Origin of the sequence: Bartonella sp. HY761, assembly GCF_026743145.1 — a bacterium.
Classification (GTDB): Bacteria; Pseudomonadota; Alphaproteobacteria; order Rhizobiales; family Rhizobiaceae; genus HY038.
This window is the reverse complement of the sequence record NZ_CP104887.1, coordinates 2767016-2857500: the sequence shown is the minus strand read 5'-3', so window position 1 is coordinate 2857500 and position 90485 is coordinate 2767016. Positions and strand designations below refer to the sequence as shown.

Sequence of the window (90485 nt, the reverse complement as noted above, 5' to 3'; positions counted from 1 at the left end):
CCGAAAGTCCAAGGGTTCCTGCTTAAAGTTAATCTGAGCAGGGTGAGCCGGCCCCTAAGACGAGGCCGAAAGGCGTAGTCGATGGGAACCACGTTAATATTCGTGGGCCTGTGGGAAGTGACGGATTGCGTAAATTGTATCATCTTATTGGATTGATGATGCAGTGAAGCAGTTCCAGGAAATAGCTCCCACATTATAGACCGTACCCGAAACCGACACAGGTGGACCGGTAGAGAATACCAAGGCGCTTGAGAGAACTATGTTGAAGGAACTCGGCAAATTGCACGCGTAACTTCGGAAGAAGCGTGACCCTTTAGCGGGCAACCGTTAGGGGGTGGCACAGACCAGGGGGTAGCGACTGTTTACCAAAAACACAGGGCTCTGCGAAGTCGCAAGACGACGTATAGGGTCTGACGCCTGCCCGGTGCTGGAAGGTTAAGAGGAGATGTGCAAGCATTGAATTGAAGCCCCAGTAAACGGCGGCCGTAACTATAACGGTCCTAAGGTAGCGAAATTCCTTGTCGGGTAAGTTCCGACCTGCACGAATGGCGTAACGACTTCCCCGCTGTCTCCAACATAGACTCAGTGAAATTGAATTCCCCGTGAAGATGCGGGGTTCCTGCGGTTAGACGGAAAGACCCCGTGCACCTTTACTATAGCTTTACACTGGCATTCGTGTCGACATGTGTAGGATAGGTGGTAGACTTTGAAGCAGTGGCGCCAGCCATTGTGGAGTCTTCCTTGAAATACCACCCTTATCTACATGGATGTCTAACTGCGTTCCGTTATCCGGAACCAGGACCGTGTATGGTGGGTAGTTTGACTGGGGCGGTCGCCTCCTAAAGAGTAACGGAGGCGCGCGATGGTGGGCTCAGAACGGTCGGAAATCGTTCGCTGAGTGCAATGGCATAAGCCTGCCTGACTGTAAGACTGACAAGTCGAGCAGAGTCGAAAGACGGTCATAGTGATCCGGTGGTCCCGTGTGGAAGGGCCATCGCTCAACGGATAAAAGGTACGCCGGGGATAACAGGCTGATGACCCCCAAGAGTCCATATCGACGGGGTTGTTTGGCACCTCGATGTCGACTCATCGCATCCTGGGGCTGGAGCAGGTCCCAAGGGTATGGCTGTTCGCCATTTAAAGCGGTACGTGAGTTGGGTTCAGAACGTCGTGAGACAGTTCGGTCCCTATCTGCCGTGGGTGTAGGAATATTGATAGGATCTGTCCCTAGTACGAGAGGACCGGGATGGACGTATCTCTGGTGGACCTGTTGTGGCGCCAGCCGCATAGCAGGGTAGCTATATACGGAAGGGATAACCGCTGAAGGCATCTAAGCGGGAAACCCACCTAAAAACGAGTATTCCCATGAGAACCGTGGAAGACGACCACGTTGATAGGTCAGGTGTGGAAGTGTGGTAACACATGAAGCTTACTGATACTAATCGTTCAATCGGCTTGATCGTTCCCATTACCTATATCCAGTTAATAAAAATGCAGAAAAATCAAAACCAGCTTCAATTCGTTCATGCCTTTCGCCGACCTGGTGGTTATGGCGGAGCGGCTGCACCCGATCCCATTCCGAACTCGGCCGTGAAACGCTCCAGCGCCAATGGTACTTTGTCTTAAGACACGGGAGAGTAGGTCGCTGCCAGGTCTGCAAAATGCATGTATGAATACTATCTCTTCACCATCAAAACACCCTTATTAATCTATCTGATAAATCCCAAGCAATATAAGCCATATAGCTTAAATCATTCCTTGGAAAAAAAACACAAAATCAAGATAATAACGCTTCCTAAAAGCATGACATTATCTTAAAAATGTGCCTTAATATCAGATACTCCTTCACAACATACCGAGCGTGAAGAAGTAAACAAAACCCTTGACGCGGGGTGGAGCAGCCCGGTAGCTCGTCAGGCTCATAACCTGAAGGTCGTAGGTTCAAATCCTGCCCCCGCAACCAATATTACCCATCAGCAAAATAATAAACACATTGTTTAGACATATACCGTAATCCCCAAAAAGCAGTCGTTGGCTCATATAACGATTGGTTCTATAATCCGATTACACGCATATTCAATCGCGCCTATCTTTTCGTTAGCTGTTTCGTCGTACGTAAATCGAACACTAACCTCATGTGTGCAGTGAATACACAAATCTAAAAACTACATCTTTCACCAAATTTGCTAAATTATAAATACGTCTTCTATTTAATAAGCTTGCTATACGAGTGGGCTTTAGTGGTTAGCGCGATAGACCTAAGAATAAAGGTCTGATAAAATTGCTGAAATGCTTATGGTATCCGCTTTATTGAAACAAATAATCAACTTGCGTTTTTCGCAACTAAACGTCGAATACATTTCTACAAATGTTGCAATATTATTTCTCCATTTCTCTTAGTAGTTGCAATTTTGAATTTTATAAGTCTAAAATTGTGTTAAGCTATAAAATATGTAATTGTTGTTTGTCGCCTTTTTTAGAAGAATATTTTGAAGTTTTATTTGTCGTCATAAAACGACTTTTATGAGTTGAAGAAGATTATACAGGAGAATAGGTTGACCTACGAGCAAAAAATTCAAACTGCCGTTTGTGAATTGCTGTCCAAATACGAGTGTCAGCCAATTTTATTTGTTGGAAGTGGATTGTCTAGGCGGTATGTTAATTTACCTAATTGGATAGAGTTATTAAAAAATTTATTCGCTTATATTCCCAATCAGCACGATAAATTAGTGGTGATGCTATAAAAATTGGTAGTGAATTATCGGAAGTTGTGTTTGAGTGGGCGTGGAGTTCGGGGCGAAATAGCTTCCCCAAGGAGTTATTTCAGGGGGAGCAAAATAAAGACTGTTTCGTTAAATATTTATATTGTGATTTTATAAAAAGCAAAAAATTTCAATTTGAAATGATTGACGAAAAATTTAAAGCTGAAATTAGTGCTCTATCACAAATAAAGCCTCATGCTTTAATTACAACGAATTATGACTTATTACTTGAAGATATTTTCCAAGGTTACGTACCTATATCTGGTCAAACTATTTTGCGGTATAATACAAATAGTATTGGTGAGATATTTCATATCCACGGAGATATAAAAAATCCTGAATCAATAGTTTTTACGCAAAATGATTATGATGCTTGGAAGAATAAAAAGAAATATTTAGCAGCCAAGCTTCTAACCTATTTTGCAGAGCATCCGGTTTTCATTATTGGCTATGGGTTGAATGATCCAAATGTTAAAGAGATTTTGATGGACATTGGCGAGTTGCTAGCTGATGGCAATGGCGTTATTGATAATGTATATCAAATAATTTGGTCGAATAAACCAAATGAATACATCCCGCTAGATTATGTTTCAATTTCCCAGGATACTCGTGAATATAAAATCAAAGCAATTTATTTATCAGAATTTGAATGGCTTTTTAATAGTTTAAAAAGTAGAACTTCATTGGAGGCGGTTAATGTTAAACTCATCCGCGCTTTTGCTGCTCGTGTTATGAAGTTGGTACGAGAAGATATTCCTAAGGAAAAGGTGTCGGTTAACTATGATGTTTTGGAAAAAATTAGCATTAATGATAATGAGCTTCCAACTTTGTTAGGGATTTCGACTGTTGAAAACGTAAATCAAAGCCACCCTTTATCATTTACCCAATTACGCAAAAAATTGGGTCTGCAAAATGACTACCAGTTGCATCGATTAATTAAGCAAATACAAATAGAAAAAGATGTCAATATTCGCGCTTCTGATAATATTTACCATTGCAACTTCCGTATAGGTGAGAAAAGCTCTTCAAGAAAATGGTCCTTTGCATTTGTTGAAATTTTAAAAAAGGTTCAAAATAATGAACCTTATAATTTAGAACTTTAGGATGTATTTTGAATGAGACTGGTGTTGCCTTGAGATGTGGAGGGGGATTGACGATATGCGCTTCGTCCTAAAGGGTAATTTGTTTTTTGAGGTTTGAATACCAATTACACCTTCAGAGTGGTAACTTGGCTTGCCTGTTCTAGTGTAAATTAATTTCTTCAACTCTATGTAGTTTATTCAAATGGTAGCAAAATATAATCCATATTGGTCACTAATTGCTGATGACGGCACGCATTTTCGCTATCACTATGATAATCTTAATGATGCGCCTATTGATACAAAAGTTTTAACGCTAACCTCTGATACGCTTAATTGGCAGCGGGCGAGAGAATTCAAACAGCTTGAAGAATTGCAGCTTTATTTTTGTAATAAAGCGCAATTTTTAGCGTTGCGAGATTTTCCAAAGGTTAAAAGAATGGTTCTATGCAAGGCGAGAACCGATAGTTTTGCCTGTCTTGATAGGCAGACGGACTTAACCGAGTTAAAGCTTATTTATGTTTCCAAGCCGACTAGGCTCAGGACTCATTAATTAAGATAGAATATTACGGTTGCGGCGATGCATATAGCCGAGAAGAAGGTGTGTGCACATCGGTCATAGCGTGTCGCGATGCGCCGCCAGTCTTTTAGCTTGGCAAAGAGGTTTTCGATTATGTGACGCAACCGATAAGTTTGCCTGTCATAAACTATCTCGGTGGTTCTGCCCTTTCTGGGCGGAATGCAAGCCTTTATTTTTTTGTCAAGCAATGCCTGCCGGAACCAGTCAGCATCGTACCCCCGGTCTGCAATGAGTTCCTTGGCATCTGGCAGATGCGCTAGCAAAAGAGCGGCTCCTTTGTAGTCACTCATCTGCCCTTCAGTTAGTAGCAGACATATTGGCTTTCCATCTTGATCGCAGACCGTGTGCAGCTTTGAATTCAAGCCGCCTTTCGTGCGCCCGATACGGCGGGGAATATCCCCTTTTTTAACAGGCTGGCAGCCGTGCGATGCGCCTTGAGGTGTGTGGCGTCAATCATGATGCGTTGAGGTTTTGGGCCCTGTCCGGCCAGCATTGCGAAGATGCGGTCAAATACACCCAACCTGCTCCAGCGGATAAAGCGATTATAGAGCGTTTTATGCGGACCATAACCGAGGGGCGCATCTTTCCATTGCAGACCATGTTTGATGACATAGACAATGCCGCTGATAAAGCGCCTGTCATCGACACGAGCAACCCCATGAGACAGTGGAAAACAGGGCGATATTCGCGCCATCTGCTCTTCGCTCAATAAAAACAAATCACTCATTAGTTTCACCTCCACAAAACCAATGAATCACAAATCAACAAAAAAAGGAATCCAAAAAATTAATAGGTCCTGACCCTAGTCTAGAGCCGATTGGCCGATTGACCAATCTTACATCATTGGCGATTGAAAATTTACGCAATGTTGCAGATTTTTCTCCTTTGGGGAACCTAAAAAAACTGCGATATCTGTCGATTGAAGGAACATTTGACTGGAACCAGAAAATTAATGATTTTGATTTTTTAGGTGAAATGGAGAATTTGGAAGTATTACGTATCACATCAATTGCACCTAAAAAGGAAGGCTTGCCTTTAGCGTCCTTAATTAAATTGAAAAATCTAAAAGAAATTTTTGTTTTAGGTTTTCCAACATCACAATATGCATGGTTTGAAGTTAATATGGCGCATGTGAAAGGTGCTGTAAACCCTCCTTATCGTAATTTTATGATCATATTGAAGGTAATTCCTGCACAACTCAAGAATTTGCTTGGGGTGAAGATGAGCAATTAGCTGGTTGTAGCTATGGTGCTTATTTTTTGGGGTGCGAAGCTCGAGATCCATCAGGTAGTTATGAGAGTGTTACCAAACGCTGTAATGCTTATGCTGAGATGTACCAAAAGCTTGTTGAATATTATACAGAAATAAAACATTCCAATTGATAGGCTTATCTTATTTCATGTAAAAATCGGGCTACTATGTTTACGGTTTTGCACATAAAATACGTTTATTATTATTGAAGCAGTAAATTTCGCTAATTTTTTTATTTTTTCACATTATCGGGATGTAAAAATTGGTTCAAAATTTACTGGAGATGCTATAACATACATCTGCTTTACAAAGTCATTTCGAACGGGCAAAAATAAAAAATGATTTGTTGTTTCAAGCCTTGACCAATTCGACAAGCCTATGCACATATGGTAAAAGGTGAATAACTCAAATTTTTAAGGCCAAAGCCCCCATGTCTGCTTCCGATAAAAAGAAGTCACGCTCAAAAGAACAAAATTTAAAGCCGCATATTACTGCGCTATCTGGTGCAAAAAACCATAAGCAAGCCGCAGATTGGCTTGCCTATCGCAAGATCGAGGATATTGAGTGCATCACTCCCGATCAAGCCGGGGTTGCGCGCGGCAAGATGATGCCAACCAAAAAATTTAATTCTGATACATCGCTTGCTTTGCCATCGGCAGTTTTTATGGCAACCATTTCGGGTGATTACCCTGAAAATGGCAATGGCTTTTTCTTTCCTGAAAATGATGGCGATTTAAAACTGGTGCCCGATTTGTCTACTTTATCGGTAGTGCCTTGGGAAAGCGATCCAACCGCGCAGGTTATTTGCGATCTTGTTTATCAAGAAGGCGGTTATGCCGAATTTACACCGCGTAATGTTTTACGCTCCGTCATTAATGCTTATACCGAGCTTGGTTTAAAGCCGATTGTTGCACCAGAAATTGAGTTTTACCTTGTTTGCACCAATCCAGATCCGGATTATCCGCTAACGCCGCCGGTTGGTCGCTCGGGTCGCCCGATAGGCGGCGGTCAGGGCTATTCCATTGCTGGTGTCAACGAGTTCGACGAGTTGATTGATGATATTTATCATTTTTCTGAAGCGCAGGGCTTGGAAATTGATACGCTTATTCACGAAGAAGGTGCAGGCCAGTTAGAGATTAATTTGCGCCACGGCAATCCAATAGAGCTTGCCGATCAGGTGTTTTTGTTCAAGCGCACTATTCGTGAAGCAGCTTTCAAGCATGATATGTATGCAACCTTTATGGCTAAGCCTATTCAAGGTCAGCCGGGGTCAGCAATGCATATTCATCAATCAATCGTTGATATCGCAACGGGACAAAATATTTTTTCCAATCCTGATGGCAGCGAAAGTGAAGCCTTTTTCCACTTCCTTGGCGGTATGCAAAAACATATGGCAAGTGCTTTGGTAATGCTTGCACCTTATGTTAATTCCTATCGCCGGCTTATTCCCGATGTTTCGGCACCGGTGAATTTGCGTTGGGGCTATGATAATCGTACTACCGCATTTCGTGTACCACGTTCTGGTCCTGAAGCGCGCCGTGTTGAAAATCGTATACCATCATCGGATGCCAATCCTTATCTTGCCCTTGCAGCTTCGCTTGCTTGTGGTCTTATTGGTTTGCGACAAAAGCTACAACCTGATGAGCCGACAACTGAAACGGTTAATGCTGCTGATATTGAATTGCCGCGTGGCCTTATTGATGCGGTTAGTCTTTTTGAGGCAGATACTGAGCTTCGCGATGTTTTAGGTCATACATTTGTTGCTACCTATGCAGCTGTCAAAAGACAGGAATATGAAACCTTTATGGAGGTTATCAGCCCTTGGGAACGGGAATATTTATTGCTGAACGTGTGAGGCTAATTTATGCAACAAGATGCAATGTCGCCGGGAATTTCATGGTATGCGCAAAGCGTGGATGATCGTCCGCGCTACCCAATATTACAAGGCGACCATCAATGTGATGTTGCCATTATTGGTGGTGGGTTTACCGGTCTTTCGGCGGCATGTCATTTAGCTGAAAATAATGTGTCGACTATTGTCATTGATGCGCGCCGCTTTGGTGCGGGGGCATCAGGCCGTAATGGTGGGCAATTTGGCACCGGCCAACGCCGCTGGGTCGAAGACCTTGAAAAGCAATATGGTTTTGAACGCGCCAAGGCCTTGTTTGATTTGGCCGAGGAAGCCAAGCCCCATATTCATAATTTTGCTAGTAAGCACAATTTTGAAATAGATTATCTGCCCGGTCAATTATCTGTCGCCCATAAGCCGCGTTACCTTGATGATTATAAGAGCCATGTCGATAATATGGCGCGCTATGGCTATAATCATCTGCAATTTATGGATAAGAATGAAACAGGCAAGCGTCTTGGGTCGAGCCATTATTATGGTGGCATCCGAGATATGGGAACAGGGCATATTCACCCATTAAAGCTAGTGATCGGCACTGCTAATGCTGCCCATAATAATGGCGTCGCGCTTTATGAACGTACAACTGCTTTATCGGTAACGCGCAATGGTATCAATATTATTATTAAAACCGAGCAAGGAACCATTAGTGCTAAGCGTGTTTTAATTGCTACTAATGGTTATGGTGGCAAAATTAATAATAAGGCACAGGCGCATGTTTTGCCGATTCGTAGTTTTATCGGTTCAACTGTTCCACTAAGCGATAATACGTCGATTTTACCCGATTTTGAAGCGGTGGATGATTCACGCTTTGTTGTGCGCTATTTTCGTAAAACGCCTGATAACCGCTTGCTTTTTGGCGGTAGTGAAGCCTATGGCAACCCTGATGGGCGTGATATGACGGCATCAGTGCGCAAGCAATTAACCCAAATTTATCCAGATTTAAAGGATATTGAGCTAACTCACGTTTGGGGCGGCACGGTTGCAATAACCGTTGAGCGCATGCCCTATGTGCGTGAAGTGGAGCCCGGTATTACTTTTTGTGGCGGCTACTCAGGGCACGGTGTTATGCTGTCGCATTATTTTGGTTATCTTTATGCACAAGCCATATTGGGCAAAAAAGATCGCCTTGATATTATGCGAGAGCTTAAAATTTCAGGCTTTCCAGGTGGTGCTTTACGAAGCGCCTTGCTTTACCTTGGCCTAAGCTGGTTTGCACTTCTAGACAGGTTATAAATTATATTTTACGGCTATCATAGGCCCATTGTAACAAAGCTTGGCGTTGGCGCGGACGGCAAAAAGGATCGCCTTCTTCACAATTGTTACGCAATTGTGTTTGGTGGCGTTTCATCATTCGCCAGCGTTTAATCTGTCGTGCATCTTCTTTTTCTAATCGGCGTCCTTGATAATAGCGACAATACCATTGAAACCAACCGCGTGGATCATCTTCATAAATCCAACCTTTCTGTTGCCAATAGGATAGTGGTTTTCCTGCCATAACGCCAAAGTAATTAAGTTTCGCGTTCTTTTTTTCGGGTGATAATTTGGCATTTTCAAACCAGCTTTTGGGAAATTCATCCCTGCAATCGGTCATATATTTTCCGCCCATTACTCCAAGCTCTAGCATTTCTGCTGGGGTCAATTGGGGTTGAAAATCAGGATGAAAATCTTTGCCAGCCGCACAAACTAGTTGATATTTATAGCCTGTTTGCATTTTGTCATTTACTTCAATCCACTTAGCCATAAGACACCCTAATTTAAAAACATTCTCTTAAATCTTATTTAGAGCTTTAAATTGAAATGGAAGGAAGTCATTTCAATTTCGTGCTAACATTAACTTGATTGCCTAGAAAATATCATAAAAAAACGCTGGCCAAATTTTGACCAGCGTTTTAATTTTTACAAACTTTAATAAGTTTATCGTGTTAGTGGCTTATAGGTTACGCGGCGCGGATTAACGCTTTCAGGTCCTAAACGACGGATCTTATCGGCTTCATAATCGGCAAAGTTACCCTCAAACCATTCAACATGGCTGTCGCCTTCAAAGGCAAGAATATGAGTTGCCAAGCGATCCAAGAACATACGATCATGGCTGATGATAACAGCGCAGCCAGCGAAATTTTCCAAAGCATCTTCAAGTGCTGCCAAAGTTTCGGTATCTAGATCGTTGGTTGGCTCATCGAGAAGCAATACATTGCCACCAGCTTTAAGCATTTTAGCCAAATGCACGCGGTTACGTTGACCGCCCGAAAGGTTACCGACTTTTTGCTGTTGATCGCCGCCTTTGAAATTGAAAGCACCGCAATAGGCGCGGCTATTCATTTCAAATTTGCCAAGCTTGATAATATCATTGCCGCCGGAAATTTCTTCCCAAACATTTTTATTACCATCAAGCGTATCGCGGCTTTGATCAACATAACCAAGATCAACAGTATCGCCAATACGAATAGATCCTTTATCAGGCTTTTCTTGACCAGTAATCATACGGAATAATGTAGTTTTACCCGCACCATTGGCACCGATAACACCAACAATACCGCCGGGAGGGAGCTTGAATGTCAAGTCATCAATCAGTAAGCGTTCGCCATAGCCTTTGGAAATGCCATCAAACTCGATAACCACTTGCCCTAAGCGTTCACCAACAGGGATAATGATTTGCGCGTCGCCCGGGCGGCGTTTTTCAGCAGCTTCAACCAATTCATCATAGGCCTTAATACGAGCCTTTGATTTGGATTGACGGGCTTTTGGACTAGCTGCCATCCACGCTTGCTCACGGGCAAGAGCTTTTAGGCGTGCATCTTCTTCGCGGCCTTCTTGGGCCATACGTTTGGCTTTTGCATCAAGATAAGCAGTATAATTGCCCTCATAAGGAATACTATTGCCGCGATCAAGTTCCAAAATCCAATTGGTAACATTATCAAGGAAGTAGCGATCATGGGTAATGATCAAAACTGAGCCTTCATATTCACGTAAGTGCTTTTCAAGCCATGCAGTTGTTTCAGCATCCAAGTGGTTGGTCGGTTCGTCAAGCAATAATAGATCGGGCTTGGAAAGCAGCAAGCGGCAAAGCGCTACACGACGTCTTTCACCACCTGATAATTTCGTAACATCGGCATCGGCTGGTGGACAGCGCAAAGCTTCCATCGCCATTTCAACCTGCGAATCAAGGTCCCAAAGATTTTGGCTGTCAATAATATCTTGCAGCTTTGCACCTTCGTCAGCCGTTTCATCGGAATAATTCATCATTAATTCATTATAGCGATCAAGAATAGCCTGTTTGTCGGCAACGCCTTCCATAACATTGGCACGGACATCTTTTGCAGGATCTAGTTCAGGTTCTTGCGATAAATAGCCACAAGTTGCACCTTCAGCAAGCCAAGCTTCGCCGCTATATTCCTTGTCATAACCTGCCATAATGCGCAAAATGGTTGATTTACCGGCGCCATTGGGACCTAAAATACCAATTTTTGCGTCGGGATAAAATGAAAGATGAACATTTTCAAGGATCTTCTTATTGCCGTAAGACTTATTTAGTCCGGCCATATGATAAATAAATTGGCGTGCCATAGCTCCGCTATTACTCCATAAAGCAATAACCCACGAGACTTATGGTCGGTAGGTTATCTATTTAAAAACGTTGTGTTGCACTCTATATAGCGTCAATCATCGATTTGAACAATCACTTCAGTATAAAATAATCAACATTACCGATATTTACATCAAGAGTTAGCCAGATCATTTAAATTGGTTAAAAACGAAATATAAATCTTGGTGAAGTCATCATTATAATATTTGACAATATAGCCTTCAACAAAATGATCATCGGTGAATGTTTTTAAAATCATTTCATAGGCAAGATTTGCAGCGATATCACATTTTAATAGATTATCAGTTTTTATAATATCATTGATGCAAATCTGATTAATAGATTCCTCATTGTCGTAATTAAACGCCCTTCCGAAAAGCTTTTTTGCCAGTAAAGCATCTACCTGCTTTGCATCAAACTGTGACGCCAAATATTTAAAATTGCGGTAAGAAACGATATTTGAATAATCTAATTCATTAAGTTTAGATTTTATAACCGGTCTAACCTCATTGAGAAACAGCTCTTCATCAAAATCAGGATATAAAAACTCATTGTTAGCCGATGCTATCAATTGGCTTTCTTTAGTCCTTAGCGCAAAAAATGTAAAAATCGCTCCATCAAGCCCTCTAAAATATCGGCAAGCGGACAGGCTTGGATGAATGGTCTTTAGTCGTTTTATAAACTGTAAATATAGTATATCAACATATTTAAAATAGGAATATTCACTCTCTTGGCGAAAAGGTTGATCAACAATATGGCAGTCAATCAACCAATCGACCTCATTATAATTTGCCCAGAATTCAACTTGGTATTTATAATTAGCCCGTTTTTTCAACCTATTTATATTGTCCGGACTAAATGGATCGCACGGACGTTTAGCGATTAAGTAACCTTCAAAATCGTCAACAGTAAAATTGCGAACATCAAATTGGCATTTATACAAACTATCTTCGTCGATATTTTCCTGTAAAAATGAAAACGATTTTTTAATATATTCAATCATATCAATTGGCGGCATGACATATTCCTTGAATATTGCTTGTTCTTTCGGACTAGTCGAAATGGAATGCCTATTAAATATATCATTAGCGCCGCCCAAACAAGCGCTCAATGTCATGAAGTTTTAATTCAATATAAGTTGGACGACCGTGATTACACGTACCTGATCCCGGTGTTGCTTCCATTTGGCGCAATAAAGCGTTCATTTCCTCGGCCTTTAAAATGCGTCCAGAACGCACAGAGCCGTGGCATGCCATGGTGGCGGCAACATAATCAAGCATGGATTTTAATCCATCTGCCGTATCATGCTCGGCTACCTCATCAGCCAAATCGCGGATAAGTGCTTGTGCATCAATTTCACCAAGCATGGCGGGTGTTTCCTGTACGGCAAGCGCACCTTCACCAAAGGCTTCAATGCCAAGACCAAATTTTTGCAGTGTGTTGGCATGGTTCATTAATCGGTCAACATCATCTTGCGGCAGATCAACAATTTCAGGAATAAGCAACATTTGTGACGGTAATGGCTTATCATAAAGTGCTTCTTTTAATGCTTCATAAACGAGGCGTTCATGCGCTGCATGTTGATCAACGATGATAAGGCTGTCTTGTGTTTGTGAAACGATATAGTTTTTGTGGATTTGTGCGCGCGGCGCACCAAGCGGCGCATTTAATTGGTCAATGGCTGGTTCAACAAGATTAGGGCGCAAATCCGCACTTGGCTCCATAAATGCACCCAATTGCTCTTGCAATAAAATATCAGTCTTAGCTGGCATGGAAACGTGATTATCATCAAGCGGTCGATGAAAAGCTTGACCATTTTGCGGCGTCCAAGCTTTACTTTGCGGCCGGTAAGTTGCGCCTTTATTTTGCCCCTGATAATAGTTGCTTTGATAGGAAGAATGAGCGGGCTTGCCACTCATTTGGTTTGTCATAGCCGCATTGGTGGATTGCTCGGTGCGAAATGCGCTTAACATGGCGCTTGCACCAGTGGTGGCTGGCTGTATGCCAGATTGCTGCAAGGCTGATCTTATACCGCCAACAATAAGCCCACGCACAAGGCCTGGGTCACGAAAGCGCACATCTGCTTTGGCAGGGTGGACATTAACATCGACATCTTGTGGATCAATAGTAATGAAAAGTGCAACAACACCATGACGATCAGGGGCGATAGCGTCACTATAAGCACCACGAATTGCGCCTGATAGGGTTTTATCCTTAATGGGACGACCATTAACATAAACAAATTGATGAAGCGCATTGCCACGATTAAAGGATGGAACGCCGACAAAACCGCTTAATTTAACCCCATCTCGTTCAGCATTAAGCTCAACCATGTTTTGCGAAAATTCCTTGCCCAATATTTGCCCAAGCCTAACGCTTAAACCATCAAGATCTTTGGTTGATCCAGCATATTCGCTTAAACTGCGATCAGGCCCCGATAGGGTAAAACGAATATGGGGAAAAGCAATGGCAATGCGTTTTACCACATCGCTAATTGCAGTGCTTTCAGCACGCTCGGTTTTTAAAAATTTAAGTCGCGCTGGTGTTGCAAAAAATAAGTCTTTTACTTCAACAACGGTGCCCTTGGTAACTGCGGCAGGACGCGGTCCCTCAATCTTGCCGGCAGTTACAATAATTTCAGCACCTTCATCAAGGTCGATATGGCGCGATAAAAGCCGCAGCCGCGAGACCGATGCAATAGAAGGTAGCGCTTCACCACGAAAACCAAGGGCGCGAATATCGTGAATATCATCGCCCATTTTAGATGTACAATGGCGCGAAACCGCAAGCAAAAGTTGATCAGGCATGATGCCACAACCATTATCAGTGATACGAATAAGGTTTTTACCGCCGCCTGCCGTTGCAATATCAATACGGGTTGCGCCAGCATCGATGGCATTTTCAACCAGTTCTTTGACCACACTCGCCGGCCGCTCGACAACTTCGCCGGCGGCAATCTGGTTGATCATTGTTTCACTAAGGCGGCGGATAGGCATGGGCATCAACTCTATAAGAATAAAAACATATTTAATGTTAAAGCTATTGAAACGCTATAACAAATAAATAATAAAATAGTCTGTTTAAAAAATGGGGAAACATCACAAATGTAAAAATTGAAAAACACATCTAACTCTAGCAGGCAATTAGTGCTACTTGTAAGGTTTAGGGTATTTTACAATAAATAATGCTCAGTTTTTTTAAATATAGGTTGGGACTTTAAGTGCCATGAAAATTATATTGCCGTTGTCCATTCTAGCCTATATGTGCTCGCTTTTGCCATTTTTAAGAACATGGGATTCAAACTATAGATATGCAAATTACTGTTACAGCGGCGATATCTTTGTTGAAGGCTATGGTTTCCCCTGTCTTGTTGTTGCTGATGATGCAATTATCGAAATATTTATTTATTCTATGCCAATTCTTGCTCTTGCCATTATTATCTTTGGCATTGTTGCATTATTTAATTTATTCAAAGGAAATTTTGCTGCACTATGTTACGTTATATTCTTGGCTGTAGCGGAAATTGCAATTATTATTATGGCTTTATTACTGACGCGCTTAACACTTTTTCTAGCCGGTAAAGTGGGAGATATTTGTGTTTATAATGAAGGAAGCCCAATGCCCTGCCTAGTCCTTACGCCAAGTTTTATTACCATTTATTCCATCTGTTTGGTGCTATCGCTCGTTCTTATTGGCATATTGCACAAATGGGTATTTTGCTTTTTAGGCCTTTCTGATTAAGCGATTTTTTAATAAATAACAATGATATCAGCGTTTAAATGAATTAAAATGATGAATTGCTAAGAATTATAAATAGTTGTTTTTTAATATAGTATTTCAATACCGACAACATAACCTTCTTGGTTAATATCAAATAAAATATCAGGCCCTTTGATTGGTAAGGTATTTTCAAGGAGTTTGCTAAGGTTTAAATTGTGTTTAACGCAACCAGTCATCTCGTTTTGATGGTATTTATCTAGCTTGATATACACAACATCGTGTTCTTTACCTAAGCGCTCCATTCGAGTTTTATATTTTTTACACTTTTTCTTGTAATGCTTCTTCTTTTTCATTTGCCATCCTTTGTATGAAGTCGAGATACGAGGCGTAGTTAATTCTAAATTACACCTTAAATCACCTAAAATAGTGTTTTGAATTATTATTTGATGAAAAATAATTTGAACTTATTTTGTTCTGACGATTTTTTAGCGGCAAGCACATTCGGCCTTCATCAATGCATGGGGAGCGATGTTGTTTAGAAAATATAACTGGGAATTGCTCTTTAAACTGTTACAAAACAGTGCGTATCGCGCTTTTTAGAAATGGCTAGTAAAAAGCTTGAAGCCGAAAACCTACCTTATGCGGTTATAATTGTTGTAAGATTAAGCCCGATCTATCACTAAAATCTGCAATAAATTCGATATCTTGCTTTAATGATAGGGAAACAATCATTTTGACTGTTTCCCCAATTCCCCCCGCTTAAAAGGGACATAATAGACACATCTGTTTCTAAATGTTAACTTCAACAGTCGCCAATTGAACAGATATATAAAGACTAACAACGATATATTGATAGTTTATAGCACAAGATTGTCGAAAAAACAAGTCTTTCTGTATTATTTTGCTTTGTCAAGAGCTGATGCAACATCTTCCAATAAGTCATCTGTATCTTCAAGGCCAATAGAAAAGCGCAATAGACCATCGCTCACACCAAGTTCTGCACGTGCCTCTGCACCAATGCTTTGGTGGGTAGTTGTTGCAGGATGGGTAATAATGCTTCGAACGTCGCCAAGATTATTCGAAATAAGCGGAATAGTAAGTGCATTGCAGAACTCAAAAGCTGATTTTTTACCGCCCTTTAGTTCAAAAGCAATCATGGTTGAGCCGCCGCTCATTTGGCGGGCAATAATGTCCGCTTGTGGGTGGTCTTTGCGTCCTGGATAAAAACACTTCGATACAGCAGAGTGCTCGGCAATAAGATCAGCAATTGCACCTGCTGATTTTGTCATTTGGTTCACCCGAAGCGGCATGGTTTCTAAGCCTTTTAGCATGACCCATGCAGTAAAGGGGCTCATTCCGGGGCCCGTATGGCGGAAATAATTTTGTAAATTATCGGCAATCCATTCCTTGCTGGATAGGATAGCGCCGCCTAAACATCGCCCTTGGCCGTCAATATGCTTGGTTGTGGAGTAAACAACCACATCAGCACCAAGCGCCAATGGCTTTTGATAAAGCGGCGTTGCAAAAACATTGTCAACCACCACAACTGCTCCAACATTATGGGCAATTTTACAAACAGCTTCAATATCGACAATTTCCAAGGTTGGATTGGCCGGCGTTTCAAAAAAGATAAGGCTGGTTTTTGGTGTAATCGCCTTTTCCCAATTTTCAATTTTTGCACCATCAATAATGGTAACATCAACACCAAACCGGCGCAAAACTGTATCAATAATATAATGGCAAGAACCAAACATGGCGCGGCTTGCCACTACATGATCGCCAGCTTTTACATAGCAAAGGATGGCATTAGCAACGGCGGCCATGCCTGAGGCAACCGCACGCGCATCTTCAGCGCCTTCCATGATGCACATTTTCTTTTCAAAAATATCATTGGTTGGATTGGCATAACGCGAATAGACAAAACCTGGATCTTCACCGTTAAAGCGATTTTCGGCAAGTTCGGCGCTTTCATAGGTGAAGCCTTGGGTCAGAAAAATGGCCTCGGAAACTTCGCCAAATTGAGTGCGTGTTACGCCACCATGAACCATTTCAGTTGCAGCGCGATATTTGCGTGTGGGATCAAGTGTCATCAATGCTTCCAGTCTGTCAATTCAGTCAACAAAGCCAGAGGAAAGTATGTTGCAAAACAAAATGAGTATATTTTTAGTTTTGCATTTTCTAGTTTATGATAAGCTGTCAATAAACCTAATAATAAAGACAATAGCTTATGAAAGACTAGACTTTTATGGCTTTGTAAATTAATACCAACCAAAAAACCGCAAAAGTGCTTTAAAAGCTACGGCCTTTTAGCATTTAAGAAACGTGGCTGCAAGCCGGCCGGCCAAATCACCACGGAATGGAAAAGACTTTAAAACTCTTGCAAGGATACGTCAATTGCTGCAAAGGTTTCAAAGATCATATTTTGTTGTATAGTGAGCGCATCTGATTTTAAATCAGATGAGTAAGACGAACGAGAATAAAAAGTGAGCGCATCTGATTTTAAATTAGATGAATAAGACGAACAAGAATAAAAAAGTGAGCGCATCTGATTTTTAAATCAGATGAACAAGACGAACGAGAATAATAAAGTGAGCGCATCTGATTTTAAATTAGATGGATAAGACGAACGGAAATAAAAATTAGCTTTGAGTTACAAAGTTTGAAAGTTAATTAAGAGGATAAAATAGGAAAAGAATGCTACGCGCAACAGGAATTCTTGCTGATAAAGACCTTGCAGCACTTTTAGCCAATGGCGGCCTATTAACAGCCAAGCCTCTTGATGATGATCAGATCCAACCGGCAAGCTTAGATTTGCGTCTTGGCAAACGTGCTTTTCGGGTTCGCGCTTCATTTATGCCGGGGCCTAATACCAAGGTGAAAGACAAGCTTGATAAGTTCACTTTGCATGAGTTTGACTTGAGCGATGGTGCCGTACTTGAAACGGGCTGCGTTTATATTGTGCCTTTGCTTGAAAGTCTTGCTCTATCTGCTGATATTTCAGCTTCGACCAATCCTAAGAGCTCGACAGGTCGTCTTGATATTTTTACCCGCATTATTACCGACAATGCGCAAGAATTTGACAAAGTTCCTGCAGGTTATCAAGGCCCACTTTATTTAGAAATTAGCCCACGCACTTTTCCTATTTTGGTGCGCACTGGCTCGCGTTTGTCGCAAATTCGTTTCCGCAAAGGCCACCCTTTATTAAGCGAAAAAGAATTGCAAAATTTGCATGATAGTGAAGTGCTTATCTCGGATAAAATACCCAATATTAGCGGCGGCGGCGTTGCGTTGTCGATTGATTTAAGTGGTGATGCCAATCATCTTATTGGCTATCGTGGCAAACGCCATACCGGCGTTGTTGATGTTGATAAGAAAAATGCCCATAATGTGCTTGATTTTTGGGAGCCAATTTATGACCGTGGTGGCCGTGATCTTGTGCTTGATCCCAATGAATTTTATATTTTGGTTTCGCGCGAAGCTGTTCATGTGCCACCGCTATATGCTGCTGAAATGACACCCTTTGATCCACTGGTTGGTGAGTTTCGTGTGCATTATGCCGGCTTTTTTGATCCCGGCTTTGGGCATAGTGCTGCAGGTGGTACGGGTAGCCGCGCGGTGCTTGAAGTACGCAGCCATGAAGTGCCCTTCATATTAGAGCATGGGCAAATTATTGGTCGCCTTGTTTATGAGCATATGTTGGAGCGTCCACAAGCCCTTTATGGCAGTGATTTAAAATCCAACTATCAAGCCCAAGGATTAAAGCTATCCAAGCATTTTAAAGTGGCTTGATTTTCCGTTGAAAGTGAGTAGGAAAATTAAGCAATGAAGCGCATTGGGCAATTTTTAGCTAAAATGGGTTTCAGCAAGAATAGGCAAAAAGTTGATATTGTTGATGCCATTGTTCCAATAGTAAAACAGGACCCCAATAAAATAGCTGTGCTGCGCTTCTTTTTTGATTTTGGCGCAGGCGGTTGTTTGTGGAATGGTGATAAAACATCTTATGAGCTTTTTGACGGTGGGACACTTGAACGCGCTGAATTTGATCTTGATGGCAATATGCGTGAATTGCCTTTTATCTTACTATCAAAAGCAACACTTTTGCTGATTGATGAGCTAGATACGATAAATTATTACTATCTTAATCAAAAATATCAACCTGATCCAAGCCCATGGCGGCAAAGCCTATGCGATGAGTTTAATTCAAAAATTGATGAATTGTTGCTAATGATCATTGACCAGATCGGTGATAAGTTTGAAATTGTTGATACGCAAATCCGCTATCAAGAAGATCCACATCTTGATGCTTATTTAGGGCAAAATCCAGATGTCTTAGCGCTTAATACGATTGCTGATGTTAAAAGGCTGATTGAAAAAGGGCGCATATTCTTTTAATACAATTTATAAAAGGCATGGGAGAAGCCATGCCTTTTGTGGATTTAAGCGCCAAAATCTAGGCTTTTTTCAAATAGGTTTCCACCAATTCGCCCCAATAGGTTGCGCCAATTTCTAATAGGCGGTCATTAAAAACATAATGGGGATTATGAAGGCCAGCACTATCACCATTACCAAGGAAAATATAAGTGCCGGGGCGCTTTTCTAGCATGAAAGCAAAATCCTCACTAGGGGTAACGGGATTGCCCTTGGCTGTCACTTTGTCGTCGCCCCAAAGGTTTTGAGCGACAGTGGTAGCAAATTCGGTTTGTTGATCATCATTAATCAAAACAGGGTAACCATATTCATAATTGATATTGGCACGTGCGCCAAAAGAACTTGCCTGAGCTTCAACCAAAGCGCAGATCCGCTCGGCGAGTAAGGCGCGGTCTTCTGCTGAAAAAGCACGTATGGTCAATTCAAGCTCGACGCTATCTGGAATAACGTTAGATACATGGCCGCCGACAAACTTGCCAACCGTAATAATGGTGGAATTAAGCGGCGAAACATTGCGTGAAACAATTGTTTGTAAAGCCATAACAATGGACGACGCTGCTACAATTGGATCTATGGTTTTTTCAGGGATTGCGCCATGACCACCACGCCCTTCAATGGTGATATAGGCGGTGTCTACGGAAGCCATCATCGGGCCTTTTAAAAAGGTCATATGACCAACAGGAGAACCTGGCCAATTATGCAAGCCAAAGACTGCATCGCAAGGGAATTTTTCAAATAAGCCATCCTCAATCATGGCTTGCGCGCCAGCATAACCTTCTTCTGCGGGTTGGAAAATAAGATGGATTGTACCATCAAAATTACGGGTTTCGCTTAAATAGCGTGCGGCGGTAAGCAAAATGGTGGTATGGCCATCATGACCGCAGGCATGCATAAGCCCATTATTTTTGCTAGTGTAATCAACATTGCTTTGTTCTTCAATTGGCAAAGCGTCCATATCAGCGCGAATACCAATTGATTTGTTACTTGTGCCATTTTTCAAGCTAGCAACCACGCCTGTTTGCCCAATATTACGGGTAACATCAAAGCCCCATTGCTCTAAAAGCTCTGCCACCTTGCCTGATGTGCGGTGCTCATTAAAGCCTAGTTCTGGATACATATGCAGATCATGCCGAATAGTAATCATTTCTCCAAGAAAGGATTCAATATGTTTTTGGATGGTCTTTTTTTGCTCGGACATAGTTTTCCTGCCTGCTTTGATTGCAAAATTTAACGATTATATTGATTTGCTCAATTTTATAAGTGTTAAAACGATAAAAGCTAAATAACAAGTTGAAAACAACAATAATTTCGATCAAGCGACCTGCAGCAATAATTGGTCTAATAGTGGCTTATAGATAGATTTACCACGCAAATCTTCAAACCAATGAACAGGTATATCGCCAAGGCCCAGTTTTATGCCGCTAATGCCGCCCATAATAGCCGCAGTGGTATCAGTGTCATCACCTAAACTTACCCCATAACGCACGGCGCTTTGGTAATCGTCAAAAGATAAAGCCTTGCGTGCCGCGCGTAAGGAATCGACTACATAGCCTGAACCTTCCGGTTCAATATTTTCCATTGGTCTAATTGAGCATTCAAGTTCCGCCAATAGACGCTCGTTATTTTTGGCGTAGTTGTAAACTTTTTCAACTGCATAGCCCCATGGGTCGTTATTATCACGCAGCAAGGCACGAGCCGTGAGGCAATAAAGAGCGCAGCATAATTGTGACCGTGGTTGTGCGTGGGTGACACAAGCCTGCCGACTAGCATCTTCAATCAAGGCAAGATCACTCCCCCTATGCCATAAGGCAAGGGGCAAAACGCGCATTAATGCGCCATTGCCATGGCTATCTTCATCAAGGCCCCCTGATAAAAGTGGCGATGTGCCATCTTTAAAGGCATTTAGCCCACGTGCGGTGGCATTGCCAACATCAAAAACGTGGTGATCTACCGCCATATAACCATATTCATACCAATTAAGCATGCGGGTGGCAAAATCCTGCATATCTAGCTTGTTGCAATGTAAAAGCGAGGCCAAAAGACAAAGAGCTTGCGCCCCATCATCAGACCATGTTCCTGGCGCCACATTATTATGAGAGCGATTAAAACCTAGAGGCGGAACAAACTCAATATTATCAAGTTTTGGTAATGTGTCCTTGTGATGAAATTCATAGGGAACGCCAAGGGCATCACCAACCAGGAGACCGATAAGGCCGCCTGCAATCTTACTGGCTTGTGAGATTTTGATATTTGTTGGCATGCGTATCACCTCATCTTATAAAATAATATATAGTTGGTAAGGTATTTACATTTGTTATGATTACTCAAACGAAGAATTTATGCAATAAGGCAAAAATCATTAGAAAAGGATAGGCATAAAAAAATATCCCAACTTTCATTAAAAAAAGCGAGTTTGGCTATTGGCTTTTATCGTTTTCAGCACCATATGTATGATAGCTTGTATCATAATAAATAAAGTATTTATTATTGTGATACAATAATCATCAAAGTAAGGCATGTGGTTTTTCTTTGATGTGATATATTTTTTTATGGATTTATAACTCTGTTGTTACTTTTTTATTAGCAATAGTTGTTGGTCTATCAATATTATAATCTATTATTTGATAGAAGTATTTTTGATAACAAAACTGTTATAAGAATATTCTATTAAAGACTTTTGTTTTTGACGGATTGATGTAAAATTAATTAAATTAGTAATATTAGCTTTTTTGAAGAGCAGTTAATATCATTAATTCTTGATAACCAATTAAAAATATGCCCAAGTTAAAGTTATATCCAAGGAGATAGTCCAATGGCTAAAGAAAACGAAAACACTGCTGAGCAGGCTGATCTTGAAAAGCAGGTTGCTGATTTGCGCAAAGATATTGCAGCTATTGCGTCAACGTTGTCCGACCTTGGCTCAAAAAAATTGAATGAAGCCAAAGATCGTGCTCAAACCATGTATGAAAATGCTCGCGCTCAAGGCGATGAAGCTTTGCATGAAGCGCGTGATAAATTATCACAAACTCAAGATTCTATGTGTGCCTGTGTGCGTGAAAAACCCATGGCTAGTCTAGCTATTGCAGCTGGTATTGGTTTTGTGCTTGGCCAGATTTTAAGGCGTTAAGGGCTAATGTTTGGCCTTTTGACTTCCTTGCTTGGCGGTCTTACCTCTGGTGGTATTAAACAAGCCGTCAAGCGAACAAAAACGCAAGTGCTTATCTTAAGTCTAACTAGCATTTTTGCTGTTTTAGCTTTGGTGTTTCTTTGCGTTTTTGTCTATCTGGGTTTGACTTGTTTTGTCGCGCCACTATGGGCTGCCGGCATTTTATTTGTTTTATTTGCTATTATTGCTTTGTTGGTTTTTTTAATTGGCCAATCAATAGCAAAAAAGCAAAAAATAATTTTGGAAAAGCAGGCAGAAGAAGAGCGTAACGCTTTATTGTTTAGTTCTGCACTTGCGGCTATTCCAGCAGCTATTGCTGGTGACAAGAAGGTAGCAATGATTGGGTTGCCGCTGATTGGGCTTGCCGCGCTGTGGCTTTATAAAAACAAATCTGGTGGAAAAGGCAATAAGCCGAAATAATTTTCGGCTTATTGCGAGCATATTTACCACAAAATTTGGGTTTATTTGCCGTCGATTTGTTTACCCATAATGGCAATAGCGCGTTGGTAGACTGATGCTTTATTCCAGCCTTCAATTGCCTTAAAATTTGGCTCTCCCTGTTGGTAGCCAAGACCAGCTTTCCAGCCATGGCCTTTAAGGAAATTAGCAGTTGATGCCAAGGCATCCGCACGTGAGCGGATCATATCAATATGGCCATTGCCATCACCATCCACACCATATTTCAAGACATTAACGGGTAGAAACTGTGTTTGGCCAATTTCGCCATGCATAGCGCCGACGGACTTTGGATCAAAATCACCACGATCGACAAGGGTTAATGCTGCATAAAGCTGGTCGGTGAAGAAATCCGAGCGGCGGCAATCATAAGCAAGGGTTGAAACAGCAGAAAGCGTATGCTGTTTACCCATATAATTCCCAAAACTTGTTTCCATGCCCCAAATTGCTAATAATGGGCCTGCAGGCACGCCATATTTTTTTTCAATACGATCAAACAATGCCGCATTTTGCTTCTTCAAAGTTTTGCCGCGGGCAACAATGGTGCTAGATCCGCGTTTTTGCATAAATTGCTCAAGGCTTAATTTAAAAGAATGTTGGTTGCGGTCAGCATTAATAGTGGCTTGTGCATAGCGTACATTGGCAAGAGCATTAAGTGCCTTGCTGCCATAGCCTTTGGCTTTGACGTCTTTAGTTGTTTCACTTAGCCAATTGGCAAAGCCGGCTGATGTATTGCCGCATTTCGGTGACGCCATTGCAGCTGAAGAGCCGATGATAAGGGTTAAACCAAGGGCAGCAATGCTGGCCAGACTAAAGCGGTTGCGCAACAATTTTCTCATTCCTTCATAAATCCTTACTTTAAAAGCTATCAAACAAAGTTTATGGATCGTGTAAGTAATGCCGATTCTTTTGGCCTATATTGCTTACATTTACTAAAAATCCATAAAATCTCGTGTCAATCCGTTCATAATCTAATAAAATGACAGCAAAACCTTGACAAATGACTAAATATCGTATTCAAACAAAGAAAATCTGCAACAAGTTATGACTTGGAGCCACCGACTGGTGCAATTTATACAATTGATGCCAGAGGTCCACACCCGACAGCGCGATGCGCCCTCGGGTGCCATTTGCTTTGAAATGTTGTTTAACAATATTTGCATGTGGTTTTGGATTGGGTGCTTACCTAGCATATTATGTGATTGTGGATAGTTAAGAAGCGCTGGAGCCAGTTTTATAAACAGAGCTTTTATCATGCTAAGTGGATAAAGCATAAAGCGGCCAACCAGAAAGGGTATTTAATGTTTGAATCATTGCAGGAGCGTTTAAGTTCCATTTTTGATAATCTGACAGGGCGTGGCGCTCTTTCAGAACAAGATGTGACAAGCGCATTGCGCGAAGTGCGCCGTGCTTTGATTGAAGCTGACGTTGCCCTTGATGTTGTGCGCTCCTTTACCGATCGTGTTCGCAATAAAGCGGTTGGCGCAGAGGTTTTAAAATCAATCAAGCCTGGCCAAATGGTGGTCAAAATTGTTCATGACGAGCTCGTGGATATGCTTGGATCCGAAGGCGTTGGTATTGATTTAAATGCGCCTTCACCAGTTGTTATTATGATGGTTGGCTTGCAGGGTTCTGGTAAAACCACCACATCAGCAAAAATTGCAAAACGCCTTACCGATAAGCAAGGCAAAAAAGTGTTGATGGCTTCGCTTGATACACGTCGTCCAGCCGCGCAAGAGCAATTGCGCCAATTGGGCGAGCAAACTGGTGTTGCAACCTTGCCTATTATTAACGGTCAATCACCAGTTGATATTGCATCGCGTGCAGTCCAAGCTGCCCGTCTTGGCGGGCATGATGTTGTGATTCTTGATACAGCTGGTCGTACACATATTGATGAGCCATTAATGGTGGAAATGGCCGAAATCAAGGCCAAGTCTGCACCCCATGAAATTTTGCTGGTTGCCGATAGTTTAACTGGTCAAGATGCAGTTAATCTTGCGCGCTCATTTGATGAACGTGTTGGTATTACTGGTATTGTTCTTACCCGTATGGATGGTGATGGCCGTGGCGGTGCGGCGCTTTCTATGCGTGCCGTAACCGGTAAGCCAATTAAAGCTATTGCTACTGGCGAAAAAATGGATGCTTTGGAAGAGTTTCATCCAAAGCGTATTGCCGACCGCATTTTGGGCATGGGCGATATTGTATCGCTGGTTGAAAAAGCTGCCGAGCATATTGATGCTGAGCGTGCGGCTGCTATGGCCAAAAAAATGCAGGCTGGCAAGTTTGATCTTAATGATCTTGCTGAGCAAATTGGCCAAATGAAAAAAATGGGCGGTATGGGCGGCATTATGGGTATGATGCCTGGCATGGGCAAAATGAAAGACCAAATGGCTGCCGCTGGTTTTGATGAAAATATTTTTAATCGGCAATTGGCAATTATTTCATCCATGACCAAGCAAGAACGCGCAAATCCCGATATTTTGAAGCATAGCCGTAAACAGCGTATCGCCAAGGGTTCGGGAACATCTGCTGCTGATATCAACAAGTTGCTAAAAATGCATCGTGGTATGGCTGATATGATGAAAGCTATGGGCGGTAAAGGCGGTGGCGGCATGATGAAACGCCTTATGGGTGGGCTTGGTAGCAAGCTTGGCCTTGGCGGTGGTATGCCCGATCTTGGTTCGCTTGACCCTAAGCAGTTGGAAGCATTGCAAAAGCAGGCAGAAGCTGCAGGTCTTGGTAAAAATAGCGGTTTACCTAATTTGGGTGGTAAGGCCGGTGGTTTGCCCGGCCTTGGCGGTTTACCAAAGCCAGGCGGTCTTCCAGGGCTTGGTGGTAGTTTGCCTAAAAAGAAATAAGCCGCTTTAACGTGAAGTTTTAATATAAGAAAATGAAAGGCAAAGACCATGAGTGAGAATGAAATTCCGGCAGAACTCGCAAGTCTTAGAGCATCAATTGATAATTTTGATGCCGCGCTTATTCATATTCTTGCCGAGCGTTTTCGGTGCACCAAAGCAGTTGGGGTTTTAAAGGCGGAGCGCAATTTACCTGCTGCTGACCCGAACCGCGAAAAAAGACAAATTGAACGTTTGCGTAAATTGGCTGAAGAATCACAGCTTGATCCAGATTTTGCGGAAAAGTTTTTAAATTTCATCGTGCGTGAAGTAATTCGTCATCATGAAGATACCGCTGCCCGTATTGGCAGCTAAACAACACTTTCGATTATGTCGGAAAAAATTACGAGCTGCCGGCCAACCGGCGATCTATAACAGGAGAATATAATGTCTTTAAAAATTCGTTTGGCCCGTGCAGGTTCAAAAAAGCGTCCTTACTACCATATCGTAGTAGCTGATGTTCGTAGCCCACGCGATGGCCGTTTCATCGAAAAAGTTGGTGCATGGAATCCTATGCTTCCAAAGGATGGTGAGCGCGTTCAATTGGTAACAGAGCGTATTCAACATTGGATTTCACAAGGCGCACAGCCAACAGACCGCGTTCTTCGCTTCTTGAACGATGCTGGCCTTGCAAAGCGTGATGCCCGTAGCAATCCTAAAAAAGGTGAGCCAGGTAAAAAAGCTGTTGAGCGTATTGCAATGGCGAAACAAGCTGAAGAAGATGCAGCTGCAAAAGCTGCTGCTGCCGCAGAAGCTGCTGCATCAGCTGAATAATTTATATTATTTTATAAAAAACCCGCTTGAGCGATCAAGCGGGTTTTTTATTGTTCAATTTCGTTATTATCTTTTTTTGCTTAGGTTTAGAAGTCCGTTTAACTATATTGCATCAATAAACAAAAATTAAAAATCGTCACGATCAATTTAAATAATTTTGCTGAATGCTATTTTAGGCAAAACAGTTTGCACATTGATGATCGAACAAAGCTGATAATAATTGAGAAAATTTAATTGATTGTGCTCGGTGCTATTGGTGATTTTTTTTATTTGTGTTACTTTCGCTGGTAAGAGCAAAGGGTTATGGCATTTTGTTCCATAGGATGCTAGCTTTAGAGTGAAAGCAGATCTCATCAAAATAAATTGATACTACCTGCATTGGTCATTGATGATCGTTTTTTTAGAAAATACTTAAAAAAACCAATGTTAGTTGGCAAATGGGTTTAGTTGGTAATTTATAATGATTTTGGCTGCGTAAAATTCCAATCGACTGACTGGATTTGTAAAACTTGCAAATTCGTTTGTTCCATCCCCGTTCGAAGACAAGAATAGAACTAACTTGACGTAGTGATTACGTGCTGTATTTGAGGTATTATATATATGAATGACAATGGTCATGAGGGGCGTAAGCCACCTTTTTCACGTGGAAAAGGTCGTGATGAAGGCAAGCCTTCTTTTAATAAGTCTGAGGACCGTGGTTTTAGAAAGCCAGGTGGAAGTCGTTTTGGAAAAGATAATGAGCGTTCTGGCAGCTTTGGTGCAGGGCGGAGCCGCGATGCTGGTGGTTTTGGCAAGCGTGATTTTGACAAAAAGAGCGCTGTGCATGTAGCCGAAGAAGATGATGGCAGTTCACGCATAGCGAAAAGACTAGCGCGTGCCGGCATTGCTTCGCGTCGTGAAGCCGAAAGCATGATTGCTGCGGGCCGCGTATCGGTTAACGGCAAAGTGCTTGATAGTCCTGCAGTTAATGTTACAAAAACTGATGTTATCAAGGTTGATGGCCGTCCTTTGCAACAGGCAGAACGCACTCGCCTTTGGCTTTATCATAAGCCTGCTGGTTTAGTGACAACTAACCGTGATCCTGAGGGGCGTTCAACAGTATTTGATAATTTACCTGAAGAAATGCCGCGTGTATTATCAGTTGGTCGCTTAGACATTAATACTGAAGGTTTGCTTTTGCTCACCAATGATGGTGGTCTTGCGCGCGTTCTTGAATTGCCAGCAACCGGATGGGTGCGCCGCTATCGCGTACGCGTTCATGGTAGTGTAACCCAAGCACAGCTTGATGGACTTAAAAACGGTGTGGCCGTTGATGGCGTTTTCTACGGCGCTGTTGAAGCTACGATTGAGCGCGAGCAGGGCAGCAATCTTTGGCTTGCTGTGTCGCTGCGTGAAGGTAAAAACCGCGAAGTTAAAAATATTCTTGGCTCACTCGGTTTGAGTGTTACGCGTCTTATCCGCATTTCTTTTGGTCCATTCCAGCTTGGTGAATTAGAAACCGGAATGGTTCTTGAAGTGAAGGGGCGCACATTGCGCGATCAATTAGGCGATCGTTTGATTGAAGAAGCCAATGCCGACTTTGATGGCCCTGTTTTAAATCCGTTTTCTAACAAGCCTGTGTCTAGCGCAAGTAATTCATCCGCAAATAGTGATGATGAGGGTTGGATTGCTTCATCAGATGCACCAGCGCCGCGCAGAGGTGGTTTTAAGGGCCGTTTTGGCAAAGACGACCGTGGTGACAGGGGCGAGCGAGGTGATCGTGGTTTTTCCCGTGATCGTGGCGATAGCAAATTTTCAGAGCCACGCGAAAAGCGTTCTTTTGGTGATAAGGGCTTCAAGGATAAAGGCTTTAAAGGCAAAGATTTTAAAGATAAAGGATTTGGCGCAAAGGGTGCAGAAGGTGATAAGCCTGACGTAAACGAAAAACGTAAAAATCGCTCCGTTAATGTTTGGATGGCGCCAGGTGCCCGCCCTACAAAGACACGTATTGAAAAAACCTATCCGCGTGACGGTGAAAATCGTGCAAGAGACGGTCGCAGTGGTGATGATCGTCGTCCACGTTTTAATCGAGATGGTGATAATCGCAGCAGCGAAAACCGTAGTGGCGGAGATCGTCGCCCAAGCTTTAACCGCGATGGCGATAATCGCAGCGGCGAAAGCCGTGGTGGTGGAGAACGTCGCCCAAGCTATAACCGTGATGGTGGTAATCGTAGCGGTGAAAACCGTGGTGGTGGAGAACGTCGTCCAAGTTTTAACCGTGATGGTGGTAATCGCAGCGGCGAAAACCGTAGTGGCGGAGATCGTCGCCCAAGCTATAACCGCGATGGTGATAATCGCAGCAGCGAAAACCGTAGTAGCGGAGATCGTCGCCCAAGCTATAACCGTGATGGTGGTAATCGCAGCAGCGAAAACCGTAGTTGCGGAGATCGTCGCCCAAGTTATAACCGTGATGGTGGTAATCGCAGCAGCGAAAACCGTAGTAGCGGAGATCGTCGCCCAAGCTATAACCGTGATGGTGGTAATCGCAGCGGCGAAAACCGTAGTAGCGGAGATCGTCGCCCAAGCTATAATCGTGATGGTGGTAATCGTAGCGGTGAAAACCGTAGTGGCGGAGATCGTCGTCCAAGTTTTAACCGCGATGGTGACAATCGTAGCGGTGGTGGCGATCGCCGTTCATCAAATGGTGGTAAATCATTTGGCGGTAATAAGTCTTTTGATAAATCATCGCGCCCAAGCGGTGGTCGTCCCTATAAAAGTGATGGACCTCGTTCAAGGCCGCGTGGTGGAGATAATAAATAATGCGTATCGTCGCAGGTCGTTTGAGTGGCAGGTCTCTTGCCACTCCTAAGGGGCATGATATTCGCCCAACTACTGATCGTACACGCGAAAGTCTTTTTAATATTTTAAATCATGGGCTTTCCTTCAATTTTGAAGGAAAGCGCGTGCTTGATTTATTTGCAGGCACAGGCGCTTTGGGTTTTGAAGCGCTGTCACGCGGAGCGAAAGCGAGTGTTTTTGTCGAGCAATCGGTTGAAGGGCGCGGCCTTATCCAAAAAAATATAGAAGAATTTGCTTTAACAGGTTCAGCGCGTATTTTGCGCCGAGATGCAACACAGCTTGGCGAAATTGGTACGATGCAGCCTTTTCATCTGGTTTTTGCCGATCCACCTTATGGTAAAGGTTTAGGCGAAAAGGCCTTTGTTAGTGCAATGGAAGGTGGCTGGCTTCATAATGATGCCATTATTGTGCTTGAAGAAACAAAGGAAGCAATTGTAAGTTTGCCAGCCAATTTTCGGTTGGTTGATGAACGTGGCTATGGCAATACGGTCATTCGACTTTATGAATTTATGCAAATTAGTTAGTTTTAAAAAGAGGTAAAGCGTGTCGGGAAAATTTACCAAACTTGCTCTAACCGCGTTTATGGCACTATCTCTTGGTGCCTCAACAGCTCTAGCAAGCAGTATAAATGCACCATTAACCATTGCTGCAAATACCGTTAATAATCCTATTTTGGGGCAGCAAAGTGATAGAATAAGTCAGGTAAACGAACCGGCAACGGGTGCACCATCTAGCACCGCACCTTTGGTTGAGAACGCGCCAAATGCAGTTGAAACCAATCAGAAAACTGAGCCAAGTCAATCTGATCAATCTCAACAGGTTTTACCAGATATTGAAAAAATCGGTGATGCTTATCGTTTTACCCTTGAAAATGGGTTGCAGGTTATTGTTTTACCTAATCATCGCGCACCCGTCATCACCCAAATGGTTTGGTATCGCGCTGGATCAGCGGATGAAAATCCGGGTACGACAGGCATTGCCCATTTCCTAGAGCATTTAATGTTTAAGGGCACGAAGACCTATCCAGGAGATGAGTTCAACCAGACTATTTCGCGTCTTGGTGGCCAGCAAAATGCTTTTACCTCTTATGATTACACCGCCTATTTCCAAAGTGTTGCGTCGCAATATATCGAAGAAATGATGAAGCGCGAAGCTGATCGCATGTTGAACCTCGTTCTAAGTGAAGATGATATTACATCGGAGCGTCAGGTTATCATTGAGGAGCGGCGCATGCGTACCGATAACAGCCCTGCTGCAATGCTATCGGAAGAAAGTCGTGCAACCTTATTTTTAAATAGTCCCTATCATAATCCAGTTATTGGCTGGAAGCAGGAAATGGAAGCTTTAAGCCGCGAAGATGCGATTAACTTCTATCATAAATTTTATACCCCTAATAATGCAACGCTTATTTTAGCAGGCGATATCACGCCTGAAAAAGCGCGTGAATTGAGCCTTGCAACTTTTGGCAAGTTAGAAAAACGCTCAAGCCCACCCCAAAAGCGTATTCGCCCACAAGAGCCAGTTAGCCGCACGCAGCGCGTTGTGACGATGCGCGATCCGCGCGTTAGCAATGAAAGTTTCCAGCATTTATGGGTTGTGCCGTCCTATAATAACGCCAAAACTGGACAGGCTGAAGCCTTGGATCTTCTTGGTGAGATTTTAGGTGGATCACAACGCTCGCGCCTTTATACTAAATTTGTGGTGCAAGAAGGCAAGGCGGCATCGGTTGGTAGTGGCTATAGTGGTGTAAGTGTTGATGATGGCATATTCTATGTTTATGCTATGCCGCGCAACAATAACACTCTTGAAGAATTACAAAGTGAGATTAATGAAGTCATTGCTGATATTGCCAAGAACGGCGTAAGCGAGGCTGAACTTAATCAAGCTCGTGAGCGGTTTATCCGAGCCATTATCTATTCCCAAGATAGTCCATCAGGGCTAGCCAATATTTATGGAGCAGCCTTATCAACTGGGCAAACATTGGAAACGATCCATGAATGGCCAGAGCGACTTAAAAAGGTAACTCCCGAGGCAATTAAAGAAGCGGCCAAAGCCTATCTTGATGGAGATAAGGGGGTTGTCAGTTACTTATTGCCACCAAAAGGTGAAAAACCTCGTGAAGATGCAACGTCAGCGACACCTGCCATGGGCACTGATGAGAGCGAACAGCAATAGCTTTTGGCAATAAGGGATATTCCGATGAAAAATAAATTTAAAAATAGTTTTTTGAATTATCTATCTGTCATAATTGGCTGTTGCTTGGTTGTATTTTCAGCGTTTGCTGCTCATGCTATTGAAATTAAGGAAGTTACCTCGCCAAAAGGTATCAAATTATGGCTAGTGGAAGATCAAAGCGTGCCGCTTGTTGCCTTACAATTTTCTTGGGTTGGTGGTACAACACAAGATCCTGAGGGCAAAGAAGGACTGGTCAATTTGATGAGCGGCCTTTTCGACGAGGGGGCCGGGGATCTTACTTCGCTTGAATATCAGGCAAAGCTTGATGATATTGGCGCAGATATCGCTTTTGATGCAAATAGAGATAAAATAAATGGCTCTTTACGGGTTTTGGCGCAAAATTGCGATGAAGCGATTAATTTTTTGAAATTGGCGCTCGATAAACCACGTTTTGACCAAGATGCAATTGATCGTATTCGTGAGCAGATTGTTACGTCTATTAAAGGCTCTGAGCGCGATCCAATGACCATTGGCCAAAATAAATTCAATGCAATGCTCTATGGCAAACATCCCTATAGCCGCCGAGGTGAAGGGACGCTTGACAGTTTAGCCAAGATTAATCGCGATGATATAATCGCGGCTCATAAAAATATTTTGGCACGCGATAATCTAAAAATTGGGCTTGTTGGCCCGATTAATGAACAACAAGCAGGTGAATTGGTAGATAAATTATTTGGGGATTTACCAGAAAAGGCAACTTTGATTGAAATTCCTGATGCAAAATTGCAGCTTGGTGGCATGACCAATGTTAATTATGACTTGCCGCAAACAACACTGGCTTTGGTTTATCCTGGTATAAAGCGTTCAGATAAGGATTTTTTTGCAGCATATCTTATGAATGATATTCTTGGCGGCTCTGGTTTGACGTCGCGGCTATTTGCCGAGGTACGTGATAAGCGCGGTCTCGCTTATGGTGTATCAAGTAGTCTTGTCAATTATGATCATGCCGAAGCGCTGATGATTTCAACCGCAACGCGGGCCGAAAAGGCCGAAGAATCGTTAAAAACAATCCGCAACGAGATTAAAAATCTGGTTGAGAATAATATTACTGCAGATGAACTAAAAAATGCCAAGAGTTTTGTGGTTGGGTCTTATGCGGTGAATAATCTTTCTTCTTCATCGTCGATTGCATCGGTTTTGGTAGGTCTTCAGCAAGAAAATTTGCCGATTGACTACATTGAAAAACGTGCAGATTTGATCAATGGGGTAACTTTGGATGATGTTCACGAGGTTGCAAAAAAGATTTTTAAAGATGAACCAGCATTACTTGTTGTTGGACCTATGAAAAATTAATAAAAAACCCGCTGTAAAAGGCGGGTTTTTTATTTTTTATTATTTGCTATTTAATGGGGTTTATATGTCGAGCAGTGCAAGAATTGGGCTAGCATTAGGTGGTGGCGGCGCAAGAGGGATGGGGCATATTCCTATCATCATGGCTATGGAAGAACTTGGTTTAAAGCCTGCGCGCATTGCTGGAACATCTATTGGTGGCTTGGTTGGGGCGGCGCTTGCGAGTGGTATGAGCGGCGCAGATTTACAAGATTATTTTTTAAAAACCTTTAGCAAGGTTGGTGATGTTGCTGCAACTCTATGGTCTATTCGCCCAATGAGTTTTCAGGAATTACGGCGGCGTGGTTTAAGATTGTCACAATTTAGCCTTGAGGAGATATTGCGGGGCTTTTTGCCCGATTGTGTGCCTTTTGATTTTGCGCAATTACAAATTCCATTATCGGTTGTTGCAGCCGATATTCTATCAGGCGAAATGGTGGTGATGAATGATGGTGATTTACGCTCCGCCATTTCAGCGTCAGCTGCATTGCCGGGTATATTTGCACCGGTGCGCCGTGATGGTTATTTGCTCGTTGATGGCGCGGTTTGCAATCCTGTTCCAGTCGATTGTATTGGCGATGATGTTGATAAGATAATTGCCATTGATATTATAGGTTTTGAAGAAAACCTTCATATGGATAAAAAGCCATCAACCCTTGAAACCTTGTTTGCGGCTAATATGATTTCACAGCGCTCGTTAATGAATACGCGGTTTTTAGCCGTAAAACCCGACCTTGTTCTTGTGCCGCCAGTTGCTGGTATTTACGTCCTTGACTTTATGAGCGCAAAAAAAATCCTCGATCGAGTCATACCCTATAAGGAAGAAGCAAAACGGCAGATTGCTACGCTTTTTGATTAAGTGAGCAATAAGGATGGAATTAATGCTTTGGCTCGCCAATAATATAGATGATCAAACCAGCCATTAAGGCCCAAAACGGCGCACCAATGCTAAATATTGAAATATTGGATGCGGTTATTGTAAAGGTTATAATAGCAGCAATGCGTTGGCGATCAATAGCGAGTGCTTGGGTTAACGCACCGCTAAAAGCACCTAAAAGAGCAAGCCCAGATATAAGGACAATGAGGGCGGCTGGTAGGGAGGCGAAAACCGCAACGAGTGATGCACTAAAGATGGCAAAGATCAAATAAAATCCAGCATAGGCAATGCCGGAGTACCATCTTGTTTTAGGGTCTTTTCCTGCATCTCTGCCGGTACAAATTGCCGCTGAAATAGCGGCAAGATTGGTGGATGAGCCACATAAAAATGCCGAAATAAGCGAAAAGACACCAGTTATACTAAGGCAAGATTTGACGGGAGGCTCATATCCGCTAGCACGTAAGACAGCAAAGCCTGGAAGATTTTGCGATGCCATGGTGACGAGATAAAGCGGGAGCGCAAGGCCGATAAGCGCATTCCATTGGAAGCTTGGTATGCTAAATTCAAGCGAAGATAATTGCAATGGTGGTATAGTATTAATGTTACCGCTAATGCTAGCATAGATAAGGCCTGCAATTAAAACAATGAGCACCGCAAAAGATGGCTGAAAGCGTCGAACCGCAAAAAATAGAATAATAAGTGGTAATACAAAGGCGGCATCACTACCCATTAAGGCCATGGCTTTTATAATAAAGCTGAGCAAAACGCCTGCAAGCATGCCTGAAGAAATACCGGCAGGTATATGATTAAGGGCAAGCGATAAGGGTTTGATGAAGGCTGTAAGCACAATAGCAAGAGCACAACATATAAATGCACCGGTCGCCTGTGCCATGTCATAACCTGATGTTGCGCCAATCAAGGCAAGGCCTGGTGTTGACCAAGCGGTGATGATCGGTATGCGGTAGCGCCAAGATAAAAAAAGCGATGATAAAGCAATAGAAAGGCAGACGGCACTAACCCAGCTAATGATTTGGCTTGGAGAAGCACCGACAATTGTTGCAGCATGGATTAAAATGGCCAAAGTACCGCCAAAGCCGACAATTGCTGCAATGAAGCCCGCACTTATATGTGATAGACGCAATGCATTTTCTCCTGGTTTAGCGGTTACTATCGCTGTGATTGGTTTGGCTTATCGTCACCCAAACAGAGTAATATTTCTTAATTCCTTGGTCGTTTATAGAGCTTTTGTCGGCCTTTTAATATAATCAAGTCCTGAGAGCTTATAATAATCGCTACAAATCTAAGTTTTAAAGCTGTGTAAGCGATTACTTTAAGAATAGGTGTTGAAAGTGACAATGTTCCTCAATTGCGTATTGTTATCATATGGCTTGATAACAGCAAGCATATTTAACGTTACTGGTATATGGATAAATTAACAAGATTGTGATTTGAATTATTGTATTTGATATTTATTATATTATAATTTTTTAATAGTTTTATAGGCGTAACGCCTAATTTGATTCGCAATGTAAATCGATTTAAAAACTAAATTTCCACATGGAAACCTGTTCCAGATTGGGAATATTTACGGCGCTTAAAAGTTTTTTCATTTTTTTTGTGACAGAACTAACGCTCGTTAAAAGAATTCACGAAATCATTAATGTTATTATATACATATATAATTAAAAATATTAAATTATTGTTATGTCATCTTAAAATTGTCACAAATATTTTCTGGAACTAACTTCCAATGCAATGCGTTGTTAAAGTGAAGAAGATCAACCAGTTAAATGGTTGTATTTACGAAGCATATTATTACATAAAGTGATTGTAATTTGATCTTTTTCGATATTAAGGTCTTTAAAGGGGGCCTTGCTTAATTATTTAAAGGAATGAAAGGGCAAATTATGCAGGCTGGTAACGCATTCTATCGTACAGCACAAGATATTCCGACGAATATGCCGATATTGTCATTGGCATCTGTTGTTTTACTTCCTGGTGGTTTTATAGCCGTCCAGATTGACGAGCCGCAGAACATTCGTCTTGCAGATGAAGCTATGAGAACAAATCGTCTTATTGGTCTTGTACAACCTGCAATGGATAATGTATCACAAATTTCCGTTCTTGATAACGGAACACGTCTTTGTGATGTTGGCTGTATCGCTCGTATCACGAGCTATAGTGAAGTTGGTGATGGTAATATTCTTATTTCATTGCACGGTGTTTGTCGCTTTCGCATTGCTAGTAGGATTGTCTCAGATTCACCTTACCTTCGTTGTAAGGTATCGCCATTTTTTGATGACCTTATTGCTGGCCAACAAGAAAGTGATATTAATCGCGATGCATTTTTATCAGTATTTCAAGATTATTTGGAATTCAACCAGATTGATGCAGACTGGGACACTATACTTGAAGCGAGTAACGAAACATTGATTAATGCAATGTCGACCCTTGCTCCTTTTCGCGGTGAGGAAAAACAGGCTTTGTTGGAAGCACCAGACTTGAAGACACGTTCGGAAACATTAATTGCCATTGCTGAACGTTCAATTTTGGGACATAATTCCAATAATCATGCAAATAGGCATAGTGTGTTGCAGTAAAGGAGCTTTTCATGACCTCTCATACCGACAGGAAAATGTTAGAGCTTCTTGTTTGCCCGTTAACGGGTGCTATGCTAGAATATGATGAAACAAGGCAAGAGCTTATCTCCCAAAAAGCTCGCCTTGCTTATATAATTCGTGATGGCGTGCCAATCATGCTGGCATCAGAGGCACGCCTTCTTGACAAATAATAGCAATTATCTGCTGCAATTTTGTAAGATTTTTCAATCTATTTCCCAAAACTTATAATGGATTTAATTATGCGGTGCTTAAGAAAGACCGCAAATCTCACCTTGATCATCTAGATAAATATGCTCCGCTGCAGGCTTTGAGGGAAGCCCCGGCATAGTCATGATTTCACCGCATATAACAACAATAAAGCCCGCCCCAGCTGCTAAGCGTATCTCGCGCACAGGGATATCAAAACCGCTAGGCGCACCACGCAAATTTGGATCAGCCGAGAAAGAGTATTGGGTTTTAGCCATACAAACAGGAAAATGACCATAGCCTGCTTGTTCATATTCTAAAAGTTGTTGTTTAATTTTATCGCTGATAATTGCTTTTTCACCACCATAAATATCGGTGACAATTTTGTTGATCTTATCAATAAGCGGTATGTTATCCTCATAAAGAAAATGGAAGTTGGAAGGGTGGGTATCAATCAATGCTACTAGTTTTTCTGCAATTTCAACCGTGCCTTTTGATCCAAGTTCAAAATGGCGGCACGGTATAGCATCAACGCCCAATTTTTCGACAATGCTGCGCAAAGTGTCAATTTCTTCATCGCTATCTTGATAAAAATGATTGATCGCAACAATAACTGGTACCCCATAGCTTTGCATATTGTTGATGTGGCGAATAAGATTGCCGGCGCCAAGGCGGACAGCCTCCACATTTTCAAGGTTAAGATCAGCTTTAGCAATGCCACCATTCATTTTAAGGGCGCGGATCGTTGCCACAATTACAATGGCCGATGGCTGCAATTTGGCCAAGCGACATTTAATATCGAGGAATTTCTCCGCACCAAGATCTGCGCCAAACCCTGCTTCTGTCACCACGTAGTCAGTAAGTTTCAATGCGGTTTTGGTAGCAATAACCGAGTTGCAGCCATGGGCGATATTGGCAAAAGGCCCACCATGGACAAGGGCAGGGTTATTTTCGAGCGTTTGTACAAGATTTGGCAAAAATGCATCTTTAAGCAAAACCCCCATTGCCCCTTGCGCATCAAGATCACGGGCGTAAATTGGTTCCTTATTGAAATTATAAGCAACTACAATATTACCAAGTCTAATCATCAAATCATCTAGGCTTTCAGCAAGGCAAAATATTGCCATGATTTCCGAAGCCACCGTAATGTCAAAACCACTTTGATGGCTAAAGCCGTTGCTTACGCCGCCAAGGCCAACAACAATATCACGTAATGCCCGCTCATTCATATCCATAACGCGACGCCACATGATGCGGCGGCTATCAATTTGCAAACTATTGCCCCAATAAATATGATTATCGATTAATGCGGCTAGAAGATTATGCGCTGATGTAATCGCATGGAAATCGCCTGTGAAATGGAGATTAATATCTTCCATAGGAATAAGTTGAGCATGGCCGCCGCCTGCAGCCCCGCCTTTCGTGCCAAAGCAAGGACCAAGGGAAGGCTCGCGCAAGGCTAGCATTGCTTTTTTGCCAATAGCATTAAGTCCATCAGCAATGCCAATTGATGTGGTAGTTTTACCCTCGCCCGCCGGGGTAGGGTTAATGGCGGTTACTAAAATAAGATGAGAATTATCTCGCTGCGGCAAATTCTCAATCGTATTTTTGGTAAGTTTTGCCTTATCATGACCAAAGGGCAATATATCTTGTGCGGTCAGTCCAATTTTTGCAGCAATGTCACCAATTGCTTTTTTATTAGCACTGCGTGCTATTTCAATATCACTCAATTGCTTCATGAACTGTCCCTTTAAGATTAGGATTGTTTGGCATTCAAATTCTTGAAAAAAACTATATAGGATAATACGCGCACTTAGAATACTATTCCCTTTGCTAATCAGTATTTATAAACTAGATTATTGCTAATGATAAAGAAATAGGTCATGTTTTATTGGGGAGAGCATGAAAAATTTTAAAAAATATCTTTTGGTGTTTTTTATTTATATGGTGATTGGGCCAGTGATTGGAACATTACCATTTATTGTATTTTTTTCAATGCTGCCACTTTTAAGCTTTAGTTTTGAGGGAATTGCATTATCTTTTATCGCAATAGGTTTTGCAGTAGGCATTGGTTATATAATTGGTGGGCCAGTTGCATTGCTAGCTGTTTGTTTGAAATTTTATTCTATTAAAACCGGTAAGTTAAATGAAGTGACGCGCTTTTTAATCATGCTTGTCGGTTGTTTTCTTATTACGTTAGGTATTGCTTATTTTAATTATCCTACAGATTATGCGTTTTTTTTAGCTTGTGTTTTTTGTTTGCCCTATTGTCTATTATCAATGTTTGCGGCGTCTGTTTGTGATTCACTTCTTCAAAAAATAAAAAAGAGGCTTAAAAGAAAAGCCTCTCTTCGTCATGTTACCAGTGTTAACCGTTAAAAATTGTATTTTATTGCAATCTGGGCTTGGTTAAAATGTTCCAATAGGCAATGATAAAGCCACCAAAAGCAAAAATCCATAAAGTTGCCGAAAGGTGTAATAGGGAAACGTTATTTTCCATTAAACCAGATAGCATCCGTAAAAAAACAGAAATGAACAGCGCTATATAAAGGCTAGTGACAAATTTTGTTGCATGAAGTGCGCGGCCAGAATGACCAAGACTTGCCCTTGACATGATGGCAAGAGTCATAAGGCCTATCGCCCCTGCCATCCATAAATGCTGGACAGGAGCAATTCCACCGGGCAAAAACCCAAATATTTCAAGGCCAATGGCTAAAAAACCGCAAGGAATAAAAAAGAAAGCTAGGTGGAGTACCCAAACCAAAGATTCACCCAAAGTTAGCCAACCACGCCACCGATACAGCCGATAAAAATTGGCAATGGCCGCAATGAGGCAAAAGACAGCAGTGATCTTACTGCTAGGCAAAATAATCCAAGTGATAAGAGTTAATGCGGTGAATACAATAATAATTGTATCAATTTTATCATGGGTGGCGGGCAGGTCGTCTTGCCCTTGCTTTACCAACCAATTGCGAGTGAAGCTTGGCACAACGCGGCCACCAATGACAGCAATCATCATGATGGCGACGCCAACACCAAGACGTGCGCCAATACCGCCAGCACCATAGCCTTCATAAAGGGCTTGATAATCAAAAATCAAATTGGCAATAATTAAAAGGCCAACAAGAATGAGTATTTTTAAATTGCGCCAGTTTTTGCCAGCAATAATCTCGCGACCAATTGCATAGGCAAGTGCAACAGGAAAAATAAGATCAAGCGTAATTGTTGCCCAGTAGGGAAGATAAAGCGAAATAAAAATAGCGATGCGGCCAATAAGCCAGAGCGAAAATAGTCCCATAAGTCGCCATCCAACAATCGGTAGCCGACCTGTCCAATTTGGTACTGCAGTTAATAAAAAGCCTGCAACCACTGCCCATAAATAACCAAATATGAAACTATGCGCGTGCCATGATATAGGATCTAAGGCGATTGGAAGTTCCATAACGCCTGCATAGATAAAAATCCATGCAATAAGCGCGAAAAGTGCTAAAATAGCCGAGAATAGGAAAAACGGTCGATAACCATAGCTCAATATAGCGGGACCCTGCCATTTGCGGATTTGCTCTGCTGAACTTGCCATAATCTACCTCGATTATCCTTATTTTAGCATTTCATTGTAATTATTAGGTGTCGTGCTCAGCACTAAACTGAACGCAACTTGTTTTGCATGCGTGCATGCCGTTCCATTTTTCGCTCTTGCATTTTTTTACCATTGACCATGGTCTTTAATTTTTGCCGATAGCGTCGACGTAAAATCGGCGAATTATTACGAACCATGCGCCAGCAAATAAAGGGAAATGCAAAGATGTGAAATAATAATATTCTAATCACCGCAGCCACTTTTTCTGCCAAAATAAACTGCCCTTTTGAGCGTAAGATCAGATAAGGTATGATGGAAATGCCAAGAACAATCAAAATCCAACTTGCCGTCACGATGAACAGCATCAATAGATCGCCCCACGCGCCGAGATTGAGAAAAAATGTTAAATTGTTAGCATCGATGATCCATCGAGCGAGCAAAAGCAGCCCTACAAGCAAAGGCGAATAAATAAATAAGATGAACAGTACCATAAATGCAAAAGGTGCAAGCGCACTGCCTTTGGGAAAACGCGGGTCATTCTCTTTTTCATATTGGGACATTATGCAGATCCTTATATCTCACAGACCTTATAAATTCTTGATCCTTTAGTTCATAAAATGCCTGCAGTTGAATGGCAAGTTTTTAAATGAATATTCCTGCGCTTGCGGCATTTTGCGCATTTATGAATAGCTGTTTTTAACAAAGTGTATGATCTCTATTATCATGATAGAGGAATTTTTACGTTCGAATTAAAGAAATTTCATTAAATGAAATTACGATAATATTTTCTAATTATTTATATAATTTTATATTTTTGTCGCTTGCTTTGTGTTCTTCTTTTTATATTTTGTTTTGCCTTAAAATAAATAATTCGTTTAAAAACAATAAGTTAATTTTTTATTTTTTGTTAATTAAAATGGTTTCGTTAGTTTGGCACGGTTCTTGTATTTATAAAAATATTAATTGGTACAGAGTTATGATTTTTTGTCTCTGGCCTTTAAGCAAATATAAATCGTGTTTGCTACGATGAGAAGGATTTTAAAATGACTAATAAATTATTTGGAACAGATTTGATTGAAGCTGGGCAGCAAAGCGGAAAATGGTTTGCAAAAGCGCTTGAAGTAGGAAACGCAATTTTACAAGAAGGCGGTACTCGCGAGCAAGCCTTGGCTGCAGCTATTGCTTTTGCGCCTCCTCCAACTATTGGCTTGCAAGACGCAAGTGATGTACCGCTTCATATTAATATTCGTGCTGAAAATGATTTTGAGCAAGAAAATATCGATAAGGTCATTGCTTCCATGAAGTCCTTGATTGAGACACCAGTGGTAAAAGCGGCAGCCATCATGCCTGATGCTTGTCCTACCGGATCTTCTGGCGAAATTCCAGTTGGTGGCATCGTTGCATCTGAAGCCATCCACCCCGGTATGCATTCTGCTGATATTTGTTGTTCGCTTGCTATTTCGGTATTTAAAGGAGTAGCACCCGCAGATTTGTTGAATGCAGTGCATAAGGTAACCCATTTTGGTCCAGGTGGACGTGAGCGCGGCAATCAAATTCGCCCAAGCGATAAGGTCATGCAAAACTTTGCTGATAATATTTATCTTGAAAAGCAGCAAAGTGTTGCAATTGAACATTTTGCAACCCAAGGCGATGGCAATCATTTTGCTTATGTTGGCCAGTTAAAGTCAACTGGGGAAACGGTTTTGGTAACTCATCATGGTTCACGCGCCCCCGGTGCTCGCCTTTATAAAACGGGTATGAAAGTTGCTGATCGTTTTCGCAAAGAACTTTCGCCAAAAACGCAAATTATTAATGCGTGGATTCCTGCCGATAGTGTTGAGGGTGAGACTTATTGGTCTGCTTTGCAGATTATTCGGCAGTGGACCAAAGAAAACCATTTTGCAATTCACGATCTTGCAGCTGATGTACTTGGTGTTAAAGTCAATGATCGTTTTTGGAATGAGCATAATTTTGTTTTCCGCAAAAGTGATGGATTATTTTATCACGCCAAAGGCGCAACGCCAGCATTTTCGGGGTGGTCGCATGATGCTACAGATTTAACTATAATTCCGCTTAACATGGCGGAGCCTATTTTGATTGTGCGTGGAAGCAATGCTGATCATGGTTTAGGGTTTTCACCTCATGGGGCAGGGCGGAATTTTTCTCGCTCTGGTCATGTGCGTAATCTTTGTGCTGAGTTTAATGTCGATAAAAATAGTCTTGGTGATCAGCATTTCAAAGAGATTATCGCTCGTGAAACAAAGGGGCTTGATGTGCGTTTTTTCTCAGGTCATCCTGATGTGTCGGAATTACCATCTGCCTATAAAAATGCGGCAGCAGTAAAGCAGCAAATAAAGGATTACGGCCTTGCCGATATTGTTGAAGAAGTAATCCCTTATGGCTCTATCATGGCAGGTGATTGCTTGATCAATGCGCCATGGCGGCGCAAAAAACAACAAAAACGCGACCAAGCATCGTCGTTTGAAATGAGATAGGTTTGCTAATTAATGAAAATTAAAATTTAGCCCATAATAGGCGGTTTTTAAGCATTTAGGGCATTTAACTTGTAGAAGTTAAATGCCCTTTATTCGTTTCCTTAAAAATTATATGAAAAGTATATGCAATTTAAACGGGAGGAATATGTCCCAATTTGAAAAATAACGCGCTAATTTCGCCGTGTTTTACATTAAAATTAACAATTGGATTGCCGTTTTGATCTTTAGGAAGTGAATTAAGAGCAAAGAAAAAACTACTAATATTGGATGATTGCGCTGGGAATATAGTGCGTAATTTCTGGCTTAGGTCGATTGTATTTATAAAAGCAATCTGAAAGTTGCCATTAAGATAGCCATCTTGAGAAAAATTAAACTTTCCCGAAAGGCTAAATGCGCCACCACCTTCAAATTCTAAGCTGGCATTTTCAATATTACCCTGCATTGAGCGTAAGCGATTACTCCATGGACCAATTGATGGCTGTAGCAATTGCTGTGGTTCATCAAGGTTGACTATCATCTTACCATTAATCGCTGGTAAAACTATGGTGTTGCCACTAATCGACAGCGGCAAGATTAATTGATCATAAGTGAGATCAATATGCATTGCTGCGCTATCTATATTTGATAAGAGGCGGATAAAATCGGCTTTTAAAAGTCCAATCTCTTGGCGATTGTCATCAAAATTATGCATTTCAAGTTGATCAATGCGTAAGTTTAACTCGCTCACATGGCCGTGCTCTAATTCTGAATCGATTTGCAATCTTTGCCAATTTGCGCCAATCGGCTTCAAACCGGGTATTTCAAAATTGGCGGGTGAGGTTGCTTGTAATAAGCGCCAACGTGGCGCAAAAATAGGGGCACTTGCAACAAAGCCATTGGTTGAAATAGCAATGCCTGCTGTTGGCCATTGATAGTTAATACTGTCACATGCGCTGCCAATGCGCAGGGGGAAACCAGTTTTATGTAAATTTTCGCAATAAATAATCATGCCACGATCAGCAGAAGCTGCAAGGCGTTCCTCAATCACTTTTTGCACATGGGCTGATAAAAAATACCAAGCAATGCTATAAAGAACAAATACCGCTAAAACCACGCTTCCAATAATGCGCCAGAAACGCTTTTTGGCTGGGCGGGTGCATGATTTTGGCGGACTATCTGGGAAGTTCATAAAACTTCATTTCCTCTAAAATTATATTAATAGATGAATTATTAAAAATTTTTATGCAATCATTAATTAAAGTATTTTTATTTGCAAGGGTCTTTTAAATTTTACAATTAAATAAGCTTTAAAAATGGTAATAAGTGTTAAAACGCCAAATTTCAAAATTTAAAAAATTCTTATTAATATATCGATAATGATATTAAATAACTTATAGTAATAAATAATTATTTTTGCACTTTAAATAATCCATGTATAATAGATGTACGCAAAATTTAAAAATATCAAAAACAAAAAATTGCCAGTTATAATAAAGCTTTAAAAAACAAAAAACCAGATTAGCGCGATTTGAATTTAAATCACGCTAATCTGGCTATATTGCATTAAAATAAAGAGTGCTAAAACAGGTTAAATGGCGGTCGCTGGCAATACTTGCTTCATTAAGTCATTATTCCATTCGCCTGTCACCTTAACTTGTGCTAAAGCTCCAAGTTCAAACGCCTCTATAAGGTTGTGATTAAGATAGACATAAGTGCCGGGTTGTTTAAACGTATAGAGAGCTGCACCTGCGGCACCACCTGGAATAAACCATGTTTCCATGTTTCGTTCGGGCATATTTGCAAATTTGCCTGTGTTCCAAACAAAGTCACCATGCCCACCAATTAAATGTGGACGTGTGTCTCTATTTGCTTGAGAATGTACAAATAAAACAGTTTCGCCAACCGATGCTGTTAATGCATTTTTGTCGGTTAAAGCACCAACGGAACCATTAAAAACCAAATGAGTAGGAATAAGTCCTCTCATGACCTTTAATGTGTCTTCGTAACTATCCGTAATATTTTCATATTCTTTATAGTTACCATCTTTATCTTTAGGAATATAAAAATCTTGTTCGCCGATATAATAAATTTTATCGTAATGAAGCTTAGTGCCTTTGCCGTCACTCAAGCCTTGGCGAGGTAGCACCATAATGGCACCATTCATACCGCTTGTGACGTGCCAAGGAGCCATGCCAGGTGCTGCGCAATGGTAAACAAATGTGCCTGCTCTATCTGCCTTAAAACGAAGAATTGTTTTTTCTCCTGGTGCAATTTGGGTAAGTGACCCGCCGCCCATGGCACCAGTAGAAGCATGAAAATCAATATTATGGGTTAAAAGGTTGGTTGCAGGATTTATAAGGGTAAGTTCAACATAATCGCCTTCATGAACAACAAGTAATGGTCCTGGAACTGAGCCATTAAATGTCATTGCCCAAGTCTTAGTGCCTTGATCATCTAATGTTATAAGTTTTTCTTCACAAGTCATGGTAACTTCAATGATACAAGGACCGCTATTGGTCGCTTGTTCATGAGCATGCACAAATGGAGGTGCAACAAGTTCAATTTTTTTTCGTGGTAAATGTGCAATGTCTTCTTCATTTTTGACATCTGCTTTATTGGTATTATTTTGTCCAAAGGCGCGATCAATAACAATTGGTGCAACGACCCCAATTGCGGCAGCTCCGGTTAAAAGATTGCGTCGGTTTATATTGTTTAACCTAACCATAGTGATGCATCCTTTAAAGTTATTATAATGTCAATATTATACTAACTGCTAAAAAAAACATTGATTTAAAACAAATAAACACAGTGGTTTAGGCTTTGAGTGTTTTTTAAATATAAATAAATTTTTTAAAATTTAAAATAATTAATCGAGAAATTTTGTCTTTGTTAAAACTGCAGCTTATCTAATGTAAGATTTACATGATTAAATACATTAGGTTTTTTAATGTATCTTGGTTTTTTGGTGAAAAAATTAAATTAATTGGCTTTAATTTTACCTATCGATCAATTTAATGCTCAATGTTTTATAGCTTTTATGGGTAATGTCTCACGAAATTCAACATTACCCATAATTGCATTTGCTAAAGTTTAAAGCGCACAATAGTTAAATTTTTCGAATAAGCCCTTCTTGCGCAACAGATGCCACCAAAACACCTTGGCGGTCATAAATAAGGCCACGGCTAAATCCACGCGCTCCACTTGAACTTGGGCTATCTTGATAATAAAATAACCAATCATCAAAAGAAAATGGACGGTGAAACCACATCGCATGGTCAAGGCTAGCGGCTTGAATTGATGGGTCGGTAATTGAAAGACCATGGGCAAAAAGCGCAGTGTCAAGAATGGTTGTATCGGATACATAGGCCAGCATTGCTGCATTTAATTGTGGATTTTGTGGAATTTCATCAAATAGCTTTACCCAGACACCATGACGCGGCGGCAATTTTTCATCGCTAATATAATGTTCAAGTGAAACGGGGCGCAACGCAAATGGCCGATCCCAACGCCAATAACGTTGCATATCCTCGGGCATTTTTTCCATGAGTTTTTGGTTGGCGCTGGGGTCATCCTTTATATCTTCGGGCATTGGCACATTGTCAGGCATTGCCATATAATGTTCAAGGCCTTGTTCTTCCACCTGAAAGGATGCAGTCATGGTAAAAATTGGTTTGCCATTTTGGCTGGCAATAACATGGCGTGTTGAAAAGCTGCGGCCATCACGCAAGCGGGTTACATGATAAATAATCGGGTGTTCTGGGTCGCCAGGTCGCATGAAATAAGCATGCAGAGAGTGAACAAAACGTGTGCTTTCTACCGTGTTTTGTGCAGCAACTAGGGATTGCGAAATCACATGGCCACCAAAAACGCGTTGCCAAAGGGAAGTACCACTTTGACCGCGAAAAAGATCAATATCAATCATTTCCAGATCGAGAATATTTAAAAGTGCATCAACCTGTTTGACCATGATCTTAAACTCCCATTTTTAATCTTTGAAAATCGGCGAGGTTCATTTCGCATACTTGCCGTGTTTATATAATTTCAACCCTTATAATATTTTTTAAACCGGCATTAAAGTCAGAGTCAATCATTGGGTATACACTTCTTCTTGTATTCTTGGTGAAGAACAGTAATATGGTGGGCGCATTTGATTTTATGAAAAATCAAATGAAAGACAAAAAACGATCCGATCAGGAGTAAAACCACGATGACTAAGGCTCAATCCATTGATGGCAAAAATGTCGATCTTGTTATTGCAGGTGGCGCATATGTTGGTCTTTCTCTGGCGGTGGCAGTAAAAAAAGCCGCGCCGCAGCTTAATGTGGTTATTATTGATGCAGGCAAACCCGGTGCATGGAAAAATGATCCTCGCGCTTCAGCTATTGCCGCTGCCGCAGTGCGTATGCTCGACCATTTAAATTGCTGGCAAGAGGTATTGCCACTTTCTCAGCCTATCACTGATATGGTTATAACAGATTCGCGCTTGTCGGATCCGGTGCGTCCCATTTTTCTAACTTTTGAAGGCGATGTTAATCCTGGTGAACCCTTTGCTTATATGGTGGAAAATAGGCATTTGAATGCGTCGTTACATGCAAAAGCCAGTGAGCTTGGGGTTATTGTTCATGAAGGTGTCAAGGTTGAAAATTTTGAAACCTTTGATAATCATGTGCGTATTTATCTTGATAATGGTGAGGTTTATCAATCAAAACTTTTGGTTGGGGCTGACGGCGTTCGCTCTAAAATGCGTGATAAGGCTGGTATTAAAACGCTTTATTGGCCTTACGGCCAAGTTGGTATTGTGTGTACCGTATCACATGAGCGCCCCCATAATGGCCGTGCTGAGGAGCATTTTTTACCCGCAGGACCTTTTGCTATTTTGCCGCTTAAAGGCAACCGCTCGTCACTAGTTTGGAATGAGTCAGAAGAAAATGCCAAGAAATTATTGGCAAGTGATGACATTGTGTTTGAGGCTGAGCTTGAAATGCGCTTTGGTCACCATTTGGGTGCTATTCGCCTTGAAGGCGAAAAACGCGGCTTTCCTTTTGGTCTAACTCTGGCGCGCGATTTTGTTCGTCCACGCTTTGCATTGGCTGGCGATGCCGCCCATGGTATTCATCCTATTTCAGGGCAGGGGCTAAATTTGGGTTTCCGCGATGTTGCTGCCCTTGCTGAAGTTATTGTTGAAACTACCCGCCTTGGACTTGATATTGGCGCAATGTCAGCATTGGAGCGTTACGAGCGTTGGCGTCGTTATGAAACTGTGCGGATGGGCATTACCACCGATGTTTTAAACCGCATGTTCTCTAATGATTTTACGCCATTGCGGGCGCTTCGCAACTTTGGTCTTGGAGTTGTAGATCGTTTGCCGGCACTGAAAAATTATTTCATTAAAGAAGCGTCGGGTCTTAGCAATGATTCACCCCGTTTATTAAAAGGTGAGGCAATTTAAATTCTGTTTCAAATTCCTTTTGCGGTTAGTGCATGTCAGCTATGCATTATTGTTGGTTGTGAAACTAAATCGTTTGAAATATATATATTGTCACTGGGCTCTACTCCTCCTCCCAAGAGCCCATGCTGAATATGGCATCTTCCTCCTCCCAAGCCATATTCGAGATTGAAAGGCTGCGCATCTCCTCCCGCGCAGCCTTTTTCTTTTCTCCTTTATAAAATGATATATTTACAGGCTTTACATCTGCCTAGGTGATTGATAATCATTTGGCTTGTTTTTGTTGTTTTGAAATATCAATTACTATAAAATTTATAGTGTTTTAGTTTTATATTAATTATTTGTAATAATAGAATAAAAATCGTTAGTAAAAGCCAAAAAATATTTGTAATCTGATTTTTGCCAATATCACCTCATATAAAGTGTCATGATTAAAACTCTAAAGCGCCCAAATATGGATAAGCATTTGTTTCCGCTGCCTCAATTGGCTGCCAGTTTGCATATGGCTTTAGTTGCTATTTTTGTTTTATTTTCTATAAATTTCGTTTTCGCGCAAGACAATCGCCCAAATGATGGTAAAGCCTTAGCCAATAAAGCCTTGGAAGAAATTGAGCAAAATATGACGCTGTCCAAGGAGCGAGCAGCAGAACTCTTGATAGAAGTAGATGGTTTGAAAAAAGACCAACATAGTTTGACGCAAGCTTTGGTAGATAGCGCTAGCCAAGAGCGATACTTAGCTGAAGCCGTCCAACGTGGTGAATTTCGTCTTGCTGGTTTATTCGATGAAAAACAAGTGGTTGAAAAAAGACTTGCAAAAAGGCGCGCTGAGTTTTCTGAAGTATTAGCAGCTATAGAGCGGCTTGGTCTTAAGCCTCCACCAGCAATTCTTGTCCATCCTGATGATGCATTGCAAGCGGTGCGCAGTGCGGCTCTTCTTGGTGCGGTTGTTCCAGATATGCGCCAACGCATGGAAGCATTAAATGTTACCTTGCGCGAGCTTGAGGTTGTTGAAAGCGAAGTAAAACACGAAACACAAGAACTTGAAAATTCAGTTTCTGCCCAAAGGCAGGAAAAGAAGCGTTTACAACTTTTATTGGCTGAAAAGGCTAAGTTGCAACAAAAATCTGAAGAAAATTTAGAAAATGAGCGCTTGCATATGGATGAACTTGCGCAAAAGGCTCAGTCCGTGCAAGATCTTGTTGTCGAATTGGAACGTCAAAGTAAGTTTCAATTTGGAGACACTGTCGGTAATCAGCAAGGCGAGCCGACAATGCTAGCGTTACGTGCTGATTTTAATAAGTTGAAAGGTCGTTTGGCTTTACCTGTATTGGGTAGAAAGGTTTCTGGATTTAGTAAAAATTCTCAAGGCGAAACCTATGAGACTGATGCGGGAGCTATTGTTTTAAGTCCAGCGGAAGGAATTGTGCGTTATGCAGGCAATTTTCGTTCCTATGGGCAAATGTTAATTATTGATGTTGGGCAAAATTATCATATTATACTTGCCGGACTAGAGCAATTGGATGTAACGCCGGGACAAGTTGTTTTGCAAGGCGAACCAATAGGTTCAATGGACAGACAACTTATTGCGAGCGCAACTGCATTGGATATAGGCAAAAGCGTATCAATGCTTTACATTGAGATTAGAAAAGAAGGAAAGCCCGTTGACCCCGAATCTTGGTGGGTACGAGGTCAAGCCGGAAAGGGACAAGGATGATTCGTAAAATAACTATTGCACTGGCAGGAGCGCTTTTGGGGGCAACTTCCATGATTATGGTGCAGTCTTATGCAGCGCCGAGTGCGGATAAGACAAACACAGATGTTTATCGCCAGCTTGCCGTTTTTGGCGATATTTTCGAAAGGGTGCGCGATCAATATGTAACGCCGCCCGATGATAAAAAATTGGTTGAAAGTGCAATTAATGGCATGCTTTCATCGCTTGACCCCCATTCATCTTATCTTGACCCAGAAGCTGCTAACGATATGCGGGTGTCAACTAAGGGCGAATTTGGTGGTCTTGGTATAGAAGTAACCATGGAAAATGACGCCGTTAAGGTTATTGCACCAATCGATGATACTCCGGCATCACGCGCTGGTGTTCTTGCTGGCGATTTAATTGTTAAAATTAATGGTGAAGAAGTTCGCGGCAAATCTTTAAATGATGCTGTTGATACTATGCGTGGTGAAGTAGGTACCGATATTACTCTTACCCTTGTGCGCCAAGGTGCCGATAAGCCGATTGATATTACTATCAAGCGTGCCATCATTAAGGTTAAGGCAGTACGCTACCGTGTTGAAAATGACGTTGGTTACATCCGCATTATTCAATTTACCGAGCAAACCAGCACCGATTTAAAAAAGGCAATTGACGACATTGAAAGCAAAATTCCAGCAGATAAGCTCAAAGGCTATGTGCTTGATTTGCGCCTCAATCCTGGTGGTCTCTTGGATCAGGCGGTAAGCGTTTCTGATGCTTTCCTTGACAAAGGGGAAATTGTTTCAACCCGTGGCCGCAATGAGCAAAACATCATGCGCTTTGACGCTCGCCCCGGCGATTTAGTCAAGGGCAAGCCGATTATTGTTTTAATCAATGGCGGTTCGGCAAGTGCATCTGAAATTGTAGCTGGCGCTTTACAAGATCATCACCGTGCGACCATTCTTGGTACGCAATCTTTTGGTAAGGGGTCTGTACAAACCATTATACCACTTGGTGAAAATGGTGCGCTGCGTCTAACTACTGCACTTTATTATACACCGGCTGGCCGTTCAATTCAGGGTAAAGGTATCACACCTGATATTTTGGTGGAACAACCATTGCCAGATGAACTTAAGGGCAAAAATGTAAGCATTGCAGAATCAGAACTTCAAAACCACATTAAAGGCAATAATGAGGACGAAAAGGGTTCAGGATCTGCAGCTTATGTTCCAAAAGAACCTAAAGATGATGTGCAGCTTGGTGAAGCATTAAAATTATTGCGTGGCGAGGATAAAAATCCTGCATTCCCACCAAATCCTGATAAGGACCTACCACAATAAAAACTATTTATAGTTTTACTCAAAATACCCGCTTTGTTTTTGCAAGGCGGGTATTTTTAATTTATAATTTGCGGCTTAAAGTTCAGTAATAAGTGCAGATTTGCAACAATATCCTGTGATCATCAGCTAAATTAAAAATTACTCTCGACTTATTACTTATGGTTAATTATTAGATAATTCTATATGATAAGGTTCCAGAAATCCTTGCGTGTTTTAAACCTTGCCCCCATTCTGTTTGATGAGTTGTTCATGATAAATGCAATCCAACATAAAGACCGCTTTTTTAAACTATTAGGAAAATTGGTTTTTACGAGTAGTCTTGTGATGATGGTTACCATGCAGAATTTAGCCGCGGCGACGGTTGTGCCTGCCGGCAATCGCAATGAGGTTCAACCTCCAATCCCAGGTGCATCAGCACGCCGGACCCGCGAGCTTGCAACGACCTATGATGCAAAATTCAACAAGGTTTTTAGCTTCATTAAAAATGATGCGCGCTTGCGTAAGCGCATTGAAGCAACAGCAAAAGCTTATGGTATTTCGCCGGTTCATATTGCTGGTGCGATCATTGGGGAACACACCTATAATGTTGATGTATATGATCGCATTCAAACCTATTATGTCAAAGGCATGTCTTGGGCTAAGCAAGGGGTGAGTTTTTCCTATCAGGGGGAGAAAATCGGTGCGTTTATAGCAAGACCACAATTTGAAACATGTAAACAATTTACTGATAGCTATCGCCTATGGTCTTGCCGTGAAAAAGTTTGGAACGAAAAATTTAGCGGCAAAACTGTTGATGGCAAGTCTTTTCCAAAAAATCGTTTTAGTGCGGTATTTTTTCAACCCTTCTACGCGGGGCAGACTTTTGGGCTAGGGCAGGTGAATCCGCTTACCGCTTTAAAAGTTTCTGATCGCGTTCATCAAATATCAGGTCTTCCAAAGCTTGAAGCTGAAAATGGTGATGGAGTGTATCGTGCTATTATGGATCCCGATTTGACCTTGCCTTATATTGCAGCAACAATTCGTCAGTCGATAGACTCTTATCGCCAAATTGCTGATATGGATATTTCTAAAAATCCCGGCCTCACATCAACTCTTTATAATACGGGCGGGGCGGATGAGCGTGCGCGTGCTTTAGCAAGCTTGAATAAGCAGCTTAAATCAGAGAATAAGCCAATTAAATATCCTGAAGAAAATTATTATGGTTGGTTTGTAAATACTAAGGCAAAAGAACTTGAATCTTTATTTTAATCTTTGTTAATTTGAAGTTCTTCGGCCAAGGCCTGTCGTATTAAGTGGCGTTGCTTATCTAACCAATCAAACCCACCTGCTTGTCCTTTCGGCAATGGGAAATAAGAAACAATAGTTTTCAACGCTTCTGGATAGTTTAAATTGCCAACAAAATAATCGGTATAGGAAAAGCGCTTATCATCCAATGGTTTATAAGTGTCAATCCAAGTTAAAAAAATATAGCTCCATAGCTTTTGCTGATGGAGGGTATTATACTCATCATAATGAGATAATATTACATGCGAAACAACATGGTTATCATCTTCAAGGATAAGGGCGTAAAGTTCAGCAGATGAATTTTCAGTGAGACTTTCAGTTACATATTTTTTTGCTTGGTCCACCGTTAAAAAATGGTTTTTTATTCCAAAGGCTAAATCGGCCAATGATAAATTTGGCAAAATATTAGAAAGTTCATGATGAAGTATTTGTTGATACATTTTAATTGACCAATAATAACATTTACTATGGTTTTTCACTAAAAGGTAGTTTTAACTCGATTGCTAGCTTTTTTAATATTATTTGCCGCTGCTCATCCCGGTAATTAGCGACGGCACTTAGATCATCAAAAAATTGATAATATTCCTCAAGCGGTAATAAAAATTCTGGCCTTTCTAATGCGATAAAAATATCGTCTAGCAATTTAAACCTGCTTGGATGATAATCTGCATAAAACTTAAGCCAGCTTAGGAAAATATAGCCCCAGAGCTTCTTTTGATAATATTCGTTTACATGATTTAAATGGCTATTGATTTTGTTGATAAATGTAAAGCTATCAGCTTCAATAGCAAGGTCAAAAAGCTGCTGCTCAGATTGACTGTCAAGGCTTGAAACAATAAACTTTTGTGCTTCATCGCTATTGAGTAATTGGCTTGATATCCCAAAAGCTAAATCTGGTAACTTTGCAAAAGGATAAATTTTTATCAGCTCATCAGCTTTAATTTGCCAATCCATTAGGATTTCGCTGCTTTCTTGTCACAAGGCTTTAATAAGTGTTTTATCTTCTTATAGTGGTTGCTTTCTTTATTATAAAAGCTATCCATTAAGGCTTCAGGCATAATAATATCACGATCCTTGCAAAAATGGTCAATTGCCGTTCTCATAGCATTAAAAAATGGATCTTGGCTACTTAAAGCACCATGGGTAAAATTAATCACTGAATTAGCCTTTAGGGCAGATTCAAATTGATTGATGTAATAGTTAAAAATGGCATCCCATGTGATAATGTTGTTTTTATCATTGCTTAAATGACGTAAATTAAAAGCCGCTACGCAGAACATTGAGTAATATTGGTGTTCAATAATAAAATCAATATAGTCACGATTTATGCTAGTAAGATAAAATAAACCAGTCGAAAAACATTCAGATGTTGTGACATGTTGAAATTTATTAAAGTATTGTAAAAATATTTCAGATTCATGTTTATCACTTAGCACTAACCCTTCGAAAAATTTTACGCTTTCATCGTCTAATTGATAAATACTATTTTTCTGTTTGATAAAATGTTGTAGTTGGCTTTTGGTCATTTGGCCGGCTCGAATTAAATGTTTTTGGGTCTTGTTTAGTGAAATGGATTTAATCTTAGCCATTTTAGCACGATTTTTGTTTTATCGCCAAAGCTGTTGATAAATCTTCATTTATGCCCTTTTAAGGTGTAAGTGGAACATTTTTATATGGGCTTTGAATTTGGTGGGGTAATTTTGGCTAATTTGCAAAAATCTTGGATACGATTAGTATGAAACCTATCTTGCAAATTCATCTGTAGTATGATCAATGCGAAAATATCTATAACCAAAGACGATCATGCCATTGTATTTATGCAACCTCGCAAAAGCATTGCTAAGGCAATAACTGCGTTACTTCCGTCAAAATGCCTAGCAACATGTCTATTGAGGCGTTTGGTACACTGTCAATGCAAACTTGTTTATGGCGTTCTAAGACATCAAGATAAGTGTTTTAACTTAAGTGTCACGACCAAATTTGCTTTTTATAGAATAATACAAATTGAACTTCATCAACTTTATCAATACCAAGCTCAGCGGCTTTGCAAGCTAAATAGATGCGTCCCCAAAATAATTAATGATTTTGATTGAGAACATTAATTATAACCCAAGGCTTTGATTATTGAATTTAAAAATTCATGAGGAGTAATCGTTTATTTGTGATTAAGAGCCAAAGCCTTAGGTTGAAATAGGGTGATCTTGAAGTTAAGGCTTATTGATTTTAATGCCTTTAACAGTTAAATTTATAAAAACCCATAAATGTGGTCAGTTTATTTATTGCAGTCGTTTTTAGTAAATGAAAACTCAACGGTTTTACCTTTATAGGTGTAAGTCGCTAACAAATTTTCAACTTTTTGGTTTCTTTTAAGAATAGTACAAAATGTACCAACCAATTCAGTTTCAAAAATTTCTTCTTTCGGTCTTGCAAATGATTTATCAAAATCAAATTCTTGATCATTATCAATAATAGTATAGAAATAATGGTAAGTAGAATGGGTAATTTTGATCTTTTCTAAAATTGTATTTTCATTTAAATTTTTGGGGAGATTTCTGTTGGCAAGATATTCAATTTGTTTTATCTGATACCATGGATAAATAAAGATTGATGTAGAAGCAAATGCTAAGCCAACAGATGCAATTGCTATAGTAATATAAATCAACTTTTTCTGAGCTTTATAGAATTTTGCAATACCATAAAATATAAAATAGATTAATACAGATGTAATAACTATAATTTCAAATGGTGACAGATTGTATATTTTATCCATTTTTATACCTATAAATTTTTGGCCTATTGAACAATTTTATCAATAGGGAAACACATAATTATATTAAATAAATATATTTTTAAAAAAGAAAAGTCGAAATATATATTATACTCTATTTTCGCTAATTTTTTTACTGCAAGCTTGTCGTTTAATAAATTTTCTACAGTTATTAGAACACAAAAGAATGATTAAAGTTTAGGTCGCTTAGAAAAAAGGGAGAAATATAGTATTCTATATTTCTCCCTTTTTATAAGGTTTAAAGCATTTCAAATTGCGAACAGCAATGAGCGGTTGAAAATAAACAGGCAACTAAGCTTCTGTTTGCTCAGCCTCAGCTTTAGTGGTACGGCGCTTACGAGGCGGTTTCTCAACCGCAGCTTCGTCGTTTTTTTCGCTCGCAGCTGCAACAACCTTAGGTGCACGGGTTCTTGTTGCCCGTGGCTTGCTAACTGGTTTTTCATTGGTTTCAATCGCAGCAATCATTGGTTCAACCGCTTTAACCAAAGGTTCATTTTGCGTTACAGCAGTTACGACTTCTTGTGCATCATCGGTGCGTTGGTCATTTTGTGCAGTGGTGACACGTTCAAAGTTACGCTCATTATTGCGTGGAGTACGGGGTTGACGTGGGTTTCGACGTAAGCCATTGGTTTTGCGTCCATTATAAGAACGTTCATGTGATCTACCATTGTGTTCAGTATTTTCTTGATCAAATGAAGCTTCCAGTTGGTCACTGTTCAAAACGGGCTGCGGACCTGTTCCAACAGGCTCACTTTCATTGGTCTCACTTGTATCAGTGGTCACCAATTCAAAATTATCATCATTTTGCTCATCGCGATTATTACTTTGTTGTATGTGCCCTTGGGCTGACAAAATAATGCGCATATAATGCTCTGCATGCTGCAAATAATTTTCTGCCATAACTCTATCGCCAGATGATTGAGCATCTCGTGACAAAGTCAAATATTTATCAGCGATATGTTGGGCGTTTCCGCGAATTTTAACATCTGGCCCACTACTCTCATAGTTTCTGGTTAAAGGGTTTGGGCCTCTGCGATTATTGTTATTATTGCTGTTATTGTTATTATTGCTGCGTCCACGCATACGCCTATTTTGTTGTGGCCTCATAATTTACTCTTTTTTGGTTATAGAGATCTTGTCTGTTATAGAGATCTTGTGCCAGTGCTGAAATTCACTGAAAAAACCACTCTTATATTGACACGCACAATGTCAATAATGGCGGTAAAATTTGCCTCTTAAGCGAATATTATGCTGAAGAACCAAATGATGATAGCGGATCTTGTGCTCAAAACACAAATCACTTCCCATTTCTATCATATAGTTTTGGATAATTAACCATCATTGGCGCAATTGCCAAGCACTTTTTCAAAGTTAAAAACCATTTTGTTTTTAATATTCGATATTCTCCACAAAATTTTGAATAAATCAAGCTAATTTTTAAAATTTATCTAAAAAGTCTCTTATTGGGTGAAATATAGAAAATAAAACATTTCTATTTTTCTTATAAAGATTATTTTAAAAAGGTAAATGTAAGTTGTGTATTTTTTGAGTTAAGTTGCATAAATGCAACAAGTGATATTTTCGAATCAGCAAATAAATTTTCAATTTGGTCAAGCCTCATCACGGCCTAAAACGACCAATTTCGGGCTTTTGAAAAAATAAAATCGCGAAATGCATTAAGCTTTGCTGAGCTACGTAGCGCTTCAGGATAGCAGAAAAAAGTATCAAAAGATGGAATATCAGTTAAATCTGGGAAAAGTCGTACGAGTTGATCATCCGCATTAACGATATAATCAGGCAACACGGCAATGCCGATATGACGCATGACAGCGCGTTTGACTGAAATAATATTATTAATTTGTAATGTAGGCGTGCGTGGTGTTTCACCGTTGCGGCCGGCTATTTCTAGCCAGTTTAACCCTGAAAGATATGATGGCACGGGTTCACCAAATGATATTATTCTATGACTATCAAGATCATTAAGCTCATTTGGTCTGCCGTTTTCCGCGATATAAGTTGCAGATGCGTAGACATGCATGTGTACTGTGAATAGCCGCTTTTGGATCAAGTCAGGTTGTTGTGGCTGACGCAACCGTACAGCGCAGTCGGCATGGCGCATGGTAAGGTCTAATTCTTCGTCATCGAGCAATAATTGCAACTGAATATCTGGGTAAAGGCTTAAAAATTCGGGGATGCGCTCTACAAGCCAACCAGAACCCATGCCAAAAGTCGTAGTAACGCGTAAATGGCCGCTAGGCCGCTCCTTACTTTCAATAAGTTTGGAACGCACATTTTCAAGTTTCATCAAAACATCATGGGCGGTTCGATAGAGTGTTTCACCTTGTTCGGTTAAGATGAGACCACGAGCATGGCGCTGAAAAAGGGGAACACCAACATCTTGTTCTAATGCACTCACTTGGCGCGAAATTGCAGACTGTGAAAGGCGCAATGTTTGTGCTGCATGCGTAAAAGAGCCCGCCTCTGCTGCAGCATGAAAAATACGCAATTTATCCCAATCTAATGGTGCTGCCACAATAGTTTCCTATCCCCGGTTTAAAAATTCTTATCAATTGTTAAAATTAATAAGAATTTTTTTATTAATTTTACGCGCTTTTTGTCTAGTCTAATTTTGTTCTTTTATGCCAAAGCAATGGGGCGCGTTTATGATTTAAAAGTGTTAACCCCAAATTAAAGCAATTAAGTGAATGGTTCGTGAACAAATTGGCTTTAATTTTTAAGTTAACAATTCTTTAAATCATGCATTTTGATCTAGAAAGCGTTCTGCCTCAAGGGCAGCCATGCAGCCCCGTCCAGCGGCGGTTACGGCTTGGCGATAGACATCATCAGCTACATCACCTGCAGCAAAAACACCTGGCACATTGGTGGCGGTAGAATCGGGCTTTGTCCATAAATATCCACCATCTTTTTGCTGTAACTGTCCTTCAAATAATGCAACCGCCGGCGCATGACCAATAGCGACAAATACCCCATCGGTACTAAGAGATTGCTCCTTGCCTGTTGCAACGTTACGTATGCGAACACCATTTACAGTTGCACCGAGCGATCCTTGGGATTGAGTTCCAACAATCTCCTCAACTGTATGATTCCAGATGACTTCAACATTTTCGCGGGCAATAAGGCGGTCTTGCATGATTTTTTCAGCACGAAAACTATCACGACGATGAATAATAGTCACTTTTTGGGCGATGTGGGAAAGATAGAGCGCTTCTTCAACTGCTGTATTTCCACCCCCAATAACCACAACATCCTTGCCGCGATAAAAGAAACCATCACAGGTGGCGCAGGCAGATACACCGCCGCCCATAAATTTCTGTTCACTAGGCAGGCCTAACCAACGTGCTTGCGCACCGGTTGCAATGATAACAGCGTCAGAAAAAATTACGTTACCAGAATCTGTTGTTGCTTTGAAAGGACGAGATGAAAGATCAATATTACTCACCAGATCAAATATAATTTCAGCACCAACATGTGTCGCTTGTTTAGCCATTTGTTCCATCAGCCATGGACCTTGGATAGGGTCGGCAAAGCCTGGGTAATTTTCAACATCGCTGGTAATGGTAAGTTGGCCGCCTTGTTGAAGGCCAGTAATCATTATAGGTTTTAGCATTGCGCGTGCTGCATAAATTGCTGCAGTATAGCCTGCAGGGCCTGATCCAATGATTAATACAGGCGTATGGCGCTCGGACATAGCTTCCCTTTCTCGATGTTAACTTATGATTTAGGTGTAGATTGCCTATTTGAATGTTAAACTAGGATCATGTGATTTAATTTGCAAGCGTTGCAAGTGTATTTGCAATGCTTAAACACAGTTAAGCCTATCTCAGCCGCTTGTTACGGTGAAGCCTATATGGTGAATTAAAAATACATATGAAATGCATATTAAATGAATAAGTTAGATTTTTAAACTCTAGAGCTTGCCATTTCACTTTTCAGTTTGTTTGGGTGCGGTGGACGTCGTATTATTCAATCCCAAAACATCAGCATTCACTAAAGCGTTTTTTCCTGCAATGATCCGTCCACCAAGCAGATTTTTAGCAGATGGTGCTTTTTTAATAATGCATAAAGAATTTATAAATTCAATTGAGTGAATATGAGAAAGACATTCATCGGTGAGTGTTAGTTCCAAATTTTTTAAAAAAGGTTCAAGATATTCAGCTCTAGATATTGGTAATCCCCAATGTTCAAAATTTACAATATCAACTAAAAGTTTAAAAAATTGAATTGCTGATTGAGACGCAAATAAGCCACCTTGGTAGTCTTTCCAATAACTGCAATGTAGATCTTCAATAATAAAAAGGCCACCATCTTTTAGATCGGGGAAATAATTACAAAATGTAGCAATTATGTCAGAGGATTTGTGTGAGCCATCATCAATGATAATATTAAATTCAGGGCAAGATGATGAAATACGTTCTTTTGTCGTGGGTTGATTTATATCCCCAATCAGCACATTGATCCTGCCATCATCAAATTTCAAATTTGCACATTGACGGTCTATATCGCAGCCAATAATAATATGGGCATTTTTAAAATATTTGGCCCATATTTCTAGAGAGCCACCATTTTGAACCCCCACTTCAAGCATATTGATATTTTTGTCTTGATAGGAACTGAGTTGGTTGTGATAAGTGTCTATATATATAGACCATTTGTCAGATGTTTTTTCTTCATGATCCGCATATAATTTAGATAATATATTATCAGTTTCCATTTCGGCTCTCTGTATAGCTTTAATATATTAATAGTCTATTTTATTGAAAATAGTGTTCATATCCGTTATGGTGTTTAATAAACAAACGTTTTCCATTTGATAGACTTCTATTTTTATTAATATAAAAATTCCAAATTGAATAAAGTCAATTCAAAATTACGTTGGTGGAGATGATTATCAGAAATTTTTAAGCAATCCTAGCTGATAATTGAAATAATTTTGATTTTTTTGCATCGATGAAATTAGAATTATTATAACGATATAATATTTGTTGCTAATTTAGTGTTTTTATACAAAGCATATCTTCAAGCATTGGTTTTTGATTTTTTATGTTTCTTAAAAGTGTTGGTGGGTTAAATTAATAAGTGCGTGATCAAAATTTGAAGAGTCATATTGTAATTGATCAAATCCGGTTCTATTGTTGCACCATATTTATTTGCTTAAAATGAAGCAAATGGTCGGTATTTTGTTTAACATTAGCAATTGAGGGTGTCAGAATGGCTGCAAGAAAATTATTTCTCTTACCAGGTGACGGTATTGGTATTGAAACTATGGCCGAGGTGCGTAAAATTATCACCTATATGACCAATGAGCTTGATTTGGATTTCGTTTGCGAAGAGGGGCTTGTTGGTGGTTCAGCCTATGATGCTCATGGTGTTGCAATATCTGATGATGATATGGTGCGCGCATTAAATGCTGATGCGGTTTTATTTGGCGCAGTTGGTGGTCCAAAATGGGATAATGTTCCTTACGACAAGCGTCCCGAGGCAGGTCTCTTGCGTCTTCGTAAAGATCTTGGTCTTTTTGCCAATTTGCGTCCTGCTATTTGTTATCCAGCCCTTGCTAATGCATCTTCATTAAAACCTGAATTGGTGGAAGGCCTTGATATTTTAATCGTGCGCGAATTAACTGGCGGCGTTTATTTTGGTGAGCCAAAGGAAATTATTGATCTTGGTAATGGTGAACAACGTGCGATTGATACGCAAGTTTATGATACTTATGAAATTGAGCGCATTGCAGCCGTTGCATTTGACCTTGCCCGCACACGCGGCAACCGCGTCACTTCAATGGAGAAACGCAATGTCATGAAGTCAGGCGTTTTATGGCATCAAGTGGTCAATGCAACTCATAAAGATCGTTTTAGCGATGTGGTGCTTGATCATATGTTGGCTGATGCTGGTGGCATGCAGCTTGTTCGCGCACCTAAGCAATTTGATGTGATTGTAACTGATAATCTTTTTGGTGATCTTTTATCTGATGTTGCAGCTATGCTCACCGGTTCTCTTGGTATGTTGCCGTCAGCTTCGCTTGGTGCGCCGGATGAAAATACTGGCGCGCGTAAAGCGATGTATGAGCCTGTGCATGGTTCAGCCCCTGATATTGCTGGCAAAGGTATTGCCAATCCAATTGCGATGATTGCGTCTCTTGCTATGTGTCTTCGTTATTCTTTCTCGCTTAATGCAGAAGCTGCTAAGCTTGAAAAAGCCATTTCACGCACATTGGATGATGGTCTTCGCACCAGTGATATTTATTCTGATGGTATGCGTAAAGTTTCCACCAGTGAAATGGGTGATGCAATCCTTGCTCATTTTAAGACAATTATTGCTTAAGCTTGATTTTAAAAGCCTTCGGAGAATTTTTCCGAAGGCTTTTGTTTAGCTAAACAGCATAACTGGGATAAGGCAACCCCGAATAAGTTCCGTGGTGGTAGAGCCAACAAAAAATTGCTTTATACGCGAGTGGCTATAAGCACCCATAATGAGAAGATCGATGTTATCTTTTTCAACGCGGTTTTTAATGACTGGACCTGCAGCACCATTAATAATATCGGCTTTAACATCAAAGCCGGCTGCAACCAGTTTGACCGCTGCTGCATTTAACTTATCAAAATCCTTATCGTTTTCACTTCCCGCCATAATAAGATGGCAACCAAGACCTTTAAGAAGTGGTGTTTGGCATAAATAGTCAATGGCTCGTTCAATCGCAGCACTTGCATCATAAGACACTAAAAAATTGCTGATTGGTTTAAATTGTCGCGCCGCCAATAATGTAGGGTTTTGGTTGCTACGCACAACATCTTCAACATTAGAGCCAAGTCGGAGTTTGATGAAATCTGCCCCTTCACCGCGCTTGCCAAGAATAATGTAATCGGCTTTTTTTCCTAAATCTTCCATCACGTCAAGCAGAGTACCATGGCGCAAATTCATGGTTATATTGTGAACGCCACTTTTTTCAAGTCGCTCTTTTGCTTCATCAAGAAGGACGCGGCCATGCTTATTAGCAAGCTGTGCCCGTTCTGCGTCGAGGTCGGATAGTTTAGTAAGCAAGGCGCTGCGTGCGCCAAGACCGATGGAGCCACTTAAATCAGTTAATTGTTCATGCATTTCGCTTTTATCGATAACATGAACAAGCTCCACGGTTGCGCTAAGGCGCGTAGCTATCCAACTGGACAAGTCACAAACACTGGGACCGTAGATGGAACTATCAATGAGTGAAAGAATATGGGTCATGATGTGCCCTTTTCAAAAGTTTCAATGCTACGCGCTAATAAATTAAAAGCATAAAGCATTTATACTTAATATAGAAGTAAAAATGCTTTATTCAATGTGGCGAGTTTAATGAGTGACTTACTTAGTGTCCAGCAGGTAGTTTGGCATTTTCCTTATCATGAACGGCATGTTTTTTGATGATAAGTTCGCTTGCCTTATTCATGCCGATAAGCTCAACTTCTGCCCCTTCGCGCCTAAACTTTAACACCACTTGATCAAGGGCGGTGACAGCAGAAAGATCCCAGATATGAGCGTGCGACACATCAATAGTCACCTTATTCAATGCTTCCCCAAAATCAAAAGCACGGGTAAATCCTGATACGGATACAAAAAATAACTGCCCTTCAATATGATAGGTACGGTTAAGGCCATCATCACTAAGGTTTGAAGTAACGGTCATCAAGCGGGCAATTTTCCAAGCAAAAAATAATGCTGACAAAATGACGCCGGCAATAACTCCAATGGCAAGGTTGTGGGTGTAAACAACTGCTACAACGACGACAAGCATAACCAATGAAGACGTTGCAGGATTGCGAGGAATATTTTTAACCGACGACCATGAAAATGTACCGATAGATACCATGATCATCACTGCAACAAGGGCGGTTGTTGGGATTATCGCCACCAGATCATTCAAAATTAATATGAGAAACAATAGAAATAGGCCGGCAAAGCATGATGAAAGGCGACCGCGTCCACCACTTTTAACATTGATCATTGATTGGCCAATCATGGCGCAACCTGCCATGCCGCCGAAAAAACCGGTAACCGAATTGGCAATGCCTTGGCCAATGCATTCACGGGTTTTATTACCATAAGTATCGGTTAATTCATCAACAATATTGGTGGTCATCAAGGATTCTAATAGACCAACAAGAGCTGCTGCCAAAGCATAGGGAAAAATAATAATGAGAGTTTCAAAGGTAAAGGGAACACTTGGAATGGCAAAAACGGGTAAACTTTCAGGAATATCTCCCATTTGCCCAACCGTCCTTACATCAAGATTGAGATAATAGGCGGCTGCAGTCAATACTATAATGCAAACCAATGGGGCAGGGATTGCTTTAATGAGGCGCGGAAAGAGGTAGAGAATAAGCAAGCCAACGCCAACCATGATGAAAGTTAGGGGCTTGGCATTTTGCCCCAGTAATTCTGGCAATTGCGCCATGAAAATCAAAATTGCCAAGGCATTGACAAATCCATTCATTACCGGTTGGGAAATAAATCGCATCAATGTGCTAATTTGCAGCAGCCCAAATAGCATTTGTAAAAGCCCGGCGAGAATGGTTGCGGCGAAGAGATATTGGACGCCGTGATCTTTGACGAGAACGACAAAAAGCACCGCGACAGCTGCAGTCGCGCCGGAAATCATGCCGGGGCGACCACCGAAAATTGAAGTTAAAAAACAAATTGAAAAAGCAGCATAAAGACCGACTTTTGGGTCAACCCCAGCAATGAGAGCGAAGCCAATCGCTTCAGGAATAAGGGCGAGAGCGACAACCGTGCCGGAAAGCACATCGCCGCGAATATTTCCCAGCCATTCATGACGAATGGTAGCAAAACCACGAGTTTTCAAGTTATGAATCTTTCTATTGGTTTAATTACACTGGCAAAGTGTTATGCATAATTATAAAGCAGCAAAATGCGCTTTTATAGATTATGCTTTAAACCCAAAAATGAGAGCATCTTATTGTTTTAAAATAATTTACAAATGCTCTAACATAAATGTTGCCGGGGGATAGGCGCCCGGAATAGCCACCTGAAAAAACAGGTCCAACGGAATAGAGTAAGTAATACTTATTCTATCGTATTATTCAAGGAAAAAATGAGGTAAAATTTATAGCGCTAAATAATTGTCTGCACGGTCAAATTTTGTAAGTGAGATTTTGGCCATTTGTTTAAATGTAAGTGTATGGGTTTGCGTTTGCTACGTTGCCTAGAAAAATAGCGAGCCAAACCGCATGTCATTAAACACAAAAAGCCGTGTTATCTAATAAAGAAAACACGGCTTTTAAAATAGTTTTATAAATTAAGCAGCTTCAACTTCTTCACTGTCATCAATTTGATCATCAGCTTTAGCATTGCGCTTAGGATTTTTTACCAAATTGGCCTCAATCAGACGCACTGCTTCAGTTTCAGAAACCGCATTTACCGCAGCAACTTCGCGCGCCATCCGGCTCAATGCACCTTCATAAAGCTGGCGTTCAGAATAGGATTGATCAGGCTGATTATCAGCTCTAAAGAGATCACGCACCACTTCAGCGATAGCAATAAGATCACCAGAATTGATTTTTGCATCATATTCCTGGGCGCGGCGCGACCACATAGTGCGCTTAACGCGTGCACGACCTTGCAGGACTTTCAAGGCGCGATCGACAAAATCATTTTCTGAAAGTTTGCGCATACCAATAGAAAGCGCTTTAGCAACCGGCACTTTAACGTGCATTTTGTCTTTTTCAAAATGGATGACAAAAAGCTCTAACTTGTGCCCTGCAACTTCTTGTACTTCAATGGCAACAATCTCACCCACACCATGGGCGGGATAAACAATAGATTCACCGGCGTTAAAACCATGGTGGGCTGAGGTCTTCTTCTGCTGGGATGACATAGGTTAACTTTCTCCCTTTGTGTCCGGCACGATATTGCCGAAAACACATGTTGAACCCTTAGGGCTAATCGGTATATTTTTTGTAAGTCGATATGCGTGAGGCAAGCCAGAAGTATCGGCTAAGTGATATTGTCTAATTGTTGGCAATCCAACATACTCAGAACCTTTAATGCGCTAACAAATTTACAAGCGCAAAAATTGGCTAGCATTATTGGATAAAATCCATAATTTCATTAGCCATTATAAACAACATCAAATATGATAAACACTGGTAAGGTCACGATTTTGCTCTCGACAGAATATAGCAACCATATCACTTTTTTTAATAAGAATCAACTTATTATCAAAAATTTAACAAAAGAGAGCGAATTAACCTTCTTCTTAGTGTTTTTCCACTAGAGAAACAAGGAAAAATACAAATGTGGTACATGATTCTTTATATGGAAAGAGAAAGCCGCTTTTCAAGACGGCTTTTAGCTGGCTTAATCGCCGCTACCAGCATTAGGTGAGAAAAATTTTTCAAGCTTTCCAGTTACCCCATCCATTTCTTCCGCTTCAGGAAGCTGGTCTTTTTTAATGGTCAGGTTAGGCCATTTTTCAGCATATTCCGCATTAAGCACCATCCAGTCATCAAGACCTGGTTCAGTGTCTGGCTTAATTGCCTCGGCGGGGCATTCAGGCTCACAAACACCGCAGTCAATACACTCATCTGGATTGATGACAAGCATATTTTCGCCTTCATAAAAACAATCGACAGGACAAACCTCAACACAATCAGTATATTTGCAGCGAATACAATTGTCGGTCACGACATAAGTCATTATCTTAACTCCGGATCACAAGCAGGTGTTTACCGCTTCCATCATGCATTTTTAACAGCTTTGTAAAATGCGCAATGTGCTATTTTTTATGTTCAAATATGCCAAATCAAACCATAGGCTTAATTGGGACTTTAAATAGTGTATATAAAATGTCATTACCATCAGATGAGACAGATTTAAGGTTATTACAGTCTTGCTTTCCATGTGGTTGTCAAAACTATAATGAATAGATCCATGGCCTACCCATAAACCACCAGAGCCAATAACCAACTAAGCCTGAAAAGTGCAACCAAAAATAGCGCACAATTTTTCAAAACAAATAATCATTGAAAACCGAAAAAAGCCTGTCACACTTTAAAGGGCTAACTCTATATATAGTAGTTACTCCTTTTAAGAAACGGTTTCAAGTCTCTAGCATATAAAGATTATCGTAACCTTGGTAATTTTTGCTATATTTAAAGCCTATCATAAAAATTGCAACCTTGGAGGTGTTCTAAAATACGATTTTTGACAAATGATATTTAAATCGCAACAATTGCTGCAGTTTTTTTAAAACGGTTCATAAAGTTTCATTTTCTGAAATTGCTTCAGCGTAAATCTTGGTTCTAACCTGTCAAAAAAATTTCATTTAAAAAATCATGACGCATCTCATGATAAGCCATAAATATTCTGAATTACCTTGGAAGTTGCTTTCACCTCCACATGAACATAGCACCAAAAAATAGCGTAAATAAAAAAGCAGGCACATGATGTACCTGCTTTCTTTATAGTCAATCTCAATTGTTAGCCCTGCTTATATGCCTATAGGCAAAAATACTAACGCTTAATTTAGCTTAACTTAGTCATTGTTGCGGCGTGGACGGCGCTTGCGCTCTGGGCGGTCGCCACCATCATTATTGTCACCAGCATCTTCACTTGTGTTGTCTTGAGCAAGTTCTTTACCAGTTTCCTGATCAACAACCTTCATGGAAAGGCGTACTTTACCACGCTCGTCAAAGCCCATGAGCTTAACCCAAACCTTATCGCCTTCTTTAACTACATCGGTGGTTTTTTGAACGCGCTCAGGTGCAAGCTGTGAAATATGAACAAGACCATCGCGAGGACCAAAGAAATTAACAAAGGCGCCAAATTCTGCAGTTTTTACAACAGTACCATTATAAATCGCACCTACTTCTGGCTCATCAACGATTGAATGGATCCAACGTTTTGCAGCCTCAATGGTTTTACCATCAGAAGAAGCAATCTTAATTGTGCCATCATCTTCAATATTGATTTTCGCACCGGTTTGCTCAACAATTTCACGAATAACCTTACCGCCTGAACCAATAACATCACGGATCTTATCAACCGGAATGTTCATGATTTCAATACGAGGAGCAAATTCACCAAGCTCAGCACGTGATGAGGTAATGGTCTTTGCCATTTCGCCAAGAATATGCTCACGGCCACCCTTAGCTTGCTCAAGCGCAACCTTCATGATTTCTTCAGTGATGCCGTGGATTTTAATGTCCATCTGTAAAGAAGTAATACCTTGATCGGTACCAGCTACCTTGAAATCCATGTCGCCAAGATGATCTTCATCACCAAGAATATCAGAAAGAACCGCAAAGCGATCGCCTTCCTTGATAAGGCCCATTGCAATACCAGCAACGGGACGAGCGAGAGGAACGCCAGCATCCATCAAAGCAAGCGAGGTGCCGCAAACGGTTGCCATTGATGACGAACCATTTGATTCAGTGATTTCTGATACAACACGCATAGTATAAGGGAAGTTTGCTTTTTCAGGCAACATTGGGTGAAGCGCACGCCAAGCAAGCTTACCATGACCAATTTCGCGGCGACCCGGTGAACCAATGCGACCTGTTTCACCAACCGAGAATGGCGGGAAATTATAATGAAGCATGAAGGATTCTTTGATGAGGCCGGAAAGCGTATCGACATATTGCTCATCTTCGCCAGTGCCAAGAGTTGCAACAACAATTGCTTGGGTTTCGCCGCGTGTGAAGACAGCAGAACCATGGGTGCGAGGTAAAATGCCAACTTCAGCAACAATTGGGCGAACAGTAACAAGATCACGGCCATCAATACGTGTGCCGGTATCTAAAATGTTCCAACGAACAATTTTCGCCTGCAAATGCTTAAATACTGCTGCAATTTGTTCTGGTGCATATTCAGCTTCTTCGCCTTCTGGCAAGAATTTTTCAAGCACTTTTGCCTTTACAGCATCAACAGCAGCATAACGCTCTTGTTTAACAGTATTTTGATAGGCTTTGCGCAAATCTTTTTCGGCAAATTTGAGCATTTTCTTTTCAATTTCAGAAAAGTCTTCTGGCTCAAACTCGCGTGGTTCTTTAGCAGCAACTTCTGCAAGCTTGATAATTGCATCAATAACTGGTTGGAAACCTTGTTGACCAAATACTACCGCACCAAGCATAATTTCTTCATTAAGCTCTTGTGCTTCTGATTCGACCATAAGAACAGCATCACTTGTACCGGCAACCACCAAATCAAGCTTTGATTCAGGCATTTCATCGATATTTGGATTTAAAATATATTTGCCATTGATATAACCAACGCGTGCACCACCAATGGGTCCCATGAAAGGTACACCAGAAATAGTAAGTGCTGCCGAAGCTGCGACCATTGATAAAATATCAGGGTTATTTTCAAGATCATGCTGAAGAACAGTTACAATGACTTGCGTGTCATTTTTATAACCTTCAGGGAAAAGCGGACGGATCGGACGGTCAATCAGGCGTGAAACAAGAGTTTCATTTTCAGAGGGACGGCCTTCGCGCTTGAAATAGCCACCTGGGATACGACCAGCTGCATAAGCTTTTTCTTGGTAATTAACCGTAAGAGGGAAGAAATCCTGTCCGGCCTTTGCTTCCTTAGCGGAAACTACTGTTGCCATAACCATGGTTTCACCATAGGTTGCAATTACTGCGCCATCAGCTTGGCGGGCAATCTTGCCGGTTTCAAGGGTAAGCGGGCGGCCTGCCCATTCGATTTCTACTTTATGTGTATCAAACATACTTCGTCTTTCATTCATTTAACATACAAAACATATTTTATTATCGATCATCCATTGATCAATTAGATTACAAAATATGTTCACTTTTTAGACGGGCCATGGGCAAGACAACAAGCAGCTTTCAATTGAAAGCAGATTCACATGAGTTAACTATCTAAAGCGGCTAGCAATCCTGCCCCATGACAAGTCCCGAATTTACATGCATTTTTTGATGCCTATCATAATCTTGGATAGAAAGTATTTTTCACAGCAATTAATAATAGGTATCAAAATGATCGTTTATAATATCAGCGATATTATAAAAATAATCGTTTTTTGTGTGAAATTAAACTCATTGTTTTAAGGTGATAACCGATAAAACATAAGCGTAAACTTCAAAAATTTTACCCTGCCCCATATTCAAATGGGACAGGGCAATTTGGCTTAACGGCGCAAACCAAGCTTTGAAATCAAAGTCTGATAACGAGCAAGGTCGATTTTCTTAAGGTAATCCAAAAGGCTACGACGTTGCGAAACCAGTTTCAAAAGACCACGGCGAGAATGGTTATCCTTTTTGTGGGTTTTAAAATGCTCGGTAAGATTAACAATACGCTCTGACAAAACAGCAACTTGCACTTCTGGTGAACCAGTGTCACCGGCTTTTGTTGCATATTCATTGATAAGAGCTTGTTTACGTTCAGCAGTAATCGACATCATATATCCTTTCAAAAATTAAAGAAAAAACGCCCTAGCCGGGATGTCGTCCAGACAAGGGTTAAAAAATGTATGGATAATTAAATCCTAAATACAATGGCAAGCTTATAGCGTAATTGCGGCAATATTACCACCGCTATTATGGGTTTTAAAAAATTATCTTCCAAATGCGCCCTTTACATTAAAAACATCACCAATATCGATAGGTTTAAGAGACAGTTGCATGGAATTAGTAAGAAAAATAAATTAGGTTAATCCCGCATTTTGCAAAACTGCAATGAGAGGAATCACCTGCTTGCGGATTGATAGTAAGCAAAGGGATTATGCGCTAAATCAAGTTTTATTTAAATTAGAAGTCTTCCATATCACATAAAAATAATGGCAAAAACGTGGAAAAACATAAGGAACCGCGCAAAAGGCTTCCAGCTTGGTGTTGCACGCCATGAATGTCTATGCTAGATGCTCTTCAACTTTCAGTGTTGCCATTTTTGAAAAAATGCCTATTGTGCTGAAATTAATTGAAACCGAAAGGTCGAATCCTTTTTAAGGGTGGGCCTATGCTTGGGGAAAGAGACAAGTAATCGTGACAGAAACGTCTTCGCTTATTTCATCAGTTGCCCAGCGGTATGCAGGGTCCCTATTTGATCTTGCGTCTGAAGCCAACTGTGTCGAGGCTGTGGAAAAAGAACTTTCGTCTTTTGCGCAAGTTATTGCAAAAAATGATGACCTACAGTCTTTGATTGAAAGTCCGGTATTTTCAGCAGAGCAACAGCTTGCCGCTATTGATAGTATCGCCAATAAGGCTGGTCTTAATGGTGCAGGTCCAAAAGGGCTGACTGGAAATTTTCTCCGTGTTATCGCCGATCATCGGCGTTTAAATAAATTGCCTGAAATTATTAAAGGCTTTCATATTCTTGCTGCGCGTGCGCGTGGTGAGGTTTCTGCTGAGGTAATCTCAGCCCTTGCGTTAACAGACGTACAGGAAAAAGAGTTGAAAGCAGCGCTTAGTCAAGTGGTTGGTAAAGATGTTGCATTAAATGTAACTGTGGATCCAGCTATTCTTGGCGGTCTTGTTGTGCGCGTAGGTTCACGACAGATCGATACATCGCTGCGCACTAAATTGTCTTCGCTCAAGCTTGCACTGAAAGAGGTCGGCTGATGGATATTAAACCGTCGGAAATATCGCAAATCCTAAAAGAGCAAATTAAGAATTTTGGCCAAGAGGCTGAAGTTTCTGAAGTTGGTCAGGTATTGTCTGTGGGTGATGGTATTGCCCGTATTTATGGTCTTGATAATGTTCAGGCCGGTGAAATGGTTGAGTTCCCCGGTGGTATCCGTGGTATGGCGCTCAATCTTGAAGCTGATAATGTTGGTGCCGTTATTTTCGGACCTGACCGTAATATCAGTGAAGGTGACACTGTTCGCCGTACCAAGTCGATTGTGGATGTGCCAGTTGGCCCAGAATTGCTTGGCCGCGTCGTTGATGCACTTGGTAATCCAATTGATGGCAAAGGTCCAATCAATGCAAAGGAACGCCGCCGCGTTGATGTGAAAGCACCTGGTATCATTCCACGTAAGTCTGTTCATGAGCCAATGTCAACTGGTCTTAAAGCCATTGATGCGCTTATCCCAGTTGGTCGCGGTCAGCGCGAATTGGTAATTGGCGATCGTCAAACTGGTAAGACTGCAATTATTCTTGATACTTTCCTTAACCAGAAGTCAGTGCACGATGCTGGTCCTGAAAAAGACAAGCTTTATTGCATTTATGTTGCTGTTGGTCAAAAACGTTCAACCGTTGCACAATTTGTGAAGGTTTTGGAAGAACGCGGCGCTCTTGAATATTCAATCGTTGTTGCAGCTACCGCTTCTGAACCAGCTCCAATGCAATATTTGGCTCCATTTGCAGCTTGTGCAATGGGCGAGTATTTCCGTGATAATGGCAAGCACGCTCTTATCGCTTATGATGATTTGTCTAAGCAAGCTGTTGCTTATCGTCAAATGTCCTTGCTTCTTCGTCGTCCGCCAGGCCGCGAAGCTTATCCAGGTGACGTTTTCTATTTGCATTCACGCCTTTTAGAACGCGCTGCAAAGCTTAACGACGATAATGGCGCAGGTTCATTAACCGCGTTGCCAGTTATTGAAACTCAAGCAAATGACGTTTCTGCCTATATTCCAACCAATGTGATTTCGATTACCGATGGTCAGATTTTCTTGGAAACTAATTTGTTCTATCAAGGTATTCGCCCTGCTGTTAACGTTGGTCTTTCCGTATCACGCGTTGGTTCATCAGCGCAGATTAAGGCAATGAAACAAGTTGCAGGTTCGATTAAGGGTGAGCTTGCTCAGTATCGTGAAATGGCTGCCTTCGCGCAGTTCGGTTCGGATCTTGATGCGGCAACTCAGCGTTTGCTTAACCGTGGTGCCCGTTTGACTGAGCTTTTGAAACAGCCGCAATTCTCACCGCTTAAAACCGAAGAACAAGTTTGTGTGATCTTCGCTGGTGTGAACGGCTATCTTGATAAGCTTGCTGTTAATCAGGTCGGTAAATTTGAACAAGGTCTGTTAGCCTTGCTTCGTACCGAGCACAAGGATATCCTTGAAGGCATTCGCGATCAAAAGCAGGTAACTGATGAGCTTAAAGGCAAGCTTGTCGAATTGCTTGGCAATTATGCAAAGAACTTTGCTTAACACTGACGGGACGGTTTAATGGCTTCGCTAAAAGATCTCAGAGACCGTATCGCCTCAGTTAAGGCGACGCAAAAAATTACCAAGGCGATGCAAATGGTCGCCGCTGCAAAATTGCGTCGCGCCCAAGAGGCAGCTGAGGCTGCGCGTCCATATTCTCAGCGTATGGCATCTGTTCTTGCCAATATCGCTGCTAATGTAAGCCCTGAAGATGCGCCGCGTTTAATGGCAGGCACAGGCAATGACCAAGTACATCTTGTTGTTGTTTGTACAGCCGAGCGCGGTCTTTGCGGTGGCTTTAATTCGCAAATTGCGCGTCATGCTCGTGAATATATCCGCACTCTTTTGCAAGATGGTAAGCAGGTGAAACTGATTACTGTTGGTAAGAAAGGTGCAGATATTCTAAAGCGTGACTTTAGCAAGCTTATTATTGATCATGTTGATTTGCGTGATGCCAAACAAGTTGGTTTTGCTCATGCACAGCGTATCTCCAACAAGATTGTCAACTTGTTTAATGATGGTGGATTTGACGTTTGTTCATTGTTTTATTCCGAATTTAAGTCGGTTATAAATCAAGAGCCAACCCGTTTGCAACTCATACCAGCAAGTGCAGGTGACGTTGTTGCAGATAATGCCGATGTCAATGGCGCGCTTTATGAATATGAACCAGATGCTGCATCTATTCTTGATGAACTCATCCCACGAAATTTAACTGTTCAGGTATTTCGGGCATTGCTTGAAAATGCTGCCGGTGAAATGGGTGCTAAGATGAGCGCTATGGATAATGCAACGCGTAATGCTGGCGATATGATCAACAGATTGTCGATCACCTATAACCGCCAACGTCAGGCGCAGATTACAACAGAATTAATTGAAATTATCGCAGGTGCTGAAGCGCTGTAATAAGCGTTTTATTTCCTGCTATCATTTACAATAATGAAACAAAAGGGGCAAAACCTTGAAGCATTTTAAACAATGCCGCATAATTGCCCCAATACTATTTAACCCATGCAGCGGCAGAAACTGCAACAGCTGCGTCAATAACAGGTAAAGGATCCTTTAGGATGGATACATCAAAAGGTCATGTCGGTCGCGTCAAGCAGATTATCGGTGCTGTCGTTGACGTTCAGTTCGATGAGCATCTACCGCTCATTCTTAACGCCATTGAAACAACAAATCTCGGTAATCGTCTTGTTCTCGAAGTTGCACAGCATCTTGGTGAAAATACTGTTCGTTGTATTGCTATGGACTCGACTGAAGGTCTTGTTCGCGGTCAAGAAGTAACAGACACTGGCGCCCCGATTTCAGTTCCAGTTGGTGAAGGTACGTTAGGTCGTATCATGAACGTTATCGGTGAGCCTGTTGATGAAGTCGGTCCGATTGTTGCCTCTGCAACACGCGCTATTCACCAGCCAGCTCCAGAATATGTTGAGCAATCAACAGAATCTGAAATTCTCGTCACTGGTATTAAGGTTGTTGATCTTCTCGCACCTTATGCAAAGGGTGGTAAGATTGGTCTTTTCGGTGGTGCGGGCGTTGGTAAAACCGTTCTCATCATGGAGCTCATCAACAATATCGCGAAAGCCCATGGTGGTTATTCTGTATTTGCCGGTGTTGGTGAACGTACGCGTGAAGGTAACGATCTTTATTACGAAATGATTGACAGTAAGGTAAATGTTGATCCTAAGGAACATGATGGTTCTGCGGAAGGTTCAAAATGCGCCCTCGTTTACGGTCAGATGAATGAGCCTCCTGGGGCCCGTGCTCGTGTGGCTTTGTCAGGTCTAACCGTTGCTGAATATTTCCGTGATGCTGGACAGGACGTTCTTTTCTTCGTAGATAATATTTTCCGCTTTACACAAGCAGGTTCTGAAGTGTCAGCGCTTCTTGGCCGTATTCCATCAGCTGTTGGTTATCAGCCAACCCTTGCTAATGAAATGGGCGCTTTGCAAGAGCGTATTACAACCACTAATAAGGGTTCGATTACTTCAGTGCAGGCTATTTACGTTCCTGCCGATGACTTGACCGATCCTGCACCAGCAACATCATTTGCTCACTTGGATGCAACAACTGTTCTTTCACGTAGCATTGCTGAAAAGGGTATTTATCCTGCGGTGGATCCACTTGATTCATCAAGCCGTATGCTTGACCCACTCGTAGTTGGTGAAGAGCATTATGAAATTGCCCGTCAAGTGCAGACCATTTTGCAGCGTTATAAGTCATTGCAAGATATTATCGCAATTCTTGGTATGGATGAGCTATCAGAAGAAGATAAGCTGACTGTTGCTCGTGCACGTAAGATTGAACGCTTCTTGTCACAGCCATTCCACGTAGCTGAAGTATTTACTGGTTCACCAGGTAAGTTGGTTGCTCTTGAAGACACGATTAAAGGGTTTAAGGGTCTTTGCGCAGGTGATTACGATCACCTTCCAGAGCAAGCTTTCTACATGGTTGGTTCTATTGAAGAAGCAATCGAAAAAGCTCAGCGTCTTGCTGCCGAGGCTGCTTAATAAATATTGGCGCTGTTATAGATATTGTTTATAACAGCGCTTAGTTCGACTGATTTTGGTTTAATTATTTAAGGGTACTGTTGTTCCAAGGTAATTTCCCAAAATATTATCAGCGCAAGCTGAATATAATTATTTTATATCTCTTTGTTTTGTTGCATAGCTATTCACCTCATTTTTTGAAGGGATTCTATGCTCTAATGATTGAAAGCAAATGAACATGGCCGATACCTTTCAATTTGAACTCGTTGCACCTGAAAAGCTTCTTCTTTCAGAACAAGCGCTTGAAGTTCAGCTTCCTGGCAGTGAAGGTTATTTGACAGTAATGGCCAATCATGCGCCAACAATGACCCGTCTCATGCCCGGCGTTGTACGTGTAAAAATTGCTGGCAAGGACGAAAAGGCTTTTGTGGTATTTGGCGGTTTTGCCGATATTACCCCGCAATCTTGCGCAATTTTAGCAGAAGCTGCTCATCCTTTGGAAGCTTTTGATCCAGCGGAGCTTGAAGAGCGTATCGCTGCTGCCAAGGCTGAACTTGATGGTGCTACCAATGATGATCACCGTAACCGCGCTGAAGATTTCTTATATGAGTTAACCACCGTGCGCGGCGTTCTTACTATGGCTTAAGCAAAGTGCTGTTGATACGGCAGTTTTGGTTGTCGAATTACGAATTTTTTAAACAACGAAAGATTGCCTCTTTCGTTGTTTTTTTATTGCCGAAAATGTCGTGCTTTCGGTAGATTTAGTTTTACACCAGTCAATGCAATATTGAGGTTGAATCGCACAATTGAGGGGGGTATCACAAATAAGGTTAAATGGTGTTAATTAATAATTCGGAGATGCCATGCTGTATATTATCGGGCAAACCAAATATTGGTTAAATGAAAAAGACGACGATATTCATTTATATATCAATGATAAGCTTATACACATATTCAAACGGCCAATATATCCGGCAAGTCTTACAATTGTTGATGAACATACACTTTATTGTTGGTTCTGCACTCGGCTCGCAAAAATCCAAAATAAGCGGGTGGTAATGGAGTATGATGAAGAAAACGAAATGCGGGCCATTTTCATTGTGAATGATGAAATGGCTATTTTAGTAACTGAGTTATCGATAATGTGGCGTTCGTTAGCTGATTGGTCAAAGCTTTATGAATATGATCACTATGATGTAATATTGGAGTATAAAATTATCGCCTTTAATAAGGTATATATAAAAGATTTTGATGGTGTAGAATATCTAGTTAACCTAAATGGTCATGTAAAAAAGCTTGACGCGAAGTTTATGTAAAATTTTGGAATTTCATAGTAACTTTCAAAGAGTAAGCGCCCTAAAAGATATGCTGATATAAAAACACCACAGCGCTTCAATTTGTAAAATTTGATTATTCCCAAAAAATCGATAAATGGGTAAAATAGCAATATTATTATAAATGGAAGGCTCGTGTTTAGTTTTTGGTTAAAAGTTCTCTCGCGCCTTTTTGTAAATATGGTGTGAGCTCATCAATCTCCACACGCATAATCGGTCCTTCACAATTGCGATCCGCCGTGGAAATGGACTTGTTACCAAAGGCGATGGAACGATTATCCGCATAAAAAAATGTAAGATAATCCGCCATAAAATCTGCGCATTCATCCCACTCCACCCAATCTTTTTGCTTTCGATTTTTAATATGTTGGTTTTTAAGAAATTTTAAAAAATTCTCTCTAGTTGGCAAATTGTATGAGTTATCTGTCTTGTCGCCGTAAATTTTCGCAAAATTAAAGATTTTTTGCCAATCTAGCTCGCGTCCCAAAGTCATAACAATAGCTGTCTGTTGTGTAAAAATTGTTGGGTGTGCACCGCCGCAATAGGCATCGATTGATTGTTCATACACCAACAAATTTTTTGATGCATATATGACATCAACCTTTTGGAATTCAAAGCCTGTCCGTCCAGCCCAAGGCGCTACTTCATAATATTGGCTAGAAAGACATTCAAATGCACTTTGTGATAGTTGCCAAAATTGGTCTTGGAGCTGTTGATTGACACTATTTTTAATGGCGTTATTAGGAAAATCTACCAATTTGAAAAACGTAATATTGTTTCGCGGATCTTTGACATATTGCCAACTTATTCCATTTTGTTGGCGTATTTTTCCAGTTTCTTTAACGTGCCCTTGAAGCTTGAGCGTATCATAAGGTGAGAATTCGCCATTAGATGAAGAGTAATAATATCCTCCCGAATAGCGATCTACTTCCTCAAGCTCAAATTTGGTCGCCATCTTTTTGTAGTCGAATTCCCAAATGCCCGAATATTTTTTTTCATCAAACACGCCTATAAAGCGCCCTTTTGGTCGCACGAAAACTGGACCATCAGCAAAATATTCATCAAATTTTTGATATGGATAGTCCTTTAACGGATAGGGCTCAGCGATGCTTGCTATCGTTCCCTTTATTGGAATATCAATGCCTGACTTTTCGTAAAAATAGCGTCCCCTTACGACTTTATCAGGTCTAAATGACAGTTCCATAATAATCGGTGAGTAACCGATAGTTCCTTTATAAATAATCCGTTCATCATAATCAAACTTCGCCAAAATCACTTGGTATTTATCTGACAATTCGTCGAAATATTTAAAACCATTTTGCTTTAGCAGTTTAATGAAATCTTTGCGATTAATGTCCGCTCTTGCTTCTTTTGCAACTAGCCTAAATACAATATCGATAATTTCATCTTTAAAAAAATATTTGCGTTTTGCGTCTATATTACCGTCAGGAAGTTGGCTAAACTGCCATGTCGCATAACCACTGCCAAGACCGATATCTGAAAGAGCTGATTGATTGGCCTTGTCAGTATTACCTTCTAATGCCCATATATCGCCATCCGTTCTCATACGGCCAATGAAGGAATTGTCAGAAAAGCGGTAAAGTTCGAGCACAACAACATAATCATCAATATCTGCAGCATAGATAAAATGATCTAACGCTTTTGCAGGAACTGTTGCTGTTAAGAATAATAAAACAAAACATAATAAACGCTGAACCATTTTTTTTTTCTCACAAATTTTCATCATGAAAATAAGAATATGCTTTATATTGATTTACATCATGTCGGTAAAATAGGCTTAAATATATGCTTTTTATTATTTCATTCGCTCATAGAGCTAAAACGTTCTAAAATACGCTTTTTTAAAACTTCACGCACGCTGCGATAGGCATCTAAGATTTGCTCGCGTGAGCCCGTTGCTAAAGCAGGATCAGGCATTGGCCAATATTCAACATCGACTGAAAAAGAGCGCATTTCTTCTAATACCGCATGGTGAGCCTGCGGCGTTAGCGTAATGATAAGGTCAAAGAAACCATCGGATAAATCTTCCAATCCGCGTGGGTTATGGCTATCAAGAGATAGACCTTCTTCGGCTATAATGGCTGATGCAAATGGATCGCGTTCACCGCGATTAACGCCGGCTGATGCGACATAAATTTTAGGGAAAAGATGATGCATTAAAGCTTCTGCGATAGGCGAGCGGATGGAATTCATGCCGCATACAAAAAGCACCGAGCTTGGTTGTGATACTTTTGGTAAAAAATGATCCATATCAACCCCGCCAATGTAAAACGCATAAAAGTGTAAAAAGTCGGCGAGCGGTTTTAAAATCCATATCTATTTTACCGCTTAACCGATCTAGCAGGGTTTGTGATCCTTCATTATGCAAGCCGCGCCGCCCCATATCAATCGCTTCAATCTTGCTCGGTGCGGCAAGGCGTATGGCTTCATAATAGGATTCACATATTAAAAAATAGTCTTTGACTACACGCCTAAATGGTGTGAGTGACAAAATATGGGTGGTAACCCATGTTCCGTCACTGCGTGAAATGTCAAAGACAAGGCGTTTTTCAATTAAGGACAGTTTAAGATTATAGGGCCCGCCAATATCATCGCCAGAGGGAAAAAACTGGTTTTCCTCAATAAGATCGAAAACGGCTACTTCGCGCTCATGTTCAACCTCTGGAGTGGAGCGGCCTATGGTCTCGTCAAATTCAATACCAATCAACCGCGCATTTTCATTAAATTCACTCATTGAGTTCTAACCTTAAAGTCTTTTGCGTAAGCGTCAATATGGCTTCGTAAAATTTTAAAGATTTAACCGCACTGCCACCGAATAAGCATGGCCGTCTAACCCTTCTTCTTCAGCAATGCGAATGGCGGCAGGTCCAAGCACGCGCAACTGTTCGGCATTTAATTTCATCACTGAACTACGTTTCATAAAATCAAAAACCGAAAGCGGAGAAGAAAAACGAGCAGAACGCGCCGTTGGTAAAACATGGTTTGAACCGCCAACATAATCACCAATAACTTCAGGCGTGTAACTGCCAAGAAAAATTGCGCCAGCATTGCGTATCATTGGCAATAAAGCATCTGGGTCTTGTACGGCAAGTTCCAGATGTTCTGCCGCAAAGCGATTAACCAATGGCATTGCATTTTGAAAATTATCAACCAAAATAATTGCACCAAAATCACGCCAACTCTGCTCGGCTATTTTTGCGCGTTTGCGTATTTTGAGTTGCGCTTCAACCGCTTTTTCAACTTCTTTAGCAAAAGCCTCATCATTGGTGATAAGTACTGATTGAGCTGCAACATCATGCTCAGCTTGCGCTAATAGGTCAGCTGCAATCCAATCAGCATTATTATTTTTGTCCGCTAGTACCAAAATTTCAGAAGGGCCAGCAATCATATCAATGCCAACAATGCCAAATACTTGGCGCTTTGCTGCGGCTACATAGGCATTGCCGGGCCCAACAATCTTGGCAACAGGTGCAATGGTTTGTGTACCATAGGCAAGGGCAGCAATCGCTTGTGCGCCGCCAATGCGATAAATTTCATCAACGCCGGCAAGTTTTGCAGCGGCAAGCACCAAGGGGTTAATTTTGCCATCAGGGGTTGGTACCACCATGACAAGGCGCTCTACACCCGCAACTTTTGCAGGAACGGCATTCATCAATACCGAGCTTGGATAGCTTGCCGTGCCACCTGGTACGTAAAGCCCAACAGATTCAACCGCTGTCCACCGCCAACCCAGTTCAATTCCCAAATCATCGCTAAATTTTTTGTCCAGTGGCAATTGGTGTTGATGATAGGCCTTGATGCGGTCATGGGCAAGTTGCAACGCTGCCATTGTGTCACTATCAATACTTGCAGCAGCAGTTTCAATATCCTGTTGGCTTATCGCAATGCCCGTTTCGCGAAGGTCAATGCGATCAAATTGCAGGGAATATTCAATTAGGGCTTCGTCACCATTTTCGCGCACATGATGGATAACAGCACGCACAACATCGTCAACATCTTGGGAGACTTCTCTTTTAGAGCCGAGAAATTGTTTAAATTTTGCTTCAAAATCATTGTTTTGTTGACGAAGAACAAGAACCATTTTTATCCTACCCATGCATAAAGGCAATAGCAATGCCTTTGCTGCGCATTATTTGCGACACTTAAATTATACTCTAGGTGAAATTGCCTTAATATCGACAAAAGCGCAAGGGGTGAGAATAAATGTTTAGGCTAAGATTTATTAAGCGTTGAATAAAGGCTGGCAAATCAAATCCATTTCCATTCACATTATTAGCTCTATAAATTGTACGAATTATTAAACGGCAAGTGCTATAAGTAAATGTGATTTTCTATTTTTTTAAAAAAATGCTTTAGATATTGTTCAGAATATTTTTCGGCAAAGCCAATGATTTTGCGGTTAAGTCTATTATATAAATAAATTAGTTAGCTTTTTATTGGAGGGTGGTATGGAACGACCAAGAATACTGGTTTTAGGTGCTGGCGGAATTGGGGGCTATTATGGCGGGCGTCTTGCCGAAATTGGCGGCGATGTTACTTTTTTGGTTCGTGAAAAGCGACAAGCTAATATTGAACAAAACGGGCTTGTCATTGCAAGTCCTGCAGGCAATGCAATTATCAATGCAAAAACCATACTTGCTAGCGAGTTGCAGCCAAATTATGATTTCATATTTTTAACCTGTAAAGCCTATGATCTTGATGACGCTATCGCCGCTATTGCTCCGGCTATGGGGGAGGGGGCATCGCTTGTTCCGTTTTTAAATGGTATGGCGCATATGGATAGACTGAATGAGATTTTTGGCAAGGCCAATGTTCTTGGTGGTTCAGTTATTATTCAGGCAACGCTTGGGCAAGATGGTGTTATTCACCACCTTAATAATACAGCAACATTGGTTTTTGGTGAGCAAGATGGCGGTTTGAGTGAACGCACTGAAATGCTGGATAGTGCTTTTAATGGTGCTAAAGGATTACAAGTTTCAGCCGTTCCTGATATTTTACAAAGAATGTGGAATAAATGGGTGCAGCTATCGGCTTTTGCCGGCATGACTTGCCTAATGCGTGCAAGCCTTGGCGATATTAATCGCGCTCATGGCGGGCGTGAAGCCATGTCGCGCTATATCATAACCAATGCGGAAATTGCCGCCCATTATGGATTTGCGGTTAATGCAGATGCTTTTGATGCTATAAAGCATTTTTTGCTCGATGATCAATCAGTTGGCACATCTTCAATGTTACGCGATATAGAACAGGGCAATCGTGTTGAGGGTGATCATATTTTAGGCGACCTTTTACACCGCGCTGAGGCTGCAAATATAAAGCATCCAATTCTTGAGCTCGCCTATAGCCATGTCAAAGCATATGAAGAGCGTAAAAAACGTGAAACTAGTCCACGTTAATATTTAGTTGTTATAGCTTTCTTTTGCTTATTATTACATTCTGGTTTTGTCAGTCTATCAAGGTAAAACCAGAATAAAGTAATGCCTTTAAAACATGCGTCCACCAAGTGGTACCATTTTATCGGGAGTTAGCAACACAACATCGCCTTTTTCATCGGGAAGTCCAAGCGTTAGCACTTCAGACATAAAAGGGCCAATCTGGCGTGGCGGAAAATTGACCACCGCTAAAACCAACTTTCCAACAAGATCATCAAGCTGATAATGATTGGTAATTTGTGCCGATGATTTTTTAAGGCCAATGTCAGCGCCAAAATCAATCAGCAATTTATAAGCAGGCTTTCGTGCTTGCGGAAAAGTCTCAGCTTCAATTATCTTGCCAACACGGATATCAACTTTTTCAAAATCTGCAAAATCGATCACTTTTATCTCCTAGGTCAAAATGAAATTGAGCATAATAGCTTCACTTGCGAGACAAAACCATCACAGATTGCCGCGATTGGTTGCAACCCATATACCAATCTGACGAATGGTTTCCGTTGCAATTGCGTCATATCCGTCTTTGGTGATACTTGCCCAAAAGCCATCACGCGCCGGTACCAATACACGATTTAGCACATATTTTCCTTCAATGCGGTGTAGTCGTGATCCATCCTTATCGACAATATCGAAGACATAAAGAACCATATTTTCGTCAGGGCTTTCATCAACTATAACCGAGAAGTAGCCCTTAATATAATATTGCGCTTTATCAGGCATGCCGCGGTAAATTTTGATTTTTTGCTCATCACCTTCATCAATGAAGGCATCGCTGAGTTGTTTGGCCGCAGCAACGGTTGCATTATCAAGGGAAATAATACCAAAGGCAGGACTTGAAGCAGTTTTGCTGCCAAGTCCTAGATGCTGACATCCTGTCAAAATTAAAACAGTAAATATAGAAAAAATAGTAAAAATTTTGTTTTTCATCAAATTTTCAACATTTCGAGAAATCATGAAATTATTTTAAACGCAATTTACAATAAAAAAAGCGATATTTTTGCTTTATGCATGAATTTTTTGCAATAAATATTAATTGCAAAATTATCTGCATATATGAGAGCTTGGAAATACTCAATTTATTTAAACTCAATATATCGTAATATATTTTGATATTTTATAAAACAGCAATAATTTTGCCGGTGATGTATTGCGAGTAATCATCAAAGATTTTATTTAAAAGCTGGCAAAACGCCTAAAGCGGTTCAAACTGCTTTAGGCGTTTAACGGTTTAACGCAAAATTGGATTTAACGTGTGGCGTGACAGCGGCTTTGCACCTTCTTCATCAATAAGATAAGAAGCGCCTAGAGTCATTGCTGTACCACTATCTGAATCAAAAAGCATGGCATGGGCAAAAAGCGTCATGTCGGGTGCAATTTCAAACGGGCTTTCTGCTTCAAAATGTTCCATTTCCATCCATGTTGGTGCAAAGCGGGCACCAATGGAATAGCCACAAGAACTCAAACGATGGCGCGTTAAGTCATGCTTTTCCATAACGGCAGTAAATGTATCAAAAATACCGGAAAATATTGCCCCTGGTTTCATTGCCGTTTGAATAGCTAAAATGGCTTCAAATGCTGCATCATAAAGCTGGTGATGGCGCGGTGTTGGAGTGCCGATCAATATAGTGCGCAACATCGGAGCATGGTAGTGGCGATAGGCTCCGGCCCATTCAAGGGTTAATTGGTCATTGTCATCAAGCTTGCGTCTACCGGTTTTGGAACGACATAAAAGCGCATCCTTACCTGAACCAATAATATAATCATTGGCGGGAAAATCACCGCCACCAATAAAATTAGCGCTAATCATAGCAGCTAAAATATCACCTTCATCGCTGCCTGCTTGAATTTTGGGTAAAGCCGCATCAAGCACATCATCGGATAATTGCGCAGCTTTTTTAATGTAGGTAATCTCTTCTTGGCTTTTTATTAAGCGTAGATGGTCAATCAAACCAGAAATATCAACAATTTTGGCAAAGCTGGTCAATTGCTCGTCAACAAGGCGGCAACTTGCACCATCAAGACCATAGGAGCGATATTCCAAACCAATACGACAACCCAAAAGCTCCATATCGTTTAAAAGATTGCGTAAATCAAAGGCGGGATTGGCGTTTTCACGGTCACGCCAAATAACAATATTTTTGATTGTTGATGTTTCTTGTGCTTGGCGCAAATCTGGTAAACGCGTTAATAATACTTTTTCACCATTAGCTTTAACAATAAGGCATTGAAAGAAACAAAAGCCAAATGTATCAAAGCCCGTCAACCAGTAAAGACTTTCTTGTGAAAAAAGTACCACGGCATCAAGTTTATCAATCGTCATTTTTTCGATTAGGCGGGCTTCACGCTTTTTAAATTCTTCAGTAGAAAAATATAAACCCATTCTTATTCCCCTAGCATAATCGCTGAAATTTGCCGACCATAATCCATCTCATTTTGATGGGTTTTACGACGATATGAAAAAAAACGTGCCTGATCAGCATAGGTGCACAGGTTAAGTGCATAATCCTTCACTTTATTACGGCGCAAACGGACAGTTAAAAATGCCCACAAATTGAAAAAATAGTGGTCAGCGCGGTTCGATGGTCGAAAGTAAACCATATTATTAGCATCAAGGTCAAGAAAGCTATGCAAAAACTCTGCGCCAACTTCATAATTATTGGGGCCAATGCAGGGGCCAACCGCAACCGCTATGTCTTCGCGCTTACTACCAAGGGCTTCCATGGCGGCTATGGTATTATCAATAATACCATAAAGCGCACCGCGCCAACCCGCATGGGCTGCACCAATAATTCCACCCTTACTATCCGCAAATAATAAAGGTCCGCAATCGGCAGTTAAGATGCCAAGCGCAAGCCCCGGCACATTGGTTACCATGGCATCAGCCTTTGGACGCTCACTCGAAAAAGGCGCTGTCACTGTTACGACATCGCATGAATGCACCTGATAGCAAGTCAAAAGCTTGTCGCTAGTAATATGAAAATTTGCAGCCACACGATTGCGGTTCTCAAGCACCAAATTGGGCTCGTCATCAGAGCCTTGACCAAGGTTAAGGCTCTCATAAATGCCACTTGATACGCCGCCTTGACGGGTAAAAAAGCCATGTTGTATCTGCGCGCCGCAATGATCGTTAAAAGCGGTGTTTATAATCGGCATAGGCTTATTATTCATGCTGTTTTTCCGCCTTTTAACTGTTTTAGAATTACTGATCAAAGGGTATTATAGGGGTATTTTTATCACTTACACATAATACTTTAAAGAGCCCGCCCATTTTCCCACCTATTTTCCCACTAATTTTATCATCACCTGCGAGCCGCTCAACATCATTGCGGATTTTCTCTTGAAATAGGCTGTCGCGACCTTGCCCAAGAGTTTGCGCTCGCTCAATTAGCCCTAAGGACAATAAAAATTCGCCTTGAGTGGTCATATAGGTTTGACAATGCATTAGCTGCGCGCGTTGGTTAAGGGCGGCAAAATCCACATGTGATGTTAAATCATCTTTTCCAGGGCTTGCAAGAGGATCACTAAATTGATGTTTTGACATGGCTTGCAATGTGTCAGCCGGTTTTGGCTCAATAGCACCATAATCAATAATCAAGGCAGCACCGCGATATTGCACAATATGGCTGGCTATTTCATCCATCAGGCTTTCACGCGCTGGCGACACCTCGATAATATCACCTTCTTTTATAATTGGTAGGGCATAGGGTAAGGCTGGTGGTGAAATAATTGAGCCCAAACCAAAAATAAGAGCCATTTCATTCTTGCTGTCAGGCGAAACACCAACCATTCTTTCTCGCCAATTTTGACCATCAAAAAAATATTGATAGATCGGCAAACAGTCAAATAATTCATTGGCAAGCAAAATAACCGGCATCGCCGGTAGTAAGCTAAAATGATCAATCCATGTAATATTGCTATTATGGCTGGCAAGACGTTGTTTTTGCTTTTCTCGCAATTTCGGGCTAGTTTCAATAAGAAAAACTTTCGCCGCGTTAAAACAGTTCAAATCTAGCTTTTTAATGGTGCGCAAAACATCGTCCATTAAGGTACCGCGACCAGGACCCATTTCACATAAGCTAAAATCAGCAGGTTCCCCCATCGCACGCCATGATAAAACAACCCAAACACCGAGCATTTCTCCAAACATCTGGCTTACTTCGGGTGCGGTGATAAAATCACCATCACGGCCGAAGGGATCAGCAGTTTTATAATAGCCATATTGTGGATCAGCCAAACAAAATGTCATGAATTGGCTAATGCTTAAAGGACCATGCTCTTGGATGGTTACAATAAGCTTTTCCTTTAAACTATTAATGTTTGCTGATGTCATCATCATTATTAAACTTGTTGTGCGGTTGCTTTATTGCTGATCAAAGCATAGATAATCATGCACAAACCAACGCCAACCATTGGTAGTGATAATAGCATGCCCATGGTGAGCCAGTCGCCATTTGCATCGGCATTTAATAAATGAATAGCTGTGTCGCGATTAGGCCAACCAAGGGCGAAAAAACTGCCACTCGGCTCGCGGAAAAACTCAACAAAAATACGGGCAAGTCCATAGCCCATAACAAATGTACCGCTAACAAGGCCCGGTTTTTTCAAGGCTTTGAACGCAAAAATGATGATTGCTAGCACAATAAACAGTAACAGTCCTTCGGTAAGCGCTTCATAAATTTGGCTTGGATGACGCGGAATGCCGCCTGCTTCTCCAGGAAATAATACAGCCCAAGGAATAGTAAAGGCTTCGCGTCCCCATAATTCATTATTTATAAAGTTACAAACGCGCACAACACCAAGGCCAACCGGCACACCGGCGGCAATGGTATCAAACATTGAAAATGTATTAATTTTGTTTTTAAGTGCAAAAAATACCATGGCAAGTGCCATGCCAATAAAACCACCATGAAATGACATGCCGCCATCCCAAACGGCGATGATTTTACCGGGATTAGCAAAATAAAAATCAGGGCGGTAAAATAATACTTCACCTAAGCGACCACCAACAACGACACCTAGTACTGCCCAAATAACAAAATCATCAAGCTTGTTTGGTTCCATTGGCGGTTGGTTATTTTTCCATAATTGTGGGCGGCGCAAGAGAAATGTACCATACCACCATGCAAAAAGAATGCCGACAACATAACCAAGGCCATACCAACGAGGCTCAAAAGGACCAAGATGGATGATTACAGGATCAATATTGGGAAATGCCAAAGCGCTAAAAGAAAGAATACTACCCATTTAATTACCCTGTATATGCATGGTGGTTCGACGTCACCAAGATGAAAAACATTTGGCTAGAAAATAAACTTTTCGACACATCTGTCAAATTTAAAAATCCTACCAGAAATACCCAAAATATTCGTTTTTACGAGAAAGTGCTTTTATTTTTTTTTGCCTGTATTAAATTAAACCTACCAACTTAACATTTCACCCTATATGAGAGGGTGAGCTGCACAATTTAAGGTGTGATCCTTATATTGTTTAAAATATGTCAATGAAAAGAGGAATAAATAATATGAGCAACGGATCTAACCGTATTTTTGATGATTTGGCAAAGCTTGCAACTGATGCAGCTGGTGCTGCACAAGGCGTGCGCCAAGAAGTAGAAACCGCATTTCGCGCCCAAGCTGAGCGTGCTGTCAATAAGCTTGATCTTGTCAGTAAGGAAGAATTCGAAGTAGTAAAGGCGCTTGCCGTTAAAGCACTTGATGCGAATGAAGCATTGCAAAAACGGGTAAAAATTCTGGAAGAAAAACTGGATTTGGCTAATAAAGCTTAAAAAGCGATTAATAAAACGTAAAGTTAAAAAGTAATCCCCATTTTTTTAACGCCTGTTGAAAAGTCAAAAAGCTATATTATCAGAATCTCTTAGCTTGGCCGGAAAAATTTTTTCCGGCCTTTGTTTTTTTTAACCACAGCTTTTTTGAATCGGGGGACTAGCACTTACAACGCCAATCAATACACTGAAAACACTTGTTGATTCGTATAAGGGTCATTCAAGCGTATGAAAATATGGTGGTTTGTTTGTCGTTCGCCTAATTTCATAGTCATTGTGTTTTTGCGTCAAAAAATAATTACTTTTGTCGTGCGCAGGCTTTGTCTTGTCGCGCAAAGTTATTATTCTGCTTTTTAATGGCTTTGCGCGTGGTTTTGAACGCTAGCATTGCTCTTTTAAAAAGCAAAAGAGTTTAAATATCGATCTTGCATTTAAAATGCTGATTTTTGGAATGATAGGAAAAGAAATGAGACTTGTTCATGACGCCAAAGAGCGTGAGGCACATCCAGTTGATGTGATTGAACAGATTGCATATGGGCATGACTGGTCTTTCGAGCGCACAGCCGAAGATGAAATTGCTGTTTGCATAACTGGCAGCAAAGCCGAATATTATGTTTCATTTTCATGGATGGAAGACTTTGAAGCCTTGCATCTTGCTTGCTCTTTTACCTTAAATGTTGACGCATCGCGTCGCAGTGAAATGATTGATCTTTTGTCGATTATCAATGAAAAAATGCTAGTTGGTCATTTTGATTATTGGACAGAAGATCGTGCCGTTATGTTTCGGCAAACGCTGTTGTTAAGCGGCGGGTTACATCCCAATGATGCACAGGTGAAGATGCTTTTAATGACAGCGCTTGATGCATGTGAAGAACATTTTGTCGCTTGTGAGAGTGTTGCTCGCGATGGGATGGATGCACAAGTCGCGCTGCGCCATGCAATGTTTGAAACAATTGGCAATGCTTAAGCATATTAATAGTTTAGTGTTTTATCTCTATTGGATATTATTTTATTGAGATTTTAGCATGGGGCTATTGGTTATGTGCACTTGTAAAAGCATTTTATGGTGATTTACGTTTTGTTTTTGAAATGCAGTTATTGAAGAAAATTTTAAATAATTGCTTATTCTTGATAAGATAACTTGCCCATATTGTATTTGTTCTAAAATGGCTTCATCTAGGTTGGATAGTGTATTATTGCGGTTGGAATAATAATCTTTACCAAAAGCTGCGACGTTAGATAGATGGAAACTGTATTAATCAAAAGTTACATCGAAATAATCCGACAGATAATTTGCCGCAATATCGGCAAGTTCAACTCCATCATAAGGTGTTTGGTGGTCCGCATAATTTGCCATTGAATGCTGGCAAAGTGCAAAATCTTTCCAGATTAATTCAATTTTTTTGTTTTTTTTAAGGGCTTGCAAGCATTCTTCAAAGCTATTTAGACAGCCTCCCATGTAGCCAAACTTACCCCATAAGGCATAACCAAGTTCGCAATAAAATGCGAAATAATCAGTGATATATTTACCTTCAAGAATAATTTGATTTTTGATTGGTGTTGTTTGGACACCCGTTATACAAAGGCTAGCAGCAATATAAAGCTGCTTTTTATCGCCAATAAGACCAAACCATGGTCTGTGGTCTTCATTGGTAGAAAATGCGTCGATGAGGGCGAAAACGCCAAATTGATAAGGTTTAGTTGGTACGGGTTGATATTCTTCTGCTTCAATAAGATTTATATTGATGACCAGATTGTTGAAAAATTTTTCAAAGCTAAAAATGTAAATATCAATGAAAATCTCCTTTTGATAACCATAGACTTTAATGAGATATTTTTGTCCATTTTTTAAACGGCTTAAACACGATTGATCGGGATAATCGCAGGAGAACGTAAATTCAAAATTATTGGCAAATATATCGAAGCATTCAATAAAATTTTGCATTTCAAACAGTGGAGCTTCTGTTTCATAATCACATAGAATAAATTTTTGCATGGCAACCAATTTTATCTTAAATTTTTGGCAAAATGCCTATTTTAAAATTAAAGTCATATGAGAGGATAATGCATCGACGATTTTATCAACTATTTCATGTCGATCCATTTGATAGGGGTAATTATTTTCTATTGAATATTTTGCAGTTTCAAAATCATGCCAAGTTAGGCTAACTTCAGAGTAACCTTTACATTCGCAAAAGCAATCAACTAATCCATCTAAGCAACGCCCCATATAGCCCAGACGCCCAGCAAAACCGTAACCAATTTCGCAAAAAAAATGAATAATAATCAGTAATATATTTTTCCTCTATCGTTACTGACTTTTTTGCAACTCTTTTTGGTATACCGCTATAAAAAAGGCAAGTCGCCGTATAAAGCTTTTTGCGTTTGCCAATCATATTAAGCCACGGTCGCTCAATGGGCAAGCTATAACTTGACGCAACAGGGTGAACATTCCAAAAGCTCGCATATTGCAGCTTATAAATAATTTGTTTCCTATTTTTTCAAAGGATTCAATATAAAGCCTATGTCTATCATTGCCTCTTGGGTGGAAAAAATCAATTTCATAAAATGTTTCGGGCCTTAAATTTTGCAAATCATAATTTGAAGGGGCATCGCAAACCAAAATGCCGTTTGATCCATCGTCATAAATATCAAAGCGTTCAGTAAGACCATTCATCGCGAAAAGCTTCTTTTTGCTATCTTCTTCGCATAAAAAATATTCGATCGAGTTAGGCATTGCCAATATATTTTCTTAGTTTCAGTTTTAAAATCAACTATAGAGCCAAAATTTATAATAAACAGATTATAAAATCGTAATAACTAAAAATATAATCGGCACCTTGATGCATATTGGTTACTTGTTTCATTAAAACAATCATAGAATGTCTAATTTCATTAAAATTGTATTGCCCTATATTGCGTTGTATATATTTACATCAAATTATGTGTTAAGGTTCAATATTTTTGTGTATCAACGCTTAGGTTTTTCCACTTTGCCAAGATATTCACTGC

79 protein-coding genes, 1 tRNA gene, 2 rRNA genes, 1 riboswitch and 1 other annotated feature (2 of these 84 running past the window's edge) are annotated in these 90485 nt (G+C 40.9%); of the genes, 39 read left to right on the top strand and 43 right to left on the bottom strand.

Annotation, left to right across the window (positions count from 1 at the left end; genetic code table 11):
• From N6A79_RS12360 to N6A79_RS12340, 5 genes are all read left to right on the top strand, one after another.
• Window positions 1-1463 (top strand): 23S ribosomal RNA (locus tag N6A79_RS12360) (it extends 1350 nt beyond the left edge of the window).
• A 76-nt stretch (window positions 1464-1539) separates the two neighbouring features.
• Window positions 1540-1654, top strand: a 5S ribosomal RNA gene (gene rrf / locus N6A79_RS12355).
• A gap of 232 nt (window positions 1655-1886) precedes the next feature.
• Window positions 1887-1963: transfer RNA gene (locus tag N6A79_RS12350), tRNA-Met, on the top strand.
• Window positions 1964-2770: 807 nt separating this feature from the next.
• Window positions 2771-3865, top strand: coding sequence for an SIR2 family NAD-dependent protein deacylase (locus N6A79_RS12345; RefSeq protein WP_268546166.1), 1095 nt, complete (start codon window positions 2771-2773; stop codon window positions 3863-3865).
• 181 nt (window positions 3866-4046) lie between these two features.
• Window positions 4047-4394 (top strand): hypothetical protein, encoded by a 348-nt coding sequence (locus N6A79_RS12340; RefSeq protein WP_268546165.1) that lies wholly within the window; start codon window positions 4047-4049, stop codon window positions 4392-4394.
• Here the strand turns inward: N6A79_RS12340 and N6A79_RS12335 are convergent.
• Window positions 4391-5148, bottom strand: a protein-coding gene (locus N6A79_RS12335; protein ID WP_268545646.1) for an IS5 family transposase whose coding sequence is annotated in 2 segments (ribosomal slippage) — window positions 4391-4815 and window positions 4815-5148 — 759 coding nt in all. Because the reading frame shifts where the segments join, the coding sequence is not laid out codon by codon here. The two genes, N6A79_RS12340 and N6A79_RS12335, sit on opposite strands and share 4 nt — an antisense overlap.
• 116 nt (window positions 5149-5264) lie before the next feature.
• Here N6A79_RS12335 and N6A79_RS12330 point away from each other — a divergent pair.
• From N6A79_RS12330 to N6A79_RS12320, 3 genes are all read left to right on the top strand, one after another.
• On the top strand, window positions 5265-5654 hold the full coding sequence (locus N6A79_RS12330; RefSeq protein ID WP_268546164.1) for a hypothetical protein: 390 nt from the start codon (window positions 5265-5267) through the stop codon (window positions 5652-5654).
• Between the two features lie 448 nt (window positions 5655-6102).
• Complete coding sequence (locus tag N6A79_RS12325; RefSeq protein ID WP_182417921.1) at window positions 6103-7527, top strand: glutamine synthetase family protein; 1425 nt, start codon at window positions 6103-6105, stop codon at window positions 7525-7527.
• Window positions 7528-7536: 9 nt separating this feature from the next.
• Window positions 7537-8814: an NAD(P)/FAD-dependent oxidoreductase gene (locus N6A79_RS12320; RefSeq protein ID WP_268546163.1), complete on the top strand. Its 1278-nt coding sequence runs from the start codon at window positions 7537-7539 to the stop codon at window positions 8812-8814.
• Window position 8815: 1 nt separating this feature from the next.
• Here N6A79_RS12320 and N6A79_RS12315 read toward each other — a convergent pair whose 3' ends face one another.
• The 4 genes from N6A79_RS12315 to mutL all read right to left on the bottom strand — a co-directional run bounded on the left by N6A79_RS12315 (window position 8816) and on the right by mutL (window position 14160).
• Window positions 8816-9322, bottom strand: coding sequence for a hypothetical protein (locus N6A79_RS12315; RefSeq protein ID WP_182417919.1), 507 nt, complete (start codon window positions 9320-9322; stop codon window positions 8816-8818).
• A 173-nt stretch (window positions 9323-9495) separates the two neighbouring features.
• Window positions 9496-11145 carry an energy-dependent translational throttle protein EttA gene (ettA, locus tag N6A79_RS12310; protein ID WP_268546162.1) on the bottom strand — a complete coding sequence of 550 codons (1650 nt, stop codon included), beginning with the start codon at window positions 11143-11145 and terminating at the stop codon, window positions 9496-9498.
• Between the two features lie 152 nt (window positions 11146-11297).
• Entirely contained in the window at window positions 11298-12182 is an 885-nt protein-coding gene (locus N6A79_RS12305; RefSeq protein ID WP_268546161.1) for a hypothetical protein, read from the bottom strand.
• A 67-nt stretch (window positions 12183-12249) separates the two neighbouring features.
• Window positions 12250-14160 carry a DNA mismatch repair endonuclease MutL gene (gene mutL, locus N6A79_RS12300; RefSeq protein ID WP_268547592.1) on the bottom strand — a complete coding sequence of 637 codons (1911 nt, stop codon included), beginning with the start codon at window positions 14158-14160 and terminating at the stop codon, window positions 12250-12252.
• Window positions 14161-14389: 229 nt separating this feature from the next.
• Between mutL and N6A79_RS12295 the strand changes: the two genes are divergently transcribed.
• Entirely contained in the window at window positions 14390-14905 is a 516-nt protein-coding gene (locus tag N6A79_RS12295) for a hypothetical protein (protein WP_268546160.1), read from the top strand.
• Window positions 14906-14988: 83 nt separating this feature from the next.
• On the opposite strand, the gene N6A79_RS12290 is transcribed toward N6A79_RS12295, so the two are convergent.
• Together N6A79_RS12290 and N6A79_RS12285 are read right to left on the bottom strand one after the other, a co-directional pair.
• Window positions 14989-15237: a DUF2283 domain-containing protein gene (locus N6A79_RS12290; protein WP_268546159.1), complete on the bottom strand. Its 249-nt coding sequence runs from the start codon at window positions 15235-15237 to the stop codon at window positions 14989-14991.
• Window positions 15238-15780: 543 nt separating this feature from the next.
• Window positions 15781-16974, bottom strand: a complete 1194-nt coding sequence (locus tag N6A79_RS12285; RefSeq protein ID WP_268546158.1) for an O-succinylhomoserine sulfhydrylase — start codon at window positions 16972-16974, stop codon at window positions 15781-15783.
• Window positions 16975-17170: 196 nt separating this feature from the next.
• Window positions 17171-17247: riboswitch (SAM riboswitch) on the bottom strand.
• Window positions 17248-17578: 331 nt separating this feature from the next.
• Between N6A79_RS12285 and N6A79_RS12280 the strand changes: the two genes are divergently transcribed.
• Together N6A79_RS12280 and N6A79_RS12275 are read left to right on the top strand one after the other, a co-directional pair.
• A complete protein-coding gene (locus N6A79_RS12280) occupies window positions 17579-18673 on the top strand; it encodes a 2'-deoxycytidine 5'-triphosphate deaminase (protein ID WP_268546157.1) in 1095 nt (364 codons plus the stop codon).
• A 33-nt stretch (window positions 18674-18706) separates the two neighbouring features.
• Window positions 18707-19276 (top strand): hypothetical protein, encoded by a 570-nt coding sequence (locus N6A79_RS12275; protein WP_262078868.1) that lies wholly within the window; start codon window positions 18707-18709, stop codon window positions 19274-19276.
• Between the two features lie 58 nt (window positions 19277-19334).
• Here N6A79_RS12275 and N6A79_RS12270 read toward each other — a convergent pair whose 3' ends face one another.
• Window positions 19335-20510 carry a M20 aminoacylase family protein gene (locus N6A79_RS12270; RefSeq protein WP_268546156.1) on the bottom strand — a complete coding sequence of 392 codons (1176 nt, stop codon included), beginning with the start codon at window positions 20508-20510 and terminating at the stop codon, window positions 19335-19337.
• A 114-nt stretch (window positions 20511-20624) separates the two neighbouring features.
• On the bottom strand, window positions 20625-21572 hold the full coding sequence (locus N6A79_RS12265) for an ADP-ribosylglycohydrolase family protein (RefSeq protein ID WP_268546155.1): 948 nt from the start codon (window positions 21570-21572) through the stop codon (window positions 20625-20627).
• A gap of 552 nt (window positions 21573-22124) precedes the next feature.
• On the opposite strand from N6A79_RS12265, the gene N6A79_RS12260 reads away from it, so the two are divergent.
• Complete coding sequence (locus tag N6A79_RS12260) at window positions 22125-22439, top strand: DUF883 family protein (protein WP_182417910.1); 315 nt, start codon at window positions 22125-22127, stop codon at window positions 22437-22439.
• A 6-nt stretch (window positions 22440-22445) separates the two neighbouring features.
• On the top strand, window positions 22446-22898 hold the full coding sequence (locus N6A79_RS12255; RefSeq protein ID WP_268546154.1) for a phage holin family protein: 453 nt from the start codon (window positions 22446-22448) through the stop codon (window positions 22896-22898).
• 41 nt (window positions 22899-22939) lie between these two features.
• On the opposite strand, the gene N6A79_RS12250 is transcribed toward N6A79_RS12255, so the two are convergent.
• A complete protein-coding gene (locus N6A79_RS12250) occupies window positions 22940-23773 on the bottom strand; it encodes a lytic murein transglycosylase (RefSeq protein ID WP_182417908.1) in 834 nt (277 codons plus the stop codon).
• 462 nt (window positions 23774-24235) lie between these two features.
• Between N6A79_RS12250 and ffh the strand changes: the two genes are divergently transcribed.
• The 8 genes from ffh (at window position 24236) to N6A79_RS12210 (ending at window position 33863) form a co-directional block, all read left to right on the top strand.
• On the top strand, window positions 24236-25792 hold the full coding sequence (ffh, locus tag N6A79_RS12245) for a signal recognition particle protein (RefSeq protein WP_268546153.1): 1557 nt from the start codon (window positions 24236-24238) through the stop codon (window positions 25790-25792).
• 48 nt (window positions 25793-25840) lie between these two features.
• Window positions 25841-26143, top strand: coding sequence for a chorismate mutase (locus tag N6A79_RS12240; protein ID WP_182417906.1), 303 nt, complete (start codon window positions 25841-25843; stop codon window positions 26141-26143).
• A 72-nt stretch (window positions 26144-26215) separates the two neighbouring features.
• On the top strand, window positions 26216-26602 hold the full coding sequence (rpsP, locus tag N6A79_RS12235) for a 30S ribosomal protein S16 (protein WP_182417905.1): 387 nt from the start codon (window positions 26216-26218) through the stop codon (window positions 26600-26602).
• A gap of 600 nt (window positions 26603-27202) precedes the next feature.
• Window positions 27203-29401 carry a pseudouridine synthase gene (locus N6A79_RS12230; protein ID WP_442784235.1) on the top strand — a complete coding sequence of 733 codons (2199 nt, stop codon included), beginning with the start codon at window positions 27203-27205 and terminating at the stop codon, window positions 29399-29401.
• Window positions 29401-29964 carry a 16S rRNA (guanine(966)-N(2))-methyltransferase RsmD gene (gene rsmD, locus N6A79_RS12225; protein ID WP_182417903.1) on the top strand — a complete coding sequence of 188 codons (564 nt, stop codon included), beginning with the start codon at window positions 29401-29403 and terminating at the stop codon, window positions 29962-29964. Before N6A79_RS12230 ends, rsmD begins: the two co-directional genes overlap by 1 nt.
• A gap of 19 nt (window positions 29965-29983) precedes the next feature.
• Window positions 29984-31615 carry a M16 family metallopeptidase gene (locus N6A79_RS12220; protein WP_268546152.1) on the top strand — a complete coding sequence of 544 codons (1632 nt, stop codon included), beginning with the start codon at window positions 29984-29986 and terminating at the stop codon, window positions 31613-31615.
• Between the two features lie 24 nt (window positions 31616-31639).
• Window positions 31640-32968: a M16 family metallopeptidase gene (locus N6A79_RS12215; RefSeq protein ID WP_268546151.1), complete on the top strand. Its 1329-nt coding sequence runs from the start codon at window positions 31640-31642 to the stop codon at window positions 32966-32968.
• Between the two features lie 64 nt (window positions 32969-33032).
• Complete coding sequence (locus N6A79_RS12210; RefSeq protein ID WP_268546150.1) at window positions 33033-33863, top strand: patatin-like phospholipase family protein; 831 nt, start codon at window positions 33033-33035, stop codon at window positions 33861-33863.
• A 19-nt stretch (window positions 33864-33882) separates the two neighbouring features.
• Here N6A79_RS12210 and N6A79_RS12205 read toward each other — a convergent pair whose 3' ends face one another.
• Window positions 33883-35022, bottom strand: coding sequence for a benzoate/H(+) symporter BenE family transporter (locus N6A79_RS12205; protein ID WP_268546149.1), 1140 nt, complete (start codon window positions 35020-35022; stop codon window positions 33883-33885).
• Window positions 35023-35788: 766 nt separating this feature from the next.
• Between N6A79_RS12205 and N6A79_RS12200 the strand changes: the two genes are divergently transcribed.
• Together N6A79_RS12200 and N6A79_RS12195 are read left to right on the top strand one after the other, a co-directional pair.
• Complete coding sequence (locus N6A79_RS12200; RefSeq protein ID WP_268546148.1) at window positions 35789-36481, top strand: LON peptidase substrate-binding domain-containing protein; 693 nt, start codon at window positions 35789-35791, stop codon at window positions 36479-36481.
• An 11-nt stretch (window positions 36482-36492) separates the two neighbouring features.
• Entirely contained in the window at window positions 36493-36672 is a 180-nt protein-coding gene (locus tag N6A79_RS12195; RefSeq protein ID WP_268546147.1) for a Trm112 family protein, read from the top strand.
• A 78-nt stretch (window positions 36673-36750) separates the two neighbouring features.
• Here the strand turns inward: N6A79_RS12195 and N6A79_RS12190 are convergent, their stop codons facing one another.
• Window positions 36751-38427: a formate--tetrahydrofolate ligase gene (locus tag N6A79_RS12190; RefSeq protein ID WP_268546145.1), complete on the bottom strand. Its 1677-nt coding sequence runs from the start codon at window positions 38425-38427 to the stop codon at window positions 36751-36753.
• 163 nt (window positions 38428-38590) lie between these two features.
• Between N6A79_RS12190 and N6A79_RS12185 the strand changes: the two genes are divergently transcribed.
• Entirely contained in the window at window positions 38591-39067 is a 477-nt protein-coding gene (locus tag N6A79_RS12185; protein ID WP_268546144.1) for a hypothetical protein, read from the top strand.
• A gap of 10 nt (window positions 39068-39077) precedes the next feature.
• Here the strand turns inward: N6A79_RS12185 and N6A79_RS12180 are convergent, their stop codons facing one another.
• Together N6A79_RS12180 and N6A79_RS12175 are read right to left on the bottom strand one after the other, a co-directional pair.
• Window positions 39078-40268, bottom strand: a complete 1191-nt coding sequence (locus tag N6A79_RS12180; protein WP_268546143.1) for an NnrS family protein — start codon at window positions 40266-40268, stop codon at window positions 39078-39080.
• Window positions 40269-40330: 62 nt separating this feature from the next.
• A complete protein-coding gene (locus N6A79_RS12175) occupies window positions 40331-40828 on the bottom strand; it encodes a hypothetical protein (protein ID WP_268546142.1) in 498 nt (165 codons plus the stop codon).
• Window positions 40829-41311: 483 nt separating this feature from the next.
• Between N6A79_RS12175 and N6A79_RS12170 the strand changes: the two genes are divergently transcribed.
• On the top strand, window positions 41312-42763 hold the full coding sequence (locus tag N6A79_RS12170) for an RtcB family protein (RefSeq protein WP_268546141.1): 1452 nt from the start codon (window positions 41312-41314) through the stop codon (window positions 42761-42763).
• 130 nt (window positions 42764-42893) lie between these two features.
• Here N6A79_RS12170 and N6A79_RS12165 read toward each other — a convergent pair whose 3' ends face one another.
• The 3 genes from N6A79_RS12165 to tesB all read right to left on the bottom strand — a co-directional run bounded on the left by N6A79_RS12165 (window position 42894) and on the right by tesB (window position 46709).
• Window positions 42894-43931, bottom strand: coding sequence for a DUF2125 domain-containing protein (locus tag N6A79_RS12165; protein ID WP_268546140.1), 1038 nt, complete (start codon window positions 43929-43931; stop codon window positions 42894-42896).
• Between the two features lie 399 nt (window positions 43932-44330).
• Window positions 44331-45467 carry a copper-containing nitrite reductase gene (gene nirK, locus N6A79_RS12160; protein WP_268546139.1) on the bottom strand — a complete coding sequence of 379 codons (1137 nt, stop codon included), beginning with the start codon at window positions 45465-45467 and terminating at the stop codon, window positions 44331-44333.
• Between the two features lie 381 nt (window positions 45468-45848).
• Window positions 45849-46709: an acyl-CoA thioesterase II gene (gene tesB / locus N6A79_RS12155; protein WP_262078845.1), complete on the bottom strand. Its 861-nt coding sequence runs from the start codon at window positions 46707-46709 to the stop codon at window positions 45849-45851.
• 240 nt (window positions 46710-46949) lie between these two features.
• Between tesB and N6A79_RS12150 the strand changes: the two genes are divergently transcribed.
• The 4 genes from N6A79_RS12150 (at window position 46950) to N6A79_RS12135 (ending at window position 52469) form a co-directional block, all read left to right on the top strand.
• Window positions 46950-48191 (top strand): ubiquinone biosynthesis hydroxylase, encoded by a 1242-nt coding sequence (locus N6A79_RS12150; protein WP_268546138.1) that lies wholly within the window; start codon window positions 46950-46952, stop codon window positions 48189-48191.
• 451 nt (window positions 48192-48642) lie between these two features.
• Window positions 48643-49902, top strand: coding sequence for a murein hydrolase activator EnvC family protein (locus N6A79_RS12145; RefSeq protein ID WP_268546137.1), 1260 nt, complete (start codon window positions 48643-48645; stop codon window positions 49900-49902).
• A complete protein-coding gene (locus tag N6A79_RS12140; protein WP_182417888.1) occupies window positions 49899-51221 on the top strand; it encodes a S41 family peptidase in 1323 nt (440 codons plus the stop codon). Before N6A79_RS12145 ends, N6A79_RS12140 begins: the two co-directional genes overlap by 4 nt.
• 324 nt (window positions 51222-51545) lie before the next feature.
• Entirely contained in the window at window positions 51546-52469 is a 924-nt protein-coding gene (locus N6A79_RS12135; protein ID WP_268547591.1) for a DUF1402 family protein, read from the top strand.
• On the opposite strand, the gene N6A79_RS12130 is transcribed toward N6A79_RS12135, so the two are convergent.
• From N6A79_RS12130 to N6A79_RS12095, 8 genes are all read right to left on the bottom strand, one after another.
• Window positions 52466-52945 carry a DUF2247 family protein gene (locus N6A79_RS12130; RefSeq protein ID WP_268546136.1) on the bottom strand — a complete coding sequence of 160 codons (480 nt, stop codon included), beginning with the start codon at window positions 52943-52945 and terminating at the stop codon, window positions 52466-52468. The genes N6A79_RS12135 and N6A79_RS12130 overlap by 4 nt on opposite strands.
• Before the next feature lie 25 nt (window positions 52946-52970).
• Entirely contained in the window at window positions 52971-53459 is a 489-nt protein-coding gene (locus N6A79_RS12125; RefSeq protein WP_268546135.1) for a hypothetical protein, read from the bottom strand.
• A complete protein-coding gene (locus tag N6A79_RS12120) occupies window positions 53459-54094 on the bottom strand; it encodes a hypothetical protein (protein WP_268546134.1) in 636 nt (211 codons plus the stop codon). Before N6A79_RS12120 ends, N6A79_RS12125 begins: the two co-directional genes overlap by 1 nt.
• A gap of 683 nt (window positions 54095-54777) precedes the next feature.
• Entirely contained in the window at window positions 54778-55275 is a 498-nt protein-coding gene (locus N6A79_RS12115) for a hypothetical protein (protein WP_268546133.1), read from the bottom strand.
• 309 nt (window positions 55276-55584) lie between these two features.
• Window positions 55585-56400, bottom strand: coding sequence for a DUF4167 domain-containing protein (locus tag N6A79_RS12110; RefSeq protein ID WP_268546132.1), 816 nt, complete (start codon window positions 56398-56400; stop codon window positions 55585-55587).
• A gap of 520 nt (window positions 56401-56920) precedes the next feature.
• Complete coding sequence (locus N6A79_RS12105; protein ID WP_182417880.1) at window positions 56921-57826, bottom strand: LysR family transcriptional regulator; 906 nt, start codon at window positions 57824-57826, stop codon at window positions 56921-56923.
• A gap of 222 nt (window positions 57827-58048) precedes the next feature.
• Entirely contained in the window at window positions 58049-59002 is a 954-nt protein-coding gene (gene trxB / locus N6A79_RS12100) for a thioredoxin-disulfide reductase (protein ID WP_268546131.1), read from the bottom strand.
• A 234-nt stretch (window positions 59003-59236) separates the two neighbouring features.
• Complete coding sequence (locus N6A79_RS12095; protein WP_268546129.1) at window positions 59237-60025, bottom strand: class I SAM-dependent methyltransferase; 789 nt, start codon at window positions 60023-60025, stop codon at window positions 59237-59239.
• 497 nt (window positions 60026-60522) lie between these two features.
• Here N6A79_RS12095 and leuB point away from each other — a divergent pair, with 497 nt between their 5' ends.
• The gene (gene leuB, locus N6A79_RS12090) at window positions 60523-61635 is read left to right on the top strand and encodes a 3-isopropylmalate dehydrogenase (RefSeq protein ID WP_262078830.1); all 1113 of its coding nucleotides are present in this window, start codon (window positions 60523-60525) and stop codon (window positions 61633-61635) included.
• 45 nt (window positions 61636-61680) lie between these two features.
• Here leuB and N6A79_RS12085 read toward each other — a convergent pair whose 3' ends face one another.
• The 6 genes from N6A79_RS12085 to rpsO all read right to left on the bottom strand — a co-directional run bounded on the left by N6A79_RS12085 (window position 61681) and on the right by rpsO (window position 69730).
• The gene (locus tag N6A79_RS12085; protein WP_182417876.1) at window positions 61681-62535 is read right to left on the bottom strand and encodes a universal stress protein; all 855 of its coding nucleotides are present in this window, start codon (window positions 62533-62535) and stop codon (window positions 61681-61683) included.
• Between the two features lie 121 nt (window positions 62536-62656).
• Complete coding sequence (locus N6A79_RS12080) at window positions 62657-64150, bottom strand: SulP family inorganic anion transporter (RefSeq protein WP_268546128.1); 1494 nt, start codon at window positions 64148-64150, stop codon at window positions 62657-62659.
• 149 nt (window positions 64151-64299) lie between these two features.
• Window positions 64300-64352 (bottom strand) — a sequence feature (sul1 is cis-regulatory element that is thought to sense ions involved in sulfur or methionine metabolism; They are found in Alphaproteobacteria).
• Between the two features lie 251 nt (window positions 64353-64603).
• Entirely contained in the window at window positions 64604-65182 is a 579-nt protein-coding gene (locus tag N6A79_RS12075) for a CarD family transcriptional regulator (RefSeq protein WP_182417875.1), read from the bottom strand.
• A gap of 482 nt (window positions 65183-65664) precedes the next feature.
• Window positions 65665-66003, bottom strand: a complete 339-nt coding sequence (gene fdxA / locus N6A79_RS12070; RefSeq protein WP_182417874.1) for a ferredoxin FdxA — start codon at window positions 66001-66003, stop codon at window positions 65665-65667.
• 838 nt (window positions 66004-66841) lie between these two features.
• Entirely contained in the window at window positions 66842-69037 is a 2196-nt protein-coding gene (gene pnp / locus N6A79_RS12065) for a polyribonucleotide nucleotidyltransferase (RefSeq protein ID WP_268546127.1), read from the bottom strand.
• 423 nt (window positions 69038-69460) lie between these two features.
• On the bottom strand, window positions 69461-69730 hold the full coding sequence (rpsO, locus tag N6A79_RS12060) for a 30S ribosomal protein S15 (protein ID WP_182419757.1): 270 nt from the start codon (window positions 69728-69730) through the stop codon (window positions 69461-69463).
• A gap of 583 nt (window positions 69731-70313) precedes the next feature.
• Here rpsO and N6A79_RS12055 point away from each other — a divergent pair.
• The 6 genes from N6A79_RS12055 to N6A79_RS12030 all read left to right on the top strand — a co-directional run bounded on the left by N6A79_RS12055 (window position 70314) and on the right by N6A79_RS12030 (window position 76220).
• A complete protein-coding gene (locus tag N6A79_RS12055) occupies window positions 70314-70889 on the top strand; it encodes a F0F1 ATP synthase subunit delta (RefSeq protein ID WP_262078825.1) in 576 nt (191 codons plus the stop codon).
• Complete coding sequence (gene atpA / locus N6A79_RS12050) at window positions 70889-72418, top strand: F0F1 ATP synthase subunit alpha (protein WP_182417871.1); 1530 nt, start codon at window positions 70889-70891, stop codon at window positions 72416-72418. Before N6A79_RS12055 ends, atpA begins: the two co-directional genes overlap by 1 nt.
• A gap of 18 nt (window positions 72419-72436) precedes the next feature.
• Entirely contained in the window at window positions 72437-73318 is an 882-nt protein-coding gene (locus tag N6A79_RS12045) for a F0F1 ATP synthase subunit gamma (RefSeq protein ID WP_182417870.1), read from the top strand.
• 161 nt (window positions 73319-73479) lie between these two features.
• Window positions 73480-74925, top strand: a complete 1446-nt coding sequence (gene atpD, locus N6A79_RS12040; RefSeq protein WP_182417869.1) for a F0F1 ATP synthase subunit beta — start codon at window positions 73480-73482, stop codon at window positions 74923-74925.
• A gap of 217 nt (window positions 74926-75142) precedes the next feature.
• Window positions 75143-75550, top strand: a complete 408-nt coding sequence (locus N6A79_RS12035) for a F0F1 ATP synthase subunit epsilon (protein ID WP_182417868.1) — start codon at window positions 75143-75145, stop codon at window positions 75548-75550.
• A 217-nt stretch (window positions 75551-75767) separates the two neighbouring features.
• Window positions 75768-76220, top strand: a complete 453-nt coding sequence (locus tag N6A79_RS12030; protein WP_268546125.1) for a hypothetical protein — start codon at window positions 75768-75770, stop codon at window positions 76218-76220.
• 157 nt (window positions 76221-76377) lie between these two features.
• Here N6A79_RS12030 and N6A79_RS12025 read toward each other — a convergent pair whose 3' ends face one another.
• The 4 genes from N6A79_RS12025 to hisD form a co-directional block, all read right to left on the bottom strand.
• Entirely contained in the window at window positions 76378-77958 is a 1581-nt protein-coding gene (locus tag N6A79_RS12025; RefSeq protein ID WP_268546124.1) for a hypothetical protein, read from the bottom strand.
• Between the two features lie 101 nt (window positions 77959-78059).
• The gene (locus N6A79_RS12020; RefSeq protein ID WP_262078820.1) at window positions 78060-78509 is read right to left on the bottom strand and encodes an arsenate-mycothiol transferase ArsC; all 450 of its coding nucleotides are present in this window, start codon (window positions 78507-78509) and stop codon (window positions 78060-78062) included.
• Window position 78510: 1 nt separating this feature from the next.
• Window positions 78511-78993 (bottom strand): UPF0262 family protein, encoded by a 483-nt coding sequence (locus tag N6A79_RS12015; RefSeq protein ID WP_268546123.1) that lies wholly within the window; start codon window positions 78991-78993, stop codon window positions 78511-78513.
• Between the two features lie 54 nt (window positions 78994-79047).
• Entirely contained in the window at window positions 79048-80340 is a 1293-nt protein-coding gene (gene hisD / locus N6A79_RS12010) for a histidinol dehydrogenase (protein ID WP_268546122.1), read from the bottom strand.
• Between the two features lie 367 nt (window positions 80341-80707).
• Here hisD and N6A79_RS12005 point away from each other — a divergent pair, with 367 nt between their 5' ends.
• Window positions 80708-81655, top strand: coding sequence for a 2-dehydropantoate 2-reductase (locus tag N6A79_RS12005; protein WP_268546121.1), 948 nt, complete (start codon window positions 80708-80710; stop codon window positions 81653-81655).
• Window positions 81656-81742: 87 nt separating this feature from the next.
• On the opposite strand, the gene N6A79_RS12000 is transcribed toward N6A79_RS12005, so the two are convergent.
• From N6A79_RS12000 to lgt, 6 genes are all read right to left on the bottom strand, one after another.
• Entirely contained in the window at window positions 81743-82081 is a 339-nt protein-coding gene (locus tag N6A79_RS12000; protein WP_268547590.1) for a tRNA-binding protein, read from the bottom strand.
• 54 nt (window positions 82082-82135) lie between these two features.
• Window positions 82136-82618, bottom strand: coding sequence for a hypothetical protein (locus N6A79_RS11995; protein WP_182417860.1), 483 nt, complete (start codon window positions 82616-82618; stop codon window positions 82136-82138).
• A gap of 301 nt (window positions 82619-82919) precedes the next feature.
• Window positions 82920-84071 (bottom strand): M24 family metallopeptidase, encoded by a 1152-nt coding sequence (locus N6A79_RS11990; protein ID WP_268546120.1) that lies wholly within the window; start codon window positions 84069-84071, stop codon window positions 82920-82922.
• 2 nt (window positions 84072-84073) lie between these two features.
• On the bottom strand, window positions 84074-84859 hold the full coding sequence (gene pgeF / locus N6A79_RS11985) for a peptidoglycan editing factor PgeF (protein ID WP_262078814.1): 786 nt from the start codon (window positions 84857-84859) through the stop codon (window positions 84074-84076).
• Window positions 84860-84890: 31 nt separating this feature from the next.
• Window positions 84891-86027, bottom strand: coding sequence for a class I SAM-dependent methyltransferase (locus tag N6A79_RS11980; RefSeq protein WP_268546119.1), 1137 nt, complete (start codon window positions 86025-86027; stop codon window positions 84891-84893).
• Between the two features lie 2 nt (window positions 86028-86029).
• Window positions 86030-86935 (bottom strand): prolipoprotein diacylglyceryl transferase, encoded by a 906-nt coding sequence (gene lgt, locus N6A79_RS11975; RefSeq protein WP_262078812.1) that lies wholly within the window; start codon window positions 86933-86935, stop codon window positions 86030-86032.
• Between the two features lie 277 nt (window positions 86936-87212).
• On the opposite strand from lgt, the gene N6A79_RS11970 reads away from it, so the two are divergent.
• Both N6A79_RS11970 and N6A79_RS11965 read left to right on the top strand, forming a co-directional pair.
• A complete protein-coding gene (locus tag N6A79_RS11970) occupies window positions 87213-87476 on the top strand; it encodes an accessory factor UbiK family protein (RefSeq protein ID WP_182417856.1) in 264 nt (87 codons plus the stop codon).
• Window positions 87477-87939: 463 nt separating this feature from the next.
• A complete protein-coding gene (locus N6A79_RS11965) occupies window positions 87940-88440 on the top strand; it encodes a YbjN domain-containing protein (RefSeq protein ID WP_182417855.1) in 501 nt (166 codons plus the stop codon).
• A 288-nt stretch (window positions 88441-88728) separates the two neighbouring features.
• Here the strand turns inward: N6A79_RS11965 and N6A79_RS11960 are convergent, their stop codons facing one another.
• Together N6A79_RS11960 and N6A79_RS11955 are read right to left on the bottom strand one after the other, a co-directional pair.
• Complete coding sequence (locus N6A79_RS11960) at window positions 88729-89469, bottom strand: hypothetical protein (RefSeq protein WP_268546118.1); 741 nt, start codon at window positions 89467-89469, stop codon at window positions 88729-88731.
• Window positions 89470-90428: 959 nt separating this feature from the next.
• Window positions 90429-90485, bottom strand: the 3' portion of a protein-coding gene (locus tag N6A79_RS11955; RefSeq protein WP_268546115.1) for a hypothetical protein. Its footprint extends 1482 nt past the window's final position; the window shows 57 of its 1539 coding nt (coding positions 1483-1539); its start codon lies beyond the right edge, outside the window — the gene reads right to left on this strand; the stop codon is at window positions 90429-90431.

Coding starts and splice junctions, on each gene's coding strand:
- rpsO (WP_182419757.1), bottom strand. CDS start 69,730: ATGTCGATTACTGCTGAACGTAAACAAGCTCTTATCAATGAATATGCA.
- N6A79_RS12250 (WP_182417908.1), bottom strand. CDS start 23,773: ATGAGAAAATTGTTGCGCAACCGCTTTAGTCTGGCCAGCATTGCTGCC.
- atpA (WP_182417871.1), top strand. CDS start 70,889: ATGGATATTAAACCGTCGGAAATATCGCAAATCCTAAAAGAGCAAATT.
- N6A79_RS12180 (WP_268546143.1), bottom strand. CDS start 40,268: ATGGCAAGTTCAGCAGAGCAAATCCGCAAATGGCAGGGTCCCGCTATA.
- N6A79_RS12290 (WP_268546159.1), bottom strand. CDS start 15,237: ATGAAAAAGAAGAAGCATTACAAGAAAAAGTGTAAAAAATATAAAACT.
- ettA (WP_268546162.1), bottom strand. CDS start 11,145: ATGGCACGCCAATTTATTTATCATATGGCCGGACTAAATAAGTCTTAC.
- N6A79_RS11970 (WP_182417856.1), top strand. CDS start 87,213: ATGAGCAACGGATCTAACCGTATTTTTGATGATTTGGCAAAGCTTGCA.
- N6A79_RS12230 (WP_442784235.1), top strand. CDS start 27,203: ATGAATGACAATGGTCATGAGGGGCGTAAGCCACCTTTTTCACGTGGA.
- N6A79_RS12145 (WP_268546137.1), top strand. CDS start 48,643: ATGGATAAGCATTTGTTTCCGCTGCCTCAATTGGCTGCCAGTTTGCAT.
- N6A79_RS12240 (WP_182417906.1), top strand. CDS start 25,841: ATGAGTGAGAATGAAATTCCGGCAGAACTCGCAAGTCTTAGAGCATCA.
- N6A79_RS11980 (WP_268546119.1), bottom strand. CDS start 86,027: ATGATGATGACATCAGCAAACATTAATAGTTTAAAGGAAAAGCTTATT.
- trxB (WP_268546131.1), bottom strand. CDS start 59,002: ATGTCCGAGCGCCATACGCCTGTATTAATCATTGGATCAGGCCCTGCA.
- N6A79_RS12115 (WP_268546133.1), bottom strand. CDS start 55,275: ATGGATAAAATATACAATCTGTCACCATTTGAAATTATAGTTATTACA.
- N6A79_RS12215 (WP_268546151.1), top strand. CDS start 31,640: ATGAAAAATAAATTTAAAAATAGTTTTTTGAATTATCTATCTGTCATA.
- N6A79_RS12255 (WP_268546154.1), top strand. CDS start 22,446: ATGTTTGGCCTTTTGACTTCCTTGCTTGGCGGTCTTACCTCTGGTGGT.
- N6A79_RS12190 (WP_268546145.1), bottom strand. CDS start 38,427: ATGAAGCAATTGAGTGATATTGAAATAGCACGCAGTGCTAATAAAAAA.
- N6A79_RS12110 (WP_268546132.1), bottom strand. CDS start 56,400: ATGAGGCCACAACAAAATAGGCGTATGCGTGGACGCAGCAATAATAAC.
- N6A79_RS12285 (WP_268546158.1), bottom strand. CDS start 16,974: ATGACACTTGATCCCACACGCAAATATCGCGCTGCAACTGAAATGGTT.
- N6A79_RS12150 (WP_268546138.1), top strand. CDS start 46,950: ATGACTAAGGCTCAATCCATTGATGGCAAAAATGTCGATCTTGTTATT.
- N6A79_RS12210 (WP_268546150.1), top strand. CDS start 33,033: ATGTCGAGCAGTGCAAGAATTGGGCTAGCATTAGGTGGTGGCGGCGCA.
- N6A79_RS12130 (WP_268546136.1), bottom strand. CDS start 52,945: ATGTATCAACAAATACTTCATCATGAACTTTCTAATATTTTGCCAAAT.
- nirK (WP_268546139.1), bottom strand. CDS start 45,467: ATGGTTAGGTTAAACAATATAAACCGACGCAATCTTTTAACCGGAGCT.
- N6A79_RS12295 (WP_268546160.1), top strand. CDS start 14,390: ATGAAAATTATATTGCCGTTGTCCATTCTAGCCTATATGTGCTCGCTT.
- N6A79_RS12200 (WP_268546148.1), top strand. CDS start 35,789: ATGCAGGCTGGTAACGCATTCTATCGTACAGCACAAGATATTCCGACG.
- N6A79_RS11965 (WP_182417855.1), top strand. CDS start 87,940: ATGAGACTTGTTCATGACGCCAAAGAGCGTGAGGCACATCCAGTTGAT.
- N6A79_RS12005 (WP_268546121.1), top strand. CDS start 80,708: ATGGAACGACCAAGAATACTGGTTTTAGGTGCTGGCGGAATTGGGGGC.
- N6A79_RS12340 (WP_268546165.1), top strand. CDS start 4,047: ATGGTAGCAAAATATAATCCATATTGGTCACTAATTGCTGATGACGGC.
- N6A79_RS12265 (WP_268546155.1), bottom strand. CDS start 21,572: ATGCCAACAAATATCAAAATCTCACAAGCCAGTAAGATTGCAGGCGGC.
- N6A79_RS12195 (WP_268546147.1), top strand. CDS start 36,493: ATGACCTCTCATACCGACAGGAAAATGTTAGAGCTTCTTGTTTGCCCG.
- N6A79_RS12175 (WP_268546142.1), bottom strand. CDS start 40,828: ATGTCCCAATATGAAAAAGAGAATGACCCGCGTTTTCCCAAAGGCAGT.
- ffh (WP_268546153.1), top strand. CDS start 24,236: ATGTTTGAATCATTGCAGGAGCGTTTAAGTTCCATTTTTGATAATCTG.
- N6A79_RS12170 (WP_268546141.1), top strand. CDS start 41,312: ATGACTAATAAATTATTTGGAACAGATTTGATTGAAGCTGGGCAGCAA.
- fdxA (WP_182417874.1), bottom strand. CDS start 66,003: ATGACTTATGTCGTGACCGACAATTGTATTCGCTGCAAATATACTGAT.
- N6A79_RS11995 (WP_182417860.1), bottom strand. CDS start 82,618: ATGAAAAACAAAATTTTTACTATTTTTTCTATATTTACTGTTTTAATT.
- atpD (WP_182417869.1), top strand. CDS start 73,480: ATGGATACATCAAAAGGTCATGTCGGTCGCGTCAAGCAGATTATCGGT.
- N6A79_RS12165 (WP_268546140.1), bottom strand. CDS start 43,931: ATGAACTTCCCAGATAGTCCGCCAAAATCATGCACCCGCCCAGCCAAA.
- N6A79_RS12275 (WP_262078868.1), top strand. CDS start 18,707: ATGAAGCGCATTGGGCAATTTTTAGCTAAAATGGGTTTCAGCAAGAAT.
- N6A79_RS12325 (WP_182417921.1), top strand. CDS start 6,103: ATGTCTGCTTCCGATAAAAAGAAGTCACGCTCAAAAGAACAAAATTTA.
- lgt (WP_262078812.1), bottom strand. CDS start 86,935: ATGGGTAGTATTCTTTCTTTTAGCGCTTTGGCATTTCCCAATATTGAT.
- tesB (WP_262078845.1), bottom strand. CDS start 46,709: ATGGTCAAACAGGTTGATGCACTTTTAAATATTCTCGATCTGGAAATG.
- N6A79_RS12120 (WP_268546134.1), bottom strand. CDS start 54,094: ATGGCTAAGATTAAATCCATTTCACTAAACAAGACCCAAAAACATTTA.
- N6A79_RS12185 (WP_268546144.1), top strand. CDS start 38,591: ATGAAAAATTTTAAAAAATATCTTTTGGTGTTTTTTATTTATATGGTG.
- N6A79_RS12135 (WP_268547591.1), top strand. CDS start 51,546: ATGATGGTTACCATGCAGAATTTAGCCGCGGCGACGGTTGTGCCTGCC.
- pnp (WP_268546127.1), bottom strand. CDS start 69,037: ATGTTTGATACACATAAAGTAGAAATCGAATGGGCAGGCCGCCCGCTT.
- N6A79_RS12280 (WP_268546157.1), top strand. CDS start 17,579: ATGCTACGCGCAACAGGAATTCTTGCTGATAAAGACCTTGCAGCACTT.
- N6A79_RS12305 (WP_268546161.1), bottom strand. CDS start 12,182: ATGCCGCCAATTGATATGATTGAATATATTAAAAAATCGTTTTCATTT.
- N6A79_RS11990 (WP_268546120.1), bottom strand. CDS start 84,071: ATGGGTTTATATTTTTCTACTGAAGAATTTAAAAAGCGTGAAGCCCGC.
- N6A79_RS12140 (WP_182417888.1), top strand. CDS start 49,899: ATGATTCGTAAAATAACTATTGCACTGGCAGGAGCGCTTTTGGGGGCA.
- N6A79_RS12015 (WP_268546123.1), bottom strand. CDS start 78,993: ATGAGTGAATTTAATGAAAATGCGCGGTTGATTGGTATTGAATTTGAC.
- N6A79_RS12025 (WP_268546124.1), bottom strand. CDS start 77,958: ATGGTTCAGCGTTTATTATGTTTTGTTTTATTATTCTTAACAGCAACA.
- N6A79_RS12315 (WP_182417919.1), bottom strand. CDS start 9,322: ATGGCTAAGTGGATTGAAGTAAATGACAAAATGCAAACAGGCTATAAA.
- N6A79_RS12030 (WP_268546125.1), top strand. CDS start 75,768: ATGCTGTATATTATCGGGCAAACCAAATATTGGTTAAATGAAAAAGAC.
- rpsP (WP_182417905.1), top strand. CDS start 26,216: ATGTCTTTAAAAATTCGTTTGGCCCGTGCAGGTTCAAAAAAGCGTCCT.
- N6A79_RS11960 (WP_268546118.1), bottom strand. CDS start 89,469: ATGCAAAAATTTATTCTATGTGATTATGAAACAGAAGCTCCACTGTTT.
- N6A79_RS12035 (WP_182417868.1), top strand. CDS start 75,143: ATGGCCGATACCTTTCAATTTGAACTCGTTGCACCTGAAAAGCTTCTT.
- N6A79_RS12095 (WP_268546129.1), bottom strand. CDS start 60,025: ATGGAAACTGATAATATATTATCTAAATTATATGCGGATCATGAAGAA.
- N6A79_RS12075 (WP_182417875.1), bottom strand. CDS start 65,182: ATGTCATCCCAGCAGAAGAAGACCTCAGCCCACCATGGTTTTAACGCC.
- hisD (WP_268546122.1), bottom strand. CDS start 80,340: ATGGTTCTTGTTCTTCGTCAACAAAACAATGATTTTGAAGCAAAATTT.
- N6A79_RS12045 (WP_182417870.1), top strand. CDS start 72,437: ATGGCTTCGCTAAAAGATCTCAGAGACCGTATCGCCTCAGTTAAGGCG.
- N6A79_RS12270 (WP_268546156.1), bottom strand. CDS start 20,510: ATGTCCGAGCAAAAAAAGACCATCCAAAAACATATTGAATCCTTTCTT.
- N6A79_RS12085 (WP_182417876.1), bottom strand. CDS start 62,535: ATGACCCATATTCTTTCACTCATTGATAGTTCCATCTACGGTCCCAGT.
- N6A79_RS12320 (WP_268546163.1), top strand. CDS start 7,537: ATGCAACAAGATGCAATGTCGCCGGGAATTTCATGGTATGCGCAAAGC.
- rsmD (WP_182417903.1), top strand. CDS start 29,401: ATGCGTATCGTCGCAGGTCGTTTGAGTGGCAGGTCTCTTGCCACTCCT.
- N6A79_RS12260 (WP_182417910.1), top strand. CDS start 22,125: ATGGCTAAAGAAAACGAAAACACTGCTGAGCAGGCTGATCTTGAAAAG.
- leuB (WP_262078830.1), top strand. CDS start 60,523: ATGGCTGCAAGAAAATTATTTCTCTTACCAGGTGACGGTATTGGTATT.
- mutL (WP_268547592.1), bottom strand. CDS start 14,160: ATGCCTATCCGCCGCCTTAGTGAAACAATGATCAACCAGATTGCCGCC.
- N6A79_RS12125 (WP_268546135.1), bottom strand. CDS start 53,459: ATGGATTGGCAAATTAAAGCTGATGAGCTGATAAAAATTTATCCTTTT.
- pgeF (WP_262078814.1), bottom strand. CDS start 84,859: ATGAATAATAAGCCTATGCCGATTATAAACACCGCTTTTAACGATCAT.
- N6A79_RS12020 (WP_262078820.1), bottom strand. CDS start 78,509: ATGGATCATTTTTTACCAAAAGTATCACAACCAAGCTCGGTGCTTTTT.